Genomic DNA, 87,096 nt, shown 5'->3' on the forward strand with positions numbered 1-87,096 from the left:
ACTAGCATAACACCGAAATAGTTGACATCATGAAGCAACTTTTCCGCATCTTCCATTGTCGCTTTCCCTTTACGGATTTCAACAAATTTTTCCTTCATTTCCTCGAAATCTTCATAGGTTTCAGGATTAACAATTGTATAGTTAAAGTCTGCAAAACCAAGATCGTTCAAGATTTTGTGAACCTCTGCTGGGTCTCCCAAAATAATAGGATCAACCAATCCTTCAAATTTCAAACGGGCTGCTGCACGAACCACACGGTCGTCGTTACCCTCAGGGAAAACAATCTTAACACCTTTCCCTAAAATATGTTCACGAAGTTCACCAAATAGACTACGCATAAAAAAATTCCTCAATCAATCTTTTTTAGTTTGTAAATTCATGATAACGATTTCAAAATCATCTGTCAAGGAAGATGCATGGACCATCTCTTTTTTGGTGAAAGGATCAACAAATGCAAGACGGTGACAATGCAAGGCTTGACGCTTAATACCATAGTCTAGGGACCCGCCATAAAGGTCGTCTCCCAAAAGAGGCAAACCTAGGTGGGCAAAGTGCACACGAATCTGGTGCGTACGTCCGGTATGAAGATTGATATCAACCAGTTTAACCCTACCATAATCAGCTACCAAGCGATAGCTAGTGTGGGCATATTTCCCCGATTTATGAACCCGACGTGTAATAATAGAATCTACATCACGCGCAATCGGTGCAATGATTTCACCCTGCTCCTCAAGTTTTGTATCACCTTCAACCAAGGCATAGTAATGCTTCTTAATAGACTTCTGCTGCAACTGTTTATCCATACGCGCGTGGGCATAACCATGCTTAGCAAACAGCATGAGACCAGACGTGTCCTTATCCAGACGTGTCACAATATGCACACGCTGGTTAGGATAATTGTTGCTAACGAAGTGATGTTTAACGAAATTAGCCATGGTATTATCATGGTTAACACTTGGAATACTGGCATAGCCATAAGGTTTATTGATCACCAAGAAGTTATCATCCTCATAGACAATATCCAAGTCAAAAGGGATAGGTTTCAAGGTCTCGTGCGGTGCCTCGTCAGGGATTTCAATGGCAACCACATCTCCTTCATGGACAGGATAAGTCGCAAACTGCTCCTCGCCATTGACCCAAATATGACCACCTTCAAACTTAATCTTGGCCAGAAGTCCTTTTGAAATATCATGCTCCTTCAAAAAAGTCTTAACTCGACAGGAACGCCCTACTGTAAACTCATATCTCATTCTTCCATGTCTCCAATAAAGGATTCACGGACCCGTTCCCAGAAACTTGTGTGGCTAGCACTAGCAACAAAAGAAATCTTTCGTTGGTCAATCGAAAATTCTACCTTTTTTACATTACGGTTGGTATAGGTTTTATTATCAACGGATAGAGTGTAGCTTCCCATTCGGGTAGGATAAACGGTAATCTTCTCATGCTTGGGCACAATAAGGGGACTTCCTAAGGTCCGGTACACACGATTATTAAGACTGGCAATCTCTGTCAGTTGCAAGGCTTCAATAGTAGGATGAAGGACCGCACCACCCAGTGATTTATTGTAGGCCGTTGATCCTGTAGGCGTTGACACCGACAACCCATCTCCACGGAAGCTCTCAAACAAGACATCATTAAGGCAAACATCTGCTGCCATGGTTTTCTCATTACGCTTGATGGCTGCTTCATTGAGGGCAATCGACGTAAAAGAACGACCATCAGCCAGGGTCAATTTGACATTCAAAAGAGGGTAAGAAATCTTTGCACCACTATCCTTTCGAAGCGTCTCGATTAATTGATCCACTTCACTGTCCAAATAATCCGTATAAAAGCCTAAATGACCCGTGTGAATCCCTACAAAACGCACACGCGCAAGATCTTTTTCATACATATGAAAGGCCGATAGCAACATGCCATCACCACCAATTGAGATGACCACATCTGGATTTTTCTTGGTCAAATAAAAATCAGGATCATCTCGAAAGGCATTAAAAAGTTTCGAGGCAACACGCCTACTTTGGGGTTTGCCATTGGCAATAATAGCTACCTTCATCTCATCCGAAGAGGTCTTCATCTGTGTCATCACTATTTCCTACACTATCCTTCAAAGTTCTATTAATTGGATCAAAGAGCAACTGGGCTTCTCTAATATCATCACGTATCTTGCGCATTTCTTCATCAAGCTCATAAGCCATACGGGCCGTAGTTTCCAAGCGAAGTTTAATCTCCTCAGGAAAATTCCCCTGATACTTGTAATTAAGGGAATGTTCAATGGTGGCCCAAAAGTTCATGGCCAAAGTCCTAATCTGAATCTCTGCAAGAATTTCCTTACGACCATCTATGGTATCAACGGGATAAGAGATGATAACATGATAAGAGCGATAACCCGAATTTTTACGGTTTCTGATATAGTCTCGCTCTGAAACAATAGTCATATCACTACGATGACGAAGCAAAGCCAAAACCTCATCCACATCATCGACAAATTGGACCATGACTCGGAGACCAGCGATATCCTGCATATCTTGAGCCAAATTTTCAATCGAAAGGCCACGAAGTGCGATTTTCTCCTCAATGGAAGCTACTGACTTCACACGTCCCGTCACAAACTCAATGGGCGAGTGACGATTTTGCTTACGAAATTGTTTACGAATGCCTCGGAGCTTGATTTTGAGCTCACCTACGGCCTGAATATAGGGGTCTAGAAATTCTTCCCAATCCATGGTCAAGATAGGACTCCTCCTTGTCAAAAGCTTTAGTTTTTTATAAAATAAATACAATCTGTTATATTATACCACATTTGAAAGCACAAGGGAGGACACACATGAACCATTTAGAGATAGAGTACAAGACTCTACTCACCAAAGACGAGTACAATCGTTTAGCGATGCTTTTCTCCCATGTGACACCTGTTACGCAAACAAACTACTACATCGACACTCCTCAGAGTGACATGAGAAATAAAAAGTTGTCTTTGCGTATTAGGACACTTCCCACTCATGGTGAGCTGACCTTGAAAATCCCTGAAAAAGTCGGGAACATGGAGTACAACGTTACCATGGATTGTGCGGATGCTAAGGCTTTGACTAAGTCGCTGGACTTTCCTGATTGTCAAATCAAATCCATTCTTTTAGAACGTGGGGTTAAACTAGAGGACCTAACCATCCTCGGACATTTGACCACAACTCGTCGCGAGTACCAGACCAACATCGGCCTCATGGCTCTTGATGTCAATGTCTATGCTGATAAGAAAGATTACGAGCTTGAACTAGAAGTTTCGGATGCTGAGAAAGGTAAAGACGACTTTGATGCCTTTCTTAAAGAAAATAACATTGACTTTAAGTACGCCAAGAGTAAGGTTGCACGCTTTGTAGCTACCCTCAAACGAGACAAAGACTAAAATTTAGACAAGGAGTTGGCTCCTTGTTTTTTTATTTTAAACACATGCAGCTTCAAATACCACAAGTATTTAGAACTTCAGAGGATAATAGATTTCTCTAAAAACGCATACAAAGGAATTTTATCTAACAAAGGTTCGGTATTTTTCACTAATATCACACTTTGAAGGCTGAAATTTCTGCTTCTTTTTGCTAAAATAGAACTATCTGTAGTTTTATTACAATAGCCCTAACTGGGCTTAGCATCTTATTTTTTTAAAGGAGTCACCATCGTCATGGTACATCAAAAAGCAAACCCACAATTGAAATTGTTCTCGCTCAGCTCAAACCCAGAAATTGCTGAAAAAATTGCTGAGGCTACTGGATTGCCACTTGGTAAAGTATCTTCACGTCAATTTTCTGACGGTGAAATCATGATCAACATTGAAGAGTCTGTTCGTGGGGACGATATCTATATCATCCAATCTACTAGCAACCCTGTTAACGACCACCTTTGGGAATTGCTCATCATGATTGATGCCTGCAAACGTGCCAGTGCTAACTCTGTCAACGTTGTTATGCCTTACTTTGGTTATGCACGTCAAGACCGTATCGCTGCGTCACGTGAACCAATCACTGCTAAATTGATTGCCAATATGCTAGTTAAAGCTGGTGTCAATCGTCTCTTGACGCTTGACCTTCACGCTGTCCAAGTTCAAGGATTCTTCGATATCCCAGTAGATAACCTCTTCACAATGCCTTTGTTTGCTGAATACTACAACAAAAAAGGATTCACAGGAAGTGATGTTGTCGTTGTTAGCCCTAAAAACTCGGGTGTTAAACGTGCTCGTAGCTTGGCGGACTACCTTGATGCACCAATCGCTATCATTGACTACGCCCAAGATGATTCAGAACGTGAAGAAGGCTACATCATCGGTGAGGTTGAAGGAAAAACAGCAATCTTGGTTGATGATATCCTTAATACTGGTAAAACGTTTGCTGAAGCTGCTAAAATCCTTGAACGTGGTGGCGTTAAAGACATCTATGCAGTAGCTAGTCACGGTCTCTTTGCAGGAGGTGCTGCAGAAGTCCTCAACGCTGCCCCAATTAAAGAAATCTTGGTGACAGATTCAGTTGCAACTAAAGAAAAAGTTCCTACAAACGTTAAATACATTTCAGCAAGTAAGCTAATCGCTAACGCTACTACTCGTATTTTCGAACGTCAACCACTTAGCCCACTCTTTGCTTACACTGCAAACGAGGACTAAGCTATGGTTTATTTGGACAATGCAGCAACAACTCCTTTAAATACTGCTGCTATTTCAGCTATGACACATGTCATGACTGAAACCTTTGGAAATCCATCCAGCCTCCATGCTTACGGTCGACAGGCTTCTAAGGAACTTCGTGAAGCCCGTGAAGAAATGGCCAAATACTTTGAAGTCCCTGCTCGTAAGCTTATTTTCACTTCTGGTGGGACTGAAGGAAACAATACAGCTATCAAAGGTTACGCCCTAGCCAATCAATCTAAAGGTAAGCACCTGATTACAACTGCTATTGAACACCACTCTGTCCTTCACACCATGGCCTACTTGGAAGAGCGTTTTGGTTTTGAAGTAACCTATATTCAACCAAAAAATCAAGTCATTACTGCCCAACAAATCGCTGATGCCTTACGTGACGATACCATTCTAGTTTCTGTTATGTATGCCAATAATGAGACTGGCCAATTACTTCCTATTAAGGAAATTGGTGACTTGCTTGCCAATCACCAAGCTGCCTTTCACGTCGATGCCGTTCAGGTAGCAGGAAAGCTTCCTATTCACCCAGAGGAACTTGGAGCCGATTTTCTCTCTATTAGTGCCCATAAATTCCACGGACCTAAAGGTGTCGGCTTGCTCTACCATAACGATTTGCATTTTGACAACCTACTTCACGGTGGTGAGCAAGAAGAAAAACGCCGTGCCAGTACTGAAAACCTGGTCGGGATTGCAGGTATGACCGCAGCTTACAAACAAGCTAGCGACCACTACCAAGACAATTACCAGCATGTTGAAAAGATTCGTCAGGCCTTTCTAGATTCCCTTACCATTCCTTATGAAATCAATGGTGGAGGACCTAGCCTACCTCACGTCATCAACATCAGTTTTCCTGATAAGGAAAACGGCCCTCTCTTAACCTTGTTAGACCTAGCAGGCTTTGCTGTCTCAACGGGTTCTGCTTGTACTGCTGGAACTGTTGATCCAAGTCATGTCATCCAGGCCCTCTATGGCAAGGATTCTGACAAGCTAAAAACAGCCATTCGCATTAGTTTATCAGAGGAAAATACCGCTGAAGAACTCCAGGCCCTAGCAGAAAAACTTAATCAAATCATAGGAGACTAACATGGCATTTGAAAAAAGCATTCATTTGACTGACTGTAAGTACCGTTACACCATCAGTCCTAATGTCAAAAAATTCACTCTACGTGATACGACTTTTGTGCAAAATAAAATCGGAAACTACGAGTTGCACCGCCTTCTCGAAAAAGTGCCTAACTCAGGCGAAGGTTTCCCACTCAAAATCACTATTAACAAAGACTTGACAGGCTTCAAATTGTCTATCACAGACAAATCTGGCCTTCGTAACGTTAATATCTTTAAAAATGAAGATCACCACATCTTGCAAGAAAAATTCTACTTCTTGATGCAGAGTTTGGTTGATCGTAACGTTTTCGAGCAAGAAGAAGTCTAAATTTTTTCTTACTACATAGAAATAGCCTATCCATGTGATAGGTTTTTTATATCGCCTCATCTACACTATTTTGTTGCAATCTTCACAAACTTTTCTTAAAATATAAGAGAATCATACTAATTAAAGAAAGGAAAGCGATCAATGACATTTGAGAAAAACATCCCAAACGCCACTGCCAAACGTCTCTCTCTCTACTATCGTATTTTCAAACGATTCCATCGTGAAAATATCGACAAAGCAAGCTCTAAACAAATTGCTGAAGCGATTGGGATTGACCCTGCTACTGTTCGTCGTGACTTCTCCTATTTTGGTGAACTAGGTCGCCGTGGTTTTGGTTATGACGTAAACAAGCTGATGACATTTTTCGCTGAACTCCTAAATGACAATGCGACTACCAAGGTACTCCTCGTAGGTGTTGGTAATGTCGGGCGTGCCCTCCTCCACTACCGTTTTCAAGAGCGTAACCGCATGCAGCTGGTCATGGCTTTTGATACAGACGATAATGAATTGGTTGGAACTCAAACTGAGGACAAGATTCCTATCTATGGGATTTCCCAGATTAAGGACAAGATTGCCCAAGAAGATATCAAAACAGCCATCCTGACAGTGCCATCAGTTAAGGCTCAGGAGGTGGCTGATCTTTTGGTTGATGCTGGAATTGAAGGCATTCTCTGCTTCTCTCCGGTCAACCTCAATCTTCCACGCCATGTGGTGGTCCAATATGTAGACTTGACTAGCGAACTACAAACCCTACTCTATTTCATGAAAGAAGAAGAAAAATCAAGGAGTAACAATGACTAAACCAATTATCGGAATCACTGCCAATGTAAGGCCTAATCCAGCCCATGAAGACATCAACTGGTCCTATGCCCCATCTGGCTTTGTAGAAGGAGTTCAAAGAGCCGGTGGCCTAGCAATCCTACTACCAGTATCCGATCCTTCGGAAGCCAAGACCTACATCTCCATGATTGATAAGCTTATCCTGATCGGTGGGCAAAACGTTGACCCTAAATTCTACAACGAAGAGAACCATGCCAGTGAAGATGACTTCTTCCTCGAACGGGATTTCTTTGAAATGGCACTCATCGAGGAAGCCACTAAGCAGAAGAAACCCATCTTTTCAATCTGTCGTGGAACCCAACTAATGAACGTCGCACTAGGTGGTAGCCTCCATCAAGATATTGAGCATCACTGGCAGGACAAGCCGTCTGATTACCTCTACCATGAGATGATTGTTGATGAGAACAGTAAGTTGGCAGAAATCTACGGAAGTGAAACCTCTATCAACTCCTTCCACCATCAAAGTATCAAACACTTGGCCTCTGACCTTCGTGTCATTGCGCGTGATCCTGAGGACAACACAGTCGAAGCTGTTGAGTCAAATAGTCCAGACCTTCGCTTTCTTGGTGTACAGTGGCACCCAGAGCTTCTCCTAGACAAACGTGAAGAAGACCTCAAACTCTTTGAATACGTCGTTAACGAACTTTAAAAGCAACTGAGACTGCACTCAGTTGCTTTTTCTTGTCTTTATTCCATCGGCTCAATCTAAAGCTCAAAATCCTCCCTCTCCTCACGAAAAGAATAATAGGTCGATTTGCCAACAATCAGATGATCAAGCAGACAAATCCCTAAGTCGTCACAGGACCGCTTAATCTTTTGAGTAAAATCAATATCATTACGACTAGGATAGGCTTCCCCCGAAGGATGATTGTGAACCACAATCAAGGACGTTGCCATCAGATGACAGGCATAATGTAAAATCTCACGTGGCTCAGCAATCGAACGACGGACCCCACCAATAAAAACCGTCTTTTGCTGAATAATACGGTTCTGCGTATCCAAATAGATAGCCACCAGATGCTCCTGAGGCTTGTCCCCAATATCCAACATCATACGACGAGCCACCTGCTGACTGGACATAATCTGCTCAGAACGAGACAACTCAGCCTTCTCAATCCGCTTAGCCAACTCCACCATAGCCTTGAGTTCAATAGACTTCACACGCCCAATACCAGGAATCTCCTGAAGCTCATTCAAGGACAAACGAGACAAATCCGCCAAACTCGTCATCCCTTTCAAAATACGATTAGCCATAGATAAGACCGACTCAGACTTGGTCCCTGTCCGCAGCACTATCGCCAACAGCTCTTGGTCAGACAACACTTCTGCTCCCTTCTGCAAGAGACGCTCACGAGGCAAAAGCCCCGACTCCTCAGCTACAATACTATACATAAGAAAAAAACCTCCTACTTACCTATTCGTAAGTGGGAGGGGAAGTTAAGTAGCTGAAGATTTTTTTAAACCTAATTTCTTTAACAAGGCTTTTCGATATGCTGAAAATTTTTTCTTTAACGTCAGTGGTTCTGCTACCTGCGACATTTCAATAAGATGGAGCTTATAACGTTCTGCAAAAGATATTTTTTCAGAAGAAATAATGCGATAATCAATTCCTACATCCCAAGCTTTTCGATAGAAAAGATAAGAAAGGGTATCCTCATCAAAGTCATAGAAAGCTTGCTTATCCTTAAGAATAATTTTTTCTAGAAAATCTTTTGATAACCACATAGAACCTTGAAAAATATGAAGCAAATGATTGATCACTTTTTGACCTTCGTCAGTTAGTTTAACAGTCTGTTCTTGATTTAAGGCACCAATTGCATCTGTCCAATAGAGTTCTTTTGATAAATCAGCAAAAACCAGACCAACCTCTGGAAAATGGTCAAAGATTGATGCCACTCTCTCTTCATCTAATAACATATCCACTAAAGCAAGTCTTGTAGCTTCATCAACAAGTTTGCCTTCATTTCCAAAGTCTTCTGTGTGAAAATGCCCAACAAAGTCATACTCGCTAAGTTGAGATGCCAAGGATACTAAGGCATGGTAATGATTATCAAATCTTTGAGAGACTAGCTGAAATCTATCTTTATCAAAGCTATTTAATAAGGTGTTCTCAACGATATTTTTATCCAAATGGCTTGATAAAGTGAAATAATAAAAGGCAGATAACTTTTTATCAGAGAAAACTTTTAGTCTCTCAAGGTCACTAATATGTACATGGATAGCCGAATGATAGGCTTTCCCACTTACCGAATGAAATGAGGGTTCGATGATTTTTTCATCTAAAATGACTAAGCTATCTGGCGAATGGTAGCTGTTAAGATGGGACTTAATTAGTGCTACTGGATATGCCGATAGCTTAGTAATATAGTCTAAAAGTAGTCTTCCCTTTTTTTCATTGTCAGTAAATGCTTTTAGTTTAATGAACGGTACCTTATGTTCAAGTGTACTTATCGGTCTATAGTAAGAAAAATCAGGGTGAATTAAGTCGCCAGTTTCTTCAGAAACGGTATTAAAGACAGCATCATAACGGTAACCAGCTTCAAGAAGAACACTAGTAACCCTAGTTTCATAATTATCAATAACATCTTGAACATCGGTAAAAGTCTTTATAGAAGTCCAAAATTGTTGAAAGGTTTCTGAATCGACAACATGTTTTTTGAAAGATATAAAATAACTTTGCAGATGCTCATCGAAATATTTGGTCTTTCTAAAATTCGTCATCCCCCAAAAATCAACATTCTGGCGTTGTTCAAAACTTTCAACTAGGTCAGATATATCCCATATAGGGCCAAAGCAAGTATCATTCATGAGTGTAACCGAATCGAAGTCTATTAAATGTTCGAATCCAATATGAGCCATACCATCTCTCCAAGCTGCAAAATCAAAGCCCAGATTCTCTCTCTGGATAACTTCATCTATGCCAAGCTCTTTGAGAGTTAATGTTGCCGATTCCGTTAGTTGACTATTTGAAATCACAATAAGTTTAGAAAAAAGTGGTCGAAGTTGCTCCAATTGGTAGAGCACATGACCACTTAATTCGTCGTACTTATTATAATGAACATACAATAAGAGACGTTTCATTTATTCTTGAATCTCCCATTTTCCATTTCTCTGAACCATTCCGGTTGCAGAATCTTTAGCAGACTTATCATCATCTTCAATATCAGTTCGATTCAAGAGAATAACTGGTGAGTTATCTGAATCAGCAAAAGCAATCATCTGATCCTCTTTATCTCGAACAGAAACCTGAAGCTTAAGCTTAATGTTATTAAGATGGGCAAGACTACATTTATATGTGAGTGTTTTTCTTCCAGAACCACTCGTTTTATTGTCCATGGAATTATCATTATAAATCCAGATACCACGGTCAATATCTGTCAATGAAAAGGCAATATAGGTCTCAATATCCTCATTGACATCATATGAAATCTCAAATGAAATATCTTGGTCAGGACTGATAATATTGTCATTCAAGAGTTTTACTTGTAAATCAGTGATTTTAGGATTTTCAACAACAACGTCGTCGTTTGAAACCTTTTGACCAGCAGCATTATCAAAGCTATATTGGTTAGCAACTTCATCTGGGTCACCTACAACTTTGACTAAACCATGTTCAATTAAAACTGCTTTATTACAATATTTTTTAACTGCTGACATGTCATGGGTAACTAAGATGGTTGTTTTTCCAGATTGCTTACGTTCCATGAAATAATCATTACACTTACGTTGGAAGGCCTCGTCACCTACGGCTAAAACTTCATCCAAAATAAGGATATCCCCCTGAGCCTTGATAGCAACTGAGAAAGCCAGACGAACCTGCATACCACTTGAGTAATTCTTCAACTTTTGATTCATAAAATCATGAAGTTCAGCAAAGTCTACAATGTCATCATACATGGCATCTACTTCTTCTGTTGAAAAACCAAGCATGGCACCATTCATATAGACATTCTCACGACCAGTTAATTCCGGATTAAACCCAACCCCAAGCTCAATGAAAGATACCAACTTACCATCAATGGTAACCTTACCTTTTTCTGGAACATAAATCTCAGAAATAATTTTTAGAAGTGTTGATTTACCAGAACCATTACGTCCAACAATTCCATAGAAATCACCCTTTTCAACTTCAAATGAAATATCTTTTAAGACATGTTGTTCAGTATACCCTTTAATTCCTTTAAAGCGATTGACTAGAGTCGTTCTCAAACTCTGACTCGCCTCAGTTGGTAATTTAAAATACTTACTTACATGATCTACTTTTACAGCAATATTATTTGACATTATAGAATCTCCGCAAATCGTTTCGCATTTCGATTAAAGACAAGGAAACCAATGATAAAAATCACTACAGGAATCGCATAAGGAACAAAAGCAATCAATTTATTATTAATAATATCCCATCCTCTTGGATTAACTGGATCAATGATAAAATGACGCATATCCTGTAAAATCTGAGCGATTGGATTCAACATCATAACCTTTGCAACAAACGTCTGGTTTCTTTGAAGAAGGTAAGTGATGGAATAGATAATTGGACTTGCATACATACCTGCTTGAAGTACTACTTCCCAAACTGGACCAATATCACGGTATTTAACAAAGAGTGCTGATAGAATAAAAGCAACTCCCATTGCCATCAATAGCACCTCAATGAAGAGAGGAATGATAACCAAAGTATTGAAACCAATTGGAACATGATTAATTAAAGCAAAAACGAAGACAACCACAAGGTTAATCAAAAAGTTAATCGCAGCTCCTAGTACAGATGAGATAACAATTGTTTGTTTTGGAAAGTTTAGTTTACGTAAGAGATCCCCTCGTGAAACAATGGAAAGCATCCCCATATTGGTAGCCTCTGTAAAGAAGCCCCAAAAAATCATAGCCAAAAGCAAGCCTACTGCATAGTGTGGTGTCCCATCATCAAATCTCAAGAAACGAACAAAGACAAGGTACATAATTGTAAACATCATCAAAGGTTTCAAAATAGACCAAAGATAACCAATGAAAGAACCTTGATAACGCAATTTAAAATCCGTTTTAATCAGTTCCTTAAGTAAAATCCTATTTTTCTGACTAAAGAAATTCATTTAGTCCTCCTTATACATGAATTTTGTCAAAATCAAACTCGTAAATACAATGGTATGAAAAGCCCTGTTTTTACGATAACCATATGTTTTCAAACGACGATAACGCTCTCTGAATCCTTGGTCCATAATGGTCACAAAGTTTTCAACCAACTCTCTATTTTCAGTATTCAATGGCAAAGAAAGAAGATTTTCCGCCTGATTCTGACTAGCCTTAATCAACTTCCAATATTTGTTGAACAAGGTCTGAGGGCGAATCCAATTCTGCATACGTTTCCGAAGCGTTCTAGCTCCCAAGACATTATCCGCATGCTGACGGTAAAGCTCTGTTGGCTGGTCAATATAAACGAGATTACCAAATGCTGACGCAAGCAAACCTAAATACCAGTCATGCATCAAAAGCTCGTTCGTTTCTTCACCAGTCCATAATTCAGCCAGAGCATGATTGATTAAAGACACACCACCTGTGACAGTGTTTTCTGTCATTTCTTGAACCAATTCCGTATTAGCATGGTCAGACTGAGTACGAATCATACTCTCATGAAGTACCTCTAAATCTTGGTTCACAACCTTTAAATCCGTGTATACTAAAAGGGGTTTGTTAGATGGATAGTGACTTGCTTTCTCAAGTTGAAGAGATAGCTTCTCAGGTAACCAAGTATCATCCTGGTCTGAGAAAAGATAGTAGTCAGATTCTTGATACTTCAGAAGCGTAAAGAAACTCTTTATTACACCTAAATTTTCAGTTTGATCAGGATTGATGAAAGTAATGCGATCATCTTCTAAAGCGAAACGTTTGATAATCTCTCTCGTTTTATCTTTAGAACCATCATCTCGAATTAACAAGGTCCAATCAGTATAAGTCTGTTGCTGAATACTCTCTATTTGCTCTGCTAAAAAATTCTCGCCATTATAAGTAGACATGAGAATAGTTACTTTCATGATAAAAATAGCTCCTCGTATTCACCCACGATTTTTTCCCAGGTGTAATTTTCTTTCATATTTGCTTTAGCAGCATTTCCCAAGTCCTCAAATGACACTTGACCATCTACAGAATCGATAAGCTGAGACAAATTCCCATCCTCTTTATTCCAATACAAGGCAGTCTCTTGAGCAACCTGATGGTTAAAGTCTACATTATAAATAAGGTTGAGGTCCGTTTGAGCCAAGGCCTCTAATAAGCCCGGATTCGTTCCACCTACTTCGTGTCCATGAATATAAGCAAAGGCTTGGTTGCGAATATACTTAAGCAAATCCTGATCATAGACAGTACCCACAAACTTCACACGTTTATCTTTATCAAATCCTGTAATCTGTCGTAGTTCATCAAAGTAAGCATTTCCTTCATGATTACAGATGATAACAAGATCACGCTCTGTAGAGGACTTCATAAATTCACGAATCGCAGTTTCGTAATTGTTTTCAGGAACAAATCGACCCAATATCAAATAGTAATCTTTTTCTTGAGTCTGCCATTTCTGATACCAATCTCGAACAGGGTCATCCTCAGCAGTCAAAGTCGTCTTAGATAAATCAGTTCCATAAGCAATGAAAGTCGTTCTAGCCCACGGATAGGTATTTTGAATATAGGTCTCAATACCTCGGTTATCAGAAATAATCAAGTTCGCATACTTTGTCATCTCTTTTTCAGAGTATTTGAGATAGCTTTGAACAGGCTTAGACCACTTAGCACGTTTCCATTCCAAACCGTCAGGATTGACTAACAAAATCCCACCAATAGACTGAATTTTCTTGGCAAAATGAACAATGAAGGCACCAATGGTATTTCCTAAAATATAGAAAATTGGGGCTTGAATTCCCTCTTTTTTAATAAGTTTCAAGCTATAATTGATAGCCATCATATCGTAAGCTATGACACGCGCAGGACCTAGCTTTGGAGGATTAACCGTAAAACAATCCGCACCCTTATAGTCAAAATGCCTGCCAGTGCTTTCGTCAGATAAGCAAGCCACGTGATAACGTATTGCAGGCGATACCTTATGAGAAATCAATTTTTCAACAAATGTCTCGAAACCACCATATTGAGCAGGCAAACCTCTACTACCTATGATAAAAATATCCTTCAAAGTTTACCTCCATTCGTCACATCTCTCAAATACACAGAATTATACATAGTAGCTTTTATTATACCATTTTGAAAGGTATTTTGCATGATTGGACAGAAATAGAAAAACAAAAAAGACAGCCAAAACTGTCTTTATACGGCTATCTTCCAAAATCAAATTTTGATAAAAATAGTTTGTTTTAAAATCAGAAAAAGTCTTTATAAGTTAGGAGTAACTTTAACAATAATCATATTATCTATAACCTCTATACCAAAATCAGTATTTTTTTGCTCCAAAGTTGTCCTATTTTTCCAATAATTCATATACTCTTCATATGTTGGTGATTGGTATGACATCCCCATGTTTTCCATTATTGAAACAATGTTAGTAGAAATTGCATACGTTCCTCCAAATTCAAACATAGAAACTCCTACCAAATCTCCAAAATTACCAAATCTTTGTTTATTCTTAGCTGGTGAGGAACCAATAATCATTAACTTATAGTCACTTTTATTTTCAAGTTGTAAATTTTCAACTGCTTGATAAATTAGTTGAATTTTTTGTTGATCTTCTCTGAAAATTGCATCTTCAGCAACCACTAAATTACTCGACATTTTTACCTGAGTAAACGTTAATAAGAGCACTATACCAAGAATAACATTAGTTATCAATTTATCATTATCTATAAGTATACTCAAATAAAATGCAATAAACGCGATTAAAAAAGGGTATTGGGGCACCATACTTCTCGGAGTAGGTAGAGTTCCTGAAGCTATAACAATTCCCAGACCAGCAAAGAATAACAAGAAGAGTAACAAAGAGCAAATCTTAACATCATATCTTTTATAGAAATAAATTATTAAGATAAGAAAAGCAAATAACATTACTACTATAAAACTAAAGCCATAAATATTCGGTGTATCACCTAAAGTGGGGAACATAGAAGTAAATGCCACTCTCAAACTTGATAAACCATCTACAAATGACTTATCAAACCATGTTATCATTCCTAAGGAGTGATTAGCATGTGTTGTTTTCAGAGCAAAGACAATAAGTTTATCTAGTAACCAATAACAAGCTATGCCTAATAGTAAAACTAGTACACTAGGAAAAGCTTTTACTATTAATTCAGAAAAAGAGAATTTTGATTTCTTATATTCCAACAAAAGCATCGCAACAATTATCTGTATGAAGAATAAAATAAATGTTTGATAGACACCTATAACTAAGGTCATTAGGCTAATTAGGATAATATAAATGATTATTTTTTTTAATCCAGAAAAAGTTCTCACTTTTAAGCAATAACTAGCCACTATAACAGTTAGTAACATTGCCAGCGAAAACTCAAAATTCTGAAGAACAAAATAATATTGAAAAACAAATAACTGGCTTGTAGTAAATAGACTAGGAACTATAAAAAGTTTCTTATTTTCTCTAATTTCTATATAATCACTAAAAAGGTAAGTTAAATATAATGAAGTTATTCCTAAAAGTATACAAGTTAAGGTGTTTATCATATATATATTGGTGAACTCTTTCAAAAATATTTTTTTTAGAATCACCTCGCCAAAACGTCCAATACTTATCCAATAATTCATATAGCCTGATGGATTTTGAATAAACCAATTGGTATCCATTCCATAAGATGTATTTGCAATTTTTAATCCATAGATCAATACTATTAAAAACATAGTATAAATGACTAAAGATTTTTTCTTAGACATAAATTCAATCATTGAAACATGCGAACCTCTAATTCATTTTTTTAAGCTGAAATAATTTTCTTACAGCAGATTTCACACTCTTCGTTAGTGCTTTTCGGTTGTTTAAAAAATCGATATCTTTCTGATTTACTTTTTTATGACGCAATTCATCGTCCTCAATCTTCTCAGTAATATTAGCATAGACACTCTCAAGAGAATATCTCTCTTTTAAACTTGGAACAGCTTTTACTGCTTCAAGTTTCTCTTGGTCAAATCCACCAAGGACCTCTGAAATCATGCTAGTTAAGGTATCCAAGTCATCCAAAGGGTAGATATGACCTTGCTCATTCATATACTCGAAGGCTGATTTATGTCCCGCATTATCTGATAAAATCGTTGGAATACCATTTAAAACAGACTCTACATAAACCAGACCAAACGTCTCCATACTCGACGGGAAAACAGCTAAATCCTTATCAGTAATCTCTGACCAAGGATCATCTAAATATCCTATAAATGAAACATTTTTCAAATTATGCTCTACAATATAATCATCACAGAGTTGTTTATAATCCTCATCCCATGCACCTAAAAATACAAGTTCGGTTCCTGCTAGATTAAGCATTTGAAAAGCTTTAATCAACTCAAGTTGATTCTTTCTCTGAGTCAAGCGACCAACTGAAACGATACGATGGTGAATGTTGGATTCAGTTGCCAACCCTTCTTTAGGTTCAATTTTAGTATAAGGTGCAAAGGAATAAATCTTCCTATTTGGGAAACACCTTTCTAAATCCTCGGTCAAAGCTCCTGTGACAGCAAAAATCTCATCAGAAAACTTGTCTATAAAGTCAAGTTTTTCTTTATAGTAACCAAATTCTCCCTCAGGAAATTCATGAATCAACCAAAAATGTTTGACATTCTCAAAAGTTGCAGCAAGTGCACCTTGAAAAACATTGACTGTATTACTAATAACAAGGTCTACCTTGTTATCTACAATAATGTTTCGAATATCTTTGACATTCTTATTATAAGATTTCACTCGCAAAAAATGATTGCCCGGTGAACCACCTGGTGCTTCTTCCCACCACCATTTGATAGCCGAAAGACCATAGGTCTCAATTCCTGATTTCTGAAGTTCTGCTTGATACTCCTCTTGAGATGGCACCTTGTAATCAGGGAAAACGTTTAATACACGATAACCTTTTTCCACAAGAAATTTCATAAGATTGACTATCGAAATTTCGGCACCATTATCCAGGGTCCCTGTCGGAGAAATAAATAAAATTGTTTTAGTCATAAATTATGCAAATACCCCCCAGTAATGGAAAAGAATCAAATACATAGCGACCAAGAAATTAGCAATTAAAGTCAGGGTTGCTATCTTCAATTTTTTCTGTCGAGATAAATCAATCTTAGCTGTATTGGCGACTAGTGGCAACAAAAGAATGATAAATGGCGTGAAGTAACGACCTTGAGCACCAACAGATATATTAGCTCCCTGACCAAGAACAACTGGTGTCCACTGCATATACATTACTGTAACAGCAGCTAGAACCTCTAGTAGGAAGAGAATCCAGGATGCATTAGCAAAGTCTTTTGTAAAGAAATCCTTCTTACTTGATAGGAATAAAATAGCAAGAACAACGATATCAATAAATATTAACCAAAGTGGCATTTGCAAAGTAAGGTTACCAAGATAACCGAACATACCAAGCGACAAAATACCATTCAAATTGTCATTCAACTCAGGATTAAAGAGTGTATTACGCAAAACCTCGCCATAATGACGAAGACCGCCCTGATTCTTCATTAAGAATTGAAGAACTACTACAAGGACTACTACAAAGAGAAGGTAGAAAACTACTTTATATTTTGCAATAAAGGTCTTAATAGCTTGCACTGGACGATTTAGAAAGGCTAAGACACCTTCAAACTTAAAAGGCACAAACGGGATCAATCCCAACAATAAAACGTTATTTGGCTTAGTTGCTAACAGTAAAATCGCAAGACCTATCACCTGGATAATATTACGATTGGTAAAACGTTTAGAATAGGCAAGATTCGTGATAAAACCGAGAGCTAACATCACTTCCAAATAATTCATCACATCATAAGAAAGTGATGAAGCTTGCTGAACCATAATAGGTAGCAGCGAAATAAACATTAGGGCTGTTTTCCCATACTTGAAATAACGTATTAAAAAGTAAATTCCTAGTATATAGGCCAGTGCATTAAAGATACGCCCCATATAGATAATCATCCCGACTGTAGGACTAATCCAACTTCCAATCGTCATCCCTATCAGCTGTGGAATAAAGGAGATTGTTTTTAAACTCACACCAAATTGAAAAGGTTCTTTACTCATATCAATCTTTTGAGCAAAAATCTGTTTATATTCCGCTAACTTAACCTTGTCATTACTTGGAATCTCATCCATCCATTTAAACGATGTCTCGGTTGGTTTATGGAAGGTCTCCCAAGTCATACGCGCGTGGTTTGTTTCATCTGGCACACGATTAATTGGAAATACAAACATAAATGAGAAAATAAAAATCGTCGCTAATATGAAAAATAAATTTTCAACTTTTATTTGTTTAATTCTGTTCAAAATAAGTCACCATATCATCTTTCTTGCTTAAGGTACAGTTTTCAAGAACAGCCCGATAAGCAGCATCTGCAATTTTCTGTCTTAATTCTGGAGATAAAACCAAGGCTTCAAGCTTGTCAAACCACTCTTCATCGGTAGCCAACAATCCTGTTTCACCGTCAACGATGGCATCTAAGAAAGCTCCTATTTTGCTCGCAACTGTTGGTACTTTGACCAAGCCAGCTTCAATCCATTTAATTTCAGATTTCGCACGATTAAAGATAGAATCCACAAGCGGTGCTAGGTTAATATCAACCTTACTAATCAAGGCAGGTAGTTTGTCCCAATCCACATAATCGTGAGTTACAATTTGATTTTCAAAGGGCTTCATATCTTGCGGAATATCCAAAATCCCGACAATATGTAACTGTACATTGCTGTATTTTGTAAGCAGTTGCTTAATAGCTGGTTTAATCAATTCGAAATTCTCATTATGACTGATTGAACCAGAGAAATAACCAACCTTAACAATATCGGATGTTTGAGAATAATCTTTGATATATTGACTACTAATAGCGATTAAGTCATCAGAAGCCAAGTTGCGATTAAGTAAAACCTTACTTTGGTACTTATACAACTCCTCCTGCAACTGATTAGTCGAAGTAATGGCACCATCACAGTTTTCTAGCATATAGCCATAATTTCGAACACCTGCATCATAGTTTCCTTTTTCAACCGAATTCAACCCTTGCGTATAACTTAATTGGTCTGTATAAACCGTATCAAAGACTAAATCATCAATATCAAAGAAGACAGGTTTTCCATATTCCTTAGCCAAATGACAGAGACGCAAAAGTTCAGGTGAGATTGGTGAACGGTAGATAATGATATGACTAGCGTTTTGAGCCATCGATAGTTGGAAATCAGATAGGTTAACAACTTTGACTGCAAAACCATGCTTACGTAATTGCTCTGCCTTGTTCAAGACACGGTAACGGGTACATTGCGGAATAATATTTTCAACCCCATCAATCAATAGAATATATTGATCACGTGGAACCGCCTTAAATTTATTTACAATATCTTCCAAGATTGACACTGGGTAATCCGTTTCTTCTGCGACAAACTCTAACAAGTCAGGGACTTCCGAATCACGGTCCAGACCTTGCCACAAGAACTGGTCTTCATCATAATTTTTCAGAGCCGTGTATTTCACCAAAGGACTACCTGCTTTGAGCATCTTAAGCGGGTGGATATACATGGCAGAATCTTCGTATTCTTGCACAACCGCATCATAACGATAACCTAAATCAGCAAAATGCTTGGTAAAACGTGTCTCATGTCGACCAATAGCCTTATCACGAGAATCTGTATCCGTCAAGTGTGTCCAGTACTCATAAAAGTCATCATCGTTTAGCATGAGCTTTTCAATAACTAGGAAATAAGATTGAAGATGCTTAGGAATGTAGCCATAAGGATTCTCTTTAGTAACATCCTCTTGCTCTTCTCCAAAGGAAATTCCCCAGAAATCTAGTTGCTTATCAGCCATTTCCTGGAATACTTGAGACAAATCTCTCATCGGACCAATGTTAGTATCATTCACCAAGAGGAGCTGGTCGTAATCTTTAAGCTTGTCTTTACCAAAGGCAAAAATCCCTTCTCTAAAGGCCGCAGTATCATATCCCTTGTTATCACGAGTCAAAACCTTACCGTAGGCCTCAAGGGTATTAATATCATCATCGTGAAGCTGTCCATTGACAACGACAATAACATCATCTACCAATGGAGCCAAGGCTTGTAAGAAACGTAATTTGTATTCTTGAAGACGAGCTTCAGACTCAAAAATAACATAAACCAATGCTTTCTTACCATTATGTGACAAGGCGGAGCGTTGACTATTTCTGAGACGTCGTAACTGGCGAACCTTAAGAGGTGTCATTCGACGACGTAACTGTATCACTTTGACTTTTAAAGCTCTCAAATAATTTTTAATAGCCTTTGGATTCTTCGCAATTACTCCTGCTGTCTTTATAGGTGTAATAAGGGCGTTACCTAAACGATATGACAGTGAACTTCGGATAAGCTCCATTTCTTTATGGGCATCCTTCAATTGCTTAGATTGTGTATACTTTCTTCGTTCAAGTTGATCACGTTCTTTTTTCAAGCGATTAACATAGTCTGTCACATCATCGTGATGTTTAAGCAAGCTATCCAACCGCTCTTCCAAAACCATGAGGTTCTCACAAACTGCCTTGTAAATTTCATGAGGAAGCTTATCAAGGTACTTCTCAAGAATGTCAAGATAGATTTCATAATGGTAGCGAACGGAGTCACGTCCAGAAATTGATCCTGTTTCAAAGACACGATAATTAAGCTTAGTGCTTGGTTGATATACCGCTTTAGCACCGTTATTAATGATTAAGTTCAATAAAAAGTCATAATCTTCAAGCTTTTTACGATTTAACATCTCATCATAACGAGCATTTCCAATAATACTTCTACGAATCAAAGAACAGTTATCAATAAAACTAGCATTTAGAAAGGCAGTTAGGTCAAATTCACGGCTTTTAAGGTAGAACTCTTCTTTTTCTGGATTAAAAAGATCACAGTACGCAATATCAGCATTTGTTTCCGTCAACTTACTGTACAACTGTTCCACATAATCCGCATCGAGGTAGTTATCACTATCTACAAATAGCAAATAGTCACCTCTAATAAGCTCGAGTCCTAAATTTCGATTCTCTACTACCCCAAGATTTTCATGAGTTTCAAATCTCGTCTCACAAGGTGAATCCTTCAAAACCTCTTGGATAATTTGAGTTGAACTATCCGTCGAACCATCATCCAAAACGATTAATTCGATATTAGTATAGGTCTGATTAAAAACACTTCGCAGACACTGCTCAATATACTTTTCATGATTGTAACAAGTCACAACCACTGAGATTAAATTATTCATTTTTCCATCCATTTTGTTTAACAAAATATCAATTAGTACCTGAAAATTACTAATATTACTAAGCTTCAAAGATTGACCAAAGTAGTAATCTTTGAAAGTGCATACCACCTTAATTATACTATAGTTTGGACAAAAAATCCCCCTACTACAGACAAAGAAAAAAGCAGAACCAGCTCTGCTTTTATTTGATAGCCTTAGACCGTTTAAAATAAATATAAATGTCATTCAAAAAATAACAAGTAATAATAAATAGACTAAGCATTATAGGTAAATATGTTCGAGTACTAGAAGCATAAAGTGTAGGTGAGAATGAAATAAGCAAACGTCCCAACAGGCCAATTATAAACAAATAAGATAGCCAAACCTTATCTGCAGAGTCTGAAAGACTCCTTATAATAAACAGTAAAATAAGCAATATAACAAAATAGAATAGAACTGCTCCAAAATAAAAGAAATTAAATTCAAATGTTCCACTTTCTCTTGCAAGCTTGCTAACAACGGATAGTGTGAACAATAAACTTCTCCATCCAAACTTATGACTTAATACAGATATTAATAAAACTGTAGAAAGTATAAAACTTGTAAAATTAATTTTACAAATTGGGAAACTAAAAAGTGAAGTTATGATGCCTAAGTTGGTAATCAAACTAATAGGTTTAACAGACTGGCTAGTAATTCCATCCATTATTAGACTATTCACTTTAGAGACTTGATTTCGACTCTCATCTGCTATCCTTTTAAAAATTGTATTGATCCCACTTTCTGTAATCCTTTAGCAGCAGAAGGAATCAAAAGGAGAACATATATGTAAACATATTGGCTCTTTGTTTCCCAGAAGATATGGAAAAAGAACCCTCCGAGGAAGAAAATAATTGTAAACAGCTCAAAAGCAGAAAACTTTTTACTTTTAATATTATAGACTACAGAAATCACAGTTAGTAAATAAATTGAAACAGTAAGAACTTTACCAAAAGAATTCAAAAAATAGTATCCACTTTTTTCTTCATAAATACTCTTCAAAATTCTAGAATTCTGGACATTCCCTAAGTCAGGAAGTGGACCAGTCCATATTGATTGGAAAGTCGGTTCCAACCATGTGGATAGAATTTTTTTATAGAAAAATTTTACTGCATACATTGGTTGATTATAGAAAGTTAGCAAATTTTTTTTAAGATCATTTTTTGCTTGCTTGACAGCTTTAGGTCGATCAAAATCATTATTTTTTAGCAACAAAGAATTGTAACCATCCCACCAGCCTCCGATACTAGGTGCGACAGGACTATCTTGTGTTCCCATGGTAATATAAGCAAGCATAGGTGTCCCTTGAGAAACAGGAACATGAGTAACACTTTGATAATAGCTCTTCAAAAGGAATGATGACATAGGAATACTTATTACTATTAAAAATGTTACAATTAATTTTCGCCAATTAACATTTTCTAAGAAATTGAAAACTTGTATCAATGTAATGGCAATAACAAAAATGAAGTAATTATTTCTAATCAGACATGCTAAAGCAAAACTTAGTATACTAATCATCGCATTAGAATAGTGTAAAGTTTCATTATATTTTAAAAGATGATAGTATCCCAATAAAACAAAAAATAACCCTGGGATAGTTCCATATGCAAATAGTTGAAAGAAAAACTGTGGGAAAAATAAGAATGATAAAAGGATGGTGTAATTTATTATCAACTTATTCTTAAAAAGTTTGAAACTAATTTTATAAATAAGGAAATTTGTTCCTAGAATAAAGACGAGGTTAAAAAAGTAAATAAACCTTTCATTCTTAAAGAATAAAACGTATATTCTGTCTAATGTGGTTAATCCTAATTGATGAGGGTTTACGTACAGATAATCACCTTTTTCAGTTAAACTATTAAAAACACCGCTATTAAAATCTGCTGCAGCATTATAAACACTGGCAGCATCTGACCTTAATCCACCAACTATACGAATAATAAGAAAGAGTCCTAAAACAAAATAGACAATGGACAGGATTAAAAATAATTTTTTCGATGAAATTTTTTCTATAAAATCTTTACTTTTAAAAAGTAACAGTATAAAAAGCAGAATTAATATTGGAAAATACCAATTTGAATAAGAAAATTCAATTCTTTCGTTTGCAGATAGGGGCATATACACTGTAAACACTATAGAAGATAAAATTAGCCCTGAAAGAATAGTGGATGTTAAATAGAAGATAAATTTATAAAATAATGATGTTATTTTTTTAAAATTGTTAAAAGTTTTCATTGTATCGACCTTTTTATGTGTGTTTAACTAAGCCTGAATAATAGACCTTTTCTATTCAAAATTTGGTAAGATAGGATACCAATAATAATCTCCAATCACAGATAGTAAGTAAATAGGAAGAGTGTTCTCTGAAATAAATAGAACAACTTTTTGTAGCCACCCATTTTTAATAACAACTTTTAATTGAATAACGGAATAAAAAATTAACGAAGACAGCAGAAAGACCGGAAGAACACCGTATTCTATCCCTAAACTAGATTTTGATATCGCTGATAATCCCAAAACGCTTAATACATCAAGAATTATAATGGATAAAATAAGTTCTTTAATATTCGACTTCTTCTTAAAAGAAGCAATAAAAGCACCAACAAGATAATATGTAATAGGCCAGAGTCCCTTCCAATAATCAGTAATTAGATGAGATAAAATAATATGATTTTGCCCATTGTTATTAAACAATGAAAGAGTAGCTGGGATAACAGTAAATAGTACTAGAACACCTAATGAAATAGCTTGACTTCTACGATTATTAAATGATTTGAACCCTACATTTAAAAATGGAATCATTAGATATAACCCAATATACATATTTACATACCATGCATAGTGGCTAAAGGAAAATATGTTTACTAGTAACTTTCCAAAATAATCTATATTAATAACTCTAACGTCGAAAAAAGTATAGATAGAAACTGCAAGACAGTATATTCCAATTATTGGTAGTAATTTTATAAAGTAAGATTTACTATAGGTCTTATCTTTCATTAAATAACCTGTAGTCATAATAAATAAGGGAACACAGGTCATAAAAATCATCCAAATAAAAGATGATAAGAAAATACTTTTAAAGGTATAGAAACGACCTGATAATTGGTGTGAAGAAAAAAATGCACAGCTACTAAAAAACTATTGCAATACATTAACGTATATTTATGTTAAATATTCTTTCTTTCATAACTCTCCTTATCCTATCCCCAAATGAAAAGATAGCATAACACCATCTTTCCATTTACATTATTTCACTTCTTGTTTGCAAAACTCTTTCAAAGCATCTTGCCATGTTGGGATGACAAATCCCGTAGCCTTAGCCTTAGCCAAACTCATCGTTGAGTTAAGTGGGCGTTTAGCTTTAGCTGGGAATTGGCTTGAATCAACTGGTTTCACTTCAACATCTGTATCTTTAAGAATTTCAACTGCAAAGTCATACCAAGTGGTATCTTCTTCCACATCATTAGACAAGTGATAGTAACCATAATCTTTACGATTTTCTGCTAAATAAGTCATAAACTCTGCAAGAGTACGTGTCCAGGTTGGACGACCATGTTGATCATTGACAACTGTAAGCGTTTTGTGAGTTTTAGCAAGGTTTTGCATGGTGAAGACAAAATTTTTACCATAGTTACCGAACACCCAAGCAGTACGGATAATGTAGTAGTTAGTCACATGTTTTTCAACTAGCTCTTTACCCATACGTTTTGTACGACCGTACTCTGTTTGAGGATCTGGTTGATCGTCTACTTCCCATTCTTGTCCGACTGGCTTATTCCCATCGAACACGTTCCATTTCCCTATAAAACAATGGGATTGATTCTTCTTCGTTAAAACATGGGACTACAACTGATATAACCATTCATTGCTCCTATTAACATTTGCTACTATCTTATCGGTAAACTATAAATTTTCTAACTATCCTTTACAATAAAGTTTTGCAAACAGTTTTAATAAACCGAATTTTTCAATCAAGTTCATTGTAAAGATAGCTAATTTAACCATCAATCTCTCATCTCTAATTTCTCGATTAAAAACAGAAAGAGTGGACTTCATTCCATTTATCCTGATCCAATCATTAATTTCTTTATATTGACGTAAAAACTCCTCACTTGTGGAATGTCTCCCACCGTCCAATAACCAATAAAGAGTAAATTTTTTTATAAAGAATTTAATTAATTTAGTTTCGGAAAAATCATTTGGGATAATCCCTGCTATCTTATCAAGAACATTCTTGATATCTAATTTTGGATTAAAACCCTTATTTAATGTATTAGATGCACTATTCTCATTGTAAAACCAATTATATCCACAATATGGTATAGTTCTAATATTCTTAGATTTTGTATACACGGTTAAACTGAATAACAAATCCTCAGCCAACGGAATATCTGGAAAAGAAAGTTCGTTATCTACTATAAATTTTTTTCTATAGATGCGAGCACATGGTGAAATTGATCTATATTTCGACCATTTATCTTTACCCAATTGGATAGAAAATAGTTGTTTGCCATCTTGATTTACTCTCTGAAGTCCACCAATTACTGCATCATCCATCCCTCTTGAGATTTCATCGTAAAATACTTGCAAGTAGTCTGGGTTTATGTAATCATCACTGTCAATAAACATGATGAATTCACCTTTTGCAAGCTTAATACCTTCATTTCTAGTATAGGCTGCACCTTTATTTTCTCGGCTCAAAATTCTAATATTTGGAGAAAATTGTTGGTATTCACTCAAAATTTTGAACGAACTATCTTTTGACCCATCATCAATTGCAATAATTTCAAATGATTTAAAACTTTGATTCAAAATGGAATCTATACATCTTTTCAGATATAATTCTGCATTATATACAGGAATAATGACACTAATTTTAGGCGCTTCTTTCACAATCTTATCCTTTTAATTTTTAATATCACTCATAGTTTTTGCAGATAAGTAAGATAATAGAACTTTTATATTGTTATCAAACCTCAAGCACGCAATCTTTAACCATTCGTATCCTGACTCTTTTTATAAAATCGATTTATACATTTTGCCAATCCGTTTGGCCAAAAGAGTTTAAACATCATGTAATCTTCCTTTGTTCGAGTATTATCACTAATGGTATTACTCGTTTCAGAATCTTCATGAATACGATGGCACATTAATTTTTTTGGAACATATACAAATCTACCATCGAATTTAGCCAAATGGTACCAAGCAAGCCAATCTAGACTAACTCTCCATTCCTCATCAAATCTAAACCCTTTAACCAATTCTAAATTATAAGTTACAGCAGGACAACAAATCGGATTTCCAAAAGCAAGAATCCTGTTTCTCCACCATTTAGTTTTAGGGAATAATGAGATTGTTTTTAACATTAATGATTTGATTTTTAGATTTGAAGTCGGTTTAATGACCTCTCCATTTTTTTCTTCAAAATAATCAGAATAAAGAATGATAGCATCTTGATATTTCTTTAATCTCTCTTTAATTTCCATCAAATAGGTTGGCTCATAATAATCATCCTGATGGGCAATTGTAGCATATTGGGTAGTAACAAAAGATAAAGCATTATTCCAATCTTTCCCAATCCCACCACCAACACTTGTATTAAACGGAATAGCATATTTTTGGCAAATACTTTCGATAAATACACTTGGAGTAGAAGTATACAAAATGATATTACTTTTTACGGTTTGGCTTAATAACGAGTTTATACAATCCTCTAAAAAAGGACTATCCCCATAAGCACAGATTACAAATGTATGATCATTCCACTGATTCATATTTTTGAATCTCCTTCCTTCTCATAATTACAAAGACAATCCAACTTGCAACTGTGTAAAATAGCATAACCATAACAAAACTAAGCCCTGCTCCAAACAAACCAAACTCCCTCATTGCTAGAGGCGTAAGAAGATTTGTCAACAACGCCATTGCGATATAAACATAGAGTAGATAGACTTGCTTCCTCAATATAATTAAAAAATCACCTATGACAGAAGCTATAGAATATAAAAAGCCGGAAAGCACTAAAATAGTAAGTAATAAACTATAATTTGATAAATCAATACCACTTATAATATTCAAAATAGGAATCCCTATCAAATAGGCCAATATTGATACTACCAGTCCCAAAATCATAAGCAATAATAAAATCTTTCGAATCATAGCATTAAACGTATGAAATCTTTTTTCTGACCATTGTTTTGCCAAATCGGTAATTAACGGTCTTAATGCTAATACAAATAAACTCATAAAGAAAACAGGCATGAATAGAATACTGAAGTCTCTTTGAGCACCTTCACGTAAAACACCCTCGACTAGCAATTTATCAATCACTTGTTTTGGATAATTCAAAACATATACCAATAAAAAGCCGTTAACAAACAAGGGAAGGCAAGTTTTCATGATACTAATTGATTGCTTAAATGTAGCATATGAAATCTGATTAAAAGCTATCGTTCTTATTTGTTTGGATTGGACGTAATCACCCCCAAAAACAAAAACAACATTAAAAAAACATAAACAAATTAAAGAAAAAATTAAAGAATTTGAAAGTAACAAACTTATTAGGAGAATGATTGTGCTCGAACCATAACGCAGTACCATTAATTTCCCTGCAATATCTAAACGTTCATGTTGTTGAAATAAACCTTGGAATAAATCAGAAAAAGCATCACATGAACGATAAAGCACCGTTAGGAATATAATTAAAAATAAATCCCCTTTTTCAACATTATTTCCACTAAAAAGTAAATATGGAAATAATGTAACTAACATTAAACAAACTGTAATAACCCTAGTTAGCCAATATTCTAAATAGGAGTATGTTTCTTTCAAATCAGTCGCCTGATAATTTCTTACTTGAAACATACCAATGACAATCCAGAGATTCCCAATTGCATAAGCCAAACTAAAATTATCAGCATCACTTGCGGAAGTATAACGAGAGACAATAATCAAATACAATATTGAGACTGCAGCTGCTGCTATATTTCCTGCAAAATTCCAAAAATAAATACTCCTATTTACTTTATTGTTCATTTTCATTCTCACTTCTTAATAAGGCAATCGTTTGTGACAATTTCTTAATCTGTACTGATTGTTTTGATACAGTACGAGTTAATGAAAATATTAAAAATATTAATAAAAATGTACTTAATAAAAAAACAAAATTACTAAGTGTCTGAATACCAAGAAATGCAGATATTGCTCCAATCAAATTAGGAAACCAAATGACTGGCAACGAGAGCAAACAAAGAATGAGCCAAGAAATGACATTTCTCATTTCAACGACTTTCTTTGCAACTAGACGAAGAATATAAACGATAAAAATAATTACAATAAGGGTTAACCAAATATTTAGCATGTTATTTCTTATATCCTCCACCAATTCTAGCCAATAGCATTGCCATTGTCACTTTGATCATATAGTAAACAGACTTACTTAATGTAATCGATGATTCTCCGTGTTCTCGTTCATTCATCAAGACCGGTACTTCTGCAACGGAATAGCCCGAGGTCAAAAGGGATACAATCGTCTCTGGTTCTGGATAATCACTTGGATATTGCTTTGCGAATTCCTCAATCACTTTTCTGTCAGCTACTCGTAAACCGGAAGTTGGATCAGTTACCTTTTGACAAGTCAAAACCTTGATTAATTTTTCAAAAAATGAAATCCCAATTCGCCGCGCAAATGAGGATTGGAAACCTTGATTTTCAATGAAACGTGAACCAATCACCATGTTGACTTCTTTTTCTTGAAGAACTTCTAACATTTTTTTAATAAATTCAGGATTGTGTTGGCCGTCTCCGTCGACTTGGACAGCGTATTGGTAGCCGTGTCTAACTGCATATTGATATCCTGTCTGTACAGCACCACCAATTCCTAAATTGATAGGTAAATCAATGACATTAAATTGATTCCTTTTACAAATTTCCAAAGTATTGTCTGTGGAACAATCATTGATAATGACATAATCAAATTCTGGTGTATGTTCCTCAATCTTCTTAATTGTTTTTTCGATATTTCCACTTTCGTTATACGAAGGAATAATAATTAACAAATCTGAAGTTCTCAATCCTCATACTTTCCCTTCTAAGTATATCACTTCTTGTTTGTAAAACTCTTTCAAAGCATCTTGCCATGTTGGGATGACAAATCCTGTAGCCTTAGCCTTAGCCAAGCTCATTGTTGAGTTAAGTGGGCGTTTAGCTTTAGCTGGGAATTGACTTGAATCAACTGGTTTCACTTCAACATCCGTATCTTTGAGGATTTCAACCGCAAAGTCGTACCAAGTTGTATCTTCTGCTGCATCGTTTGACAAGTGATAGTAACCATATTCCTTACGGTTTTCAGCCAAATAAGTCATAAACTCTGCCAAAGTACGTGTCCAAGTTGGACGGCCATGTTGGTCATTGACGACAGTAAGCGTCTTGTGAGTTTTAGCAAGGTTTTGCATAGTGAAGACAAAGTTCCTACCATAGTTACCAAATACCCACGCAGTACGAATGATGTAGAAGTTAGAAACATGTTTTTCAACAAGTTCTTCACCCATACGTTTTGTACGTCCATACTCTGTTTGTGGGTCTGGTTTATCATCAACTTCCCACTCTTGACCGACTGGTTTTTCACCATCAAAAACGTAGTCTGTTGAAATATAAACAAGCGTTGCACCATACTTTTCTGAAGCTTTAGCTACATTTTCAGTACCAGTCACGTTGATAGCATAGTCAAGTTCTTTACCCTCATCTTCAGCAGCATCCACTGCAGTATAAGCTGCACAGTGGTAAACCAAACTTGGTTTCACTTCTGCGAACACTTCGTCTACTTTCTCAGCATTTGTGATGTCCATCTCTGCTACGTCTACTGCTACATACTCTTCGTTGCGTTCGTCAAGAAGGTGACGAAGTTCAGTTCCGAGTTGGCCATTTGCACCTGTTACTAGAATCATAATTTTCTCCTTGAAATATTCATTAATAGCAATTTCATTTTAACAAAAAAAGCAGAAAAAATCTGCTTTCATTTATAATTCTATACAACAAATTTATTTGTATAAATAGCTGGTTATCTTCACCCTTTTTCTTTAACAATATAAACTGGTCGCTTCTTGGTTTCTAAAAAAATCTTGGAAATGTAGTGACCGATGATCCCCAAGGCTAAGAGTTGGATTCCTCCGATAAAGAGGATGATTGAGACAAGGCTTGCCCAGCCTGCAACACTCCCACCTATAGTTAGTTTTCGGATAACGACAAAGGCAATTCCAACCAGGGAAACTAAGAATGAGAAGGTTCCTGCCCATGTGGCAAGCTTCAACGGTACTTCGGAGAAGTTAATAAAGCCATCAAGTGAATAGCTCAATAGGCTCCAGAAAGACCATGAAGTTTCTCCTGCCACACGTTCACGATTTTCATAAGAGACATAGGCCACATCAAAGCCGACCCAAGAAAAGAGCCCTTTTGAAAAGCGATTAACTTCCTTGAGCTCAAGGATGGCGTCAACAACCTGACGCGTCATCAAACGGAAATCACGCGCCCCGTCTACCATTTCTGTGTCAGAAACTTTATTAATCAACCAATAAAAGGCCTTAGCAAAGAGTGAACGAATAGGTGGCTCACCCTTGCGGTCAGCACGTCGTGTCCCCACAACGTCGTAACCTTCTTGGATTTTGGCATACATCTCGATGAGCAGTTCAGGTGGATCCTGAAGATCGGCATCCATAACTGTGACGTAGTCACCTTGGGCTGCCTCAAGTCCAGCAAGTAAGCCTGCTTCCTTCCCAAAATTACGAGAGAAAGAGAGATAGTGAACATTCTCAAATTGCTTTGAAACTTGTCTCAAAACTTCCAAGGTGCGATCTTTTGAACCGTCATTGACAAAGTAATAGTTGAAAGCTAACTGATTGGCCATTTGTCGCTCAACTGCCTGACAAGCCTCTAAGAAAGGATGAATGGTCTCTTCCTCGTTATAACAAGGAACAACAATAGCTAATTTTTTCATAATCATTCTCCTAACGAATACCTAGGGCGATACGGGCATAACGACTCATCTTTTCGATAGTCCATGCTGGTGTCCAGACCAATTTAACCTCTGTCTTAGTGACTTCTGGCACTTCTTTCATAGCGTCATAAATTTGGTCTGTCAAAAGGTCCGCCAGTGGGCATCCCATAGTCGTCAAGGTCATATCGATTTCAGTATAGCCATCTTGCTGGAAACGGATATCGTAAATAAGGCCAAGGTTGACAATATCAATCCCCAACTCAGGGTCAATAACCATTTCTAAAGCTTCCAAGATACGATCTTTGATTTTTTCAATTTCTGCTTCAGTGTATTTTACTTCAGACATAGCTTTTCCTCCAAAATCAGGGCCTAATAATCAGGCCCCTTCCATTTACTATCTTAGTCTTCAATAAAGTCTTTAAGTTGTTTACTACGGCTTGGGTGGCGTAATTTACGAAGGGCTTTAGCTTCAATCTGACGAATACGTTCACGAGTAACGTTGAAGACTTTACCAACATCTTCCAAAGTACGCATCTTCCCATCGTCAAGACCGAAACGGAGCCGAAGAACATTCTCTTCACGGTCTGTAAGGGTATCAAGCACTTCATCCAATTGCTCACGAAGAACCACACGAGTTGTGTAATCTACTGGATTTTCGATAACTTCATCCTCGATAAAGTCACCCAAATGGCTATCATCTTCTTCACCGATAGGTGTCTCAAGAGAAACTGGCTCTTGAGCAATCTTAAGGATTTCACGAACCTTATCTGGAGTCATATCCATACGTTCAGCGATTTGCTCAGGTGTTGGATCTTGTCCCAACTCTTGCAAAAGGTTACGTTGCTCACGCACCAATTTATTAATAGTTTCAACCATGTGAACTGGGATACGGATGGTACGTGCTTGGTCTGCGATAGCACGAGTGATTGCTTGACGGATCCACCATGTCGCATAAGTTGAGAATTTGAAACCTTTAGAGTAGTCAAATTTATCAACGGCTTTCATAAGCCCCATGTTACCTTCTTGAATCAAGTCCAAGAACTGCATACCACGTCCCACATAGCGTTTAGCGATTGAGACTACCAAACGAAGGTTGGCTTCTGCCAAACGTTGTTTAGCTTCCAAGTCACCATTTTCAACAGCGATAGCCAATTCTTTTTCCTCTTCGTTACTCAAGAGAGGAACTACTCCAATCTCTTTGAGGTACATACGAACAGGGTCATTGACCTTAGCTGAGTTTGAACCAAGAAGTTCCTCATCTGTCAACTCTTCTGGTTTTGGGGCTTCAACAACATATTTAGATGAAGGATTTCCATCCTTATCAGTGATAGAGATACCACCGTCTGTCAAACGTTCCAAAAGGTCATCAATCCCATCAGCATCAAGAACAAATGGGATAACTAGTTTTTCTGTTACTTCATCATCAATTGCTGTACCAGCTTTTTTGTGGTTACGAATGAAATCAGCGACTTGAACATTAAATGCTGTATTTTTTTTTTTCTTTGCCATGTGTTACTCCATATCTCGTTTTTGGGCGATGAGCATCTGCAGGGCTTCCACCGCTGCATCCACATCACCGTGGTTACTTGATTCTCTTATTTGTTTACTTTGCTTACGAAAGTCCTGTTCCCTCAAAAAATGATTTCTACGCTCTTCAATAGCCTGGACTTCTTCAAGACTGGTTTCAGGTGGTAAAATCTCCTCTAAAACCTGATAATAGGCTGTTTGTACCTCTTGAGAAAGTAGAGACAAAGCTACGGTATCAATCTGACCATCTTGCTTCAGAATATGATAAAGCTCCTCTAACTCAGGTGTTTGGAAGAAAAACTCCTCTCTCATGCGATAGTCATTTAAAATCATCGGATGGTTAAGCATACGATGGAAGAGTTGATTTTCCGCCCGACGAAGACCTGTAATCTTAGGTGTAGAAGGTAGTTTGACCGTCCCTCTATATCCTGACACTGAAGACTCATAAGCACTATTACTAGCAGCCGATAATTGAGCCGTCTGCTGATTCCTCATGGTCAATCGTTCATTATTAACCGCTTGCTCGACTTGGAAAAAATCAAAGTCAGGCAAAAGGTCAGCCACCTTAGAAATGTAGGAATTTTGTGCTGTCACAGAAGGTGACTTGGCAATAATCTTAGCAATCTGCTCAACATAGGCAATCTCTGCTTGAAGATTGTCTACATTAGCAGGTTTTAGCTGTCCAATCCAAAATTCCACATCTGAAATGCGGGACTCGACCAAGAGTTTCCCCAAAGCCTCTTCGGATGTTTTCTGTAGATATTCATCAGGATCCATATTGTCTGGAATTTTAACAATATCGACTTGAAAATCCGATAAAAGCTCAAGAGACTTGGCGATTGCATTTTGCCCAGCCTTATCACCATCATAGGTCAGAACAATTTTCTTGGTGAGTTTACGCAGACGATTGACATGTTCAGGGGTCAACGCCGTCCCCATAGAAGCCACAGCATTAACATGCCCAGCCCTATAGGCAGCAATGACATCCATGAACCCCTCCATCAGATAGACCTCATGGGTCTTCTGAATTACCGGTTTAGCCTGATCGAGGTGATAAAGTTCATAAGACTTATTGAAAATACGGGTAGCCCTTGTATTTTTGTACTTGGCTTGTCCTTTTTCAATATCGTCCTTAGTCCAAACACGCCCTGAAAAACCGATGGTCTTTCCAAACTCATTCTTAAGCGGAAACATGATTCGATTTTTAAAAGTATCGAAAAGACGATTACTTTCAGAAAGATTAAAAAGACCTGATTCTGTCAGCACCTCTTCGTCATATTTTTTTGATACAGACTGATAGAGATAATCTGGTTCGTCAGGGGCTAGACCAATCTGGAAGGTCTTAAGTAAATCGTCAGTCATACCACGCTCATAGAGGTAGGCACGCGCTGCTTCTCCTATCTTGGTCGTCATCAGAACAGCGTGATAAAACTTCAGCGCATCCTCATGAAGATCATAGAAAGCTTGATTAGGAGAATTCTGCTGCTGAGCCTGTCTTGGTGCGTCTATCGTAACTGCAATACCTAAGCGGTCTGCCAGAACCTTGACACTTTCTTGGAAAGAAATCTGACGGTATTCCTCTAAAAATTTAAAGACATCTCCAGACTTTCCGCAACCAAAACAATGGTAAAACTGTCTGTCCTCAATAACATTAAATGAGGGGGTTTTCTCCTTATGGAAGGGGCAGAGACCTAGGTAATTGCGACCTGCACGATTAAGACTGACAACTTCGCCAATCACGTCGACGATGTTGGTACTGCTCTTAATATCTTCTATTAAAGCTTTATCAATCACCATCTGATCGCCCCCTATCTTACCATAATTGCATTACCCCTAATTATAACACGATGAAAAATGAAAGTAAAATAAAATCAATTTTTCATGAGCAAATCTCTTGTCAAGATTTACAAAATCGGATAAACTATTAAAATTAAATAAAAGAAAGGATTCATTGTCAAAATGATTAAAGAACTTAAAGACTTTTTGTTCAAGAGTAACGTCCTTGATCTTGCTGTAGCCGTTGTTATGGGGGCTGCTTTCAACGCTATTATCACTTCACTTGTTGGTGATATCATCACACCACTTATCCTTAACCCAGTTGTTAAGGCCGCTAACGTTGAGAACCTTTCTAAATTGTCATGGAACGGTATCGCATACGGTAGCTTCTTGAGCGCAGTTATCAACTTCATCATCGTTGGTACTACTCTCTTCTTCGTTGTTAAAGCTGCTAGCAAAGCAACAGCTCTTAGCAAAAAAGAAGCTGAGGATGCTGCTGAAGCAGCAGGTCCATCACAAGAAGAATTGCTTGCTGAAATCCGCGATCTTCTTGCAAACAAATAATTTTTATTTGTTCAACTAAAGACATATGAAACTTAAGACGCCTGAACTATCAGACGTCTTATTTTTTATATCTCGCGAATACCAACTGTTTATCTATACTAGGAAAAAGAAAAAACTTGAGTAAACTCAAGCTTTTCTCTGTTAATTTCATTCTTAATTAGAATTTTTTACGTTTGCGAGCTGCCTCTGATTTACGTTTACGTTTTACAGAAGGTTTTTCGTAATGTTCACGTTTACGAGCCTCTTGAAGAGTACCAGCTTTAGTCACAGAACGTTTGAAACGACGAAGAGCGTCGTCAAGTGATTCGTTTTTACGTACTACTGTTTTTGACATTGAATTCACCTCCTCAAGATAATGTAACATTTTACACGTTCTACTCAAGTATACAAGACTGATCTTTTTCTGTCAAGAAATATCTTTTAAGTTTGAGTATTTTTGATGTCAACGCTATTTTCTAAGTACTATTGGAGATTATCAGGGGCTTTACCATACAAAAAACTAGAGGAATCATCCTCTAGTCTCTCTTTTATTCAACTGCTGTATATTTAGAAGCATCCTTGATGTACTCGTCGTAAGTACCATTGTCTTTCAATTTCTTGACGACTTTGTTGACTACTTCTTTCAATCTTTCGTTGCCTTTAGCCATAGCGACTGCTTTTGCATCGCCATCATCAACTTTGAGGGCAACGCTTGCCAAAGCCAAATCTGAATTTTGTGCCACGTAACCTTCTGCTACTGGTTTTTCAAGGTCAACAGCATCAACTTGGCCAGATTTCACCTCGTTAATCGCCTCACCCATTGCTGTAAGTGATACGACTGTTGAATCTTTCAATTGTTTCTTAGCAAGGCCTTCTTCAATGGTACCTTTTTGAACTGCTACTTTCTTACCTTTGAAAGCATCAAGACTTGAGTAAGTAGACTCTTGATCTTTGCGAACGATGATAGCATTTTGTGTTTCGTAGTAAGGATATGAGAAATCAAAGGTTTTCTTACGTTCGTCTGTTACTGAGATACCTGAAATAGCAAGATCAGCCTTACCTGATTGAAGGCTAGAAAGGACATTGTCAAAGCTCATTGTTGTAACTTCAAGCTTAACACCGAGTTCATCAGCGATAGCTTGTGCCAACTTGATATCTGAACCAACTACTTGGTCTTTACCATCTACCAATGTTTTGAACTCAAATGGTGCATAGTCTGGGCTGACAGCCACGACAAGTTTTTTATTTTCTTTAATGGATAAGTAAGCATCCTTTTTTGACCCACAAGCTACTAAAGTCACAGTAGCAAGGAGAGCCATAGCCCCAAGGAAAAGTTTTTTCATTTTCATAAGAAACTCCTGTATAAATATAATTTTTCGCTTGTTATTTTACTTAAAATTAGTAGCATTGTCAACATTTATTAAGAAATTGCGACAGTTTTTCCAAGCCCTTTTGAAGGACCTCCTTATCGCAACAATAACCAATGCGAACATGTGACTCCTTGTCAAAACGGTTACCTGGAACCACAAGCACACCATACTCCTGAAGAAGCTCTAAGGCGAACTCTTCAATGGGACGGTCAACATCTAATTTGACGAAGGAAGTTGACACACGGGCAGGACGAATCCAGCTAGCCTTAGGTTCCTTGGCAATCCATTCATCCATAAGAGCTAGATTTTCCTCTACAATCTGACGATTACGCTCTAGGATGGCTTCTTTATTTTCCAAGACAAGGGTAGCCACCATATCATCAAAGACACCCGCACAAATCATCGTGTAGTCACGGTAGTCACGCAGAATGTCCGCCACCTCTGTGTTAGAAGCAACCCAACCCACACGAATACCAGGAATGGAATAGGTCTTTGACAGACTATTGACGGCAATGCCCTTTTCATACAAATCTACAATAGAAGGCGTAGGCTGGTCAAAACTGCGATAGACCTCATCTGAGAAGATATAGGCGTCTACTTCTTTAGCGATAGCCACTAGCTCCTCGAGGTAAGCAGCGTCCATAAGGGCACCGGTAGGATTGTTGGCGTTGTTAATACAGATCATTTTGGTATTAGGACGAATGAGACGGCGGAGTTGGTCCAAATCAGGCAACCACCCCTTGTCCTCTTCAACCTCCCAGAGATCCACGTCTGCTCCTAGCGACTTAGGAATGTCATAGAGCTGTTGATAAGTTGGATACATGGAGATGACATGGTCCTCAGGCTCAATAAGCGCATAAAGGGCTAGCATCGTCGCTCCTGTAGCCCCATTGGTTTGGAGGATATTATTAACCGGCATGTTCTTGTATAAGCTAGCCACTTGAGTTTTGAACTCTGGTGACCCCTCAATCCAGCCGTAATCCATCTTTTTCTTTAGAAGTTGGGCAAAAAAGGCATCCTTATCAAGGCCTGACAGGTCAAATAATTCTTCCATTGTGAGGGCCTTAATTGAAACTCCTGCGATATCATATATGGCAGATTTTTCATGGACATTAAGCCATTCTTCAACACCAAAACGTGGTAGCTTCATAGTTTCTCCTTGCTTTTCTTAAGCACTCTATACGATGTCATTTGTCTATTTGAACAGACTTACCTACTTTGATAATAACTGTTTTTAGCAGAGAATTCAATAAAAAATGGGGTATTGCCCCATTTAGATTTAAGAATTTTTGGCGACTCCCCTTAAGTGAGTAAAGCGAGGACCAAACGAGACTTTCCGCTGTTGATGAAAGCACCTGAAACGAGTAAATTTCAGGTGCTCGGGAGTTTTAAACTTACTTACTTTGTTTGTAGGTTGATGCTTCTTTCAACCATTGGTCAAATTTTCCAGAGTCCTTAGTCTCTTTGATGACGGCATTGATTTCTTTAAGCAAGTCATCTGAACCCTTACGTGTTGCGACGGCATAAGCATCTGTGCCATCTGACTTGAGATTAAAGTTGGCAAGGGTTAAATCATCATTTTGAGCGATATAACCTTCTGCAATGGCCTTCTCAAGTACAACTGCTTGAAGCTGTCCTGACTTGAGTTCGTTAATCATTTCACCATTTGAAGACAGTGATACCACACTTGCCTTAGGGATTTGTTTCTTAGCAACTGTTTCTTGAACAGACCCTTTTTGCGTACCGACCGTTTGTTTTGCGAGACTATCAGTGCTTGTGTACTCATTTACCTTGTCTTTTTTGACAATCACTACATTTTCTGACGTATAGTAGCTGTCAGAAAAATCATAAACCTTCTTACGTTCGTCTGTCACCGAAATCCCTGCAATGGCGATATCGGCTTTACCACTTTGCACGTTAGCAAGAACATTATCAAAAGACATCACTGAAAATTCAACCTTTACGCCGAGTTTTTCACCGATAGCTTTGGCCAACTCGATATCTGCTCCAACCAGCGTATCTTTGCCGTTAACCAACGATTTGAACTCAAAAGGCGCAAATTCAGATTCTGTTGCCACGACAATTTTCTTCTTTTCCTTAATCGTTTTGGGACTTACTCCCTGACTTCCGCTACAAGCAACTAGAAAGCACGTGGCGACTAGAGCTGTAAGGATAAACCAAAATTTTTTCATATAATAACCCCTTATTTAGTAGAACTCTTAAGAGAGAGAGCATAGGCATCTTGAACATAGCTGTCAATTTTACCTTCTTTTTTGAGTTTAGCGATAACCTTATTAACCTTTGCTTTTAGCTTATCGCTTCCTTTAGGCATTGCGACGGCATAGGCATCTTTTGAATCTGACTTGAGCGTAATGTCTGACACAGCTAGATCACTATTTTGATCTACATAACCTTGTGCTATGGCCTTTTCAAGAACCACTCCTTCAACTTGACCAGATTTCAATTCATTGATAGCTTCACCAGGTTGTGCCAAGGATACCACATTAGCATCTGACAAATTGGCTTTGGCGATATTTTCTTGAATAGAACCTTTTTGAACGGCTACAGATTTTTTAGCAAAATCACCAGTTTGTTTGTAAGTTCCTGTCGCATCTTTTTTGACAACAAGAACCGTTTCAGACTCATAGTAGGTATCTGAGAAATCAAAGATTTTTTGACGTTCTTCAGTAGCTGAGATTCCGGAAATGGCGATATCTGCCTTACCAGATTGAACATTGGCTAAGACATTATCAAAAGACATTTCAGAAAATTTGACTTTTACACCAAGCTCATCTGCAATAGCCTTAGCAATTTCAACATCTGCCCCAACAATCGTATCCTTACCATTTTGGATTGTCTTGAATTCAAAAGGAGCAAAGTGTGGATTAAGAGCAACTGTCAAAGTTCCTTTATCTTGTACCTTTTCCAAAGTGTCCTTCGACGAAGAACAAGCTGCTAAAGTCGTCAAAGCAAAGATCCCTGCAAATCCCAACAAAATTTTTTTCCATGTTTTCATAATCAATCTCTTTTCTATATTTATTAACTTATGTAAGTATAATAATGTATTATTATGCATTTGTCAATGAAAAAATGAACTTTTATTGATTATAATTTTCATTTTTATTAATTTTATCGTCATTACAAAATCTAAAAATTACTTATTTAAAGCTCTCCTATCTGATTTTAACGACAAAAAAACTATTCATTCATTTGAATAAATAGTTCATATTCTTACCAAAATTCTCGGATAAAGTCATTTTCGAGTCGCTCCCGATAGAAAAGTTCTGAGAGATTGTCTTCTTCAAAGACACGTAGCAGATTGAGCATGTCATAAACCAAGTCCATCTTAGGCACATCCTCCCTGGCAACCCAGCGAACTTCGCCCTCCTCTGTTGAATGGATTTCTCCTTCAAAATCTGAGGTCCTATAGAGGAAAACCAAGTACCGTTCGTTATCTGTCGTGTAAAAATGCTTCATACCAACTAATTTAGGGTTTTTGATGGTCAAACCAGTTTCTTCTTTAACCTCACGGATAACTGATTCTACCAGACCTTCATGTGCTTCGATATGGCCACCGGGTAGGGCTGCTCCCGACCAGTAATAACGCTTTGGATCGCGGATTTGCATGACAATATTTCCACGGCCATCTTCGATGAGACACATATTAGTTAAAATAGTTGCTTGTGAACGTGACATATATTTCCTTTCTTACTTATATTGCCTAAGTGATGTAACTAGCCTTAATCCATACTCTTCAGCTCAAGAACCATATCACGGATTTGAGCCGCCAACTCGAAGTCAAGCAGTTCTGCCGCTTCGTGCATTTGCTTTTGAAGTTTCTTGATGGCTTCTTGGCGTTCTTTCTTGTTCATAGCACTGTAGTCCACCGTATCCTCTGCCACTTCTGCTTCATTGACCTTGGTAATCGAAATAAGGTCCCGAATTTCTTTCTTAATCGTTTGTGGAGTGATACCGTGTTCCTTATTATAAGCCATTTGGATTTCACGACGGCGAGCTGTTTCATCCATGGCTTTTTGCATAGACTCCGTAATCTTATCTGCATACATAATAACGTGACCTTCGCTATTTCGGGCAGCACGTCCGATCGTTTGGATAAGTCCACGTTCGTTACGAAGGAAGCCTTCCTTATCCGCATCCAAAATAGCAACCAGACTAACCTCAGGAACGTCAATCCCTTCACGAAGAAGGTTAATACCGATAAGAACATCAAAGACACCTAGACGCAAGTCACGGATAATCTCCGTACGTTCCAAAGTCTTAATGTCAGAGTGCATGTATTTAACCTTGACACCCATTTCCTTGAGATAGTCAGTCAAGTCTTCAGCCATCTTCTTAGTCAAAGTGGTTACAAAGACACGCTCGCCTTTTTCAGTTCGGGCATTGATCTCACCAAGGAGGTCATCCATTTGTCCCATAGTTGGACGCACTTCGACTTCTGGATCAAGAAGCCCTGTCGGACGGATGATTTGCTCAACGACAGTCTCAGTTTGCTCCATCTCATAGTCCCCTGGAGTGGCAGACACATAGACAATCTGATGAACATGACTCTCAAATTCTTCACGTCGAAGTGGACGGTTATCAAGCGCTGATGGCAAACGGAAACCGTAATCAACCAACATCTTCTTACGGGCCTGGTCCCCGTTATACATTCCCTTAATCTGACCCATGGTCATGTGACTTTCATCAATCATGATAAGGAAATCTTCTGGGAAGAAATCAAGCAAGGTGAAGGGTGGCTCGCCTTCTTTACGTCCATCCATGTGGCGTGAGTAGTTTTCGACACCATTGGTGTAGCCCATCTCACGAAGCATTTCAACATCGTATTCTGTCCTTTGGCGGATACGTTGAGCCTCGATGAGCTTACCCTCAGCTTCAAATTGCTTAACCTGAGCTTCCATCTCTTCCATAATATTCTTGATGGCTTCTTCCATATGCTCTTCATTGGTCATAAAGTGAGTCGCCGGGAAAAGAACAAGGTGCTCAACTTCACCGAGATTGCGTCCTGTCAAACTTTCAATCTCACAGATGCGGTCAATCTCATCACCGAAAAATTCCACACGAAAGGCGTGCTCATCACGGCTGGCAGGAAAGATTTCGACCACATCACCACGTACACGGAATTTCCCACGTTGGAAATCAATGTCATTTCGCTCAAACTGGATATCAACTAGGTCATTTAGCAGCTTGTCTCGAGAAATCTCTTGGCCTGGTCGAAGGCTGACTGCTGAATCAGCATATTCTTTGGGTGAACCCAAACCGTAAATACAAGAAACAGAAGCCACAACGATAACATCATTACGCTCAAGGAGAGCCGACGTTGCTGAGTGTCGTAGCTTATCAATTTCATCGTTTACAGAGCTATCTTTTTCGATATAGGTATCTGATGATGGTACATAGGCCTCTGGCTGATAGAAATCATAGTAGGAAACGAAGTATTCTACAGCATTGTCTGGGAAAAACTCCTTGAATTCTCCATAAAGCTGACCTGCCAAAGTTTTATTATGGGCGATAACCAAGGTTGGTTTATTCACGCGCTGGATGACCTGACTCATGGTATAGGTCTTACCTGTCCCTGTCGCTCCCTTTAGGATTTGAGCCTTTTCTCCACCTTCTATATTATCAACCAAGGCTTCAATGGCCTGAGGTTGGTCCCCAGAAGGTTCATATTTAGAAACCAAATGAAATTGGTTGTCTTCTTTTCTATCTATCATGGTTTTTCCTTTCATTTATGTAATCATTCATCTCTTGGTCGGAGAAAAATTCTCCTTCTGCGATAGGAATGTGAATCATTCGTGTCTCAGCAACGTATTTGCGCTTTCTTCGTGTCTGATAACCGAGTTTTTTATCATATTTCAAGGCCGTTTTACTATCTTTGAAAAAAATGTATAAAACTCTATACCTCTTCCTTTCCCAAGACCTTATATTCCCGAAATCATAGATACGTTTTAGAATATAGTATATAGTTGATGAGTGTTTGGCATCATCCATTGGCGTTGACCAATCCTTCATAACCAAGTCAATCTCAGACAGCGGAATCTCAAAGGTTACTCGTCCACATAACCTTCCATAATAAATAAAGGTATCATTGTTAATTTCCAATATTTTTTTATGACCTTTAAGTCTCACAATACCGTCAACTAAATTAATCAGAGCATGAAGAAATATTAGTAAAATGAAGAAGGCAACACAGTTGTCTACAAAGTTCCCAGTACGATAATCATCTATAAGAAAACAGCAGAATAGACCGGTGGAAGCGACAAGAAATATAAGTCCATAGACAATTTGAACACAAATCATACCTCGCTCAAGTCTAACTCTCATCTCTTCCCCTTTTCCAAACTTTCTTCTATTTTAACACAGAAGTAAAAAGACCGAGTCTTTGAACTCAGCCTTAAAAGTTTTCTTTTTTCAATTGTAGACGAAGGATAATAATCACTACCAAGAGAACGAGACAGGTAACGATATTCCCTTCCAGACCAAAGGCTCCACCTGATAACCAATCAGGCACGCCTGACCTGGCCTGAAAGTGCAATAAGCTACCGCCTGCATTCTGCCCACTAACTGCCACGCCAACTAGATTCCCTTGCGCGAAGTTCCAAGCACCGTGAAAGGCAGCGACACCCCAGATATTATCTGTCTTGAGCATGTAAAGAGCCATGAGAACCCCTACTAGAACAATACTGATTAGAGACAAGGCGGTAACACCTTGATTTCCTAGGTGTAATATTGAAAAGAAAGAACTTGAAATAGCAATTCCCCAAGAAAGGTTCAATTTATTAGTCACCGTCTGAAGTAACCAACCACGTGTCACCAGTTCCTCGGTTCCGCCTTGGATAAACCAGAAGGGGATTAGGGATAATATATATAAGAGGGTTCTCTGAGAAAAGTCTACTTTTACAAATTCTAACCCTCCAAGTAAATAAGTCCCAAGGAAACTAACTAACAAGAGTAGAGTCCCAAGCCCCCAGCCCTTAAGCAAGTTCAACCAAATATGACCCTTGAAAAATCCAAGTGTACGAATGGGACGTTTTTCAACAACTTTAACCCAGAAAAAGATAACTAAGGCAGTAAAGGCAAATGTTCCCAACTGAAAATACATGTTTGAAAACATCTTATAGGAAATCGTATTTATATCCTGGAACTGAATGTTACCATTTAATACTAAGAAAGAAAGAACAATAGCCATTGGAATTCCCACAACAATCCCTGATAGAAATCCACCTACAAGGACATAACCAAAGGCAATAAAACAGGACAGCATAATCATCAGCCAACTTGGAACTTTATCATATCGGCTAGTATATTTCTCAAGCATACGTTTCTTCATTTTTTAGCTCCTGTAACAAATCTTACATGTATTCGATTACAGTGTAACTAATTGACACAAGCTTGTCAACTTCTTCTCAGATAGCTCTCATAGCTAACGAACCTTGTTACATTTCCTAACATCAAACTCCAAGAAGTTTGATAACAAGACCTTTTTTTGATAGAATAGGAAGGTATTTTATAAAGGAGACTTTTTATAATGAAGAAAAAACTTCTGACACTCTTCTTGAGTGCCATGTCAGTTTTCTTTGTTTTCGGAGCTAAGGTATCTGCTGAAACAATTTCAGTCGTTTCAGACACAGCCTATGCCCCATTTGAATTCAAAGATTCTGATCAGACCTACAAAGGTATCGACGTTGATATCATCAACGAAGTTGCCAAACGTAAAAATTGGGATGTTAACCAAACCTTCCCTGGTTTCGATGCAGCTGTTAACGCTGTTCAATCAGGCCAAGCAGACGCCCTAATGGCCGGTACTACTGTTACCGACGCACGTAAGAAGGTCTTCACTTTCTCAGACACTTATTACGACACTTCAATTGTTATCTACACACGTAGTAGCGACAAAGTCAGCGACTACAAACAATTGAAGGGTAAAACAGTCGGTGTGAAAAACGGTACAGCTGCTCAAACTTGGCTTGATAAAAACGCTAGCAAATATGGTTTTACAGTTAAAACTTTTGACACTAGCGACTTGATGAACAACAGCTTGGATTCTGGTTCTGTTGACGCAGCTATGGACGACACACCAGTTGTTAAATACGCTATTGGTCAAGGAAAAGACTACGCTATCAACATTAAGCCTGAATCTATCGGTAGCTTCGCTTTCGCTGTTAAAAAAGGCGGAAAACACGAAAATCTTATCAAAGACTTCAACGAAGCTCTTAAGGAAATGAAGAAAGACGGCACCTACGATAAAATCATGAATAAATGGTTGGGTGACTCAGAAAAATCTTCTTCATCAAAACCTTCAGCAGATCTTAAATTGACTGGTGATGCTAACGCAAAAGCCACTCCTGTTAAGGAAACCTACACTATCTCAATGGACTCATCTTTTGCTCCATTTGAATACCAAAATGGTTCAGGTAAATATGTAGGTATCGATGTCGATATCATCAATGCCATTGCTAAAAACCAAGGTTTCAATGTCAAATTGACAAACCCTGGTTTCGATGCATCACTTAATGCTGTACAATCTAGCCAAGCTGATGCCGTATTGGCTGGTATGACCATCACTGATGCTCGTAAACAAATCTTTGACTTCTCAGATCCTTACTACACATCAAACATTCGTTTGGCTGTAGCTAAAGGAAGTAAGGTTAAATCTTACAAGGATCTTAAAGGTAAGACTGTAGGAGCTAAGAACGGTACGTCATCATACTCATGGTTGGAAGACCACGCTGGTGAGTATGGCTTTACTGTTCGTGCTTACGATGAAGCTTCTACTATGTATGACAGCTTGAACTCTGGTTCAATCGATGCTCTTATGGATGATGAAGCCGTTCTTCTATACGCTATCCAACAAGGACGTAACTTTACAACACCAATTGAAGGTATTGCCACTGGTGAAGTCGGATTTGCTGTTAAAAAAGGCACTAACCCTGAGTTGATTGAGATGTTCAACAATGGTTTGGCTGCTATCGTTAAAGATGGTACTTACGATAAGATTATCAATAAATACCTCGATAGCAACAAATCAAAAGAAGGAAGCTCGAAAAAAGCTACCGATGAAACAACCATCGTAGGCTTGATTAAAAACAACTACAAACAACTTCTCCAAGGTCTTGGAATTACCCTTGGATTGACCCTTCTTTCATTTGCTATTGCCATGATTATCGGTGTTATCTTCGGTATGATGGCAGTTGCACCAAACAAGACACTCCGCGTGATTTCTCAAGTCTTTGTTGACGTGGTCCGTGGTATCCCATTGATGATCGTTGCAGCCTTCATCTACTGGGGTATTCCTAACTTAATTGAAAATATCACTGGTCACCAATCACCAATCAATGACTTTGTGGCAGCGACAATTGCCCTCTCACTTAACGGTGGTGCTTATATTGCCGAAATTGTACGTGGTGGTATCGAAGCTGTTCCTATTGGTCAGATGGAAGCTAGCCGAAGCTTGGGTGTCCCTTACAATACAACAATGCGTAAGGTTATCTTGCCACAAGCGGTTCGCTTGATGTTGCCAAACTTCATCAACCAATTTGTTATCTCATTGAAAGATACGACTATCGTATCAGCTATCGGTTTGGTTGAACTCTTCCAAACTGGTAAAATCATCATTGCTCGTAACTACCAATCATTCCGTATGTATGCGATCTTGGCCATCCTTTACTTGGTCATCATCACATGCTTGACGAAATTGGCTAAACGACTAGAAAAGAGACTTAAATAATGGCTGAATTGAAAATCGATGTGCAGGACTTGCACAAATCATACGGCGACAATGAAGTTCTTAAAGGCATTGACGCCAAATTCTACGAAGGTGACGTTGTATGTATCATCGGTCCTTCAGGTTCAGGTAAATCAACCTTCCTTCGTACGCTTAACCTACTTGAAACAGTGACATCTGGTAAAGTAGTCGTTGATGGCTATGAATTATCAGATTCTAAGACAAATCTTGACAAAGCCCGTGAAAATATCGGAATGGTCTTCCAACATTTCAACCTCTTCCCACACATGACAGTCCTTGAAAACGTGACATTTGCACCTGTTGAACTCGGACGTATGAACAAGGAAGAAGCTGATAAATTAGCTATGGATCTTCTTGATCGTGTTGGACTTGCTGACAAGGCCGATGCAACGCCAGATAGCTTGTCAGGTGGACAAAAACAACGTGTGGCAATTGCACGTGGTTTGGCAATGAATCCTGATATCATGCTCTTTGACGAACCGACTTCTGCCCTTGACCCTGAAATGGTCGGAGACGTTCTTAACGTTATGAAAGAATTGGCAGAGCAAGGTATGACCATGATTATCGTTACTCACGAAATGGGATTTGCTCGTCAAGTTGCCAACCGAGTAATCTTTACTGCGGACGGTGAGTTCCTCGAAGATGGTACTCCAGATCAAATCTTTGATAACCCACAACACCCACGTTTGAAAGAATTCTTGGACAAGGTTCTAAACGCCTAATTATCAAAACAGTTACTCTTGCTAGAGTAGCTGTTTTTGATTACCATTTTGGATAAGAAAAACAGAGCAAGTGCTAGACTTGCTCTGTTTCTTCATTTAGTTCAGGGTGTTTTGCTGCTTCTTCCCTTGCCAAGCGTTCACGCTCAAGACGGAGTTTTCGGTTAGGATTTAAGCGCGTAAAGAGTTCTTCAAGTTTCTTTGGATTCCAAACATCGGCCGCAGAAACAAAATTTCCATCTTTATCCCTGAAGGATATCGGTTTATCTCCCATTGTAAACCTCTTATTTCAATAATTTATTGTATTCAGCAGATATTTATATCACACTTAGCCACGCCACACAAGGCGGCCGAGTATACCGACTTTACGTAGTTAGTGAGGTGGATAGGCAGTCCGCCATAGCGGCTGCCGTAGACTATCAAGTGCTTCAGCACTTAGAGAGTCTTTCATGGTCACGAAACGAAGGAAAGTCGGTCGATTATACCGACTTTACGCAGTTAGTGAGGTTGATAGGCAATCCGCCATAGCGGCTGCCGTAGACTATCAAGTGCTTGGCACTTAGAGAGTCTTTCAACGTCAATCCACAAACTCAAACTCGAAGTTACCGATACGAACGATGTCGCCATCTTTAGCACCACGTTCACGAAGCGCTTCATCAACTCCCATACCACGCAATTGACGTGCAAATTTCATGATAGATTCGTCACGTTCCATGTTAGTCATGACAAAGAGTTTTTCAAGTTTCTCACCAGAAAGTACCCATGAGGCATCGTCGTCACGGCTAATTTCAAATGGACGTTCATCCTCGTTAAAGCCGTAGTAAACTTCTTCTTGTTCCATATCATCTTCGCTATAAAGCAAGAATTCGTCTGTCTCATCAAGCAATTTTGCAGTAGCTTCTAAGAGATTTTCCAAACCTTGGTGAGCCAAACTTGAAATTGGGAAAATTTGTGGCAACTCATCGAATTCATCGTAGTTAGCAGCCAATTTTTCCTTAAACTCTTTCAAGTTTTCCTCAGCCTCAGGCATGTCCATCTTATTAGCCACAATAATTTGTGGACGTTCCATCAAGCGTAAGTTGTAAGTTTCCAACTCTTTGTTAATTTGAAGATAATCCTCGTAAGGATCACGCCCTTCACTTGCTGACATATCAATCACATGAAGGATAACACGTGTACGCTCAATATGGCGAAGGAACTGCGTTCCCAAACCAACACCCTGACTAGCCCCCTCAATCAATCCTGGAAGGTCAGCCATGGCAAAGCTCTCACCTGACTTCGTACGAACCATCCCCAAGTTAGGAACAATTGTCGTAAAGTGATAGGCACCAATCTTTGGTTTTGCTGCGGTTACCACACTGAGGATCGTTGATTTACCAACGGATGGGAAACCAACCAAACCAACATCCGCCAAAATCTTCAATTCCAATTGAAGTTCACGTTCTTCTCCTGGTTCACCATTTTCAGCGATTTCAGGAGCAGGGTTACGAGGTGTCGCAAAACGGATATTTCCACGTCCACCACGTCCACCGTGAGCAATGACAAACTCTTGGCCATCCTCAACCATATCAGTAATAACCTTGCCTGTCTCAGCATCACGCACCGTTGTACCAGGCGGGATGCTAACGATGAGGTCTTCAGCACCTCGACCGTGCATTCCCTTGGTCATCCCTTTTTCGCCATTCTTAGCCTTGAATTTACGATTATAACGGAAATCCATAAGGGTACGTAAGCCTTCGTCAACCTTGAAAATGACTGAGCCACCCTTACCACCGTCACCGCCCCAAGGACCGCCATTAGGTACATATTTCTCACGACGGAAGGCAACCATTCCGTCACCACCACGACCAGCTTTGACACTAATCTTGGCTGTATCTAAAAACATACTCATCTATATTTCTCTCTTTCTGATTTGTATGCCATGTACAAATTCAATCACAAACGAAAGAATTTCCGACATACACAAAAAAACGCTTGATAGCGTCTTAAAGGACAGCTGCGACTGCTTGGAAAATCAATGCCCCAACTGTTACTAATAGCATAATCAAAACGACCAATACTGTTAGACGTTCAAAAAATGATTTCTTACGTGGTCCGTTATCTCCAAATGCCACTTGAATTTACCTCGTTTTTTCTTCTAATATTTCACAATAATAGTAACAAAAATCTGCCTATTTCGCAACTCTTAGACTAGCTTAAGCCAAAGGAATTCCAAAAACCGTTAAAGCTTCCAACTCCTCCTCGGTCAAACGCCGCCAAGCACCAAGGTCTAAATCATCTGGCAGGCTTAAAGGTCCCATGCTCAGACGTTGTAACTCTGTCACTTCCTTACCACAAACAGCTACCATACGCTTAACCTGATGGAATTTCCCCTCAGCAATGGTAATCTGAACCAGGCTAGTCCCAGTAGCCCTATCTACTGAAATAATTTCTAGTTTAGCCGGTTGGCAAGTATGATCTTTGAGTTCAATTCCTTTTTCAAAAGCCAGAATATCCTCCTGATTCATGATTCCATCAACCTTAGCCTGATAAATCTTATCAACATGTTTCTTTGGAGACAGCATAGCGTGAGCTAAATCGCCATTATTTGTCAAAAGCAGGAGACCGTGAGTATCAATATCCAAACGTCCAACAGGAAAGACCTGCTTATGTCGTGCTGTATCATCCAGTAAATCAAGTACTGTCTTGTGACGGGCATCCTCCGTCGCTGAAATGACTCCCTGAGGCTTATTTAAAAGATAGTAAACAAAGGTCTCGTGTGTTAATGCTTGACCTTGAAAAGCAATCTGGTCTTGATTCTCATCAATCTGAGTCTTGGGTGACGTCTCCACCTGACCATTTACGGTCACTTGCTTCTTTTTGAGAAAGGTCTTGACTTGACTGCGACTACCAACACCACAATCAACCAAAAACTTATCCAGACGCATCTATACTTCCTCCTTTATTGGAATCCAAACTTCCATCTCATAATCTTCAGCCTGACGATTCCCTGGTGGATAAACCTCTACAGTTGGCTGATTAATCATTTCAAAATGTTTCTTAGCATAATGAAAACTCTCCCAAACAGCTGCTGTTGCAGGCCCACTAAGTTTAAAAACCGCATAAGTAGCTGGTGCAAGAGCAATCATTTCCATACTATCATCCTCACCAGCCAAGGCCGTTACATAAGTCTTGCGACTGCCATCATTGATCCGAATACCATAGGTAGGAACAGCCAAATCATCTTGTTCTGCCAAAAAGGGTACCCAAAGAAAGTCTGTTGGCTTACCTAGTTCCTCGCCCTCAAAAACCATCCCTGAAAAACTCAAAAATCCCTTCCGAACAACCCTCACATCATAACGAACGGTTACTAAATCCAACTTTTGAATCACCTTTTTCAGTTTTGTCAGCTCAACTGGAACCTCGTTCGCTAGGACATAGGAAATCTTTTCTACAAATGCTTCTTTTTCGGCATTACCAGAGCCTATAGGAACCAAGACCCAGTCTTCTGCTGCAACACTTTGATCTTCACAAAGGTAGGTAAAGTGCTTTCCTCCTTCGTTAAAAGACACATCAGCTAAACGAAAAAGAGGTTCAGGCAAATCGACAACCACCATCTCAAGCCCGTTTGCCTTAAACAATAGCTCTTGATCCCTTAAACGAGCATTCATAGCCAAGCTATCACTATCAATTGAAAAGGTGTTATCAGTGTCCATTACAGACTGAAAAAAGGCCTGGTGTAAACCTGAAAAAGTCCAGACAGCATGCCAACGACACATCATCTCATAATCGTCAATGGTCACCAGAAGAGAGAGCTCCTGCTGGTTAGAAGCATAAGAATAGGCTTGAACGCTCAGTTGGTCTGGTGTCAGGTAGTCATTAACAAAGACCGCAAAATCATCCATGGTTTGAAAATCTGACATAAACGCTCCTTTTCTATTCCTCGACCGAGCCTGTCACATACATAGTAAATGTAGCCCTTGTAAGAATTTTCTCTACCTGATTAGTAATGACAACTTCCACCACCTTAGTCGTCTTACCATTATGAACACACAATCCTTCAATCTTGAGTTGGTCAGACAAATGCCCTGCCTTGAGATAATTGATATTAGACTGAAGCGTCACCGCATAGTCACCTGTTGAAATGGCCACGAGCCCTGCGACCTGGTCACAAAGCGTAAACAGATATCCCCCATGAGCATTACCAAAATAATTCAGGGACTTCTCGACTACCTTAGTTGTCACGATAACATGTCCCGTTTCAAATAGTTCTTCTTGAAAATTCTCAAATACACGGATCTCATGTAGTTTGTCTTCCATAGCAAGCCCTCCTATCGTTGCTCATTCCACACCTAGTGAAATGACACGTCTTTATCTACTAGTATAACACGAAGTTCATAAAGGATAACAAGCTTATTTGGCTAAGCTAATATCAACCTTAATATCTTCACGAAAAAGCTTCTTCACTCGACAATAATTATCCACAAAAGCCAAGAGTTCTTGTTCATTTTCCAAAATCAGATCCTTAGGTAAATGAATGGCAAGTGTGAAATGCCCTTCTTCATAGTTGGAATCAACCTGAATAGCAAGCTCCTCAATTTCCTGATACTTGGCAAAATAACTCTGTAGACACATGGTCACACAAGAAGCCAAAGCAATATTCACCAGGCTCATAGGTGTTTCCCCATCTTCCGTATAGCCAAAAAGTTCCACAGGTGCTCCATACCCCTCTGAAAGTGAATGGAATCGTTTGTCACCTTTAATTGTTGTTTGATACATCATGTCACCTCAATCTATTTTTTATTATTATAACAAAGAGAGGGCTAAGGACCGAGCTGAACGATTTGAAATATCTATCAAAAAAAAAACAGAAAGCGTAAGGGGTTTTAACTCTTATTTTCCAATAGATTAGTCTTGTACAACACTGAGATTACCAAGGGGTTACAGTTGAGTAAAAACGACTGGAAGCGCTTTTAATATTATGGTTTTTCATTTAAAATGAATTTACTAAGAAAAAAGGGAGACTATTATGAAAACATTTTCTAAATTAACTTTAGCCTCTGTCTCAGTTCTTGCCTTGTTGACCTTAGCAGCATGTGGCAACTCTAAAGACAAAACTGACTCGTCATCTTCAGCACCATCATCAAGCAAGGTGACCAAAGAATCTTCTTCAACTGATTCAAGTGCTTCAGTAAAAGTCAACAAAGATGGATCAACTGAAGTCAGCGACGGAAACGCTAACTCAGCAAAAACAAACGGCAATAACACTGTAGAAGCTAACGATAGCGAAGGTAACAGCGCAACAGTTGGTCAAGATGGTTCAGTCGATGTTAATAGCCAAGACGGTACAAACGTCAAAGTCGGATCAGACGGAACTGTCTCAATTGGTAACTAAATAAGATAAAAAAGGCTAGCTATTCTGCTAGTCTATTTTTTTAGATTTAGATTGATGTAAACGCTTCCTGAACGTGCTATAATAGGCGTGGAAATCCAAATTCAGGAGGTGAGACAATGAAAAATAAAATCATCTTAGGATGTTTGGCTGCAGCGACTTGTGAGATTCTCTTTGGGCTCAGTTTTATCTTTACCAAATCTATTACAGCACAGGTCAGTGACCTGGCTTTAATCTCTTGGCGTTTTGTCACAGCCTTCCTTTTTATTAACCTCTATTTTCTCATCAGTCGACGTCGAATAACAATTAACGGTAGAAATCTTAAACCTCTGACACGTATTGCCCTTCTCAATCCGATTATCTATTTTATCTGTGAAACGATTGGCATTCGTATGACGACGGCTTCTGAAAGTGGAGCCTTTCTCGCCTGCATCCCAGTCGTTGCCCTTATCATGTCTAGCCTTATTTTAAAAGAATGGCCCAGCCGTTGGCAGGTGGTCGGTGTCATCACAACCCTCGTCGGTATCATCATGGCTGTCTTTGCTGCTGGCGGTTCTACCCACTTCTCCCTGGTGGGCTACTTGATTCTAGGTCTAGCAGTTGTCTCCTACGCCCTGTATTGCGTTGATGTTGAAAGGGCTAGTCAATTCAGTAGCCTTGAGATTACTTATTTTATGCTTGCCAGTGGTTGCCTGACATTCGGACTCTTTGCACTCAGCCAAGGCTTTCTAGCAGGCGATTTGAAAGAGCTCTTGCTACTCCCTGTGATCAATCCAAAATTCACTATCACCATCCTTTATCAAGGCTTGGGATGCAGTGTTCTGGGCTATCTTCTATCAAATTTTGCCATCGCAAATATCGGGGTTAACCGAACAGCATCCTTTATTGGGATTTCGACAATTATCTCAATTCTAGCGGCTGTCGTCGTCTTAGGAGAACCCTTCTCGTATTTACAAATTTTTGCAGGAATTTTAGTCGTCTTGGGCGTCTATGTGGCCAATAAAACCTAAAACTCTCGGGAATTAATCTTCCGAGAGTTTTTAGTCTTAATCAAGCTCTGTTTGGATTAACACGACGAGTTCTTCCTCATTAGGAATGCTGCTTACCGCAGTCGGCTCAGGTAAAGCCTTATCTCCATACCCCTTAATAATATGTGATAAGAACACAGACGCTTTTGTCATGGCAAGAGGCAAAGAATCTGCCCTTATGCTACGACCAAAATCAGGAAAACTAATTTGATAACCTTCCTCAATCGTGTGAAAAATCGCTGGATATTCGTATAACATGTCTCTTCCCCCATTTCAATACTAGACTCCTCTATAATAGGATGTGTTTGAGGATAAGTCAACCAAAAATCGTTACAAAGAGGGAGTGAAACCATTCGAAACAAGACAGCAAAGTTAAAATAAGGCTTAGTCCGTATTCAACTTGAGAAAGTGGCACCGATTCGGTGCTTTTTTACTGCACAAAGAGTCCCTTGGAATTATCCAAAGGACTCTTTTTATCTGTTATATTTCTTAACCCCATCCAAAATATCAATCACCTTATACAAATCTGGTTCTGTGATTTGATAAGGTGCTTGTTCACGGACAATTGGTTTGGCACAAAAGGCGATGCCGATGCCAGCTGTCTTAATCATTGGCAAATCATTAGCACCATCACCCATAGCAATGGTTTGCGAGAGTTCGAGACCATTTTCTGCTGCCCAATCTTTGAGTTTGGCTACCTTGACATCTTTGGTGACAATGTCACCATAGACCTTACCAGTTAAGACACCGTCAACCACCTCTAGGTGATTAGCCTTAACATAATCGATCCCTGCTTCAACTGCTAGTCTATCCACAGTCTCATGGAAACCTCCAGAAACCAAGCCTACCTTAAAGCCACGGGCGTGGAGTTCATCTACAAGTTCCTTGGCTCCCTTGTTGAAATGAATACGAGCGTAGACCTTGTCAAATATACTCTCTGGTAATCCCTTGAGGGTCGCCACACGCTCATTCAAGGCCTGTCTAAAATCCAATTCTCCACGCATGGCACGCTCTGTGATTTCAGCAACCTTTTGACCAACGCCTGCTTCTTCTCCCAATAAATCAATAACTTCTTCTTGGACTAGCGTAGAATCTACGTCCATAACTAATAAACCTTTAACTTCTGACATAATTACCTCGATTCTTCGATGTCTATATAAGCCTTTACTAGATTTTATTCAAATATGAAATGAAAAACGAACCTTACAAAAAATTCTGGACCGTAGTCCAGAATCTTTCTCTTACATACGAATTTGTTCGCGTGTCTTCTCGTAAGATGATACAAAACGATCTGTCACACCTGGTTCAACTGTTTCCAAGGCATAAGAGATTTCTTCCAAAGATGCATCATAATCATGATCAACCTCAAACAATTTAAGTGCATGCTCAAAGCTACTTTGAACAGCAGGTTCGAACGAACGGTAGCGGTTTGAGTATTGCAAGAGTTGCTCAGTCAAGGTTGCATTTTGAACAACCAAGTAAGCAGTCTCTTCCAAATGATCAATGGCGTTTTTAGATGTTTCTGTCAAACGCATTACCGCATCAATATTAATACGGCCACGGCTGAGTTCGTCCATAAGAGCCTCAATTTGAGCACTAGTTGAGAAGAATACACTCAAGAAGGATTGAGGAATACCTGGCAGGTTACGTTTTTCCATGTAACGCTTGATAACATGCAATTTATTAACATAAACATCAAGCTCTTCACGTGCTTTAGCTTCGTTTTTCTCAATAGCCTGAAGATTTTCAAAGACCTCAACCTGACCATTTTCAACAGCTGACAAGGTATTAAGACTCTTTTCAAAGATTTTCTCAAGTTCTGAGAATGGTTTCACCTGAGTTTCAAAGTTTTCAAGGGTTGGAAGAACAGCTGTCTCCACACCTGAAATATCAGATGCAAAGCTACGAACATCTGCCGCATAAGTTTCATCGAAGATGTAAGTCAACATGAGACGCTCAAGCTCTTCTTGAAGTTTCTTGTTGTTTTCTTTAGCATGCTTGAGATAATCTGGCAAAACTTTCTTTTGACGCATAACAACCTTGTATGAGGCAATTTCACGTTCAAAAATGCTATACAAGTTGTCAATTTTTTCTTGAATCTCAGCGTTTTCTTCTTCCGCACGGTCTAAATCAAGAGAAACCAACTCACTTGAGTTTGAACGGATAGCTTCACGAATTTCTTGGAAGCGACGTTCGATATTTTTCTCAGGGAAGTGATAATTTTGCTCAATCAACTTGCGATAGCCAGATTCCAAATCATCCAACTGATCTGGGAAATCATCTTCCAACTTAGCTACAATAGCAGGAATCTTCTCTGAAATTTGACCCAATGCAATAGTGTGCTCTTCTGCACGATCCAAGATAGTAGATGCTTCAACAGGGTCACCTGATGAGTTAAGAGTCACGAATTCTGCAAACTCAGCTTCAATGTTTTTAAGTTGCTTATTGATTTCGGTCATGGTAGAACCGAAATTATCAGAGTTTTCCTCGATTGAGTTTTGCAACTCTTCGTACAAGTCTAATGCATGCTTAACGCGAGCACTGTTCTTTTCTTCTTGTTCTTTCAAGGTTGAGAGCGCCTCACGGATAGACTTGATGTCTTCTTCCACAAGATCTAACTGACTCTCAATGTTATTGATTTCACCACTAGCCTTGAAGAAATGGAAGGTATCATTCATATTTTCAGCTTCGAAAATATGATTTTCAATATCTGCGAATGAATTTGTCGAGATATCAATCCATTTCTGATGCCATTCACGGAATGTTGTTTGACTTTGTCCAATCAAGTGAAGCTTTTTAACTTCTTCAATTTCTTCGTTAATTGGCAAGTCAAACAATTTTTGCTTGCGTTCTTCAAGCTGTGCAATCCGCGAATCATTTCGTTTTCTAATAAGAATACCGACTAAGTAAGCGATAATTACGAGCATAACTACCACTACAATCAGTAAAACAATTCCGCTAGACATAGTTTCTCCTTAATCGTCTATTATGTTCATAAATGTAGAATAACATTACGATTATATCATAGTTATCCTAGCATTGCACCCTTTTCTAAAAGAATATTAGATATCTAGAGTACTGTAAACGGCATTTTCTTCGATAAATTCGCGACGAGGTTCAACCTTGTCTCCCATCAGCATATCGAAAATCTTATCGGCCTCTGCAGCATCATCCACAGAAACACGTGCCATCAAACGATTTTCAGGGTCCATGGTAGTTTCCCAAAGTTGGTGGTCATCCATTTCACCCAAACCTTTATAACGTTGTACTGTAGGTTTTGAACGTCCCACACTGTAGTTTTCAAGAGCAGCACGCAATTTGTCTTCTTGATCGGCACCAGGTTGGATGTATTCTTTAATCTCAGAACCAACCTTAACCCCATAAATTGGTGGTTGAGCAATGTAGACATAGCCTGCTTCCAAGACTGGACGCATAAAGCGGTAAATCAAAGTCAGAAGCAAAGTACGGATGTGGGCCCCATCGACATCGGCATCGGTCATGATTACCAACTTGTGGTAACGAGCCTTGCTGACATCAAATTCAGCTCCAAAACCTGTTCCCATAGCTGTGAAGAGAGAACGAATTTCTTCATTGGCTAGAATCTTATCCATGCTAGCCTTTTCAACGTTCAAAATCTTACCTCGAATTGGCAGAATAGCTTGGAATTCACGGTTACGACCTGATTTAGCAGATCCACCGGCTGAGTCCCCTTCGACAATGAAAAGTTCATTCATTTCAGCATTATTCGATGAACAGTCTGCCAACTTCCCTGGAAGGTTAGAAATTTCAAGACCTGACTTCTTACGTGTCACTTCACGGGCACGCTTAGCGGCGATACGGGCCTTAGAAGCCAAAATCCCTTTTTCAACAATCTTCTTAGCGATAGCAGGATTTTCCAAGAGGAAGCGACTCAAAGCTTCACTGAAGAGACGATTGGTAATCTTAACCACTTCAGAGTTTCCAAGCTTGGTCTTGGTTTGACCTTCAAACTGTGGGTTTGGATGTTTAACAGAAATGATAGCAGTCAAACCTTCACGAACATCATCCCCTGTCAAATTATCATCTTTTTCTTTGAGAATCTTATTCTGACGTGCATAGTCATTAATGACACGCGTTAAGGCTGTTCGGAAACCTTGTTCGTGAGTACCACCCTCATGGGTGTGAATGTTGTTGGCAAAACTCATTACCGTTTCATGATAGCCAGTCGTGTATTGCATAGCAACTTCAACCGAAATACCATCCATCTCACCATCAGTGTAGATAGGTTCATCAAAGATAACATCCTTGTTTTCATTGATGTATTTCACATAGGATGTGATACCACCTTCGTAGTGATAATGTTTCTCTTGTTTGAGACCTTCACGCTTATCTGTGATAGAGATACGGAGCCCCTTGTTCAAAAAGGCTAATTCTTGGATACGTTTAGCCAATTTTCCAAAATCAAACTCGGTTGTCTCTTGGAAAATCTCTGGGTCTGGCGTAAAGTGAACAGTCGTACCATGTTTCTCTGTTTCACCAATTACTGCCAAATCTGCTACCACTACCCCACGTTTATACTCTTGGAAGTGGATATGGCCATTTTTATAAACCTTAACATCAAGTTGTGTTGAGAGGGCATTAACGACCGAAGAACCAACTCCGTGCAAACCACCAGAGACCTTATAACCGCCTCCGCCGAATTTACCACCAGCGTGAAGTACTGTAAAGACAGTTTCTACCGCAGGACGGCCAGTTTTTTCTTGGATATCGACTGGAATACCACGACCATCATCGACAACCGTAATAGAATTGTCCGGCTCAATAAAGACTTGAATATGAGTGGCGAAACCAGCCAAGGCCTCATCGATTGAGTTATCGACAATCTCCCATACCAAATGATGCAACCCCTCTTTTGAGGTTGAGCCAATATACATACCTGGGCGCATACGTACCGCTTCAAGTCCCTCTAGGACTTGAATCTGGCTGGCATCATATTCTTGCGCTTTTTCTTCAAGATTTTTTAATTCATCAGTCATTTATGTCACAATCTCCAATAATGATTTATGGCCATCAACAAGCAAGGTATCCAGACCCGTTGCTTTTCCTGCCTCTATATCTATCTGGCGGTCACCAATGACCAAGCCGTGTTTAATATCGTATTTTTTAATTAAATAAAGGAAACTATCTGGACTCGGCTTTCTAGCAAAACCATTTTCAGAAGTTACAACCTCTGTAAAATAAGAGGCAATTTCTGCTTTATCAAGGATGTCTAGCACCAAGTGATTACGGTGGCTAACCAAAAAATTACGCCCACCCTCGGTCACAATCTTAGCTAGGACAGCCCTAGCACCTTCAAAAAGAACAGGTTCCTGTAAATGCTTGGCTTCCTCCTGCTTATATAGGATTCGAAAATCAGCTATATCAGGCGCAAACATAGCAATGGCAGTGCTCGTTGATACCTTAAGGGCATCATAGACTGCTTGAGGTTCTGCTGTACGCTCAAATTGTTCTAAAGTTGCTAGAAAGGCTTGGGTTGATACCTGGTAATTATCCAACAAGGTACCACCCAAATCCCAGATATAATCTCCATAATTCATAACCTTAATTATAACATAAAAGGTCAGATTTTGCTTGCTTTTCACAGCTAAAAAGGCTTGGAAAACCTATCCAAACCTTAATTTTTTATTTCAGAATCAAACTCGCCACAATAGGACTAATAAAGACATATAGAATCCCTGTCACAGCAATTGAGAGACCACCCATGGCACCGGCAACCTGACCATATCTGAAGGCAGTTCCTGTACCTACAGCGTGTCCGGTTCCACCTAGTGAAAGTCCGATAGCGACTGGGTCTTTAATCCCAATCATTTTTAGAAAGACAGGACCTAAGACAGAGGTTAAGATACCCGTAATAACAACTACAACCAATGTTACCGTCGTAATCCCCTGCATTTTTTCCGAAATTCCCACAGCCATGGCAGTCGTTACAGACTTAGGAAAGAGCGAAATAGCCAAAAAATAATCCATTCCAAAAAGCTTAGCAATCAAGGCCGTGTAAGTCGTATTTAGAACACAAGCAACCGTTGATCCAATTAGAATACTCTTATAGTGATGGCGCATGAGGTGTAGATTTTTATAAAAAGGAACTGCTAGCGCGACTGTTGAAGGAATAATCAAACTGTTAAGATAAGAGCCACCGACATAGTAATCCTTGTAGGAAATTCCTGTATAGTGCAAAATGACGATAATCAGGGCAGTCGATACAAGAAGAGGCGTCGTCAAAGGATTAGGGAAACGGCGATAAATCAATAGCCCTAATGTGTAAGCTAGTACAGAAAGTGTTAGCCCAAACAAGGGTGTGTTAAAAAAATTAGCCACGTTTAACCTCCTCGTAATCACCTTCAAAATGTTTTTTGATGAAACCGACGACTACTGCAATCACTACAATATTAAGAACCAAGGCTCCCATAATAATCAAAATAATAGGGACAATATTCGCTGAAATAGCATTCCAACGTTCCATAATACCGACACCTGCTGGCAAAAATAGAATAGTCATATTGGCAATTAAAAATTCTGCCACAGCATGTATATGACGTAGACGAATCCACTTAAGCTGGAGAGCAATCAGAAGCAAGAATAAGCCAATAATGCTTCCAGGAATAGGTAATTTGAAGAATGTTGACAGAGCTTCACCAATAACGGCAAACAAACAAATCAACATGAATTGAACGTAGTATTTCACAACTTGCCTCCTAGGTTTAATCACCTATTAGTCTACTCCTTTTTTTTTGAATTTCAAGAGTTTTCAGTAAGTTCTTTTGAAATATTGAGATCCATAAATCAGCCCATTTGAACATAAAAAAATCCAACCCGAAGGCTGGACTCTATCACAGATGCCACCACCGAGAATTGAACTCGGAACGGAGCATTACCATTGCTCTATTATACCATTTAACTATAGCGGCAACTGTTTTAATCTTACCATACTTCTATTTACTGTGGCAAGATTTTTTGCTTATTTTTTATAAATTTAAGTCTTGATAAGGCGTACGGTAACCAACCTGTAAAACCTTACCATCTTTAATCAAGATAGGACGTTTAATCAACATACCATCTGAAGCTAAGAGTTCAACAGCTTCATCAAGAGATAGCGTTGGTAGCTTATCCTTTAATCCTAGAGATCGGTAGGATTGTCCACTCGTATTAAAGAATTTCTTAAGCTCTAAATCTGACCCTGCCAAAAGCTCTTTTAAAAACTGAGCCGAAGGTGGGTTTTCCTTAATATTAATAGATTTAACATCTAAACCTAATTGATTGAGTTCCGCCTTTGCCTTACGACAAGTGCTACATTTGGGATATTCATAAAAAGTGTACATGTTTTTCTCCTTTTTTCTAGCATAAGCTATCTCTCTGGGACTGTCAAACCTGATGTCTTCTAAACGCAATAGAAAACACTTGGCTTCTTCTCCTGCTGCATAATTACCTATCTGTCCACTGCTAGGTAAGACACGATGACAAGGGACCAGAATCAACCAAGGATTTTTACCAACAGCGGTTCCCACAGCCTGTGCGGATTTGCAGGAGATTTGCTGGCTAATCTGTCCATAGCTAATAGTCCGTCCATAAGGTATCTCCCCTAAAACTGACCAGACTTTTTGTTGAAAATCTGTCCCCCTATCAGCTAGAGGGAGGATATCTGGACTTGGATTATCCCCCTTAAAATAAGCCTCTAACCAATTCTTGGTTATTTTCAAGATAGAATTTGAGGTGTCTACTAGCTCCTCTTCCTTGATCCCTGCCTGAAAATGCTTTTGCCCTTCCAACCAAACACCATAAAGCGCTTGGTCACTTGCCACCAAGCACAAGCGTCCAATAGGAGATAAATAATACTGACGATAAAGCATGTCTTTATTATAACAAAAAAGACAGGAATCTCTTGTTCCTGCCAGTTTAACTCTTATTTTTTGCCTTTAATCAAACGCACACGAACGATATTGTCGCTAGCCTCAAACTTAGCAACCAATTCATCAATCTTAGACTTGTCTGTTTCATCAAGGTCAAGAAGTGTATAGGCATAGTCTCCCTTAGAACGGTTGATGATATTATCAATATTGATATTAAAATCAGAAACCGCTGTAGAGATACGAGCCACAATATTAGGCACGTTTTTATTAATCAAGGTGATACGGTATGGAGCACTCAAGGCCTGTTGCACACGTGGGAAGTTAACAGAGTTAACAATTTCACCTGTTTCCATAAAGCGACGGATAGTTTGACCTGCCATAATCGCACAGTTAAGTTCTGCTTCACCTGTTGAACCACCAACGTGTGGGAAGACTGTTACATTAGGTTTGTTAAGTAGGTCTTCTGTACCAAAGTCAGTGATATAACGTTTAACCACACCTGTTTCCAAAGCATCAAAGAGAGCATCATTATCTACCAACTCTGCACGGGCAAAGTTAATGATAGTTGTGCCTTTTTGCATGAGATTGAAGGCATCCGCATTGAAAGTCCCCTTCGTATCAGGTGTCAATGGGACGTGAACAGTGATGTAGTCACAGTTTTCAAAAATCTCTTTAAGATCAGAAACACGTTTTACATGGTGAGAGATATTCCAGGCAGCTTCAATAGAAACATATGGGTCGTAACCATAGACCTTCATTCCCAAACGGTAAGCATAATTGGCAATACGTGCACCAATCGCACCAAGCCCGATAACACCCAATGTCTTACCAGTAATCTCGCTACCTGCAAACTGTTTCTTACCTGCTTCAATTTGTTTAGGAACATCATCACCACTAAGTGTGTTAACCCAAGCATTGGCCGCAATATAGTCACGTGCTGAGAGTAAGATAGAGGCCAAAACAGCTTCTTTAACAGCGTTAGCATTGGCACCTGGAGTATTGAAGACAACAATTCCTTTTTCAGTTGCTTCGTCAACTGGGATATTGTTAGTACCTGCACCAGCACGCGCAATAGCTTTCAAGTTGTCAGGAAAAACAGTGTCATGGAGATTTTGACTACGAATGATATAGGCATCCGGATTTTTCGCTAAATCACCATCAATTTGGAAATGATTTCCAAGTTCCTTCAAACCAATCTGGTTAATATTGTTATACGTTTTTACACTAAATACCATAATTATATTCCTCTTAAATCAATGTATCCCGTGGTGAGCTGCTTCATCAAGTTCTTGATAAAAGGCCTTCTCTCGCTTAGTTTTGATTTTCTGATAAGCAAGACGTTCACCATCAATAGGAACCTTGCCACAATAGACATAGCCAAGCTTCTCCAAAATATGCTGCATGACAGTATTCTTTTCATGCGTATCGCAACGGAAATCATGAGCATCAGTCCCCTCATTAAGACCTTGAATGAAGGTTTGAGCAATACCCTGGCCCGAAAATTCACTTAAAACGGCGATTCTATGAAAAGTAATGTAGCGCTTATTGTGGTGTTTCCAGTCCCCGTCATAGATTTTGTCGTAAGCAGGGTCTCCATCAACAATCACCGCAGCATAAGAAACGATTTGACCATCAACAATTCCTACATAGGCCTGCCCATTAAGGACATCGTCAAAGATAGTTTCTTCAGTAGGGTAACCATCAGCTCCTTGCCATTGGGTACTCCCCGCTTCTGCTAAAGCAGTTCTAGCACTCTCAATCACAGTCATGATAGCCCCAATTTCATTTGGGAAGGCTTGTCTAATTTCCATCTCTTTACCTAATTATTTATTTTCGGCTTCAAATTTCTTCATAAAGTCAATCAAGTCAAGTACACCCTGACGTGGGAAAGCGTTATAGACACTAGCACGCATACCACCTACTGAACGGTGTCCTTTGATATTCTTGAAACCAAGAGCATCTGCTTCTGCTACAAATTTAGCATCCAACTCTTTACTTGGTGTTACAAATGGGATGTTGCAGACAGAACGATCCTTGGCATCTTTGACAGGATTTGTGTAGAAATCAGATGATTCAATGTAGTCGTAGAGAAGACCTGATTTCTCACGTTGAATTTCAGCCATCTTGTCCACGCCACCGATTTCATTTTTAACCCAGTCAAAGACGAGTTTTGAAATATAGATGTTGAAACATGGTGGTGTATTGTAAAGTGATCCTGCTTCAGCTTGAATACGGTAATCCAACATGGCAGACAATTGTGGTTGGTCATTAAGGAAGTCTTCACGAACGATAACCACTGTCACCCCAGCAGGTCCAATATTTTTCTGAGCGCCAGCATAGATGAGGGCAAAGTCCTCAACATTGTAACGAGCAGCCAAAATATTTGAAGACATATCAGCTACAATTGGCACACCATTAGTATCAGGCAAATCGTAGATAGATGTTCCTTCAATGGTATTGTTCGTTGTCAAGTGAACATAAGCAGCTTCTGGATCAATTGTTGCTGGGTCAAAACTTGGGATATGATCGTAAACAGTTTCTTCTGAAGAGGCCAAAAGAATTGGTTCAAAAGGAATGGTTTTTGAAAGTTTAACAGCTTCTGTGTAAGCTTTTTTACCCCATGAACCACCTACAAGGTAGTAAGCTTTCTTACCTTGAGCGAGGTTAAGTGGGACCATTGTAAATTGTGTTGAAGCGCCACCTTGCAAGAAAATAACCTTATAGTTATCTGGAATGGCCATAAGCTCACGAAGTGTCGCTTCCGCATCTTTAACGATTTTGTCAAATTCTGGAGAACGGTGGGACATTTCTAGCACGGACATACCGGAATCTTGATAGTTAAGCAATTCAGCTTGGGCTTTTTCAAGCACTGGTTTTGGTAATGTAGCAGGTCCTGCTGAGAAATTATAAATTGTCATAAAGACACCTCCAAAATTTTAATGGTCCTATTATAGCGAATTTTCTGAATATTGTAAAGTGTTAACAGTAAAAAACGAACGGGATTAACCGCTCGCCTCAAAAAAGTTAGCTATTTTATGTATATTTTGATCAGTAATTGATTTTAGTATCCGTTTATTTTTGCTTAAGAAAATAGGATGCCCCAATTAGATTAGCTCCATTATGATGATGACAAGCAACAATCTTGGGACGTTTAATAATTTTACCGATAAAGTCAATCTCATGGTGAACCTTATCAAACTGGCGGTTGACCTCCTCGATAAGTATCGGCTGGGCTGAAATACCACCTCCAATAACAAAGGTTTCCATATCAAAGATAGTTTGAAGATTCAAAATGGTAATGGCTAGGTTACGGCAATAGCTTTCAAAAAGCGGATAGACTGTTTTATCTCCTTCATTTATGGCCTTAAATGCGGCTAAACCATCCTTTAAATCTGAGTTACCTAGCACTTCATTTACCTTGGTAATTAAACCGACAGCCGACAAAGTCATGCCTCGCATCAATGAAGGATCAACTTTTTCCATTTGAACTGGTAACAGAAAGGTCAACTCACCCGCTTGAAAATGACTTCCTTGAAAAAGTTTACCATTAATAATAAATCCACCACCTAGACCTGAACCCAAAACAAGAGCTGCACCATTGGCCACTCCTTGCAAATGACCTGTAGCTAGCTCTGCCAAGGCCGCTGCTTTACCATCATTAAGAGCCATCACAGGCAGATGGTACTTGGCTTCGAGGACCTCTTTAATACGAAAGCCGTGGAAGAACCTCAATAAGCCACCATGATAAATCACACCTTCCTCAGTATCAACCGTCCCTGGAACACTAATTGCTATACCTGATAAGTCTACTTCAACTGAAGTAACTATCTGATCAATCACGTCAATAGCTTGTTCTAAGTTTTGTGGGGATGACTGCGTCGGCAGACTCTTTTCAATGGCGAACTGCTCCGAAACAAGTGCTGACTTCACCTGTGTTCCCCCAAAATCAATCGCTAAAATCGTCATAAGCATCCTCCACAGATTGTTTTTCGTCATTATAACACAAAAGAGCAAAAACTAGAAAAAACGGTTCCAAAATGCTATCATAAACTTACAGAATTAGATAAAAGGAGTTATCTCACATGACTAAATTTCTACACACTTGTGTCCGTGTCAAGGACCTAGAAGCCTCACTTAAATTCTATAAAGAAGCTCTTGGTTTCAAAGAAGCTCGTCGCAATGATTTTCCAGAATATAAGTTCACCCTTGTCTACTTGCAACTCGAAGATGATCCTGATTACGAGTTGGAATTAACCTACAACTACGACCATGAAGCTTATGATCTCGGAGATGGATACGGGCATATCGCCGTTGGTGTTGATGACCTAGAAGCTACACACCAAGCTCACAAAGAGGCTGGCTATACTGTCACAGACCTCTCAGGTCTTCCTGGTAAACCAAAAATGTACTACTTTATCACTGATCCAGATGGCTATAAGATTGAAGTTATTCGTTTGACGCAATTCCTAGAAAAATAAAACAAAAAAAGTCAGATTGTATAGATCTGGCTTCTTTTTGTGCTTAATTTTTATTATCTGTCTTTAAGGCTGACAAAATTTGGGTACGAATATCATCCACACCGTTTGGATTATTTGGTAGGAATAAGGTTTGATTGCCTTTAGCCGCAAAAGTATTAAGGGTATCTAGATATTGGTTAGTCAAGAGAATAGACATAATCTGCTCTTCAGACATACCCACATTGGCCTCTTTAAGTTCTGCGATTGATTCAGCCAATCCATCAACGATAGCCTTACGTTGTTGGGCAATACCGACCCCGTGAAGACGATCTTTTTCAGCTTCGGCTTCGGCTGCTGTGACAATCTTAATCTTATCAGCTTCTGCCAATTCTTGAGCTGCGACACGCTTACGTTGAGCAGCATTGATTTCGTTCATAGACTGTTTAACTTCAGCATCTGGTTCAACTTTGGTAATCAAAGTCTTAACAATGATATACCCATAAGTTGTCATTTCTTCAGCCACTTGGTGTTGAACCTCAAGGGCAATTTCATCCTTCTTCTCAAAGAGCTCATCAAGTGTCAATTTAGGAACTGATGAACGGAGAGCATCCTCAATGTATGATTTAATTTGAGCTTCTGGACGCATGAGTTTATAGTAAGCATCTGTAACATTTTGCTCATTAACACGATATTGAGTGGCCACATTCATCATGACAAAGACATTGTCCTTTGTCTTAGTCTCAACCACAATCTCACTTTGAAGCAAACGTAGTTGAATACGAGCGGCAATTTTATCGATACCAAATGGTAAACGCATATGAATCCCACTCGTTGCAATTTTTTGATAACGTCCAAAACGTTCAACGATAGCCACTGACTGTTGACGTACAACGTAAAGCATACTAATGAGAATTCCCAAAATAATCAGGAAGGAAAACAGTAAAAAAAGAAGTGCTGCTTGCATGTTAAGTCCTCCAAAATAAACATTAAAAATTTCTTTGCTTTATTATAGCACAGCAATACAATTTTTCAAGAAAAATAGTATGGCTCATTTGAAATAGTGTAAAAGAGACACTTTCTTTATCGCTTATGTGTTAGCACTCCTGAAAACTTGGAAACTCCTGTTAGTCGAGAAATTTGTTCGCAATAGGTGAGACTTTTCGATGTAAGAAAAAGGCTGAAACGATTGCGTTTCAGCCTCTTAGTATTTTCGAAAATAAAATCGTTGGAAGAATCATTCTAGATGGCATCTAAAACTCAAATCTCAAAAGACTTATTTACGATACATCTTGACTTGAAGGTAAATATCGTTATAGATTCCTAGCCATTTTTGTCCCAAGTTGTTATAGACTTCAAGGTTTTTAATGGTTGATTCTGATGGATAAAAGGCCTTATCATCAGTGATACTCTTTGGAAGCAAGGCTTTAGCTGCTTGGTTAGGTGTGGCATAACCAATATATTCAGCATTTTGGGCTGCATTTTCCGGTTTAAGCATGAAGTTGATAAAGGCATAAGCCTCTTTTTCATGCTTTACAGTCTTAGGAATCACCAGATTATCAAACCAAAGATTTGAGCCTTCAGATGGGACAACATAACGTAGGTCCTCATTTTTATCAAGCATCTCACTAGCTTCCCCTGAGAAGGTTACTCCAATGGCCGCATCACCTTGAACCATGTAGCCCTTCATCTCGTCACCAACAATAGCCTTGATATTTGGTGTTAGACTATTAAGTTTAGTTTCAGCCAAACGTAATTCAGTCATGTTCTTCGTATTCAAGCTATATCCCAGGCTATTGAGTGAGAAACCAAGGACTTCACGCGCACCATCAACTAGCATAATCTGGTTTTTGTAATCTGGTGACCAAAGATCATCCCAGTGCTGTGGTGCTTTTTTCACCAATTTTGTATTATAAACAATACCGACAGTTCCCCAGAAATAAGGGATGGAATAGTCATTGTGAGGGTCAAAACTAAGTCCTTTAAAGCTTGGGCCAATCTGGTCAAAACCTTTGATTTTAGATTTATCCAACTTCACCAAAAGGTCTTCCTTAACCATTTTATCAATGGTATAGTCTGACGGCACAGCGATATCGTAGGTTGTTCCGCCCTGCTTAATCTTGGTATACATGGCTTCATTGGAATCAAAGGTTTCGTACTGAACCTTGATGCCCGTTTCTTTTGTAAACTTGGTCAGGAGGTCTGGGTCAATATAATCACCCCAGTTATAGATAACTAATTTGTCCGACACATTTCCTGTACGACTCTGCATGTAGGCAGAGATGCCCCAAAGGAAGAAGATAATGGCTAAGATACCTGCCAGAAATTGATAGAGTCTACGCATCCTGCTCCTCCTTCTCCTTGGTAATCGCATAATAACCTATCACTAAAAGAATAGAGAATAGGAAAACAACGGTTGACAAGGCATTGATTTCCAGAGAAATCCCCTTACGTGCACGTGAGTAAATTTCCACAGCAAGTGTTGAAAAACCATTTCCCGTTACAAAGAAGGTTACTGCAAAGTCATCCAATGAATAGGTAAAGGCCATGAAATAACCAGCAATAATACCAGGTGTCAAGTATGGCAACATAACCTCACGTAACATCTGCCATTGAGTTGCACCTAGGTCATAAGCGGCATTCACCATATCTCGATTCATTTCCTTGAGACGTGGCAACACCATGAGAACCACAATTGGGATTGAAAAAGCAATGTGACTCAATAAGACAGATACAAAGCCTAATTGGAAACCAATCAAGGTGAAGAGAATCAAGAAACTAGCACCAATCATGACGTCCGGTGCAACCATGAGCACGTTATTTAGGGATAAAATCCCAGTCTGTTGCTTTTGTTTACTCTCATAGATAAAGATAGACCCAAAGGTACCAATAATCGTTGCTAGAAGAGCGCTAAGGAAAGCTAAAAAGAAGGTTTGAGTCAGAATTAACATAAGACGGCTATCTGAAAACATGCTCTGGTAGTTATCCAGAGTAAAACCTGTGAAACTATTCATATCGCCACCACTGTTGAAAGAGTAGGCGATTAAATAAAAGATTGGCAGGTAAAGGATAACAAAGACAAGAGCTAAATAGAGATTTGCAAATTTTTTCATTGACGTCTCTCCTTTGTTAACCACATTGTCGCAATCATAGCAGCAATAAGAACAACACCAATGGTTGCCCCCATTCCCCAGTTTTGTGTCGTGAGGAAATGCTGTTCGATGGCTGTCCCTAGGGTGATAACTCGGTTACCACCAATCAAGCGTGTCAGCATAAAGAGGCTGAGACTAGGAATGAAGACCGACTGGACACCAGAGCGTACCCCATTAAGCGATAAGGGAAAAATAACCTTGGTAAAGGTCTGCCAATCATTGGCTCCCAAATCTTTACTTGCATTCACAATATTTTCATCCAAATCATCCAGTGCATTGAAAATCGGTAGAATCATAAAGGGAATTTCAATGTAACTAGCTACGAAAATAAAGGAGAAATCCGTAAAGAGGATTTGCATGGGTGCAATCCCAAAGAAACCGAGAAAGGCATTGATACCGCCTTGTTGACCAAAAATCCCCATAAAAGCATAGGCTTTCAGAAGGAGATTGACCCAGGTTGGCAAAATGACCAACATCAACCAAAGTTGCTTATGCTTCAGTCTGGTTAAAAGATATGCCGTCGGATAAGAGATAATAAGCGTTACCAGAGTAATGATGGCTGCATAAAGAACCGAGTTAAAACTCATCCTTAAGTAAGTCCAACTGGAAAAGAAGGTGCCATAATTATCCAAAGTAAAGTTGCCACTGATATCAAAGAAAGACTGATAGAGTAGCATGAGCACTGGAGCAACCACGAAGAGTAGGAGCCAAAGGAGGTAAGGTACCGAGAAGAGGCTAGCTGTTTTCTTCATAGCGCTCCTCCTCAATGGCATTAATCAAGCCATCTTCATGTTCTTCCACTTCCACATATTCTTCAATACGTGCATCGAACTCTTCTTCTGTCTCATTAAGACGCATGATATGAATATCCTCAGGCGTAAAATCAAGACCGATAATCTCACCCTCAATCGCCTTACGGGTTGAATGAATCATCCATTCATTGCCAAGATTGTCATAGGCAATGATTTCATAGTGGACCCCACGGAAGAGCTGAGTTTCCACGCGAACTTGCAATTTGCCTTCCTCAGGAAGTGTAATCTGCAAATCTTCAGGACGAATAACCACTTCGACAGGTTCGTTAGGACGCATTCCTCCATCGACAGATTCAAAACGTTTCCCATTGAACTCAACCAAATAGTCCTCAATCATAACACCTGGTAGGATGTTAGATTCTCCAATAAAGGTTGCAACGAAGTGATTAATCGGTTCATCATAGATATCAACCGGAGTTCCTGATTGAACAATTTCACCATCATTCATAACAAAAATCCAGTCCGACATGGCCAAGGCCTCTTCCTGATCATGAGTGACAAAGACAAAAGTAATCCCTAAACGTTGTTGCAATTCGCGCAACTCGTATTGCATTTCAGTACGTAGTTTCAAATCCAGTGCTGACAAAGGCTCATCCAAAAGGACTACACGGGGTTGGTTAATAATCGCACGAGCAATAGCCACACGTTGACGTTGACCACCTGATAATTTTTGAATCGAGCGCTTTTGATAACCATTTAGTTGAACCATCTTTAAGGCTTCTTCTACACGCTCTTCAATTTCCTTTTTAGGCACCTTTTTCAATTTAAGAGCAAAAGCCACATTGTCAAAGACATTCATATGTGGAAAGAGAGCATAAGATTGGAAAACGGTGTGAACATCCCTTTTATTGATAGGAATATCATTGATACGTTTTCCATCCAAAAGGACGTCACCACTGGTCGCATCTAATAGACCTGCAATGATGTTCAAAATCGTTGATTTACCAGAACCAGAAGCCCCAAGAAGGGTATAGAACTTACCTTCTTCTAGTTCAAAGTTGATGTCTTTTAAAACTTGTGTGCCACTGTCTTCAAACACTTTTGAGACATTTCGAAAGGCAATAATCGGATTAGTCAATTGTCATAAATCCTCCATGGATAGCAAATATAGGGATAGGGTTTTATTAGTTTAATTCGTCGCCAATGATACGTACTTCAGGCTCTAGTGTAACACCTGAATTTTCCTTAACCTTAGCTATAACGTCTGAAATAAGGTCTTCATAGTCTTTTGCTGTTCCTTGATCAACATTAACCATGAAACCAGCGTGCTTAGTTGACACCTCAACACCCCCGATACGATGTCCCTTGAGGTTGGCTTCCATAATCAGCTGACCAGCAAAATGACCTGGTGGGCGTTTAAAGACCGAACCACATGAAGGGTATTCAAGAGGTTGTTTAAGTTCTCGCAAATGATTGAGACGATTCATCTCATTCTTGATTTGCTCGTAGTCTCCTGGTTTGAGGTTAAATTTAGCTGAAATAACCACTTCACCTGTTTCTTGGAGCACCGAACGACGATAACCAAAACGCATATCTCTTGCATCAATCGTACGAATATCACCGTCTTTTGTAAGAACCTGAGTAGAAACCAAGATATGAGCAATCTCACCACCATAGGCACCCGCATTCATAAAGACGGCACCACCAACACTACCTGGAATCCCCGCTGCAAATTCAAAACCTGTCAAACTTTGGAAACGAGCCACCTTGGTTGTCGCAATCAAATTAGCCCCCGCTTCAGCTTCAATTTGATAACCATTAACTGCAATACCATTAAGTCTGTCAAACATAATCACAAACCCTCTGATACCACCGTCACGGACAATCAAATTACTGGCATTACCGAGCACCATCCAAGGAATGTCATGCTTATTAGCAAATTTGACAATACGAGAGAGTTCATAGCGGTTACGTGGAAAGGCCAAATAATCCGCTGGACCACCAACCTTGGTATATGTATAACGTTTTAAGGGTTCGTCGAAACGAATATCAATTCCCACTAAATCTTCTTTAAGTTCATCTAACATGTTATTTTCCATACTTTTTCTATACATTTATTTCTTTGTAGGTATCGTGATAGACTTCCCCATATTACTATCACTACCTAAAAATGAGTTAGTATTTTTCCCTAAAAATAAAAAGAAAAATACAGCAAAAAGCCAAGATTAATTATAGCAAAAAATCCCCATCTTGACGACAAGGAATTTCACGCAAAGCTAGTCCATAACTTCCAATTTGCGGACATCACTAGTGTCTAATTGACTCAAATATTTTTTGTAGGCTTGACCAGTTTTAGGGTCAACCAAGTCATCTGCTATTTCTATCAAGGGAACCAAAACAAAAGCTCTCTGACTCATATAAGGATGGGGCACTTTAAGGTGCTCAGTCTCCCAGATTTCCTGCCCATATAGAAGAATATCAATATCTACTGTCCGAGGCCCCCAATGCTCATGACGAACGCGATCAAGGTCTTTTTCAATCTGCTGACATGACCTTAGTAAGGTTTCAGCTGGCAACTGAGTCTCTAAGACCAAGGCAAGGTTCAAAAAATCAGCCTGCTCTGTTAATCCCCAAGCAGCCGTCTCATAATAGGAAGATACTGCTTTAACCTCTGTCTCAGGTAAGTCATTCAAGGCCTCCACAGCTTTTTGGAGATAGTCCTGACGATCACCCATATTAGATCCCAAACTCAAATAAACTCTTGTCATCGGCTACGCTCCAATTCAATTCCAACACTTCTATAGTGCCCATTAATTGGTGGATTTTCTTTAGTAATTCGAATTTTAATAGATTGGATTGGCACAAATTGATCAAACAAGTCCTCACAAATCGCACCCGCCAAACGCTCAATTAAAATGTACTTTTTATCTTCCACTTGTTTTTGCACGGCTTCGAAAACCAAACCATAGTGAACCGTATCATCTAGATTGTCACTCTGTGAAGCCCTGATCAAATCAACAGCCAATTCCAAATCAACCACAAAAATTTGCCCTAGGGTCTGCTCCTCAGCAAAAGCCCCGTGATAACCATAAAAACGGCAACCATTTAAAATAATTTTATCCATAGTTTCTCCTTAAGACACTATACTCTTCCTTATTCTAACACAAAACAGTTGAAAAGTTGGTCTCTAATTAGTATGATATTTTAGACAGATCTGAAGTTAGTGCATTTACACTTTATGCAATCGATTGCATAAATCTTCTGATTTGGTAAAATATAGGCACAGGAGCTAAAAAGAGACTCCTGAATTATAAGCAAGACTATCTCAACTAATAAGGAAAAAAACTATGACAAATCAAACCGCAATGCAATATTTTGAATGGTATCTCCCAAGTGACGGTCAACACTGGAACAATTTGGCTGAAGATGCCCAACATTTAGCAGACCTAGGCATCAGCCACGTTTGGATGCCACCCGCTTTTAAAGCTACAAACAAAGATGATGTTGGTTACGGAGTCTATGACCTCTTTGACCTTGGAGAATTCGACCAAAAAGGAACAGTCCGCACCAAATACGGCCTCAAAGAAGAATATCTCAATGCTATCAACCAACTCAAAGAAGTTGGCATTGTACCTATGGCCGACGTTGTGCTTAATCACAAGGCGGCAGCAGATAAACTTGAGACCTTCGAAGTGGTCGAAGTTGACCCAGAAGACCGTACCCAAGAGATCAGCGAACCATTTGAAATCGAAGGCTGGACACATTTCACCTTTGACGGACGTAATAAAGCCTACAACGATTTTGAATGGCACTGGTACCACTTTAACGGAACCGACTTCGATGCCAAACGTAATAAAAGTGGTATCTATCTTATCCAAGGTGACAACAAAGGCTGGGCAGACAACGACTTGGTTGACAACGAAAATGGTAACTTCGACTACCTTATGTATGCCAACCTAGACTATAAACACCCTGAAGTTATTGAAAATATTTACGAATGGGCAGACTGGTTCGTTGAAACAACAGGCGTTCAAGGGTTCCGAATGGATGCCGTTAAGCACATTGATTCTTTCTTTATGCGTAATTTTATTCGCGATGTCAAAGAAAAACAAGGTCAGGATTTCTATGTCTTTGGTGAATTTTGGAATGGTAACGAGGAGGATAACAATACCTATCTTGAAAAGATTGAAAAACGTTTTGACCTTGTCGATGTTTCCCTCCACAACAATCTACACAACGCTAGCACAGCGGGAGCTGATTATGATTTAACAACAATTTTCGATCATTCCTTGGTCAAAAATCATCCTGAACATGCCGTGACCTTCGTAGACAACCACGACACTCAACGCGGACAAGCTCTAGAATCCACTGTTGAAGAATGGTTTAAACCAGCTGCTTACGCTCTCATCCTTCTCCGTGAAGACGGTCTTCCTTGCCTATTTTATGGTGACTACTATGGTATTGAGGGTGAATTTGCCCAAGAAAATTTCCAAGAGAGCCTAGATATCTTGCTCTACGCTCGTAAAGACCTAGCTTACGGTGAGCAAACAGACTACTTTGATGATCCAAACTGTATCGGGTGGACACGCTCTGGCAACGAAGATGGGGCTCCATTAGCTGTAACGATTTCTAATGATGCTGCTAACAGCAAGTCTATGGAAATTGGTAGTGATTGGGCTGGACAAGCCTTCTATGACATTCTTGGAAACTGCTCTGATACTGTAACCATTGACGAAGACGGATGGGGAGACTTCCCGGTTTCTGAAAAATCTGTCAGCGTTTGGACAATTCAAGACTAAGAAAAAAAGCTCAGTACAAACTGAGCTTTTTTTAGTATCATAAAATTCCTGAAATAGTCTTAACGATATCACGATTGGCATCAACATTATGCACACGGACAATCTGACATCCTTTGGTAACAGCATAGCCAGATAAAGCAGCTGTCCCCTGGTCGCGATCCTTAGCTTGGGTATTTCCACCTAGTAGGTAGTCCACAACTCGCTTACGAGAAATTCCAAAAAGAACAGGATAGCCCAAGGAAACGACCTTGTCCAAGCCTTTTAGCAGGTCAATATTGTGTTGGACATTTTTAGCAAATCCAAAACCTGGATCAATCCAGATATTGTCCTTGGCCACACCTGCTTCCAATGCAGCCTGGGCACGTTGACTGAGGAATGTACAGACATCTTCTGTGACATCATTGTATACTTCTTCTTTTTGATTATGCATAAGGATAATCGGCACATTCTTTTCAGCTGCTAAAGCTAACATCTGACCATCATAAAGTCCAGCCCAGACGTCATTTAGAATATCTGCACCTGCTTCAAGAGCAGCTCTAGCAGTGGCTGTCTTATAGGTATCAATACTGATGAGCACATCATATTTTGCCTTGATAGCCTGAATAACTGGAACGATACGAGCAACCTCTTCTTCCTCAGTCACAAATTCTGCCCCTGGTCTTGTAGATTCGCCACCGACATCGATAATAGCAGCCCCCTGGGCAATCATGCGCTCAACCTGAGCCAAGGCATCCTCTACTGTGTCAAAATCACCACCATCTGAGAAAGAATCAGGGGTGACATTCAAGATTCCCATAATACAGGCCTTACCTGCAATCTCATGTTTACCGATAAACATCTTAACTCCTAAAAATCACGCATCAATGAAAGAATTTCCTTGCGTTCTTCACGGTCTTCTTTATAAAGGCCCTTAGCGACAGTTGTGATTGTCTTACTTCCTGGTTTCTTAATGCCTCGCATAGTCATGCACATGTGCTCTGCTTCAACCATGACAAAAACTCCTCGAGGATTCAGAGCTTCTTCAAGGGCTGTAGCGACTTGATCTGTAAGACGTTCTTGCAACTGCGGACGACGAGCAGCTACTTCAACCGCACGCGCTAATTTGGAAAGTCCTGTCACCTTGTCTCCACTCGGCAAATAAGCCACATGGGCCTTACCATAAAATGGAACCAAATGGTGCTCACACATAGAGTAAAAAGGAATATCCTTGACAAGGACAACTTCGTCATGAACTTCTGAAAAGACAGCTGTAAATTGATCCTTAGGATCTTCATTTAGACCTGAAAACATTTCAGCATACATCTTAGCCACACGTTTTGGTGTATCCAAAAGTCCCTCACGCTCAGGATTTTCACCTAGAGCTTCCAATAGTTGATAGACTGCTTGTTCTACTTTTTCTTGATTTGCCATAATTTCCTCTTGCAACGTTATAATACTATCTATTATACCTTATTTTGCTGGATTTTTCTTGCAAAAAATAAGATTTCCTAGCTACCTAAATCTCAAAAAAAGCGAAGACCACCTTTCATATAGAGGTTATCTTCGCTTATATTATTTAGTCTTTCAAGTGGTAAGAATAAGATGAAACCACAATATTCTCACGCCATTTGAGATAATATTTCAATCGTAAACTCATTTGGTTGTGAAGCATGGTTTGCCATGATTTTTTAGGTACAAACTGAGGAATCATGACTGTCAGAGTCGCATTATCCTTCTCAGCTTGAGTGGCGACCTCGTCCACATACTGAATGGTTGACTGAGTGATTGAGCTATATGGTGATTGGATATGAACCATCTCAATTTCAGGGAAATATTTTTTAAACTCTTGTTCAGTTTCCTTGTCCTTGTTCTCTGTATCCTTAGTAGATACATGCATGGCGATAACCTTGTCACCAATAGAACGTGCATAGGAAATAGCTCCGATATTAGCCTTGGTAACATTCCCAACAAGGATAAGAACAATATTTCCTTGATAATGGTGTTCTTCTACCGCTCCATCAATACGCAACTGTTGAGCAACACCATTATAGTGTTTTTTAATCTTAAGGAACATCCACATCAAGATTGCAATAATCGGGAAGAATGGCCAGATATCTCCTAAACGGAAAAGGAAGAGAATGAGAACGATAGCATAACAAATGAGGGCACCTAAGATATTTGCTAAAGAGTGTTTCCAGAATCCCTTACCATATTCACGAATCCAATGGACAACCATCCCCGTTTGAGAAAGAGCAAATGGAATAAATACACCGATGGTGTAAAGCGGAATCAACCGTTCCGTATTTCCTCGGAAAATAAACAAAAGGGTAATGGCACCAATTGCAAGTGTCAAGATTCCATTAGAGTATCCCATACGTGCACCTTTTTCAAGATACATGTGAGGCATGTATTTATTTTTCGCCATATTAAAGGACAACATCGGAAAGGCTGAAAAACCTGTGTTAGCTGCCACTGCAAGAATCATAGCAGTAGAGAATTGGAAAATGTAAAATAGAATACTACCAATCCATGATTGACCAAGAATTTCTCTAGCCATTTGTGACAAGATAGTTACTCCTGCATGAGGTGTAATACCTGTCCACCAGTTGAGGAAGGTAATTCCCGCAAACATAGCCCCCAAAATGCTAGACATGATAAAGAGGGTTGAAGCTGCATTTTTGGCCTTAGGTTTTTGAAAGAAAGGCACCGCATTAGAGATGGCTTCTACCCCTGTCAATGAGGCAGAACCTGAAGTAAAGGCCCTTAAAATAAGAATCAATGACACACCTGTAATGGGTTGTCCTAAATGTGCTGTGGCTGCGTAAGGCATATGACCAGTTAAAATTTGAAAGAAACCAAATCCCAATAAGAACAGCGTCGAAACAATGAAAAGATAAACCGGTATCATCAAAGATTTTGCCGATTCACGCATTCCCCTAAGATTCATAACCATCAAAACAAGCACCAAAATCATTGATATCTCAAGATTGAAAGGATGAAGGAAGGGAAGGGCTGAAGTAATGGCATCTGCACCTGAGGCCACTGAAACAGCAACTGTCAACATGTAATCGACCAAAAGACTGCCACCAGCTATCAAGCCAAACTTAGGAGACAGATTTTCCGTCGTTACCATATAGGCACCACCACCTTGAGGATAGGCCTTGATAACCTGTCTATAAGAGATGGTAAGGCTGGCCAAAAGGACGAGAACCAAAAGCCCAATAGGGATTGACCACCAAATAGCCGCACTAGATACAGCTGTCAGAACCAAGACGACTTGCTCTGGACCATAGGCGATAGATGAGAGCGCATCACTCGACAACATGGCCAAGGCCTGAATCTTGGACAATAAGTGTTCATCACCACTATCATCATGAGTTAAAGGTTCACCGATTAAAATGTTTTTCAGACGTTGAAACATTGCGATCTCCTTGCTTTTAAAACATACGAAGGTTATTATACGCCCCTAAATGTCATCTTTCAAGTCTTAAACATCACTTGCCTGCTCTAAAAACCATTTTCTGACCTGAGAAATAAAGTATAGAGATCCCGTAATCACATAAAGTTTCTTATTGTCAGTCGTTACATGTTCTTTAATCCATGTTTTGAAATCTGGTACCTGCTTATAAACCTCTGGGTATTTATCTAATTTAACACTGTTTGGATAGTCAAAACTCGTTACAGTTAAGTCACCAACCGATTTTAGTTGAGCCAGCATACCATCAATAGGCTTGGTGTCAATAGCCGCAAAGAGAAGTTCAATCTCCTTATCTGCATGTTCTGATTGCAGCAAGTCAATCAAAACTTTAACACTCTCATTATTATGAGCACCATCAATCATGAGATTAGGTCTTAAAAATTCTGTTCGACCTCGCCAATTGGCATGAGCTAGTGCGTCCTTTATGAGTCTAGGAGTTACTTTAGGATAATCTTTTTTAAGCAATAAAGAAGCCATAATAGCTAAACTAGCATTTGCTACTTGATGTTGACCAGCCATGGCCAAGGCTATATCATCTAACCTTTGCTCCCCATAGGTAAAATCAAAGGAATGACTAGACCCTTCAGCTGTGAAATCTCTCCCCAATTCATAGGTCTTGGCCCCTTCTTCACGTGCCTTCTTCTCGAAAACATCTCTAACATCAGTACGGTCAGTCGCATAAATAAAAGGAGCCCCATTCTTCAAAACACCAACTTTTTCTGCTGCAATTTCAGCATGGGTATTTCCCAAAATAGCCTGATGGTCCAAACCAATCGAAGGGCAAAGAACTGCCAAAGGCTTAAATAGATTAGTCGAATCATGAAGGCCGCCCATTCCAGCTTCAATGAATGCGATATCAACAGGATGGACCTGACCAAAATAGAGGAACATCAGGACTGTGATAATTTCAAACTCTGTCGCATTTTCATGCTCTGTCTCTTTTGGTAGACGTTCAACCACAGGCTTCACACGACTAACCAAGTCAAGTAAGTCCTCTTCTGAAATCATCTGACCTTTAAGAGAGATTCGTTCCTTGAAGTCAATAATATAGGGCGAGGTAAAGGTTCCAACTTCATAGCCTGCCTGGGTAAAAATTGTTTGTAGGGCATTGACTGTAGACCCTTTGCCGTTTGTTCCCACGATATGCATAGCCTTGAGATTATCTTGTGGATTTCCCAATTCTTTAAGCATCCAAGCCATACGCTCCAAGCCAGGCTTGATGCCAAATTTTAATTGTCCATGAATCCAATCCAATGCTTCCTGATAAGTCATAATTACTCCTTTTTTGGCTAATGCTTCAACTTAGTCATTAAACTGACCTTTAAACTAGATTCCTAGTTTTTCCTTGAGCTTAATGAGTTGACGTTCTTATTATACCAAAGACTTCTAGTCTATAACCAAAATATGCAAAAAAGGCAACCCTAGGGTCACCTCTTAAGCTTTCTCTTTTTCGTCAATAACAAGACGAACTTTTTTACCTTGAGTAGGTACCGAATAGACAATCGCTCTTATCGCCGTAATAGTACGTCCTTTTTTCCCGATAACACGCCCAATATCGGCTGGGGCAAGATCAAGATGGTACTCCAAAAACTCAGGACCGTCAATGATTTTGATGGTCAACTGATCTGGTGAAGCAATTAAAGGTTTAACGATAGCGATAATAAGATTTTCAATGGTATCCATAGGCTAAAAAATTATTTTGAGAATTTTGATTCGTGGAATTTCTTCATAACACCTTCTTTTGAAAGGATGTTACGAACTGTATCTGAAGGTTGTGCACCTTTAGACAACCACTCAAGAACACGCTCTTCTTTAAGTGTTACTTGGTTTTCTTCAACGAGTGGGTTGTAAGTACCAACTGTTTCGATGAAACGTCCATCACGTGGAGCACGTGAATCTGCAACGTTAATACGGTAGAAAGGTTTTTTCTTAGAACCCATACGAGTCAAACGGATTTTTACTGCCATTTTTAATATCTCTTTTCTTTAGTTTTTTTATTATGGTGAGGGCTCTTATCGCCCCTCGACCTTAACTAGTATACCATATCATTTTTATGTGTCAAGAAAAAAACTTGACAGACTTGAATTTTCTACAAAAAAAAAAAATTAGAGTTTGACTCTAACTTCCTTTTAGACTATTTCTTAGTTGTGGTCTTATGATTTTTTTCATAAGCTACTTTTGCTTCAGCATATTGAGCTTCTAAACTCTTAGCCGCTGCCTTTGACACTTTCTCATAAGTATCACGACTAGTCAACTTGCCATCCTCGTTGTATGTAGAAACAACCAAGGTATCTTTATTTACAGTATAAGACTTGGTGCGTTTTCCTTTACGGTAGAGTCGGTAGTTATCTACGTTATCCGAAATATAGTAATCTACTAGATTCTTATCTGCATTTGGATAAAGTTGCGAGACAACTTTAGTCAACTCACGCTTAAATTCTGAAACTTCTTTAGTATAGGTAATAGATTTATTCCACTGATCAACAACTTGATATTCCTTCAAATAATCTGAAGCTGTAAAAGTAGGCTGATCCTCCTCACCTTCTTTATAGAAGTAAGAATGCGTTTGTAAATTATTAGAATGATCAACTTTAAGGAAAGAGACGTAAATTTCATCTTTATCTTCATGTTCTTTCAGAGTATTGGTTAACTTACCAGAATTTTCGTCCAAGACCTTAGACGATTTTAATTCCCAAGTTCCCTCAATGTTCCCCGAAGCATTACGCCAAAAACCGTATACACCACCGACAAGCAACATCAAAACAACAGCAACAAGACTAGAAATCAAGGCTCCTTTGCCCCAATTTTTGGCCTTTTTCGACTTTTGATTAGCGTTTTGAATCGTTTCTAGAAGACGAACCTGACTTTCCAAACTCTTTTCCAATTTGGCAACTGTCTGTTCTTCCTTAGATTTAGCTTTGGCAGCTAGCTTTTCGGCTTTTTTCTTATCACGAGCAGCTTGACGAGCAATCTTCTTAGCTGCCTTTTCTTCCTTACGATCAAGTTTTGTCAAATCCTCAGATAATCCAAGATGCTGTGCTTGGTTACTGAAAACTGGAATAGCTTGATTAGGTTCACTCGAGGTATTAACAGAATGATTTCCTGCATCTGGACGGGTTGGCGCATAACTTGCCAAACGTTCCTTAGCCTCTGCGACGCGTTTGCGCTGTTCTTCTTCCTTTTGAATATCCTCAGCCTGACGGCCCGACTGAATGGTTCTTACTTGACCAACAGTCTCTTGAGATAGGGCCTTTCTCTTTTCCTGGGCCGCATTTACCATAGCTTCTTGAGCGTTGTCACGCTCTTTCTGAGACTGAGCTAGTGCTCTGGCGGTTGCGGTTCCTTCTTCAAACTGTTGGTCAGCTGCTGATTCACCTTGATCAGCTACTTGGTTAGCCTCTGTACCTTCAGAGAGAACAAACTCTCCTCGTTCCAAGGCCTCTTTAAAGTCGATTGGTCTTGGTTTTCGGCCATTAACAGCCTCAAAGTACTCTAACCATTCGTCTTTCAACATAATAAATCCCCCTGAATTAAAAAACACATGATTAACTTCCCTATTTTACCATACTTTTTAACATAAAAATAGGGATTAACAAGAATTCTAAAAATTCTTATTAAGTCCCCATTAATCTTCTTTTGGTGTAATAGACAATAATTGAACAAAACGGTGTTGTGCTGATTCTGTTTCAAGCGTGACGTTGTCGTATCTGAAGAGAATCTCCTCGATATTTGCTAAGCCCAAACCACGACCTGTTCCTTTCGTTGAAAATCCTCTTTGTTTCAAAGGAGCTACATCAATAGAAGCTTCCTTAGTTGAATTTTCAACAACAATAACTGATTGATTTTCCATCTTAAAGATAGCAATAGATAATTTTGGTTTATCTGCTAATACAGTAGCTTCAATAGCATTATCACAAAGAATTGATATGATTGTAATCAAGTCGAGTGGACGCATATCTGTGAAGAAGACCCCCTCTTCAACCTCCACATGACATTGAATACCTTTATCAAAAGCCTCAGCCACTTTAGATGATAAAAGACTCTTAAGTGGCATATTGGTCACACGAGTTAATTTTGCCAAATCAAACTTTTGCTGCTTCAAATCTGATGCCGAATCTTTCAAGACACTATCATAAATCATCTTGATTTGATCGATGTCTTTCATCTGGATGGCTTCATTAAGCGAAATCATAACATTAGTATAGTCGTGACGGAAACTGCGTAGCGTTTCGTAAAGACTTTCGACCTGCTCAGAATACTTCTCTAAATCATCCAAGTGACGTCGATTTTCTTTTCTACGCTCATTTTCAAAGAATTCATCTGCATATTTATTAACCTTGTAAACAGCATAAAAAATAGCTACAAACCCCACTAAGGTTATCACATGTCCAGCATAGTACAAGGCAAAGAATCGCGAGGCCACGACGACAGAATAGTTCAAAATCACATAGCTAATCAAGATAAAGTTAGTGAAAAACATAATCCGACCAAATTTACGATCTCGCTCTAAGACCCTCAAATATTTAAAATCAATGTTAAGGAGCTTGGATAGAGCGACAAATGTTGGAATAATTAAAAGGTCAAAGAAAATGAAATAAAGATAACTTCTGTTTAGAAAATCCGATGTGATGCCGAACCCTGGCATCAGGAAGTAGGCATAACCATTAAAAATCAACAGATAGAGAACTAGAGGATAGAAGGCATAAAAAGCCAACATATTGGTGGTTCTCTCCTTACCATAGAAATAGGCATAGAAAAGAAGGTAGAACGGTGTCATAAAGGACAAACCGACATTATATGACATCCCCAGTATTCCCCCTATACATTCAACCAGGAACGCAATAGGAAGGATCATACGTGGTACCTTGACCAAGCTGGTCCTTTCGTAAATCCACTGTATGACAATGAAATGCAAAAGATATTCTAATGCAATTTGCAAATTGAGCATCATTTAACGGTTAGCCACCTCCTTCTAGTCATCTCTAAATATACGGCAAAAAGCCATAACACTATTCTATCACAATTCCTGATAATAGATGAGATAAAATTAAATAATTATCTCGAATTTCAGAAAACTTTCATTAATGATTAGAGAAGAAGGGGAAAATCTAAGACCTAACGATTTTTCAAACGTTCCAAAAGTTCCTTTTTACGTGTCCGCGATAGGAGGCATGACTCGTTTCCCTCAAAGAAGACCATATTAGCTGTACGATCCACACTTGTCACATTATTCACATTGACAACAAAAGAGCGGTGCGTTTGGAAGAAAATATCATCCAATTTTGCTACTTCTGCAATTTTCCCATAGAATTCCACTAGGTTTGACTTGGTATGAGCGATTAACTTATGTGGCACAGGGGCTGTCTCAATGTATAAAATATCATCATAAGGAATATTAACATCATTTTTATCCGTTTTAACAGTTAGACTCTGTGCCTTGGTTTCTTGCTCAACCTGTGAATAAGCAAAATCTAAAAGTTCTACTAAAGCTCTCTTAAGATCCACATCTTCCATGGATTTATCGACAAAATCTAGAGCTTGAATCTTATAACGGAAGGTCAAGGGCATAAACTCCGAGTAAGCTGTAACAAAGGCAATTTGTGCTTTCAAGTCTTCCTTACGGATTTCAAGCCCAATATCTAGTCCCTGCTTAGTTTGATTTTTAAGGTCAATATCCAAAAGATAAACCATGGATTTACCCGAACCTCTATCAGCATCTAACAATTCCTGACCCTGTTCATAAAAAGTAATCCCATTAACAACGGCCTTCGACTCCTCAACTGCTTCGTCCAATAAACGACCAACACGATGACGCTGCAAGGCATCATCTTCAAGGACGATAATAGAAAGCATCTTATATCCCTCTTTCTTTCTAATATACTTTAATATACCTATCTAATATTTTATCATAATTAATTGGATAATATTCCTTTTTTTACAGCATAAAGTCTTTTTATCTCACCTAATTTCATTTATAAAACAATTGTTATCTCATTGTCACTTTATATTCATTTTTAGGTGTTATCATGAGAACTGTTTTTGTTTTAAATTAAAAAGGAGAAAGTTATGTTACATTCTTTTAAAACGCAAGGGACTAAGACAAAGACCTTGTTGACCCTTGCAACTGTCGGTATAATTAGTGCTTTTCTTGTAGGAAGTCCTCAGCATGCCTCTGCGGATCAAACCTATGTTTCAGACCCTAACCAAGCTCTGACATTTTCCGAACTTGAAACAGGTACAACTACAAATACCATCGCTCAAACAGGTGTTTCTACTGAAACACCTACTACTGTGACTACTATATCACATACCTCTGTGGATGATCTTCATACACATGAAAATGACTATGAACAAACTCCCACAAACACTCCAACTTTTGAGGAATTGAAACAAAATAGTCAAACAGCTAGCAGTACTGTCGACAGCCAGACTGGAAGCAAAACCTATGAGACTAGAATTCCGACAAATACAGATAGCAATCATAAGGCTGTAGAAAACCAGTCTGAACCAAAGACCGAAACTGTCGCTCAAGCACAAACCTGGTCAAAAGATGGTGCCACATGGGTTTCAACAGAAATTAATAATGGTAATGTTCATAAGATTCTATCTACTTATATTCCAAAACCATTAACACCTTCTACAAAACCAACGACAACAGCTACACCAAAACCTAAACAATCAACTCCTGCTGTTAGTCAACCTAAAAAACCAGCCACAGTTGCTAACAAACCTACAACATCTACAACTCAACCTAAAAAACCAGCCACAGTTGCTAACAAACCTACTGCACCTACAGTTCAACCTAAGAAACCAACGACTGTTGTAAACAAACCAGCGACTTCTAGAACGACACAACCTAAGAAGCCAACAACGACTGTCACTAAACCAACAACTCCTAAAGCTACTCCTATCCAACCTGCTAAACCAGTGGACCGAGTTGCTCAAGTATGGCAAAAGAATAACGAACTCGTAAAAGAGAATTACGATACTCCTCACTGGTCAAGTAAGGAAGCGACGGTTTTCATCAATGCTAAAAATCCTGAAATCGTGAACGCCTACAAACAGGCTATCACTTCTTGGAATAACACTGGTGCCTTTAATTTCTTGCTCACTAACGATAAACAAAAAGCCAACATCATTGCTGATGAACGTTATGAAGGTAATGTGGCAGCTCCTCTTGGAGTTACCTACTCTACTTACTACCTCCCAACTAAGCAATATAGTAATGCTACTGTTTACTTGAACACCTTCCATGTTCAAAACAATTATTACCAAAAGAACGGTGGGAAACTCCTTAACACTGCGCAACACGAATTAGGACACTCAATTGGACTTGAACACAACAGTGCCGTTGCCTCTGTAATGGAACCTAAAGGTGGTAAGACAAGTATCCAACCTGTTGATATTAACAATGTTAAGAAACTCTATAGCAAGATTTAACTTCTTACACCATCACTACAAATATAAGCAGACCTATCAGGTTCTGCTTTTTTTATACAAGTGAGATGACCATTCAAGACCAGAAAATGACTGTTCATGATTTTTTCTTACACATTTTTTGATTATGTAAAGTTTTCTTCATTTTTTTTGGTAAAATAGAAAATGTAAAGAGAGACCGGATGAGTTGGAAGACTAAACTTTGTTAGTTTTTGCTCATTATTCTCATAAACAGAATAAAAATAGTCTAGGAACCCTTCTTAACATTTATACCTATCTTCCCCAAACACTTTTCCCCCATTCCTAGATTTCCAGATCTCTCCTAATAAAGAACGTCTAGCAACAGCAGCTAGGCGTTTTTTAGTGTATCTAAAGCACATAGGCGTTGGTATTAGCCTAGTAGATTAGTAATCGTTCAAAATAATTCTCACAAAATACCATTCAAGACCAGAAAATGACTGTTCATGATTTTTTCTTATATATTTTAAAAATATGTAAGTTTTCTCTGGTTTTTTTTGGTACAATAGATAATGTAAAGAGAGACCTAATGAGTTATAGATAAGTGCTTTATCATTTAAAACTTATTGTTCTCACAAATGTTTTTTAAATAGTCTAGGAACCCTTCTTAACATTTATACCTATCTTCCCCAAACACTTTTCCCCCATTCCTAGATTATCAGATCTCTCATAAGAAAAGCGTCTAGCTCACTGAACTGCACCCCAAAAGTTAGACAGAAAAAATCTAACTTTTGGGGTGTTTTTATTATGAAATTGACTTATGAAGATAAAGTTCAAATATATGAACTGAGAAAGCAAGGAGAAAGCTTTAAACGACTTTCAAATCAATTTGAGGTGAACGTTTCTGGTCTAAAGTACATGGTGAAATTAATTGACCGTTATGGAATAAACATCGTCAAAAAGGGAAAGAAGCGTTACTATTCTCCTAAATTAAAACGAGAAATGATTAATAAGGTTCTGCTTGAAGGTTGTTCCCAACAAAGTGTTTCTCTGGACTATGGCCTCTCCAATCAAGGTTTGCTTAACAATTGGATAGCACAATACAAGAAAAATGGGTATACTATTGTTGAGAAAGCAAGAGGGAGACCGCCTAAAATGGGACGTAAGCCAAAGAAGAAACCTGAAGAGATGACAGAACTAGAGCGACTTCAAGCAGAAAATGAGTACTTGAGAGCGGAGAACGCTGTTCTAAAAAAGTTGAGAGAACTCCGATTGAGGGACGAAAAAGAGCAAGAAGAAAAACGGAAATTGTTCGAGGATTGGTAACAGAGTTTGCTTTAGAGATTCTTCTAAAGATTATTAGGCTTGCTCGTTCGACCTATTATTACCACTTAAAACAGCTGGATCAAACGGATAAGAATCAAACTATCAAAGCTGAAATTCAAGCTATTTTTACTGAACACAAAGGAAATTATGGCTATCGTCGCATCACTCTTGCATTGAGAAATCGTGGCTTCGTGGTAAATCATAAGAAAGTGCAACGTCTGATGAAGGCTCTTGGTTTAAGTGCTCGAATTCGCCGAAAACGGAAGTACTCTTCATATCAAGGAGAGATTGGTAAGAAAGCAGAAAATCTCATTCGACGCCAGTTTGAAGCATCAAAACCAATGGAAAAGTGCTACACAGATGTGACAGAGTTTGCCATTCCAGCAAGCAGCCAAAAACTCTATTTATCAC

The 87,096-nt window shown here is 38.9% G+C and carries 85 protein-coding genes, 1 tRNA gene and 3 pseudogenes (1 of these 89 only partly in view); 15 read left to right on the top strand and 74 right to left on the bottom strand.

All coding sequences use genetic code 11. The features are described 5' to 3' along the window. The 4 genes in view from pta to H7T98_RS03515 are tightly spaced (at most 15 nt apart) and all read right to left on the bottom strand, a layout consistent with a single transcriptional unit that may run on beyond the window. A protein-coding gene (gene pta, locus H7T98_RS03500; RefSeq protein ID WP_084915446.1) for a phosphate acetyltransferase crosses the window boundary here: on the bottom strand, positions 1 to 338 show its start. 646 nt of this gene lie to the left of the window's left edge; the window shows 338 of its 984 coding nt (coding positions 1-338); its start codon is at positions 336 to 338; the stop codon falls past the left edge of the window. Positions 339 to 353: 15 nt separating this feature from the next. After that, positions 354 to 1,250 (bottom strand): RluA family pseudouridine synthase, encoded by an 897-nt coding sequence (locus H7T98_RS03505; protein ID WP_060971830.1) that lies wholly within the window; start codon positions 1,248 to 1,250, stop codon positions 354 to 356. After that, positions 1,247 to 2,083 (bottom strand): NAD kinase, encoded by an 837-nt coding sequence (locus H7T98_RS03510; RefSeq protein WP_060972658.1) that lies wholly within the window; start codon positions 2,081 to 2,083, stop codon positions 1,247 to 1,249. The genes H7T98_RS03505 and H7T98_RS03510 overlap by 4 nt, the downstream gene beginning before the upstream one ends. Then, complete coding sequence (locus H7T98_RS03515) at positions 2,055 to 2,729, bottom strand: GTP pyrophosphokinase family protein (protein ID WP_014634828.1); 675 nt, start codon at positions 2,727 to 2,729, stop codon at positions 2,055 to 2,057. The genes H7T98_RS03510 and H7T98_RS03515 overlap by 29 nt, the downstream gene beginning before the upstream one ends. A 95-nt stretch (positions 2,730 to 2,824) precedes the next feature. Between H7T98_RS03515 and H7T98_RS03520 the strand changes: the two genes are divergently transcribed. The 6 genes from H7T98_RS03520 (at position 2,825) to H7T98_RS03545 (ending at position 7,599) form a co-directional block, all read left to right on the top strand. Continuing rightward, positions 2,825 to 3,400 (top strand): CYTH domain-containing protein, encoded by a 576-nt coding sequence (locus H7T98_RS03520; RefSeq protein WP_002886838.1) that lies wholly within the window; start codon positions 2,825 to 2,827, stop codon positions 3,398 to 3,400. A 273-nt stretch (positions 3,401 to 3,673) separates the two neighbouring features. Further along, on the top strand, positions 3,674 to 4,645 hold the full coding sequence (locus H7T98_RS03525) for a ribose-phosphate diphosphokinase (RefSeq protein WP_002886837.1): 972 nt from the start codon (positions 3,674 to 3,676) through the stop codon (positions 4,643 to 4,645). A 3-nt stretch (positions 4,646 to 4,648) separates the two neighbouring features. Then, positions 4,649 to 5,761, top strand: coding sequence for a cysteine desulfurase family protein (locus H7T98_RS03530; RefSeq protein ID WP_060971829.1), 1,113 nt, complete (start codon positions 4,649 to 4,651; stop codon positions 5,759 to 5,761). Between the two features lies 1 nt (position 5,762). Next, positions 5,763 to 6,110, top strand: coding sequence for a DUF1831 domain-containing protein (locus H7T98_RS03535; protein ID WP_002884733.1), 348 nt, complete (start codon positions 5,763 to 5,765; stop codon positions 6,108 to 6,110). Between the two features lie 141 nt (positions 6,111 to 6,251). Next, on the top strand, positions 6,252 to 6,911 hold the full coding sequence (locus H7T98_RS03540; RefSeq protein ID WP_101799705.1) for a redox-sensing transcriptional repressor Rex: 660 nt from the start codon (positions 6,252 to 6,254) through the stop codon (positions 6,909 to 6,911). Beyond that, a complete protein-coding gene (locus H7T98_RS03545) occupies positions 6,904 to 7,599 on the top strand; it encodes a gamma-glutamyl-gamma-aminobutyrate hydrolase family protein (RefSeq protein ID WP_002886832.1) in 696 nt (231 codons plus the stop codon). Before H7T98_RS03540 ends, H7T98_RS03545 begins: the two co-directional genes overlap by 8 nt. A 56-nt stretch (positions 7,600 to 7,655) precedes the next feature. On the opposite strand, the gene radC is transcribed toward H7T98_RS03545, so the two are convergent. From radC to dnaG, 23 genes and pseudogenes are all read right to left on the bottom strand, one after another. Beyond that, entirely contained in the window at positions 7,656 to 8,342 is a 687-nt protein-coding gene (radC, locus tag H7T98_RS03550) for a RadC family protein (RefSeq protein ID WP_002886831.1), read from the bottom strand. Between the two features lie 45 nt (positions 8,343 to 8,387). Beyond that, the gene (locus H7T98_RS03555; protein WP_201061273.1) at positions 8,388 to 10,031 is read right to left on the bottom strand and encodes a rhamnan synthesis F family protein; all 1,644 of its coding nucleotides are present in this window, start codon (positions 10,029 to 10,031) and stop codon (positions 8,388 to 8,390) included. Then, a complete protein-coding gene (locus H7T98_RS03560) occupies positions 10,032 to 11,234 on the bottom strand; it encodes a polysaccharide ABC transporter ATP-binding protein (RefSeq protein WP_002886829.1) in 1,203 nt (400 codons plus the stop codon). Then, the gene (locus H7T98_RS03565; protein ID WP_118189161.1) at positions 11,234 to 12,040 is read right to left on the bottom strand and encodes an ABC transporter permease; all 807 of its coding nucleotides are present in this window, start codon (positions 12,038 to 12,040) and stop codon (positions 11,234 to 11,236) included. Before H7T98_RS03565 ends, H7T98_RS03560 begins: the two co-directional genes overlap by 1 nt. Further along, positions 12,041 to 12,979 (bottom strand): glycosyltransferase family 2 protein, encoded by a 939-nt coding sequence (locus H7T98_RS03570; RefSeq protein WP_148512825.1) that lies wholly within the window; start codon positions 12,977 to 12,979, stop codon positions 12,041 to 12,043. Further along, positions 12,976 to 14,124 (bottom strand): beta 1-4 rhamnosyltransferase Cps2T, encoded by a 1,149-nt coding sequence (gene cps2T, locus H7T98_RS03575; protein WP_201061276.1) that lies wholly within the window; start codon positions 14,122 to 14,124, stop codon positions 12,976 to 12,978. The genes H7T98_RS03570 and cps2T overlap by 4 nt, the downstream gene beginning before the upstream one ends. Before the next feature lie 197 nt (positions 14,125 to 14,321). Beyond that, the gene (locus tag H7T98_RS03580; RefSeq protein ID WP_201061278.1) at positions 14,322 to 15,839 is read right to left on the bottom strand and encodes a glucosyltransferase domain-containing protein; all 1,518 of its coding nucleotides are present in this window, start codon (positions 15,837 to 15,839) and stop codon (positions 14,322 to 14,324) included. A 16-nt stretch (positions 15,840 to 15,855) separates the two neighbouring features. Continuing rightward, positions 15,856 to 17,103, bottom strand: a complete 1,248-nt coding sequence (locus H7T98_RS03585) for a glycosyltransferase family 4 protein (RefSeq protein WP_201061280.1) — start codon at positions 17,101 to 17,103, stop codon at positions 15,856 to 15,858. 3 nt (positions 17,104 to 17,106) lie between these two features. Continuing rightward, entirely contained in the window at positions 17,107 to 18,414 is a 1,308-nt protein-coding gene (locus tag H7T98_RS03590; RefSeq protein ID WP_201061282.1) for a DUF2142 domain-containing protein, read from the bottom strand. Next, positions 18,401 to 21,352, bottom strand: a complete 2,952-nt coding sequence (locus H7T98_RS03595; RefSeq protein ID WP_201061284.1) for a rhamnan synthesis F family protein — start codon at positions 21,350 to 21,352, stop codon at positions 18,401 to 18,403. Before H7T98_RS03595 ends, H7T98_RS03590 begins: the two co-directional genes overlap by 14 nt. 729 nt (positions 21,353 to 22,081) lie before the next feature. Next, a complete protein-coding gene (locus H7T98_RS03600; RefSeq protein WP_201061286.1) occupies positions 22,082 to 23,608 on the bottom strand; it encodes a beta-carotene 15,15'-monooxygenase in 1,527 nt (508 codons plus the stop codon). Positions 23,609 to 23,659: 51 nt separating this feature from the next. Then, positions 23,660 to 24,448: an acyltransferase family protein gene (locus tag H7T98_RS03605; protein ID WP_262407724.1), complete on the bottom strand. Its 789-nt coding sequence runs from the start codon at positions 24,446 to 24,448 to the stop codon at positions 23,660 to 23,662. A 174-nt stretch (positions 24,449 to 24,622) separates the two neighbouring features. Beyond that, positions 24,623 to 25,171 (bottom strand): annotated as a pseudogene (locus H7T98_RS03610) (sugar nucleotide-binding protein); the annotation flags it as partial. A gap of 123 nt (positions 25,172 to 25,294) precedes the next feature. After that, positions 25,295 to 26,269, bottom strand: coding sequence for a glycosyltransferase family 2 protein (locus H7T98_RS03615; protein ID WP_037603089.1), 975 nt, complete (start codon positions 26,267 to 26,269; stop codon positions 25,295 to 25,297). Positions 26,270 to 26,367: 98 nt separating this feature from the next. Continuing rightward, positions 26,368 to 27,150 (bottom strand): glycosyltransferase family 2 protein, encoded by a 783-nt coding sequence (locus H7T98_RS03620; RefSeq protein ID WP_037603092.1) that lies wholly within the window; start codon positions 27,148 to 27,150, stop codon positions 26,368 to 26,370. Continuing rightward, on the bottom strand, positions 27,134 to 28,411 hold the full coding sequence (locus tag H7T98_RS03625; protein WP_037603122.1) for a lipopolysaccharide biosynthesis protein: 1,278 nt from the start codon (positions 28,409 to 28,411) through the stop codon (positions 27,134 to 27,136). Before H7T98_RS03625 ends, H7T98_RS03620 begins: the two co-directional genes overlap by 17 nt. Then, positions 28,401 to 28,736, bottom strand: a complete 336-nt coding sequence (locus tag H7T98_RS03630) for a DUF2304 domain-containing protein (protein ID WP_037603095.1) — start codon at positions 28,734 to 28,736, stop codon at positions 28,401 to 28,403. Before H7T98_RS03630 ends, H7T98_RS03625 begins: the two co-directional genes overlap by 11 nt. 1 nt (position 28,737) lies before the next feature. After that, positions 28,738 to 29,448, bottom strand: a complete 711-nt coding sequence (locus H7T98_RS03635) for a glycosyltransferase family 2 protein (RefSeq protein ID WP_037603098.1) — start codon at positions 29,446 to 29,448, stop codon at positions 28,738 to 28,740. 3 nt (positions 29,449 to 29,451) lie between these two features. Continuing rightward, positions 29,452 to 30,321 carry a dTDP-4-dehydrorhamnose reductase gene (gene rfbD / locus H7T98_RS03640; RefSeq protein ID WP_037603101.1) on the bottom strand — a complete coding sequence of 290 codons (870 nt, stop codon included), beginning with the start codon at positions 30,319 to 30,321 and terminating at the stop codon, positions 29,452 to 29,454. A gap of 119 nt (positions 30,322 to 30,440) precedes the next feature. Next, the gene (locus tag H7T98_RS03645) at positions 30,441 to 31,367 is read right to left on the bottom strand and encodes a glycosyltransferase family 2 protein (RefSeq protein ID WP_201061288.1); all 927 of its coding nucleotides are present in this window, start codon (positions 31,365 to 31,367) and stop codon (positions 30,441 to 30,443) included. A gap of 10 nt (positions 31,368 to 31,377) precedes the next feature. Beyond that, entirely contained in the window at positions 31,378 to 31,713 is a 336-nt protein-coding gene (locus H7T98_RS03650; protein WP_002884757.1) for a metal-sulfur cluster assembly factor, read from the bottom strand. A 53-nt stretch (positions 31,714 to 31,766) separates the two neighbouring features. Then, complete coding sequence (gene rpoD / locus H7T98_RS03655; RefSeq protein ID WP_201061290.1) at positions 31,767 to 32,876, bottom strand: RNA polymerase sigma factor RpoD; 1,110 nt, start codon at positions 32,874 to 32,876, stop codon at positions 31,767 to 31,769. Between the two features lie 3 nt (positions 32,877 to 32,879). After that, positions 32,880 to 34,691, bottom strand: coding sequence for a DNA primase (gene dnaG, locus H7T98_RS03660; protein ID WP_201061292.1), 1,812 nt, complete (start codon positions 34,689 to 34,691; stop codon positions 32,880 to 32,882). Positions 34,692 to 34,853: 162 nt separating this feature from the next. Between dnaG and mscL the strand changes: the two genes are divergently transcribed. Next, a complete protein-coding gene (gene mscL, locus H7T98_RS03665) occupies positions 34,854 to 35,234 on the top strand; it encodes a large conductance mechanosensitive channel protein MscL (RefSeq protein ID WP_201061294.1) in 381 nt (126 codons plus the stop codon). A 157-nt stretch (positions 35,235 to 35,391) separates the two neighbouring features. On the opposite strand, the gene rpsU is transcribed toward mscL, so the two are convergent. The 9 genes from rpsU to H7T98_RS03710 form a co-directional block, all read right to left on the bottom strand. Then, the gene (rpsU, locus tag H7T98_RS03670) at positions 35,392 to 35,568 is read right to left on the bottom strand and encodes a 30S ribosomal protein S21 (RefSeq protein ID WP_002884573.1); all 177 of its coding nucleotides are present in this window, start codon (positions 35,566 to 35,568) and stop codon (positions 35,392 to 35,394) included. 193 nt (positions 35,569 to 35,761) lie between these two features. Further along, positions 35,762 to 36,556 carry a transporter substrate-binding domain-containing protein gene (locus tag H7T98_RS03675; protein ID WP_201061327.1) on the bottom strand — a complete coding sequence of 265 codons (795 nt, stop codon included), beginning with the start codon at positions 36,554 to 36,556 and terminating at the stop codon, positions 35,762 to 35,764. Between the two features lie 67 nt (positions 36,557 to 36,623). After that, entirely contained in the window at positions 36,624 to 37,733 is a 1,110-nt protein-coding gene (locus tag H7T98_RS03680) for an aminotransferase (protein ID WP_201061296.1), read from the bottom strand. A gap of 244 nt (positions 37,734 to 37,977) precedes the next feature. Beyond that, entirely contained in the window at positions 37,978 to 38,775 is a 798-nt protein-coding gene (locus tag H7T98_RS03685; protein WP_201061298.1) for a transporter substrate-binding domain-containing protein, read from the bottom strand. A gap of 11 nt (positions 38,776 to 38,786) precedes the next feature. Then, positions 38,787 to 39,599, bottom strand: coding sequence for a transporter substrate-binding domain-containing protein (locus tag H7T98_RS03690; protein WP_201061300.1), 813 nt, complete (start codon positions 39,597 to 39,599; stop codon positions 38,787 to 38,789). A 215-nt stretch (positions 39,600 to 39,814) separates the two neighbouring features. After that, complete coding sequence (locus H7T98_RS03695; RefSeq protein WP_201061302.1) at positions 39,815 to 40,279, bottom strand: 8-oxo-dGTP diphosphatase; 465 nt, start codon at positions 40,277 to 40,279, stop codon at positions 39,815 to 39,817. A 44-nt stretch (positions 40,280 to 40,323) separates the two neighbouring features. Beyond that, on the bottom strand, positions 40,324 to 42,315 hold the full coding sequence (gene uvrB / locus H7T98_RS03700; RefSeq protein WP_041826694.1) for an excinuclease ABC subunit UvrB: 1,992 nt from the start codon (positions 42,313 to 42,315) through the stop codon (positions 40,324 to 40,326). Beyond that, a complete protein-coding gene (locus H7T98_RS03705; protein ID WP_129852005.1) occupies positions 42,305 to 42,925 on the bottom strand; it encodes a hypothetical protein in 621 nt (206 codons plus the stop codon). Before H7T98_RS03705 ends, uvrB begins: the two co-directional genes overlap by 11 nt. Positions 42,926 to 42,995: 70 nt before the next feature. After that, positions 42,996 to 43,931 (bottom strand): CPBP family intramembrane glutamic endopeptidase, encoded by a 936-nt coding sequence (locus H7T98_RS03710; RefSeq protein ID WP_129852006.1) that lies wholly within the window; start codon positions 43,929 to 43,931, stop codon positions 42,996 to 42,998. A 198-nt stretch (positions 43,932 to 44,129) separates the two neighbouring features. Between H7T98_RS03710 and H7T98_RS03715 the strand changes: the two genes are divergently transcribed. Further along, entirely contained in the window at positions 44,130 to 46,328 is a 2,199-nt protein-coding gene (locus tag H7T98_RS03715; protein WP_129852007.1) for an ABC transporter substrate-binding protein/permease, read from the top strand. Beyond that, positions 46,328 to 47,068: an amino acid ABC transporter ATP-binding protein gene (locus H7T98_RS03720; protein ID WP_022496326.1), complete on the top strand. Its 741-nt coding sequence runs from the start codon at positions 46,328 to 46,330 to the stop codon at positions 47,066 to 47,068. The genes H7T98_RS03715 and H7T98_RS03720 overlap by 1 nt, the downstream gene beginning before the upstream one ends. A gap of 73 nt (positions 47,069 to 47,141) precedes the next feature. Here the strand turns inward: H7T98_RS03720 and H7T98_RS03725 are convergent, their stop codons facing one another. The 7 genes from H7T98_RS03725 to H7T98_RS03755 form a co-directional block, all read right to left on the bottom strand. Beyond that, on the bottom strand, positions 47,142 to 47,339 hold the full coding sequence (locus H7T98_RS03725; RefSeq protein WP_002884415.1) for a hypothetical protein: 198 nt from the start codon (positions 47,337 to 47,339) through the stop codon (positions 47,142 to 47,144). A gap of 303 nt (positions 47,340 to 47,642) precedes the next feature. Further along, the gene (gene obgE / locus H7T98_RS03730) at positions 47,643 to 48,956 is read right to left on the bottom strand and encodes a GTPase ObgE (RefSeq protein WP_104021255.1); all 1,314 of its coding nucleotides are present in this window, start codon (positions 48,954 to 48,956) and stop codon (positions 47,643 to 47,645) included. A 94-nt stretch (positions 48,957 to 49,050) separates the two neighbouring features. Continuing rightward, positions 49,051 to 49,179, bottom strand: a complete 129-nt coding sequence (locus H7T98_RS03735; RefSeq protein WP_002884629.1) for a DUF4044 domain-containing protein — start codon at positions 49,177 to 49,179, stop codon at positions 49,051 to 49,053. 81 nt (positions 49,180 to 49,260) lie between these two features. Further along, the gene (locus tag H7T98_RS03740; protein ID WP_022496324.1) at positions 49,261 to 49,992 is read right to left on the bottom strand and encodes a pseudouridine synthase; all 732 of its coding nucleotides are present in this window, start codon (positions 49,990 to 49,992) and stop codon (positions 49,261 to 49,263) included. Next, entirely contained in the window at positions 49,993 to 50,967 is a 975-nt protein-coding gene (locus H7T98_RS03745; protein ID WP_201061304.1) for a GyrI-like domain-containing protein, read from the bottom strand. It lies immediately after the preceding gene. Between the two features lie 13 nt (positions 50,968 to 50,980). Continuing rightward, entirely contained in the window at positions 50,981 to 51,364 is a 384-nt protein-coding gene (locus tag H7T98_RS03750) for a PaaI family thioesterase (RefSeq protein ID WP_201061306.1), read from the bottom strand. A 93-nt stretch (positions 51,365 to 51,457) separates the two neighbouring features. Next, positions 51,458 to 51,823, bottom strand: coding sequence for an OsmC family protein (locus H7T98_RS03755; protein ID WP_201061308.1), 366 nt, complete (start codon positions 51,821 to 51,823; stop codon positions 51,458 to 51,460). A gap of 250 nt (positions 51,824 to 52,073) precedes the next feature. Here H7T98_RS03755 and H7T98_RS03760 point away from each other — a divergent pair, with 250 nt between their 5' ends. Both H7T98_RS03760 and H7T98_RS03765 read left to right on the top strand, forming a co-directional pair. Beyond that, positions 52,074 to 52,439: a hypothetical protein gene (locus H7T98_RS03760; protein ID WP_060972630.1), complete on the top strand. Its 366-nt coding sequence runs from the start codon at positions 52,074 to 52,076 to the stop codon at positions 52,437 to 52,439. A 116-nt stretch (positions 52,440 to 52,555) separates the two neighbouring features. Continuing rightward, a complete protein-coding gene (locus H7T98_RS03765) occupies positions 52,556 to 53,446 on the top strand; it encodes a DMT family transporter (RefSeq protein ID WP_201061310.1) in 891 nt (296 codons plus the stop codon). A gap of 36 nt (positions 53,447 to 53,482) precedes the next feature. On the opposite strand, the gene H7T98_RS03770 is transcribed toward H7T98_RS03765, so the two are convergent. The 14 genes and pseudogenes from H7T98_RS03770 to H7T98_RS03835 all read right to left on the bottom strand — a co-directional run bounded on the left by H7T98_RS03770 (position 53,483) and on the right by H7T98_RS03835 (position 65,316). After that, on the bottom strand, positions 53,483 to 53,722 hold the full coding sequence (locus H7T98_RS03770; protein ID WP_002884756.1) for a hypothetical protein: 240 nt from the start codon (positions 53,720 to 53,722) through the stop codon (positions 53,483 to 53,485). A 215-nt stretch (positions 53,723 to 53,937) separates the two neighbouring features. Continuing rightward, on the bottom strand, positions 53,938 to 54,594 hold the full coding sequence (gene serB, locus H7T98_RS03775; RefSeq protein ID WP_201061313.1) for a phosphoserine phosphatase SerB: 657 nt from the start codon (positions 54,592 to 54,594) through the stop codon (positions 53,938 to 53,940). A 111-nt stretch (positions 54,595 to 54,705) separates the two neighbouring features. Then, positions 54,706 to 56,430, bottom strand: a complete 1,725-nt coding sequence (gene ezrA, locus H7T98_RS03780) for a septation ring formation regulator EzrA (RefSeq protein WP_201061315.1) — start codon at positions 56,428 to 56,430, stop codon at positions 54,706 to 54,708. A 96-nt stretch (positions 56,431 to 56,526) separates the two neighbouring features. Continuing rightward, complete coding sequence (gyrB, locus tag H7T98_RS03785; RefSeq protein ID WP_002884534.1) at positions 56,527 to 58,479, bottom strand: DNA topoisomerase (ATP-hydrolyzing) subunit B; 1,953 nt, start codon at positions 58,477 to 58,479, stop codon at positions 56,527 to 56,529. Then, on the bottom strand, positions 58,480 to 59,040 hold the full coding sequence (locus tag H7T98_RS03790; RefSeq protein ID WP_201061317.1) for an HAD-IA family hydrolase: 561 nt from the start codon (positions 59,038 to 59,040) through the stop codon (positions 58,480 to 58,482). Between the two features lie 85 nt (positions 59,041 to 59,125). Continuing rightward, on the bottom strand, positions 59,126 to 59,821 hold the full coding sequence (locus H7T98_RS03795) for an LrgB family protein (protein WP_037598330.1): 696 nt from the start codon (positions 59,819 to 59,821) through the stop codon (positions 59,126 to 59,128). Further along, on the bottom strand, positions 59,814 to 60,188 hold the full coding sequence (locus H7T98_RS03800) for a CidA/LrgA family protein (protein ID WP_037598332.1): 375 nt from the start codon (positions 60,186 to 60,188) through the stop codon (positions 59,814 to 59,816). The genes H7T98_RS03795 and H7T98_RS03800 overlap by 8 nt, the downstream gene beginning before the upstream one ends. A 152-nt stretch (positions 60,189 to 60,340) precedes the next feature. Beyond that, positions 60,341 to 60,411: transfer RNA gene (locus H7T98_RS03805), tRNA-Thr, on the bottom strand. A gap of 57 nt (positions 60,412 to 60,468) precedes the next feature. Next, positions 60,469 to 60,822 carry an arsenate reductase family protein gene (locus H7T98_RS03810; RefSeq protein WP_037598335.1) on the bottom strand — a complete coding sequence of 118 codons (354 nt, stop codon included), beginning with the start codon at positions 60,820 to 60,822 and terminating at the stop codon, positions 60,469 to 60,471. Between the two features lie 42 nt (positions 60,823 to 60,864). Next, positions 60,865 to 61,350 (bottom strand): annotated as a pseudogene (locus H7T98_RS03815) (methylated-DNA--[protein]-cysteine S-methyltransferase); the annotation flags it as partial. 53 nt (positions 61,351 to 61,403) lie between these two features. Then, positions 61,404 to 62,585, bottom strand: coding sequence for a 3-phosphoglycerate dehydrogenase family protein (locus H7T98_RS03820; RefSeq protein WP_195918073.1), 1,182 nt, complete (start codon positions 62,583 to 62,585; stop codon positions 61,404 to 61,406). Positions 62,586 to 62,603: 18 nt separating this feature from the next. Further along, positions 62,604 to 63,161 (bottom strand): GNAT family N-acetyltransferase, encoded by a 558-nt coding sequence (locus H7T98_RS03825; RefSeq protein ID WP_195918074.1) that lies wholly within the window; start codon positions 63,159 to 63,161, stop codon positions 62,604 to 62,606. 12 nt (positions 63,162 to 63,173) lie between these two features. Next, positions 63,174 to 64,268, bottom strand: a complete 1,095-nt coding sequence (gene serC, locus H7T98_RS03830; RefSeq protein WP_014632766.1) for a 3-phosphoserine/phosphohydroxythreonine transaminase — start codon at positions 64,266 to 64,268, stop codon at positions 63,174 to 63,176. 154 nt (positions 64,269 to 64,422) lie between these two features. Next, positions 64,423 to 65,316 carry an ROK family protein gene (locus tag H7T98_RS03835; RefSeq protein ID WP_201061319.1) on the bottom strand — a complete coding sequence of 298 codons (894 nt, stop codon included), beginning with the start codon at positions 65,314 to 65,316 and terminating at the stop codon, positions 64,423 to 64,425. 116 nt (positions 65,317 to 65,432) lie between these two features. Between H7T98_RS03835 and H7T98_RS03840 the strand changes: the two genes are divergently transcribed. Next, complete coding sequence (locus tag H7T98_RS03840) at positions 65,433 to 65,828, top strand: VOC family protein (protein WP_002884456.1); 396 nt, start codon at positions 65,433 to 65,435, stop codon at positions 65,826 to 65,828. A gap of 43 nt (positions 65,829 to 65,871) precedes the next feature. Here H7T98_RS03840 and H7T98_RS03845 read toward each other — a convergent pair whose 3' ends face one another. The 8 genes from H7T98_RS03845 to folB all read right to left on the bottom strand — a co-directional run bounded on the left by H7T98_RS03845 (position 65,872) and on the right by folB (position 72,832). After that, positions 65,872 to 66,771, bottom strand: a complete 900-nt coding sequence (locus H7T98_RS03845; RefSeq protein ID WP_004183097.1) for an SPFH domain-containing protein — start codon at positions 66,769 to 66,771, stop codon at positions 65,872 to 65,874. Between the two features lie 309 nt (positions 66,772 to 67,080). Beyond that, positions 67,081 to 68,148, bottom strand: coding sequence for an ABC transporter substrate-binding protein (locus H7T98_RS03850; RefSeq protein ID WP_049545453.1), 1,068 nt, complete (start codon positions 68,146 to 68,148; stop codon positions 67,081 to 67,083). After that, positions 68,141 to 68,917, bottom strand: a complete 777-nt coding sequence (locus tag H7T98_RS03855; RefSeq protein WP_022496811.1) for an ABC transporter permease — start codon at positions 68,915 to 68,917, stop codon at positions 68,141 to 68,143. The genes H7T98_RS03850 and H7T98_RS03855 overlap by 8 nt, the downstream gene beginning before the upstream one ends. After that, positions 68,914 to 69,708 carry an ABC transporter permease gene (locus H7T98_RS03860; RefSeq protein ID WP_021143764.1) on the bottom strand — a complete coding sequence of 265 codons (795 nt, stop codon included), beginning with the start codon at positions 69,706 to 69,708 and terminating at the stop codon, positions 68,914 to 68,916. The genes H7T98_RS03855 and H7T98_RS03860 overlap by 4 nt, the downstream gene beginning before the upstream one ends. After that, a complete protein-coding gene (locus tag H7T98_RS03865) occupies positions 69,692 to 70,846 on the bottom strand; it encodes an ABC transporter ATP-binding protein (RefSeq protein WP_002884517.1) in 1,155 nt (384 codons plus the stop codon). The genes H7T98_RS03860 and H7T98_RS03865 overlap by 17 nt, the downstream gene beginning before the upstream one ends. Positions 70,847 to 70,892: 46 nt before the next feature. Then, entirely contained in the window at positions 70,893 to 71,795 is a 903-nt protein-coding gene (murB, locus tag H7T98_RS03870; protein ID WP_049545452.1) for a UDP-N-acetylmuramate dehydrogenase, read from the bottom strand. A 189-nt stretch (positions 71,796 to 71,984) separates the two neighbouring features. After that, positions 71,985 to 72,476, bottom strand: a complete 492-nt coding sequence (folK, locus tag H7T98_RS03875) for a 2-amino-4-hydroxy-6-hydroxymethyldihydropteridine diphosphokinase (protein WP_049545451.1) — start codon at positions 72,474 to 72,476, stop codon at positions 71,985 to 71,987. Beyond that, complete coding sequence (gene folB, locus H7T98_RS03880) at positions 72,473 to 72,832, bottom strand: dihydroneopterin aldolase (RefSeq protein ID WP_201061321.1); 360 nt, start codon at positions 72,830 to 72,832, stop codon at positions 72,473 to 72,475. The genes folK and folB overlap by 4 nt, the downstream gene beginning before the upstream one ends. Positions 72,833 to 73,055: 223 nt before the next feature. On the opposite strand from folB, the gene H7T98_RS03885 reads away from it, so the two are divergent. Then, positions 73,056 to 74,507: an alpha-amylase gene (locus H7T98_RS03885; RefSeq protein ID WP_201061323.1), complete on the top strand. Its 1,452-nt coding sequence runs from the start codon at positions 73,056 to 73,058 to the stop codon at positions 74,505 to 74,507. Positions 74,508 to 74,544: 37 nt separating this feature from the next. Here the strand turns inward: H7T98_RS03885 and folP are convergent, their stop codons facing one another. The 9 genes from folP to H7T98_RS03930 form a co-directional block, all read right to left on the bottom strand. Then, on the bottom strand, positions 74,545 to 75,345 hold the full coding sequence (folP, locus tag H7T98_RS03890) for a dihydropteroate synthase (RefSeq protein ID WP_201061325.1): 801 nt from the start codon (positions 75,343 to 75,345) through the stop codon (positions 74,545 to 74,547). An 8-nt stretch (positions 75,346 to 75,353) separates the two neighbouring features. Then, positions 75,354 to 75,917 carry a GTP cyclohydrolase I FolE gene (gene folE, locus H7T98_RS03895; RefSeq protein ID WP_002884345.1) on the bottom strand — a complete coding sequence of 188 codons (564 nt, stop codon included), beginning with the start codon at positions 75,915 to 75,917 and terminating at the stop codon, positions 75,354 to 75,356. 145 nt (positions 75,918 to 76,062) lie between these two features. Next, positions 76,063 to 77,907 carry an APC family permease gene (locus H7T98_RS03900; protein ID WP_002891530.1) on the bottom strand — a complete coding sequence of 615 codons (1,845 nt, stop codon included), beginning with the start codon at positions 77,905 to 77,907 and terminating at the stop codon, positions 76,063 to 76,065. A 66-nt stretch (positions 77,908 to 77,973) separates the two neighbouring features. Then, positions 77,974 to 79,236, bottom strand: a complete 1,263-nt coding sequence (locus H7T98_RS03905; RefSeq protein ID WP_195519931.1) for a bifunctional folylpolyglutamate synthase/dihydrofolate synthase — start codon at positions 79,234 to 79,236, stop codon at positions 77,974 to 77,976. A 162-nt stretch (positions 79,237 to 79,398) separates the two neighbouring features. Beyond that, a complete protein-coding gene (locus H7T98_RS03910; RefSeq protein WP_002884680.1) occupies positions 79,399 to 79,647 on the bottom strand; it encodes a KH domain-containing protein in 249 nt (82 codons plus the stop codon). Positions 79,648 to 79,658: 11 nt separating this feature from the next. Then, a complete protein-coding gene (gene rpsP, locus H7T98_RS03915; protein WP_002884675.1) occupies positions 79,659 to 79,931 on the bottom strand; it encodes a 30S ribosomal protein S16 in 273 nt (90 codons plus the stop codon). A gap of 167 nt (positions 79,932 to 80,098) precedes the next feature. Then, the gene (locus tag H7T98_RS03920) at positions 80,099 to 81,478 is read right to left on the bottom strand and encodes a hypothetical protein (protein ID WP_037601590.1); all 1,380 of its coding nucleotides are present in this window, start codon (positions 81,476 to 81,478) and stop codon (positions 80,099 to 80,101) included. 111 nt (positions 81,479 to 81,589) lie between these two features. Next, complete coding sequence (locus tag H7T98_RS03925; RefSeq protein ID WP_037601828.1) at positions 81,590 to 82,768, bottom strand: sensor histidine kinase; 1,179 nt, start codon at positions 82,766 to 82,768, stop codon at positions 81,590 to 81,592. Between the two features lie 311 nt (positions 82,769 to 83,079). Next, positions 83,080 to 83,817, bottom strand: a complete 738-nt coding sequence (locus H7T98_RS03930) for a LytR/AlgR family response regulator transcription factor (RefSeq protein WP_155213349.1) — start codon at positions 83,815 to 83,817, stop codon at positions 83,080 to 83,082. 213 nt (positions 83,818 to 84,030) lie between these two features. On the opposite strand from H7T98_RS03930, the gene H7T98_RS03935 reads away from it, so the two are divergent. Continuing rightward, positions 84,031 to 85,404 carry a matrixin family metalloprotease gene (locus tag H7T98_RS03935; RefSeq protein ID WP_148512851.1) on the top strand — a complete coding sequence of 458 codons (1,374 nt, stop codon included), beginning with the start codon at positions 84,031 to 84,033 and terminating at the stop codon, positions 85,402 to 85,404. A 762-nt stretch (positions 85,405 to 86,166) separates the two neighbouring features. Continuing rightward, positions 86,167 to 87,096, top strand: a pseudogene (locus H7T98_RS03940) (IS3 family transposase); the annotation flags it as partial.

The sequence above is a fragment of the Streptococcus sp. 23.2 genome, from assembly GCF_016648665.1.
Lineage (GTDB): Bacteria > Bacillota > Bacilli > Lactobacillales > Streptococcaceae > Streptococcus > Streptococcus salivarius_E.

Excerpts from the sequence above, each read along its gene's own strand:
- H7T98_RS03505 (WP_060971830.1), bottom strand. The coding sequence starts at position 1,250 with ATGAGATATGAGTTTACAGTAGGGCGTTCCTGTCGAGTTAAGACTTTT.
- H7T98_RS03510 (WP_060972658.1), bottom strand. The coding sequence starts at position 2,083 with ATGACACAGATGAAGACCTCTTCGGATGAGATGAAGGTAGCTATTATT.
- H7T98_RS03520 (WP_002886838.1), top strand. The coding sequence starts at position 2,825 with ATGAACCATTTAGAGATAGAGTACAAGACTCTACTCACCAAAGACGAG.
- H7T98_RS03525 (WP_002886837.1), top strand. The coding sequence starts at position 3,674 with ATGGTACATCAAAAAGCAAACCCACAATTGAAATTGTTCTCGCTCAGC.
- H7T98_RS03530 (WP_060971829.1), top strand. The coding sequence starts at position 4,649 with ATGGTTTATTTGGACAATGCAGCAACAACTCCTTTAAATACTGCTGCT.
- H7T98_RS03535 (WP_002884733.1), top strand. The coding sequence starts at position 5,763 with ATGGCATTTGAAAAAAGCATTCATTTGACTGACTGTAAGTACCGTTAC.
- H7T98_RS03540 (WP_101799705.1), top strand. The coding sequence starts at position 6,252 with ATGACATTTGAGAAAAACATCCCAAACGCCACTGCCAAACGTCTCTCT.
- H7T98_RS03545 (WP_002886832.1), top strand. The coding sequence starts at position 6,904 with ATGACTAAACCAATTATCGGAATCACTGCCAATGTAAGGCCTAATCCA.
- radC (WP_002886831.1), bottom strand. The coding sequence starts at position 8,342 with ATGTATAGTATTGTAGCTGAGGAGTCGGGGCTTTTGCCTCGTGAGCGT.
- H7T98_RS03555 (WP_201061273.1), bottom strand. The coding sequence starts at position 10,031 with ATGAAACGTCTCTTATTGTATGTTCATTATAATAAGTACGACGAATTA.
- H7T98_RS03560 (WP_002886829.1), bottom strand. The coding sequence starts at position 11,234 with ATGTCAAATAATATTGCTGTAAAAGTAGATCATGTAAGTAAGTATTTT.
- H7T98_RS03565 (WP_118189161.1), bottom strand. The coding sequence starts at position 12,040 with ATGAATTTCTTTAGTCAGAAAAATAGGATTTTACTTAAGGAACTGATT.
- H7T98_RS03570 (WP_148512825.1), bottom strand. The coding sequence starts at position 12,979 with ATGAAAGTAACTATTCTCATGTCTACTTATAATGGCGAGAATTTTTTA.
- H7T98_RS03580 (WP_201061278.1), bottom strand. The coding sequence starts at position 15,839 with ATGATTGAATTTATGTCTAAGAAAAAATCTTTAGTCATTTATACTATG.
- H7T98_RS03585 (WP_201061280.1), bottom strand. The coding sequence starts at position 17,103 with ATGACTAAAACAATTTTATTTATTTCTCCGACAGGGACCCTGGATAAT.
- H7T98_RS03595 (WP_201061284.1), bottom strand. The coding sequence starts at position 21,352 with ATGAATAATTTAATCTCAGTGGTTGTGACTTGTTACAATCATGAAAAG.
- H7T98_RS03600 (WP_201061286.1), bottom strand. The coding sequence starts at position 23,608 with ATGAAAACTTTTAACAATTTTAAAAAAATAACATCATTATTTTATAAA.
- H7T98_RS03620 (WP_037603092.1), bottom strand. The coding sequence starts at position 27,150 with ATGAATCAGTGGAATGATCATACATTTGTAATCTGTGCTTATGGGGAT.
- H7T98_RS03625 (WP_037603122.1), bottom strand. The coding sequence starts at position 28,411 with ATGAACAATAAAGTAAATAGGAGTATTTATTTTTGGAATTTTGCAGGA.
- H7T98_RS03630 (WP_037603095.1), bottom strand. The coding sequence starts at position 28,736 with ATGCTAAATATTTGGTTAACCCTTATTGTAATTATTTTTATCGTTTAT.
- rfbD (WP_037603101.1), bottom strand. The coding sequence starts at position 30,321 with ATGATTCTAGTAACAGGTGCAAATGGCCAACTCGGAACTGAACTTCGT.
- H7T98_RS03645 (WP_201061288.1), bottom strand. The coding sequence starts at position 31,367 with ATGAAAAAATTAGCTATTGTTGTTCCTTGTTATAACGAGGAAGAGACC.
- H7T98_RS03650 (WP_002884757.1), bottom strand. The coding sequence starts at position 31,713 with ATGTCTGAAGTAAAATACACTGAAGCAGAAATTGAAAAAATCAAAGAT.
- rpoD (WP_201061290.1), bottom strand. The coding sequence starts at position 32,876 with ATGGCAAAGAAAAAAAAAAATACAGCATTTAATGTTCAAGTCGCTGAT.
- dnaG (WP_201061292.1), bottom strand. The coding sequence starts at position 34,691 with ATGGTGATTGATAAAGCTTTAATAGAAGATATTAAGAGCAGTACCAAC.
- mscL (WP_201061294.1), top strand. The coding sequence starts at position 34,854 with ATGATTAAAGAACTTAAAGACTTTTTGTTCAAGAGTAACGTCCTTGAT.
- rpsU (WP_002884573.1), bottom strand. The coding sequence starts at position 35,568 with ATGTCAAAAACAGTAGTACGTAAAAACGAATCACTTGACGACGCTCTT.
- H7T98_RS03675 (WP_201061327.1), bottom strand. The coding sequence starts at position 36,556 with ATGAAAAAACTTTTCCTTGGGGCTATGGCTCTCCTTGCTACTGTGACT.
- H7T98_RS03680 (WP_201061296.1), bottom strand. The coding sequence starts at position 37,733 with ATGAAGCTACCACGTTTTGGTGTTGAAGAATGGCTTAATGTCCATGAA.
- H7T98_RS03685 (WP_201061298.1), bottom strand. The coding sequence starts at position 38,775 with ATGAAAAAATTTTGGTTTATCCTTACAGCTCTAGTCGCCACGTGCTTT.
- H7T98_RS03690 (WP_201061300.1), bottom strand. The coding sequence starts at position 39,599 with ATGAAAACATGGAAAAAAATTTTGTTGGGATTTGCAGGGATCTTTGCT.
- H7T98_RS03695 (WP_201061302.1), bottom strand. The coding sequence starts at position 40,279 with ATGTCACGTTCACAAGCAACTATTTTAACTAATATGTGTCTCATCGAA.
- uvrB (WP_041826694.1), bottom strand. The coding sequence starts at position 42,315 with ATGATAGATAGAAAAGAAGACAACCAATTTCATTTGGTTTCTAAATAT.
- H7T98_RS03705 (WP_129852005.1), bottom strand. The coding sequence starts at position 42,925 with ATGAGAGTTAGACTTGAGCGAGGTATGATTTGTGTTCAAATTGTCTAT.
- H7T98_RS03710 (WP_129852006.1), bottom strand. The coding sequence starts at position 43,931 with ATGAAGAAACGTATGCTTGAGAAATATACTAGCCGATATGATAAAGTT.
- H7T98_RS03715 (WP_129852007.1), top strand. The coding sequence starts at position 44,130 with ATGAAGAAAAAACTTCTGACACTCTTCTTGAGTGCCATGTCAGTTTTC.
- H7T98_RS03720 (WP_022496326.1), top strand. The coding sequence starts at position 46,328 with ATGGCTGAATTGAAAATCGATGTGCAGGACTTGCACAAATCATACGGC.
- H7T98_RS03725 (WP_002884415.1), bottom strand. The coding sequence starts at position 47,339 with ATGGGAGATAAACCGATATCCTTCAGGGATAAAGATGGAAATTTTGTT.
- obgE (WP_104021255.1), bottom strand. The coding sequence starts at position 48,956 with ATGAGTATGTTTTTAGATACAGCCAAGATTAGTGTCAAAGCTGGTCGT.
- H7T98_RS03740 (WP_022496324.1), bottom strand. The coding sequence starts at position 49,992 with ATGCGTCTGGATAAGTTTTTGGTTGATTGTGGTGTTGGTAGTCGCAGT.
- H7T98_RS03745 (WP_201061304.1), bottom strand. The coding sequence starts at position 50,967 with ATGTCAGATTTTCAAACCATGGATGATTTTGCGGTCTTTGTTAATGAC.
- H7T98_RS03750 (WP_201061306.1), bottom strand. The coding sequence starts at position 51,364 with ATGGAAGACAAACTACATGAGATCCGTGTATTTGAGAATTTTCAAGAA.
- H7T98_RS03755 (WP_201061308.1), bottom strand. The coding sequence starts at position 51,823 with ATGTATCAAACAACAATTAAAGGTGACAAACGATTCCATTCACTTTCA.
- H7T98_RS03760 (WP_060972630.1), top strand. The coding sequence starts at position 52,074 with ATGAAAACATTTTCTAAATTAACTTTAGCCTCTGTCTCAGTTCTTGCC.
- H7T98_RS03765 (WP_201061310.1), top strand. The coding sequence starts at position 52,556 with ATGAAAAATAAAATCATCTTAGGATGTTTGGCTGCAGCGACTTGTGAG.
- H7T98_RS03770 (WP_002884756.1), bottom strand. The coding sequence starts at position 53,722 with ATGTTATACGAATATCCAGCGATTTTTCACACGATTGAGGAAGGTTAT.
- serB (WP_201061313.1), bottom strand. The coding sequence starts at position 54,594 with ATGTCAGAAGTTAAAGGTTTATTAGTTATGGACGTAGATTCTACGCTA.
- ezrA (WP_201061315.1), bottom strand. The coding sequence starts at position 56,430 with ATGTCTAGCGGAATTGTTTTACTGATTGTAGTGGTAGTTATGCTCGTA.
- gyrB (WP_002884534.1), bottom strand. The coding sequence starts at position 58,479 with ATGACTGATGAATTAAAAAATCTTGAAGAAAAAGCGCAAGAATATGAT.
- H7T98_RS03790 (WP_201061317.1), bottom strand. The coding sequence starts at position 59,040 with ATGAATTATGGAGATTATATCTGGGATTTGGGTGGTACCTTGTTGGAT.
- H7T98_RS03810 (WP_037598335.1), bottom strand. The coding sequence starts at position 60,822 with ATGTACACTTTTTATGAATATCCCAAATGTAGCACTTGTCGTAAGGCA.
- H7T98_RS03820 (WP_195918073.1), bottom strand. The coding sequence starts at position 62,585 with ATGGTATTTAGTGTAAAAACGTATAACAATATTAACCAGATTGGTTTG.
- H7T98_RS03825 (WP_195918074.1), bottom strand. The coding sequence starts at position 63,161 with ATGGAAATTAGACAAGCCTTCCCAAATGAAATTGGGGCTATCATGACT.
- serC (WP_014632766.1), bottom strand. The coding sequence starts at position 64,268 with ATGACAATTTATAATTTCTCAGCAGGACCTGCTACATTACCAAAACCA.
- H7T98_RS03835 (WP_201061319.1), bottom strand. The coding sequence starts at position 65,316 with ATGACGATTTTAGCGATTGATTTTGGGGGAACACAGGTGAAGTCAGCA.
- H7T98_RS03840 (WP_002884456.1), top strand. The coding sequence starts at position 65,433 with ATGACTAAATTTCTACACACTTGTGTCCGTGTCAAGGACCTAGAAGCC.
- H7T98_RS03845 (WP_004183097.1), bottom strand. The coding sequence starts at position 66,771 with ATGCAAGCAGCACTTCTTTTTTTACTGTTTTCCTTCCTGATTATTTTG.
- H7T98_RS03850 (WP_049545453.1), bottom strand. The coding sequence starts at position 68,148 with ATGCGTAGACTCTATCAATTTCTGGCAGGTATCTTAGCCATTATCTTC.
- H7T98_RS03855 (WP_022496811.1), bottom strand. The coding sequence starts at position 68,917 with ATGAAAAAATTTGCAAATCTCTATTTAGCTCTTGTCTTTGTTATCCTT.
- H7T98_RS03860 (WP_021143764.1), bottom strand. The coding sequence starts at position 69,708 with ATGAAGAAAACAGCTAGCCTCTTCTCGGTACCTTACCTCCTTTGGCTC.
- murB (WP_049545452.1), bottom strand. The coding sequence starts at position 71,795 with ATGTTAGATGAACTTAAAGAAGATTTAGTGGGAATTGATATTCGTTTC.
- folK (WP_049545451.1), bottom strand. The coding sequence starts at position 72,476 with ATGACAAGAGTTTATTTGAGTTTGGGATCTAATATGGGTGATCGTCAG.
- folB (WP_201061321.1), bottom strand. The coding sequence starts at position 72,832 with ATGGATAAAATTATTTTAAATGGTTGCCGTTTTTATGGTTATCACGGG.
- H7T98_RS03885 (WP_201061323.1), top strand. The coding sequence starts at position 73,056 with ATGACAAATCAAACCGCAATGCAATATTTTGAATGGTATCTCCCAAGT.
- folP (WP_201061325.1), bottom strand. The coding sequence starts at position 75,345 with ATGTTTATCGGTAAACATGAGATTGCAGGTAAGGCCTGTATTATGGGA.
- folE (WP_002884345.1), bottom strand. The coding sequence starts at position 75,917 with ATGGCAAATCAAGAAAAAGTAGAACAAGCAGTCTATCAACTATTGGAA.
- H7T98_RS03900 (WP_002891530.1), bottom strand. The coding sequence starts at position 77,907 with ATGTTTCAACGTCTGAAAAACATTTTAATCGGTGAACCTTTAACTCAT.
- H7T98_RS03905 (WP_195519931.1), bottom strand. The coding sequence starts at position 79,236 with ATGACTTATCAGGAAGCATTGGATTGGATTCATGGACAATTAAAATTT.
- H7T98_RS03910 (WP_002884680.1), bottom strand. The coding sequence starts at position 79,647 with ATGGATACCATTGAAAATCTTATTATCGCTATCGTTAAACCTTTAATT.
- rpsP (WP_002884675.1), bottom strand. The coding sequence starts at position 79,931 with ATGGCAGTAAAAATCCGTTTGACTCGTATGGGTTCTAAGAAAAAACCT.
- H7T98_RS03920 (WP_037601590.1), bottom strand. The coding sequence starts at position 81,478 with ATGTTGAAAGACGAATGGTTAGAGTACTTTGAGGCTGTTAATGGCCGA.
- H7T98_RS03925 (WP_037601828.1), bottom strand. The coding sequence starts at position 82,768 with ATGTCATATAATGTCGGTTTGTCCTTTATGACACCGTTCTACCTTCTT.
- H7T98_RS03930 (WP_155213349.1), bottom strand. The coding sequence starts at position 83,817 with ATGCTTTCTATTATCGTCCTTGAAGATGATGCCTTGCAGCGTCATCGT.
- H7T98_RS03935 (WP_148512851.1), top strand. The coding sequence starts at position 84,031 with ATGTTACATTCTTTTAAAACGCAAGGGACTAAGACAAAGACCTTGTTG.